This is a genomic window from Paenibacillus cookii, assembly GCF_018333375.1.
Lineage (GTDB): Bacteria > Bacillota > Bacilli > Paenibacillales > Paenibacillaceae > Paenibacillus_AQ > Paenibacillus_AQ cookii.
Genome location: NZ_BORW01000002.1, coordinates 1 through 115,343, shown reverse-complemented (window position 1 = coordinate 115,343; position 115,343 = coordinate 1). Strand labels below are relative to the sequence as shown.

At 53.8% G+C, this 115,343-nt stretch carries 105 protein-coding genes; 84 read left to right on the top strand and 21 right to left on the bottom strand.

Annotated elements, in window-relative coordinates; translation table 11 throughout:
* The first annotated feature begins 104 nt into the window (after positions 1-104).
* The gene (locus KI367_RS03395; protein WP_212947602.1) at positions 105-3,110 is read left to right on the top strand and encodes a family 78 glycoside hydrolase catalytic domain; all 3,006 of its coding nucleotides are present in this window, start codon (positions 105-107) and stop codon (positions 3,108-3,110) included.
* Between the two features lie 122 nt (positions 3,111-3,232).
* Here the strand turns inward: KI367_RS03395 and KI367_RS03390 are convergent, their stop codons facing one another.
* Positions 3,233-4,675, bottom strand: a complete 1,443-nt coding sequence (locus KI367_RS03390; RefSeq protein ID WP_212947601.1) for an esterase-like activity of phytase family protein — start codon at positions 4,673-4,675, stop codon at positions 3,233-3,235.
* Positions 4,676-4,872: 197 nt separating this feature from the next.
* Here KI367_RS03390 and KI367_RS03385 point away from each other — a divergent pair, with 197 nt between their 5' ends.
* Both KI367_RS03385 and KI367_RS03380 read left to right on the top strand, forming a co-directional pair.
* On the top strand, positions 4,873-5,466 hold the full coding sequence (locus tag KI367_RS03385; protein ID WP_212947600.1) for a nitroreductase family protein: 594 nt from the start codon (positions 4,873-4,875) through the stop codon (positions 5,464-5,466).
* Between the two features lie 356 nt (positions 5,467-5,822).
* A complete protein-coding gene (locus KI367_RS03380) occupies positions 5,823-7,499 on the top strand; it encodes a multicopper oxidase family protein (RefSeq protein WP_212947599.1) in 1,677 nt (558 codons plus the stop codon).
* A gap of 224 nt (positions 7,500-7,723) precedes the next feature.
* Here KI367_RS03380 and KI367_RS03375 read toward each other — a convergent pair whose 3' ends face one another.
* Positions 7,724-8,095, bottom strand: a complete 372-nt coding sequence (locus KI367_RS03375) for an ArsR/SmtB family transcription factor (protein ID WP_036709280.1) — start codon at positions 8,093-8,095, stop codon at positions 7,724-7,726.
* A gap of 205 nt (positions 8,096-8,300) precedes the next feature.
* On the opposite strand from KI367_RS03375, the gene KI367_RS03370 reads away from it, so the two are divergent.
* The 7 genes from KI367_RS03370 to KI367_RS03340 all read left to right on the top strand — a co-directional run bounded on the left by KI367_RS03370 (position 8,301) and on the right by KI367_RS03340 (position 16,445).
* Positions 8,301-8,816, top strand: coding sequence for a PCYCGC motif-containing (lipo)protein (locus KI367_RS03370; protein ID WP_212947598.1), 516 nt, complete (start codon positions 8,301-8,303; stop codon positions 8,814-8,816).
* A 331-nt stretch (positions 8,817-9,147) separates the two neighbouring features.
* Entirely contained in the window at positions 9,148-10,059 is a 912-nt protein-coding gene (locus KI367_RS03365) for an ABC transporter permease (RefSeq protein ID WP_212947592.1), read from the top strand.
* A 15-nt stretch (positions 10,060-10,074) separates the two neighbouring features.
* Positions 10,075-10,971 carry a carbohydrate ABC transporter permease gene (locus KI367_RS03360; RefSeq protein WP_036709285.1) on the top strand — a complete coding sequence of 299 codons (897 nt, stop codon included), beginning with the start codon at positions 10,075-10,077 and terminating at the stop codon, positions 10,969-10,971.
* 55 nt (positions 10,972-11,026) lie between these two features.
* Complete coding sequence (locus KI367_RS03355; protein ID WP_212947590.1) at positions 11,027-12,664, top strand: extracellular solute-binding protein; 1,638 nt, start codon at positions 11,027-11,029, stop codon at positions 12,662-12,664.
* Positions 12,665-12,675: 11 nt separating this feature from the next.
* Positions 12,676-14,868: a hypothetical protein gene (locus KI367_RS03350; RefSeq protein ID WP_212947589.1), complete on the top strand. Its 2,193-nt coding sequence runs from the start codon at positions 12,676-12,678 to the stop codon at positions 14,866-14,868.
* Positions 14,869-14,996: 128 nt separating this feature from the next.
* Positions 14,997-15,548, top strand: a complete 552-nt coding sequence (locus KI367_RS03345) for a PadR family transcriptional regulator (RefSeq protein ID WP_212947586.1) — start codon at positions 14,997-14,999, stop codon at positions 15,546-15,548.
* A gap of 24 nt (positions 15,549-15,572) precedes the next feature.
* On the top strand, positions 15,573-16,445 hold the full coding sequence (locus KI367_RS03340; RefSeq protein ID WP_212947584.1) for an alpha/beta fold hydrolase: 873 nt from the start codon (positions 15,573-15,575) through the stop codon (positions 16,443-16,445).
* A 116-nt stretch (positions 16,446-16,561) separates the two neighbouring features.
* On the opposite strand, the gene KI367_RS03335 is transcribed toward KI367_RS03340, so the two are convergent.
* A complete protein-coding gene (locus KI367_RS03335) occupies positions 16,562-16,774 on the bottom strand; it encodes a DUF6366 family protein (protein ID WP_212947582.1) in 213 nt (70 codons plus the stop codon).
* Positions 16,775-17,064: 290 nt separating this feature from the next.
* On the opposite strand from KI367_RS03335, the gene KI367_RS03330 reads away from it, so the two are divergent.
* The 7 genes from KI367_RS03330 to KI367_RS03300 all read left to right on the top strand — a co-directional run bounded on the left by KI367_RS03330 (position 17,065) and on the right by KI367_RS03300 (position 24,006).
* On the top strand, positions 17,065-18,054 hold the full coding sequence (locus tag KI367_RS03330) for a LacI family DNA-binding transcriptional regulator (protein WP_036709294.1): 990 nt from the start codon (positions 17,065-17,067) through the stop codon (positions 18,052-18,054).
* Positions 18,047-18,925 carry a ribokinase gene (gene rbsK, locus KI367_RS03325; protein ID WP_036709297.1) on the top strand — a complete coding sequence of 293 codons (879 nt, stop codon included), beginning with the start codon at positions 18,047-18,049 and terminating at the stop codon, positions 18,923-18,925. The genes KI367_RS03330 and rbsK overlap by 8 nt, the downstream gene beginning before the upstream one ends.
* Before the next feature lies 1 nt (position 18,926).
* Complete coding sequence (rbsD, locus tag KI367_RS03320) at positions 18,927-19,325, top strand: D-ribose pyranase (protein ID WP_036709301.1); 399 nt, start codon at positions 18,927-18,929, stop codon at positions 19,323-19,325.
* Positions 19,326-19,545: 220 nt separating this feature from the next.
* Positions 19,546-21,027 carry a sugar ABC transporter ATP-binding protein gene (locus KI367_RS03315; RefSeq protein WP_212947580.1) on the top strand — a complete coding sequence of 494 codons (1,482 nt, stop codon included), beginning with the start codon at positions 19,546-19,548 and terminating at the stop codon, positions 21,025-21,027.
* A 1-nt stretch (position 21,028) separates the two neighbouring features.
* Entirely contained in the window at positions 21,029-21,997 is a 969-nt protein-coding gene (gene rbsC, locus KI367_RS03310) for a ribose ABC transporter permease RbsC (RefSeq protein ID WP_036709305.1), read from the top strand.
* A 13-nt stretch (positions 21,998-22,010) separates the two neighbouring features.
* Entirely contained in the window at positions 22,011-22,928 is a 918-nt protein-coding gene (gene rbsB, locus KI367_RS03305; RefSeq protein ID WP_036709308.1) for a ribose ABC transporter substrate-binding protein RbsB, read from the top strand.
* A 187-nt stretch (positions 22,929-23,115) separates the two neighbouring features.
* On the top strand, positions 23,116-24,006 hold the full coding sequence (locus KI367_RS03300; RefSeq protein ID WP_212947579.1) for a nucleoside hydrolase: 891 nt from the start codon (positions 23,116-23,118) through the stop codon (positions 24,004-24,006).
* 99 nt (positions 24,007-24,105) lie between these two features.
* On the opposite strand, the gene KI367_RS03295 is transcribed toward KI367_RS03300, so the two are convergent.
* Positions 24,106-24,708: a class I SAM-dependent methyltransferase gene (locus KI367_RS03295; RefSeq protein WP_036709313.1), complete on the bottom strand. Its 603-nt coding sequence runs from the start codon at positions 24,706-24,708 to the stop codon at positions 24,106-24,108.
* A gap of 11 nt (positions 24,709-24,719) precedes the next feature.
* The gene (locus KI367_RS03290; RefSeq protein ID WP_212947577.1) at positions 24,720-25,352 is read right to left on the bottom strand and encodes a TetR/AcrR family transcriptional regulator; all 633 of its coding nucleotides are present in this window, start codon (positions 25,350-25,352) and stop codon (positions 24,720-24,722) included.
* A 158-nt stretch (positions 25,353-25,510) separates the two neighbouring features.
* Here KI367_RS03290 and KI367_RS03285 point away from each other — a divergent pair, with 158 nt between their 5' ends.
* The 13 genes from KI367_RS03285 (at position 25,511) to KI367_RS03225 (ending at position 41,506) form a co-directional block, all read left to right on the top strand.
* Positions 25,511-26,236, top strand: a complete 726-nt coding sequence (locus KI367_RS03285; RefSeq protein WP_212947575.1) for an ABC transporter ATP-binding protein — start codon at positions 25,511-25,513, stop codon at positions 26,234-26,236.
* On the top strand, positions 26,233-27,285 hold the full coding sequence (locus KI367_RS03280; RefSeq protein WP_212947574.1) for an ABC transporter permease: 1,053 nt from the start codon (positions 26,233-26,235) through the stop codon (positions 27,283-27,285). Before KI367_RS03285 ends, KI367_RS03280 begins: the two co-directional genes overlap by 4 nt.
* A gap of 279 nt (positions 27,286-27,564) precedes the next feature.
* On the top strand, positions 27,565-28,272 hold the full coding sequence (locus tag KI367_RS03275; RefSeq protein WP_212947572.1) for a GNAT family N-acetyltransferase: 708 nt from the start codon (positions 27,565-27,567) through the stop codon (positions 28,270-28,272).
* A 147-nt stretch (positions 28,273-28,419) separates the two neighbouring features.
* Positions 28,420-29,178 (top strand): SAM-dependent methyltransferase, encoded by a 759-nt coding sequence (locus KI367_RS03270; protein WP_246536565.1) that lies wholly within the window; start codon positions 28,420-28,422, stop codon positions 29,176-29,178.
* A gap of 196 nt (positions 29,179-29,374) precedes the next feature.
* On the top strand, positions 29,375-29,812 hold the full coding sequence (locus KI367_RS03265; protein WP_036709326.1) for an Hsp20/alpha crystallin family protein: 438 nt from the start codon (positions 29,375-29,377) through the stop codon (positions 29,810-29,812).
* A 486-nt stretch (positions 29,813-30,298) separates the two neighbouring features.
* Entirely contained in the window at positions 30,299-31,864 is a 1,566-nt protein-coding gene (locus tag KI367_RS03260; protein WP_212947568.1) for a TerB N-terminal domain-containing protein, read from the top strand.
* A gap of 19 nt (positions 31,865-31,883) precedes the next feature.
* Positions 31,884-33,209: an ATP-binding protein gene (locus KI367_RS03255; RefSeq protein ID WP_212947566.1), complete on the top strand. Its 1,326-nt coding sequence runs from the start codon at positions 31,884-31,886 to the stop codon at positions 33,207-33,209.
* Entirely contained in the window at positions 33,206-35,410 is a 2,205-nt protein-coding gene (locus KI367_RS03250) for a DEAD/DEAH box helicase (RefSeq protein WP_212947564.1), read from the top strand. Before KI367_RS03255 ends, KI367_RS03250 begins: the two co-directional genes overlap by 4 nt.
* A 534-nt stretch (positions 35,411-35,944) precedes the next feature.
* Positions 35,945-37,378 carry an MFS transporter gene (locus tag KI367_RS03245; protein ID WP_212947562.1) on the top strand — a complete coding sequence of 478 codons (1,434 nt, stop codon included), beginning with the start codon at positions 35,945-35,947 and terminating at the stop codon, positions 37,376-37,378.
* A gap of 273 nt (positions 37,379-37,651) precedes the next feature.
* On the top strand, positions 37,652-38,251 hold the full coding sequence (locus KI367_RS03240; protein ID WP_156124554.1) for a hypothetical protein: 600 nt from the start codon (positions 37,652-37,654) through the stop codon (positions 38,249-38,251).
* Between the two features lie 136 nt (positions 38,252-38,387).
* Positions 38,388-38,588 carry a hypothetical protein gene (locus KI367_RS03235; RefSeq protein ID WP_212947560.1) on the top strand — a complete coding sequence of 67 codons (201 nt, stop codon included), beginning with the start codon at positions 38,388-38,390 and terminating at the stop codon, positions 38,586-38,588.
* Between the two features lie 340 nt (positions 38,589-38,928).
* Positions 38,929-39,852 carry a helix-turn-helix transcriptional regulator gene (locus tag KI367_RS03230; protein ID WP_212947558.1) on the top strand — a complete coding sequence of 308 codons (924 nt, stop codon included), beginning with the start codon at positions 38,929-38,931 and terminating at the stop codon, positions 39,850-39,852.
* A 145-nt stretch (positions 39,853-39,997) separates the two neighbouring features.
* The gene (locus KI367_RS03225; RefSeq protein ID WP_212947552.1) at positions 39,998-41,506 is read left to right on the top strand and encodes an MFS transporter; all 1,509 of its coding nucleotides are present in this window, start codon (positions 39,998-40,000) and stop codon (positions 41,504-41,506) included.
* A 95-nt stretch (positions 41,507-41,601) separates the two neighbouring features.
* Here the strand turns inward: KI367_RS03225 and KI367_RS03220 are convergent, their stop codons facing one another.
* Both KI367_RS03220 and KI367_RS03215 read right to left on the bottom strand, forming a co-directional pair.
* Positions 41,602-42,537 (bottom strand): alpha/beta fold hydrolase, encoded by a 936-nt coding sequence (locus KI367_RS03220; RefSeq protein WP_212947550.1) that lies wholly within the window; start codon positions 42,535-42,537, stop codon positions 41,602-41,604.
* Between the two features lie 252 nt (positions 42,538-42,789).
* Complete coding sequence (locus KI367_RS03215) at positions 42,790-43,836, bottom strand: permease (protein WP_036709337.1); 1,047 nt, start codon at positions 43,834-43,836, stop codon at positions 42,790-42,792.
* Positions 43,837-44,137: 301 nt separating this feature from the next.
* Between KI367_RS03215 and KI367_RS03210 the strand changes: the two genes are divergently transcribed.
* The 6 genes from KI367_RS03210 to pcp all read left to right on the top strand — a co-directional run bounded on the left by KI367_RS03210 (position 44,138) and on the right by pcp (position 49,287).
* On the top strand, positions 44,138-44,956 hold the full coding sequence (locus tag KI367_RS03210; RefSeq protein WP_246536564.1) for a L,D-transpeptidase family protein: 819 nt from the start codon (positions 44,138-44,140) through the stop codon (positions 44,954-44,956).
* A 238-nt stretch (positions 44,957-45,194) separates the two neighbouring features.
* Positions 45,195-46,031 (top strand): YitT family protein, encoded by an 837-nt coding sequence (locus KI367_RS03205; protein ID WP_212947546.1) that lies wholly within the window; start codon positions 45,195-45,197, stop codon positions 46,029-46,031.
* Between the two features lie 139 nt (positions 46,032-46,170).
* On the top strand, positions 46,171-46,884 hold the full coding sequence (pxpB, locus tag KI367_RS03200; protein WP_212947545.1) for a 5-oxoprolinase subunit PxpB: 714 nt from the start codon (positions 46,171-46,173) through the stop codon (positions 46,882-46,884).
* Complete coding sequence (locus KI367_RS03195; RefSeq protein WP_212947544.1) at positions 46,881-47,894, top strand: 5-oxoprolinase subunit C family protein; 1,014 nt, start codon at positions 46,881-46,883, stop codon at positions 47,892-47,894. The genes pxpB and KI367_RS03195 overlap by 4 nt, the downstream gene beginning before the upstream one ends.
* Complete coding sequence (locus KI367_RS03190; protein WP_036709341.1) at positions 47,888-48,643, top strand: LamB/YcsF family protein; 756 nt, start codon at positions 47,888-47,890, stop codon at positions 48,641-48,643. The genes KI367_RS03195 and KI367_RS03190 overlap by 7 nt, the downstream gene beginning before the upstream one ends.
* A gap of 26 nt (positions 48,644-48,669) precedes the next feature.
* Complete coding sequence (gene pcp / locus KI367_RS03185) at positions 48,670-49,287, top strand: pyroglutamyl-peptidase I (protein ID WP_212947543.1); 618 nt, start codon at positions 48,670-48,672, stop codon at positions 49,285-49,287.
* An 86-nt stretch (positions 49,288-49,373) separates the two neighbouring features.
* On the opposite strand, the gene KI367_RS03180 is transcribed toward pcp, so the two are convergent.
* Entirely contained in the window at positions 49,374-50,261 is an 888-nt protein-coding gene (locus tag KI367_RS03180) for an AraC family transcriptional regulator (protein ID WP_052146942.1), read from the bottom strand.
* Between the two features lie 121 nt (positions 50,262-50,382).
* Between KI367_RS03180 and KI367_RS03175 the strand changes: the two genes are divergently transcribed.
* From KI367_RS03175 to KI367_RS03145, 7 genes are all read left to right on the top strand, one after another.
* Positions 50,383-51,129, top strand: coding sequence for a sugar phosphate isomerase/epimerase family protein (locus KI367_RS03175; RefSeq protein WP_212947542.1), 747 nt, complete (start codon positions 50,383-50,385; stop codon positions 51,127-51,129).
* A 30-nt stretch (positions 51,130-51,159) separates the two neighbouring features.
* Positions 51,160-52,254, top strand: a complete 1,095-nt coding sequence (locus KI367_RS03170) for a Gfo/Idh/MocA family protein (RefSeq protein ID WP_212947541.1) — start codon at positions 51,160-51,162, stop codon at positions 52,252-52,254.
* A 180-nt stretch (positions 52,255-52,434) separates the two neighbouring features.
* Entirely contained in the window at positions 52,435-53,436 is a 1,002-nt protein-coding gene (locus KI367_RS03165) for a Gfo/Idh/MocA family protein (protein WP_212947540.1), read from the top strand.
* Between the two features lie 45 nt (positions 53,437-53,481).
* Complete coding sequence (locus KI367_RS03160) at positions 53,482-54,432, top strand: AraC family transcriptional regulator (protein ID WP_036709348.1); 951 nt, start codon at positions 53,482-53,484, stop codon at positions 54,430-54,432.
* 13 nt (positions 54,433-54,445) lie between these two features.
* Entirely contained in the window at positions 54,446-55,534 is a 1,089-nt protein-coding gene (locus tag KI367_RS03155) for a Gfo/Idh/MocA family protein (protein ID WP_036709430.1), read from the top strand.
* Positions 55,535-55,695: 161 nt separating this feature from the next.
* Positions 55,696-56,943, top strand: a complete 1,248-nt coding sequence (locus tag KI367_RS03150) for an MDR family MFS transporter (protein ID WP_212947534.1) — start codon at positions 55,696-55,698, stop codon at positions 56,941-56,943.
* Between the two features lie 129 nt (positions 56,944-57,072).
* Positions 57,073-57,612 carry a superoxide dismutase family protein gene (locus KI367_RS03145; RefSeq protein WP_212947532.1) on the top strand — a complete coding sequence of 180 codons (540 nt, stop codon included), beginning with the start codon at positions 57,073-57,075 and terminating at the stop codon, positions 57,610-57,612.
* Positions 57,613-57,672: 60 nt separating this feature from the next.
* On the opposite strand, the gene KI367_RS03140 is transcribed toward KI367_RS03145, so the two are convergent.
* The gene (locus KI367_RS03140) at positions 57,673-58,473 is read right to left on the bottom strand and encodes a cytochrome c oxidase assembly protein (RefSeq protein ID WP_246536563.1); all 801 of its coding nucleotides are present in this window, start codon (positions 58,471-58,473) and stop codon (positions 57,673-57,675) included.
* Positions 58,470-58,976 carry a DUF2243 domain-containing protein gene (locus tag KI367_RS03135; protein WP_212947530.1) on the bottom strand — a complete coding sequence of 169 codons (507 nt, stop codon included), beginning with the start codon at positions 58,974-58,976 and terminating at the stop codon, positions 58,470-58,472. The genes KI367_RS03140 and KI367_RS03135 overlap by 4 nt, the downstream gene beginning before the upstream one ends.
* 221 nt (positions 58,977-59,197) lie before the next feature.
* Here KI367_RS03135 and KI367_RS03130 point away from each other — a divergent pair, with 221 nt between their 5' ends.
* The 14 genes from KI367_RS03130 (at position 59,198) to KI367_RS03065 (ending at position 73,601) form a co-directional block, all read left to right on the top strand.
* On the top strand, positions 59,198-61,015 hold the full coding sequence (locus KI367_RS03130) for an assimilatory sulfite reductase (NADPH) flavoprotein subunit (protein WP_212947528.1): 1,818 nt from the start codon (positions 59,198-59,200) through the stop codon (positions 61,013-61,015).
* Between the two features lie 60 nt (positions 61,016-61,075).
* The gene (gene cysI, locus KI367_RS03125; RefSeq protein WP_212947526.1) at positions 61,076-62,815 is read left to right on the top strand and encodes an assimilatory sulfite reductase (NADPH) hemoprotein subunit; all 1,740 of its coding nucleotides are present in this window, start codon (positions 61,076-61,078) and stop codon (positions 62,813-62,815) included.
* Positions 62,816-63,002: 187 nt separating this feature from the next.
* A complete protein-coding gene (locus tag KI367_RS03120; RefSeq protein WP_036709350.1) occupies positions 63,003-63,356 on the top strand; it encodes a hypothetical protein in 354 nt (117 codons plus the stop codon).
* A 197-nt stretch (positions 63,357-63,553) separates the two neighbouring features.
* Positions 63,554-64,048 carry a cation:proton antiporter regulatory subunit gene (locus KI367_RS03115; protein WP_212947929.1) on the top strand — a complete coding sequence of 165 codons (495 nt, stop codon included), beginning with the start codon at positions 63,554-63,556 and terminating at the stop codon, positions 64,046-64,048.
* Positions 64,049-64,052: 4 nt separating this feature from the next.
* Positions 64,053-65,273, top strand: coding sequence for a cation:proton antiporter (locus tag KI367_RS03110; protein ID WP_212947524.1), 1,221 nt, complete (start codon positions 64,053-64,055; stop codon positions 65,271-65,273).
* Between the two features lie 54 nt (positions 65,274-65,327).
* Positions 65,328-66,182, top strand: a complete 855-nt coding sequence (locus tag KI367_RS03105; RefSeq protein WP_246536561.1) for a YitT family protein — start codon at positions 65,328-65,330, stop codon at positions 66,180-66,182.
* Positions 66,183-66,307: 125 nt separating this feature from the next.
* Positions 66,308-66,637 carry a metal-sensitive transcriptional regulator gene (locus KI367_RS03100; protein ID WP_156124559.1) on the top strand — a complete coding sequence of 110 codons (330 nt, stop codon included), beginning with the start codon at positions 66,308-66,310 and terminating at the stop codon, positions 66,635-66,637.
* Positions 66,638-66,829: 192 nt separating this feature from the next.
* Complete coding sequence (locus KI367_RS03095; protein ID WP_373316194.1) at positions 66,830-69,262, top strand: heavy metal translocating P-type ATPase; 2,433 nt, start codon at positions 66,830-66,832, stop codon at positions 69,260-69,262.
* A 70-nt stretch (positions 69,263-69,332) separates the two neighbouring features.
* On the top strand, positions 69,333-69,902 hold the full coding sequence (locus KI367_RS03090; protein WP_212947520.1) for a DUF8832 domain-containing protein: 570 nt from the start codon (positions 69,333-69,335) through the stop codon (positions 69,900-69,902).
* Entirely contained in the window at positions 69,896-70,159 is a 264-nt protein-coding gene (locus KI367_RS03085) for a DUF8832 domain-containing protein (protein WP_212947518.1), read from the top strand. The genes KI367_RS03090 and KI367_RS03085 overlap by 7 nt, the downstream gene beginning before the upstream one ends.
* Positions 70,160-70,192: 33 nt before the next feature.
* Positions 70,193-70,852, top strand: coding sequence for an NAD(P)/FAD-dependent oxidoreductase (locus KI367_RS03080; protein ID WP_246536559.1), 660 nt, complete (start codon positions 70,193-70,195; stop codon positions 70,850-70,852).
* Between the two features lie 15 nt (positions 70,853-70,867).
* Entirely contained in the window at positions 70,868-71,107 is a 240-nt protein-coding gene (locus KI367_RS03075) for a glutaredoxin family protein (RefSeq protein ID WP_036709358.1), read from the top strand.
* Between the two features lie 499 nt (positions 71,108-71,606).
* Positions 71,607-72,467 carry a 23S ribosomal RNA methyltransferase Erm gene (gene erm / locus KI367_RS03070; protein ID WP_212947516.1) on the top strand — a complete coding sequence of 287 codons (861 nt, stop codon included), beginning with the start codon at positions 71,607-71,609 and terminating at the stop codon, positions 72,465-72,467.
* A 90-nt stretch (positions 72,468-72,557) separates the two neighbouring features.
* Positions 72,558-73,601, top strand: coding sequence for an acyl-CoA dehydrogenase family protein (locus KI367_RS03065; protein WP_212947514.1), 1,044 nt, complete (start codon positions 72,558-72,560; stop codon positions 73,599-73,601).
* 64 nt (positions 73,602-73,665) lie between these two features.
* Here KI367_RS03065 and KI367_RS03060 read toward each other — a convergent pair whose 3' ends face one another.
* From KI367_RS03060 to KI367_RS03050, 3 genes are read right to left on the bottom strand one after another with little or no spacing between them, the layout of a single operon-like run.
* Entirely contained in the window at positions 73,666-74,541 is an 876-nt protein-coding gene (locus KI367_RS03060; RefSeq protein WP_212947511.1) for a TIGR03943 family putative permease subunit, read from the bottom strand.
* A 20-nt stretch (positions 74,542-74,561) separates the two neighbouring features.
* Entirely contained in the window at positions 74,562-75,554 is a 993-nt protein-coding gene (locus tag KI367_RS03055) for a permease (protein WP_246536557.1), read from the bottom strand.
* A 25-nt stretch (positions 75,555-75,579) separates the two neighbouring features.
* Positions 75,580-76,596 (bottom strand): CobW family GTP-binding protein, encoded by a 1,017-nt coding sequence (locus KI367_RS03050; protein WP_212947510.1) that lies wholly within the window; start codon positions 76,594-76,596, stop codon positions 75,580-75,582.
* 227 nt (positions 76,597-76,823) lie between these two features.
* Here KI367_RS03050 and KI367_RS03045 point away from each other — a divergent pair, with 227 nt between their 5' ends.
* Both KI367_RS03045 and KI367_RS03040 read left to right on the top strand, forming a co-directional pair.
* Positions 76,824-77,666, top strand: coding sequence for a metallophosphoesterase family protein (locus KI367_RS03045; RefSeq protein WP_036709369.1), 843 nt, complete (start codon positions 76,824-76,826; stop codon positions 77,664-77,666).
* A 121-nt stretch (positions 77,667-77,787) separates the two neighbouring features.
* Complete coding sequence (locus KI367_RS03040) at positions 77,788-78,678, top strand: DMT family transporter (RefSeq protein WP_036709372.1); 891 nt, start codon at positions 77,788-77,790, stop codon at positions 78,676-78,678.
* 123 nt (positions 78,679-78,801) lie between these two features.
* On the opposite strand, the gene KI367_RS03035 is transcribed toward KI367_RS03040, so the two are convergent.
* Genes KI367_RS03035 through KI367_RS03025 form a run of 3 tightly spaced genes read right to left on the bottom strand, consistent with a single transcriptional unit; the run spans position 78,802 to position 82,500 of the window.
* The gene (locus tag KI367_RS03035; protein ID WP_212947508.1) at positions 78,802-79,914 is read right to left on the bottom strand and encodes a Ger(x)C family spore germination protein; all 1,113 of its coding nucleotides are present in this window, start codon (positions 79,912-79,914) and stop codon (positions 78,802-78,804) included.
* The gene (locus KI367_RS03030) at positions 79,904-81,001 is read right to left on the bottom strand and encodes a GerAB/ArcD/ProY family transporter (protein ID WP_212947506.1); all 1,098 of its coding nucleotides are present in this window, start codon (positions 80,999-81,001) and stop codon (positions 79,904-79,906) included. Before KI367_RS03030 ends, KI367_RS03035 begins: the two co-directional genes overlap by 11 nt.
* Positions 81,002-81,012: 11 nt before the next feature.
* Entirely contained in the window at positions 81,013-82,500 is a 1,488-nt protein-coding gene (locus KI367_RS03025) for a spore germination protein (RefSeq protein ID WP_212947504.1), read from the bottom strand.
* A 276-nt stretch (positions 82,501-82,776) separates the two neighbouring features.
* On the opposite strand from KI367_RS03025, the gene KI367_RS03020 reads away from it, so the two are divergent.
* The 12 genes from KI367_RS03020 to KI367_RS02965 all read left to right on the top strand — a co-directional run bounded on the left by KI367_RS03020 (position 82,777) and on the right by KI367_RS02965 (position 94,512).
* On the top strand, positions 82,777-83,376 hold the full coding sequence (locus KI367_RS03020; protein WP_212947925.1) for a bifunctional transcriptional activator/DNA repair enzyme AdaA: 600 nt from the start codon (positions 82,777-82,779) through the stop codon (positions 83,374-83,376).
* A complete protein-coding gene (locus KI367_RS03015; RefSeq protein ID WP_036715639.1) occupies positions 83,366-83,920 on the top strand; it encodes a methylated-DNA--[protein]-cysteine S-methyltransferase in 555 nt (184 codons plus the stop codon). Before KI367_RS03020 ends, KI367_RS03015 begins: the two co-directional genes overlap by 11 nt.
* The gene (locus tag KI367_RS03010; protein ID WP_212947502.1) at positions 83,913-84,626 is read left to right on the top strand and encodes a 2OG-Fe(II) oxygenase; all 714 of its coding nucleotides are present in this window, start codon (positions 83,913-83,915) and stop codon (positions 84,624-84,626) included. The genes KI367_RS03015 and KI367_RS03010 overlap by 8 nt, the downstream gene beginning before the upstream one ends.
* 44 nt (positions 84,627-84,670) lie before the next feature.
* On the top strand, positions 84,671-85,489 hold the full coding sequence (locus KI367_RS03005) for an SPL family radical SAM protein (RefSeq protein WP_212947500.1): 819 nt from the start codon (positions 84,671-84,673) through the stop codon (positions 85,487-85,489).
* A 38-nt stretch (positions 85,490-85,527) separates the two neighbouring features.
* Positions 85,528-86,145 (top strand): DNA-3-methyladenine glycosylase family protein, encoded by a 618-nt coding sequence (locus KI367_RS03000; protein WP_212947492.1) that lies wholly within the window; start codon positions 85,528-85,530, stop codon positions 86,143-86,145.
* A gap of 12 nt (positions 86,146-86,157) precedes the next feature.
* On the top strand, positions 86,158-86,853 hold the full coding sequence (locus tag KI367_RS02995) for a DNA alkylation repair protein (protein ID WP_246536554.1): 696 nt from the start codon (positions 86,158-86,160) through the stop codon (positions 86,851-86,853).
* A 306-nt stretch (positions 86,854-87,159) separates the two neighbouring features.
* Complete coding sequence (locus tag KI367_RS02990; RefSeq protein ID WP_212947490.1) at positions 87,160-88,968, top strand: LTA synthase family protein; 1,809 nt, start codon at positions 87,160-87,162, stop codon at positions 88,966-88,968.
* Between the two features lie 200 nt (positions 88,969-89,168).
* A complete protein-coding gene (locus tag KI367_RS02985; RefSeq protein ID WP_036715633.1) occupies positions 89,169-90,176 on the top strand; it encodes a LacI family DNA-binding transcriptional regulator in 1,008 nt (335 codons plus the stop codon).
* 112 nt (positions 90,177-90,288) lie between these two features.
* Positions 90,289-90,612, top strand: a complete 324-nt coding sequence (locus KI367_RS02980) for a 2Fe-2S iron-sulfur cluster-binding protein (RefSeq protein ID WP_036715632.1) — start codon at positions 90,289-90,291, stop codon at positions 90,610-90,612.
* Between the two features lie 197 nt (positions 90,613-90,809).
* Positions 90,810-91,445 carry a TetR/AcrR family transcriptional regulator gene (locus KI367_RS02975; RefSeq protein WP_212947488.1) on the top strand — a complete coding sequence of 212 codons (636 nt, stop codon included), beginning with the start codon at positions 90,810-90,812 and terminating at the stop codon, positions 91,443-91,445.
* Positions 91,446-91,526: 81 nt separating this feature from the next.
* Positions 91,527-92,957: a DHA2 family efflux MFS transporter permease subunit gene (locus KI367_RS02970; RefSeq protein WP_212947924.1), complete on the top strand. Its 1,431-nt coding sequence runs from the start codon at positions 91,527-91,529 to the stop codon at positions 92,955-92,957.
* A gap of 310 nt (positions 92,958-93,267) precedes the next feature.
* On the top strand, positions 93,268-94,512 hold the full coding sequence (locus KI367_RS02965) for a stalk domain-containing protein (protein WP_212947486.1): 1,245 nt from the start codon (positions 93,268-93,270) through the stop codon (positions 94,510-94,512).
* A gap of 236 nt (positions 94,513-94,748) precedes the next feature.
* Here the strand turns inward: KI367_RS02965 and cls are convergent, their stop codons facing one another.
* Both cls and KI367_RS02955 read right to left on the bottom strand, forming a co-directional pair.
* Positions 94,749-96,197, bottom strand: coding sequence for a cardiolipin synthase (gene cls, locus KI367_RS02960; protein ID WP_212947485.1), 1,449 nt, complete (start codon positions 96,195-96,197; stop codon positions 94,749-94,751).
* 36 nt (positions 96,198-96,233) lie between these two features.
* Entirely contained in the window at positions 96,234-97,139 is a 906-nt protein-coding gene (locus tag KI367_RS02955; protein WP_212947484.1) for a LysR family transcriptional regulator, read from the bottom strand.
* A 222-nt stretch (positions 97,140-97,361) separates the two neighbouring features.
* Here KI367_RS02955 and KI367_RS02950 point away from each other — a divergent pair, with 222 nt between their 5' ends.
* The 11 genes from KI367_RS02950 (at position 97,362) to KI367_RS02900 (ending at position 107,857) form a co-directional block, all read left to right on the top strand.
* Positions 97,362-98,120 (top strand): SDR family NAD(P)-dependent oxidoreductase, encoded by a 759-nt coding sequence (locus KI367_RS02950; protein WP_212947483.1) that lies wholly within the window; start codon positions 97,362-97,364, stop codon positions 98,118-98,120.
* A 54-nt stretch (positions 98,121-98,174) separates the two neighbouring features.
* The gene (locus KI367_RS02945) at positions 98,175-98,918 is read left to right on the top strand and encodes an SDR family NAD(P)-dependent oxidoreductase (protein WP_036715530.1); all 744 of its coding nucleotides are present in this window, start codon (positions 98,175-98,177) and stop codon (positions 98,916-98,918) included.
* Between the two features lie 300 nt (positions 98,919-99,218).
* Entirely contained in the window at positions 99,219-100,031 is an 813-nt protein-coding gene (locus tag KI367_RS02940; RefSeq protein ID WP_212947482.1) for an arylamine N-acetyltransferase family protein, read from the top strand.
* Between the two features lie 15 nt (positions 100,032-100,046).
* Positions 100,047-100,874 carry a sugar phosphate isomerase/epimerase family protein gene (locus KI367_RS02935; RefSeq protein WP_212947481.1) on the top strand — a complete coding sequence of 276 codons (828 nt, stop codon included), beginning with the start codon at positions 100,047-100,049 and terminating at the stop codon, positions 100,872-100,874.
* Positions 100,875-101,139: 265 nt separating this feature from the next.
* Complete coding sequence (locus tag KI367_RS02930; RefSeq protein ID WP_212947480.1) at positions 101,140-102,228, top strand: stalk domain-containing protein; 1,089 nt, start codon at positions 101,140-101,142, stop codon at positions 102,226-102,228.
* Positions 102,229-102,400: 172 nt separating this feature from the next.
* The gene (locus tag KI367_RS02925) at positions 102,401-104,353 is read left to right on the top strand and encodes an acyltransferase family protein (protein ID WP_212947478.1); all 1,953 of its coding nucleotides are present in this window, start codon (positions 102,401-102,403) and stop codon (positions 104,351-104,353) included.
* Between the two features lie 116 nt (positions 104,354-104,469).
* A complete protein-coding gene (gene sigV, locus KI367_RS02920) occupies positions 104,470-104,982 on the top strand; it encodes an RNA polymerase sigma factor SigV (RefSeq protein ID WP_212947476.1) in 513 nt (170 codons plus the stop codon).
* Positions 104,979-105,866: an anti-sigma-V factor RsiV gene (gene rsiV / locus KI367_RS02915; protein WP_212947475.1), complete on the top strand. Its 888-nt coding sequence runs from the start codon at positions 104,979-104,981 to the stop codon at positions 105,864-105,866. The genes sigV and rsiV overlap by 4 nt, the downstream gene beginning before the upstream one ends.
* 149 nt (positions 105,867-106,015) lie before the next feature.
* Positions 106,016-106,498, top strand: a complete 483-nt coding sequence (locus KI367_RS02910) for an RrF2 family transcriptional regulator (protein ID WP_036713701.1) — start codon at positions 106,016-106,018, stop codon at positions 106,496-106,498.
* Positions 106,499-106,576: 78 nt separating this feature from the next.
* Positions 106,577-106,813 (top strand): DUF896 domain-containing protein, encoded by a 237-nt coding sequence (locus tag KI367_RS02905; protein WP_197070036.1) that lies wholly within the window; start codon positions 106,577-106,579, stop codon positions 106,811-106,813.
* 18 nt (positions 106,814-106,831) lie between these two features.
* Positions 106,832-107,857, top strand: coding sequence for an LLM class flavin-dependent oxidoreductase (locus tag KI367_RS02900; protein WP_212947474.1), 1,026 nt, complete (start codon positions 106,832-106,834; stop codon positions 107,855-107,857).
* Between the two features lie 51 nt (positions 107,858-107,908).
* Here the strand turns inward: KI367_RS02900 and KI367_RS02895 are convergent, their stop codons facing one another.
* Positions 107,909-109,006 (bottom strand): hypothetical protein, encoded by a 1,098-nt coding sequence (locus KI367_RS02895; protein WP_212947473.1) that lies wholly within the window; start codon positions 109,004-109,006, stop codon positions 107,909-107,911.
* A gap of 12 nt (positions 109,007-109,018) precedes the next feature.
* Entirely contained in the window at positions 109,019-110,092 is a 1,074-nt protein-coding gene (locus KI367_RS02890; protein WP_036713704.1) for an SPFH domain-containing protein, read from the bottom strand.
* Positions 110,093-110,326: 234 nt separating this feature from the next.
* On the opposite strand from KI367_RS02890, the gene KI367_RS02885 reads away from it, so the two are divergent.
* The gene (locus KI367_RS02885; protein WP_212947472.1) at positions 110,327-112,918 is read left to right on the top strand and encodes a glycoside hydrolase family 84 protein; all 2,592 of its coding nucleotides are present in this window, start codon (positions 110,327-110,329) and stop codon (positions 112,916-112,918) included.
* Positions 112,919-113,027: 109 nt separating this feature from the next.
* On the opposite strand, the gene KI367_RS02880 is transcribed toward KI367_RS02885, so the two are convergent.
* Positions 113,028-113,378 carry a VOC family protein gene (locus KI367_RS02880; RefSeq protein ID WP_212947471.1) on the bottom strand — a complete coding sequence of 117 codons (351 nt, stop codon included), beginning with the start codon at positions 113,376-113,378 and terminating at the stop codon, positions 113,028-113,030.
* 414 nt (positions 113,379-113,792) lie between these two features.
* Between KI367_RS02880 and KI367_RS02875 the strand changes: the two genes are divergently transcribed.
* On the top strand, positions 113,793-115,184 hold the full coding sequence (locus tag KI367_RS02875) for an MATE family efflux transporter (RefSeq protein WP_212947470.1): 1,392 nt from the start codon (positions 113,793-113,795) through the stop codon (positions 115,182-115,184).
* The last annotated feature ends 159 nt before the right edge of the window (positions 115,185-115,343 follow it).

Here is a 115,343-nt window from a genome sequence, read left to right as displayed (position 1 = left end):
TATTGATCCGAATCCCCCTATTTTCAGGAAGGGCTTTCATGAATAATAAAGGTGTTCGAATCGCATGAACCTGAAAAAGGAAGATGGGAAAGGGGAACATCGCAATGAACCAAACCGCAAATACGGAATGGAAGGCCCAGTGGATCTGGGGAAGCGGGGAACCGAGTCCGAGGAATAAATGGCGCTGCTTCCGGCGCGCCTTCAAGGCGCGGCATTCCGTGCAATCCGCCAGCATCCGCATTAGCGCCGATTCCCGATACGTACTGTACATCGACGGCAAGCCGCTTGGACGGGGGCCCGTGCGTTCCTGGCCTTTCGCCTGGTCCTACGACGAATATGAGATCGGTCATCTGCTGGAGCCGGGAAAAGAAACGGTCATCGCCGTGCTGGTCATGCATTACGGCATATCCACGTTCCAATACCTCCGCGGGCGCGGCGGACTTTTGGTCCAACTGGACATTCGGAATGCGGAGTCCGGCTTGGATTCCGGCCTGGATTCCGGCGATCCGCATCCGCAGGAATGGAGCATCGTCACCGATTCCTCTTGGAAAACGGCAATCCACCGGGGGCATGACCCGAATTCCTCGCGCATTTCCTGCCAAATGGCTTTTACGGAAATCATCGATGCCGCAAAATGGGATGATCGGTGGATCACGGCCGCGTATGACGACAGTGACTGGGAGCAGGCTTCGGTCATTGGCCCCGTGGGCGTGGAGCCGTGGACGAAGCTGATACCGAGGGACATTCCTTATTTAACGGAGGAGCCCGTTCATCCGTCTCGGGTGGAAAGCATGAGCGGCGTGCGTCCGCCCGCTTGGAGCGCGGTCATCGATTTATACGGCATGATGTCGCCGAACAGCGGGGAGCATGCCAACAATGCCGCTTTTTGCGGCTATTTGGCCACACGGGTCATCTTGAACGAAGCGGCTTCCTTTACGATCGGCCTTCCCGATTCGGGCCGCATCGATCCGGTCATTAGCGTCGACGGACAAGTGTACACGCCGGAGGATTTTACCGGCGAGGCTCCCGAGCGTTATTTGACGATAGCCTTGGAAGCGGGGGAACATCTCCTCCTGATGGACGTTACCGGCGTGAGCCACGGGCATGGCTTCCATCTCGGCTTCGACTGCGCTTCGCCATTTAGGCTTGAGGCCGTAAACGTGCCGAAGGCAGGGAAATCCACGGCAGATCAAAATGCGGGTGAAGCCATGAAGGCCGGGGGAGCAGCGGCCGGAGGATCAGTTGCGCAACCGGAGCTGTCCGAGTTCAGCTTGATCGGCCCGTTTGATGCGGTGGCTATGATCGATCACCGGCCAACGAGACCCTTGAACCGCGAGCATCCGGACTATCAAGCGGTTCGGACGGCCGCGTCCGCTTCCGACCTGCAGCCGTACGCAGCCTGGATTCGGCCGGTGGAACCTCCGTTCATAAACCGAAACGACGTTTTTGCTTCTTGCGTATGGAAAAGGGACGAAGCGGTCCAGAGGATGCCTGCTTCTTTGCAGTCCGCCGCGATTGCAGGCCCGGACGCCGCCGTTCTTCCCGTGCTTCCGGGTTGGGATACCGAAATAGTCATCGATTTCGGAAGGGAATTGTCGGGCTACATCTCGTTCGAGCTGGATGCCGCAAGCGGCACCGTGATCGATTTGTACGGCTTTGAGTTCATGAAGGACGGCTGGCGGCAGCACACCTACCAGCTGGATAATACGCTCCGTTACCGTTGCCGCGAAGGCAGGCAGGCTTACACGTCTTTGATCCGCCGTGGGCTGCGTTATCTGGCGCTGACCGTGCGGGGAGCCGGCCGGCCCGTCCGCCTGTTCGAGGTGAAAATGATCCAAAGCAACTATCCGGTGGCGAACATCGGCAGCTTCCGCAGCAGCGATACGCTGCTCAATGAAATATGGAGGATCAGCCGCGATACGACCCGCCTATGCATGGAGGACACGTTCGTGGATTGCCCGGCGTACGAGCAGGCTTATTGGGTCGGGGATGCCCGAAATGAAGCGCTGGTCGGCTACTATGCCTTCGGCGCCAAAGAAATCGTCGAGCGCTGCCTGAAGCTCGTGCCGGGTTCGGAGTTCCAAACGCCGCTGTACGCAGATCAAGTGCCGAGCGGCTGGAACAGCGTCATTCCGAACTGGACCTTTTTTTGGGTGACGGCGTGCCTCGAATATTACCGGTACGATGGCCGTGAGGAATTCCTGCACGGGATCTGGCCTCACGTCAAACTTGCGATGGAGCAATATTTGAAGCATATCGACGGGAACGGGCTGTTTTCGTTTGACGGCTGGAATCTTCTGGACTGGGCGCCGTTCGAGCAGCCGAACGAAGGGGTGGTCGCCCCGCAAAACATGTTTTTGTGCCGGACGTTGAACCATGCGGCCGAAATAGGGGCCGTTGCCGGAGATCAGGAGGGCTCCGCGCGTTTCCGGAAGGAAGCCGACAAGCTGAAAACCTCGATCAATATCCGCCTTTGGGATGAGGCGCGGCAGGCGTATGCCGACTGCATCCGCCGGGATGGCGGCTTCTCCGGGACGTTAAGCGCCCAGACGCATGTCGTGGCTTATTTATGCGATATCGCGGATGGGGAAAGGCTGGAAAAAATTTCGTCCCATATCCTGCAGCCGCCGCCGTCCTTCGTCAACATCGGCAGCCCGTTCATGTCTTTCTTTTATTACGAAGCCTTGGCCCGGATGGGACGGCTGGATGTCATGGTCGACGATATGCGCGCGAGTTACGGGATCATGATCGAAAACGGCGCGACGGCATGCTGGGAGATGTACCCGTGGAGCGGATTTTTCAAGGATCCGAGAATATTGACCCGGAGCCATTGCCATGCATGGTCCGCCGGACCGGCCTATTTCCTCGGAGCCTATATCCTTGGCGTTCAAGGCGCGAACCCCGGCTGGTCCACGGTAAGGGTGGCACCGCAGCCATGCGGGCTGGAACGCGCCTCGGGTTCCGTGCCGCTGCCGGATGGCGGGCGCATCGACGTTTCCTGGCGGATCGAAGGAACGGATCGGTTGATTCTTGCCGTTTCGGCGCCGCCGCATATTGAAATCCGGACGGCTGCGCCGGAAGGATACGACATGAAGGTCGAGTTTCATTGAATGGGGTGTCCTAGGCGGCAAGAGGCGCTCTTGTACCGATTACGCATAGCCGATCCGTCTGATGCATGTAAAAACCGCCTCCCGTTAGCGTCGGGAGGCGGTTATTTGCCGAGGATATCCGTTTATTTGATGTCGTACGGCAGCTCGAACGTCCAGAGGTCGGTTCCGTTTTCCGGCGACCCGGGGTCATTGACCCCGAAATCATTATCGTTGACGATGACCAGCTTATGTCCGTCCACGAGGGAGATGCCTTCGATTTTTTCGTTCGGGTACTTGAACTCCACGGCATCCAGCACCGTCCGTTTGACCGGCGTTTGGACGCCCATTTGCCGCAGCTCGGTCAAGCTGAGCTGTTCCAGCGTTTTGCCTGCTTGGGAGGCGTCATCGTATTTGCCCAGAACGTTCGTGGCGTTGCTTAGGTCGATGGCGAAGATTTTTTTCAGCTGGGCGGCGTCCCCGGCGTTTTTGTCGCGTTCGTCGATGAGGAGCGTATGCTCATTGACCGCAACCAGGTCGGAAATGACGATGTCAGATTGCTTCAAATCTTTGAATTGTCCCGCATCCTCCGTGATGTAGGCATATTCGGCGACCGGTTTCAATGTTGCGAGATCGATTTTCAAAATCCGGAGCGTACGCGAATTGTCCACGCTTTTGTCCGGATTGCGGAGCGGACTCTGCATGGCCATGAACATCCATTTCCCGTCCGGCGTAATCCCTACGGCTTCCGCGCCGCGGTTTTGGCGGCGGTTCAAATATACGGCAGGCAGGTTGTCCTTAAGCGGCAGCGCGGCCGTGTTTAATGCCGGGTCGATCCCTTTCGGGGCGATCCGCTGCAGCAGGGTGCCGTCGCGTTTGACCTGCACGAGGTAGGGGCCGTATTCGTCGGAAATCCAAAACGTGCCGTCCTGCGGATTATAAGCCAACCCCTCGACGTCGAGGCCGTACGGATCGTATTGAATGACGTTCTGGGCGGCCTTATCGTACGGTACTTCGTCGCGGGATTTCAAGTTTGGCAGGCCCGTAATTTTGTCCGTTCCGTTCACCGGATCTTTGCCGCTTATTTTCAGCGGAATGGTTTCAAGGATGTGGATCTTCCCTTGCTCCAACTGGATTTTGTAGATGGAAGGCGTGTAATTCGGAAGCGGGAAGGTGCGCCGCGTTTTGCCGTCAACGTCGATTTCGCCGTTTGGGCCGCGGTCGGCCGTGGTGTAAAAAACGTTGTCCGGGTCGCCCGGAATATGGGTCAGCGAGGAGCCGACGCCGAACTTGACGCCTTCCGCCAAATCTTTTTCATGAAGCGTGTATTTCCCCGTCAGTTTCGGTTTATCGGAAAACAAAGCCGTTTTGCTTGCGTCATCCCAATCCACGTATTTCCCAAGCAGATCGGCGACGTCGCGCAAAGGCAGGAAAAGGCGATCGTCCTGCAGAACGGCCGGCGTCGATGGCGTGAAGGCTTGTCCGTTGGCGGAATATTTGATTTCCGGTGCGGCCGCATGGGCGGAAGGAAGCAGCGCCGAACCGACCGCCAAGGCAGCGATGGCGGAAACGAACCATTTTTTTGTCATGAAAGTGACCCCTTTCGAATGATGGCTGAAATATATGTATCATGGTCATTGTATTGAAGTTTTGTTAACGAGGCGTTATCCGGAGATGATCGGAGGGTAAAATGTGACCTGCTCCCATTACGCAGGCATTGCAATTGATTTTTTGATACAATGTAGACATTGAGAAAGATTCTTAATTGGAGAGAGGGAACGCATAGATGAACATTTCTGAGGCCATTCGTACGCGCCGGAGCATCGGGAAAGTCACCGAAGAAGAGATTCCGGTTTCGAAAATCGAGCAAATTTTGGAGGCGGGCACCTGGGCCCCCAACCACAAAATGACCGAACCTTGGCGCTTTTTCGTGCTGAGGGGCGAAGGACGGAAGGTGCTTGGGGAAGCTTTGGCGGACGTGGCGCTCGCAACCGCCGCCGATCCGTCTTCGCCGGAAGCAGCGGCCGCGGCCGAAGCAGCCAGAGCCAAACCGTTTCGGGCGCCGGTGATCATTACCGTAGCCGTGACGCCTGCCGAGCATGAAAAAGTGATCGAGCTGGAAGAATACGGCGCGGTATTCGCCGCCATTCAAAACATGCTGCTTGAAGCCCACGGATTGGGCCTTGGCGCCATCTGGAGAACCGGAGCACCGACATACCACGCCAAGATGAACGAGCACTTCGGGCTTGGCGCGAAAGATAAAGTGCTGGGTTTCATTTATTTGGGAATACCTGCCGAAAAACAGGCGCCACAAGGAAAACGCAAGCCGTTCGGAGAACTCACGGTATGGGTCGACGAGGCCGGTCCGCTTCGAAAGTAACGTGGGAGCATCAAACCCTAAAGCCATAAAAAAAAATCCGCGCCAAAGCGCGGATTTTTGGCGTTTTACCCCAACGGAAGAGGGGCGAATCTTTCTGGAACTCCACGGACCGCACGTCTTTGCAATCGATCCGAAAGATGTCTCCGTCCGAATCGCGTTGCCGTTTGGCGTCGATGATCATGTTCTCCTTCCGCAATCTTCATCCGCTTCATCATAACAAGCCGACGAGCAAAATGGTTCGGATAAAGCAACGATGGCTGAAAATGTGTAGCAAATGTGAAGACGAAATCCCATCTTTCTACATATTTGCTGGATATACTAGGGAAGAGCATGAAGATGAAGGAGGAGTGTTCGGCATGAACACATTTGCAGCAATCAAAAAAACGTTATTTGCCGGGACGTTCGCCTTGCCGCTGATCCTTGCAGGCTGCTTTGAAGGCAAACAAGCGGACATGCACGGTGCTCACGCTTCCGATCAACCGGCAGCAGGGACGGCGTTGACCCAAGGTGCGGCCGAGACGGTGAAGCCAAGCCCGGCGGACGGACGGGAAGTCACGTTGACGGCGCAGGAAAGCACGCTGGATGCGGGACAGGGCCGAAAGCTGCCGGTATGGACGTTCAACAATTCGGTGCCGGGTCCCCAAATCCGGGTGAAGCAGGGGGAGATGGTCAAGATAACGGTCAAAAATACGCTGAAGGTTCCCGTTTCCCTGCATGTGCACGGATATCCCTTGCCTTTCGAGATGGACGGAATCCCCGGCGTCAGCCAAAATGCCATCGCTCCCGGCAAAAGCTTTACGTACGCCTTTAAAGCGACGGTACCGGGAACCTACTGGTATCATTCGCATCAGAATAGCGTCAAGCAGGTGGATATGGGGCTTTACGGTTCCTTTGTCGTCGAAAGCGAAGAGGATGTCATCGACCGGGATTACACGCTGGTGCTGGATGAATGGATGAGCGGCGGCTTGGATGCGGAAAGCGGCGGCCATGAGGCCGAGTCGCCGGGACATGATGAGCACGGAATGGACATGCAGGGCATGGATATGAACGACCACGGCATGCAGGGAATGGACATGGGTGCGGGGAACGAAGGCGGGGCATCGGCGGGACATGACATGAGCAGCGGCCATGATGGCGATGCATCCATGGGACACGACATGAGCATGTACGATTTATATACGATCAACGGCAAAACGTACCCGGCATCCGAGCCGCTGATCGTCAAGGAAGGCGACATCGTGCGGCTGCGGCTGGTTAACGCCGGTTATATGAGCCATTCCCTGCATCTGCAAGGACATCGTTACCGGATCGTCGCAACCGACGGCAACCGGATAGCGAATCCGGATTGGGTCGAAAACAAACTGCTGGCCATCGCTCCCGGGGAGCGGTACGATATCGAATTCGAAGCGAATCATCCCGGAACGTGGCTGCTCGACGAGCATAGCAATAACCCGGCCGCCAACAACATGAAAATCGCGATCCAATACGAAAACGCGCCATCTTCGCAGAAAGAACAGGAGCAGGACGATTCGGCCCAAATGCTGGAAACGGTCGACGTGACGAAATACGGGAAGCCGGAGAAAGGCAAATTTTCGCTAAACGATCAGTACAATCTCGAATATACGATGGACTTGGGCACGAGCCGCCGCAACGGGGAGATGGTGTATACCATCAACGGCAAAGTGTTTCCGGACACCGATCCGGTTAAAGTGAAAACGGGGGATAAGGTCAAGGTCCATTTCGTAAACTCTTCGGCCGGCGAAGACCATCCGATGCATCTGCACGGGCATACGTTCCAGGTGCTGAGCAAAAACGGAACGCCGCTCGGCGGAGCGGCGGAATATAAAGACACGCTGAACGTCAAACCCGGCGAAGATTACGTCGTGGCATTCGAAGCCAACAATCCCGGCGACTGGATGTTCCATTGCCATGACCTGCATCATGCGGCGGCAGGCATGGTGACGGAGCTGAAATACACGGATTTTAACAACACGTTCGAACCGGATCCGAATGCCGGAAATATGCCGGAATAAGACAAAGCAGCCGGGTTCCCGAAAGCGGCGTCGTTCATGCCCCCAAGCCAGGAATCAGGCTGCTTTTTCTTCCAAATCTACGGAAAAATATCGCGAAAAATTCAAGATTGCGCCATATCATTTTTACCGATTTCGCTTATAATAGGGCGGAACGGCGCATTTTTTTGGCAAAATCTGCAGCAAAAAAAGCCCTCGCCGATCCCGGGAGGGCCTTTCTTTGAAGTTTACCCGTGCTGGGTGTGCTGCAGCGTTTGCACGAAAATTTGTTCGATATGCGTATCGTCAAGCGAATAATAGACGGTTTTTCCCTCTTTGCGGCGTTTAACGATGCGCAAATTTCGCAAATAACGCAGCTGGTGGGATACGGCGGATTGTCCCATGCCGAGCAGCACCGTAAGGTCATGCACGCACAATTCCCGCTGCAGAAGCGCATCGATAAGCTTCACGCGGGTGGGATCGCTAAATGCCTTAAACCAGTCCGCGACCTGCGAGGCGGCCTGATCATCGATCAGTCCTTCCTTGATCCGGTTCAGTTCGGCTTCCGAGCCCATGCAGGTTGCATCGCATTCTTCGATCGGGTTGATGGACGGTTCCATTGGATAATCACCTTTCTATCGGCTTGCGTGTTAAGCTTATGATCCCAATTATAGCAAAAGAAATGCTTAAACGAAATGATTACAATCAAGCGTAATCGCTGCGCCGTCTTTAAAAGGCGGAGATTCCGGTTTCGCGAAAGGCGAAATATGAGCCCGGTTACGAGGTTCAAAGATCGGCTTTTGCGAGAACCAAAAACGAGGAGAGATGATGTTGGGCAAAAAAACACGTATTACCGTTCTTGGCGTCGTCATTTCAAGCATGCTGCTGGCCGGTTGCGGAGCCAAAGAAGCCGAGCCGCAGGATCGTCACGCAGGCGAGCATCAGATGGTGGCCGCAAACGGGGACCTGCAGGAGCAAACGGCGGGATTGGACAAGCTTCCGACGTTTTTGGACCCGCTTGATCCGATGCTGAAAACGGCATACAGCACGGCGGGCGAGGTCAAGGAAATATTGAAGTCGATTCCTTGTTATTGCGGCTGCGGCGACAGCGCCGGGCATCAAAGCAACTTAAACTGTTTTATCAAAGAAGTGAACCCGGACGACGGCAGCGTCGTATGGGACGATCACGGCACCCGTTGCGGGGTATGCGTGGAGACGGCCATGACCGTGTCGGAGCTGAGCAAGCAGGGGAAATCGGTAAAGGAAATCCGTTCGATCATCGACCAAACCTACTCAACGGGTCAATATGCCCCGCCGACGCCAACCCCCGAAGTGATGTAATGGAATCGATTTGTCATGCGACGCAGGCGAAAAGCCTGCGTTTTTTTTGTTAACAATATATTGAATATAACAAATATATATTATATTATAATTCCAAAGTCTGTAAATGGCAGCGCAGAAACGGCGGCAAAAACAGACGGTTATCGCGAGGTAACGGAAATATGCGGGACCGCGGCTGCGCCGGATTAGAAGCGAACCGCAAGCGGTGCCCGAGACAGCAGCGCGAAGGGGGGAAACGAGGGTCCATCGGGAATCAGGCATATGCACATAATGCAAACGCTTACATATCTTTTGGCTGGTTCTTTTACCATCAAGAAGAGAGGTGAGGTTCATGAAATCATCTTTGCTTTGGAAAAGGGTATGGCGCCACAAATTGTTTTATCTGTTTATGCTGCCCGGCATCGCTTGGTTTTTCATTTTTTCTTACGTGCCTTTGTACGGGCTTCAAGTCGCGTTCCGGGACTTTACGTTCGTCGGCGGCTTTACGGGCAGTCCCTGGGCGGGACTGAAATATTTCGAGCAGTTTTTCGATTACTACCAATCCGGGGCGATCATTCGGAACACCATCGTCATCAGCTTGCTGAAGCTGCTGGTCGGTTTTCCGATGCCGATCATTTTGGCCCTTCTCCTCAATGAAATCCGCAATTTGAAGTTCAAGAAAACGATCCAAACGCTATCTTACCTCCCTTATTTCGTGTCCTGGATCGTCGTCGTCACGTTGATGCAGCGCCTGCTGTCGATGTACGGGGGACCGGTCAACGATCTTTTAACCTCCATGGGCATGCAGCCCGTGCAATTCATGTATAACACCACCTGGTTTTATCAACTGATCCTAGGCTCCGACATTTGGAAAAACATCGGCTGGAACTCCATCATCTACATGGCCGCCATCGCGGGCATCGACCAGCAGCTATACGAAGCCGCCAAAATCGACGGCGCGGGCCGCTTCCGCCAAATTTGGCACGTCACGCTTCCGGGCATTCGCAACATCGCGGTGATCCTGTTCATTCTCGCGACGGGAAGCTTGATGAGCGCAGGGTTCGAGCAGCTGCTTCTCCTGAACGGACCGGCGACCGCGAATATCGGCAGCGTCCTGGACGTGCATGTCATTACGTCGGGGATTCAGCAGGGAAGATTGAGTTATGCGGCGGCCGTCGGATTGTTCCAGAGCGGCATCGCGCTGGTGCTGATCGTCACCGTCAACTGGATTGCCCGCAAAGTCAGCGACGTCTCGCTGTTTTAAGGAAGGGGGAGCCGTATGCAAACGCATCGTTTTTCCGTATTCAATTTGTTGAATTACATCCTCTTGACCCTGTTCGGTTTTTTGATGATTTATCCGTTTATTTACATCCTCATTTATTCGCTGAACGACGGCAAAGACTCGATGATGGGCGCGTTGTACTTTTTCCCGCGGAAATTCACCCTGGACAACTACGCCCAGGTTTTTGACAACAAGCAAATCTGGCAGGCCTACAAAATCACGATTTTGCGGACGGTGACCGGAACGGTGCTGCACGTGCTTTTATGCACGCTGATGGCCTATGCTTTATCGAAAAAAACGCTGCCGGGACGCACCTTCTTTACTTTCTACATCTTTTTGCCGACCATCTTCAGCGCCGGGTTCATTCCTTATTTCATTACGCTTCAAAAGCTTCACCTGATCAACACGTTCTGGGTGTACGTGATCCCGATGCTGTTCAATTTCATGCATATCGTCATAATCCGGACGTTCCTGCAGGGCATCCCCGAAGAGATCGAGGAGTCGGCGCGGATCGACGGGTTAAACGACTTCCAGATTTTCATGCGCATCATCATTCCTTTGTCCGGTCCCGTCATCGCGACGATATCGCTTTTCATCGGGGTCGCGCACTGGAACGACTGGTTTACGGGAACCTATTACGTTTCGGACAAAAACCTCATTCCGGTGCAAACGCTGCTGCAGCAGATGCTGACCGAAGCCGAGGCGCTGTCTTCCTCGATGCAAAGAGCGGCCCAGCAGGGCGGACAAACCGTCAACGTCAACATGGCCGGCGCGACGCCGGAATCGCTGCGCATGGCGCTGCTCGTCATTACCGTGTTCCCGATTTTATGCGTCTATCCGTTCCTGCAAAAGTACTTCGTCAAAGGCGTCATGATCGGTTCGGTAAAAGGCTGATGCAGGTTCCTTCATGGAACTTGATCATATCAAATCATTTTCAGGGAGGGTCTATATGGCGAAATTTCGTATGAAAACGGTAGGTTCACTGTTGTCGGCCATGATGCTTACAAGCTTGCTTTACGGATGCGGAGGAGGAGGCGGCGGGGATTCCGCGGACGGGGACGCCGTGACGCTGACGATCCTGAACAACTGGAACGGTTCGTCCGGACCGGACACCGATACGACGCCCGTCACGAAAGCCATCGAAGAAAAAACGGGGATCAAAATCAAGATCGACTATACGAAAGGCAGCGAGGTGGAGAAGGTCAACCAGATTTTCGCGACGCAGGATTTACCCGACATTTATACCGGACCCGCATGGGGAGGCGAATTGGACGGGATCATCAAAGCCGCCAAGGAAGGACAATTGGTGGATCTGACCGACAAAATCGACAAGTACCCGAACCTCGCCAAGGCGATCGCCAAGGAAAACGTTCCGCCGGCGCTTTACGAAAAAGCGATCGGAGGCATCGACGGCAAAAAATACATGCTGTATCAGAACCATCCGGCGACGGGGGATGACGTCAACGATTGGCTTTACGGCTTTTACGTGCGCAAGGACATCGCGGAAAAGGTCGGGGTCGATCCGCAATCGGTCAAAACGAAAGAGGACTTGTACCAGTTCCTGAAAAAAATCAAGGACGCGAACCTTACCGAAAACGGCATGCCGGTACTGCCGCTGGGCGGCTTCCATGACGGATGGGCCGTGGGCATCGGGAGCACCATGTTTTACGGCACCAGCTACGTCGACAAAGGCGACGGCTCGCTCGAAAACGTCTTTTTCACCAAAGCCTATGAAGATTACACGTTGTACTACCGCAAGCTGATCGCCGAAGGTCTGCTCGATCCGGAAGCGTTCACCCAAACGGACCCGATCGCGAACGAAAAAATCAAGCAGGGCCGCATCGCGGTATTGGCCGCGCATTATCCTGCCATTCTCGATGCGTCCAAGGATTACGTGAAGTCCCATCCGGGCTCGGATTACGTGCCGGTCGGTCCGCTCGAAAGAGCCGGGGCGGAGCCGAACCGTCCGGTGGATCTTTCGATCCAGGGCAACAACGTGACGGTCATCACGAAAAAGGCCAAAAACGTCGACGCCGCCCTCAAGCTGCTGGACTTCCTGGCTTCGGACGAAGGGTTCATGCTCGTAAGATACGGTGTCGAAGGGGTGCATTGGGAAAAGGTCGACGGCAAACCGGCAGCCAAAAAGGAATGGTTCGACAAGTTTTACGAAGATACGACCGGGAAAGTGAAGAAAAACGAAGGCATCGGCATCGGCCTCGAAAACATGACGGGAATGGACCGCATCAACTCGGTGGGCGGCGGTGACATCTGGGCGGATCAGGAACGCTTGAAAGCAATGGACAACGCGCGCAAAATTTTGCGGCCGAACGGCATCAGCGTCATCTCCGCGTTTAATCCCGGCGACGTCATCACGAAAGCGCCGGGTTGGGAAGCGCTCAAACCTTCCATGGACCAAGTGGGCGACGTGTGGAAGCAGGCGATTTTCGCCAAATCGGACGATGCGGCGCTGAAGGTCATTAACGATCTTCGCGATCAGATCAAAAAAACCGGATATGACGACGCGATGAGGTTCGTAAACGAGGAGCTGAAAGGGAAGGAAGTCGTCAAGCTCGCCATGCCGAACTAAGGAGGAAAACGGTGGTGAAACGATCAGCCAAGGCTGCTCCGGAATGGACGGGATTCCAGGAAGCCAGGCCCTACGGGCCGAAATACGACCTGCGCACCGATTTCGTGATGGTGTACGGGATTTCGGACGATTTGCCCGAACGCATCGCCGGCTGGAAGCAAGCCGGATATACCGTACATTTGATGACGGGCGTGGCTTGGGGCGATTACCAGGATTATTTGTACGGCCGGTTCGACGGACGGAATCATTGGGACGAAGCCCAGACGGACCGCGCCGGGAAGCATCTGCTTCATAACGTGGACGTTCCCTACATGGTGCCGACCGTTTCTTTTGCGGATTATCTGTCCACGCATATCAAAAAGGCGATCGATGCCGGCGTGGAGGCGATCCATATGGAGGAGCCGGAATTTTGGGCGGCGGCCGGCTATTCCGAAGCGTTCAAGCGGGAGTGGCTGAACGTCTACGGGGAAGAATGGATTCCGCCCCATGCCTCCCATGACGCGCAGTACCGGGCTTCCAAGCTGAAAGCGGCGATGTATTACCGGGCGATGGACCGGATTTGCAGCGCCATGAAGGAATACGCGCTTGCGACCTATGGCCGGACCGTGCGCTTTTACATCCCGACGCATAGCCTGATCAACTATGCCCAGTGGAGGATCGTCAGCCCCGAAGCGCTGTTTGTGTCGATGCCGGCCTGCGACGGTTTTATCGCCCAAATCTGGACGGGAACGAGCCGGACGCCGAACGTCTACCGGGGCGTGCGCCGCGAGCGGACGTTTGAAACGGCTTATATGGAATACGGCATGATGCAGGAGCTGACCCGGGGGACGGGACGCGAAATGTGGTTCCTTCATGATCCGATCGAAGACAACCCGCGGCATACGTGGGCCGATTACGAGCAAAATTATTTGGCGACCGTCACGGCTTCGCTGCTGCATCCGGGCGTAAGCCAATACGAGGTTTGCCCCTGGCCGCGCCGCGTGTTCGAAGGAACTTATCCGAAGGAAGACGGCACCGGTAAGGAGCCGATCCCGGGCCGGTATGCGACGAAGCTGCTAAGCGTCATGCACATGCTTGGCGAAATGCATCGATACCCGGCGGACGCGGCCGAACGTCCGGGTACAGGCATTGGGTTATGCCTTGCCAATTCGGCGATGTTTCAGCGGGGCAGCGTGGATGCGAGCCCGGATGGGCAGGAAGTTTCGAATTCGCGTTATGACGGTACCGAAACGGATGACCCGTTAAGCATGGAGGAGCGGAAGCTGCTGGATTGGTCGCCTTTTTACGGGCTTGCGCTCCCGCTGCTTAAATTCGGGGTGCCGGTGAGACCGCTGCAATACGATAATTTGCTTCATTTTCCCGGGTATCTTGATGAGTACAAGGTATTGTTTTTAAGCTATGAATTCATGAAGCCTGAGCATCCCGGCATCCATCAGGTACTGGCGCAGTGGATCCGGGGGGGCGGCGTGCTGATTTATGTCGGGGACGGGAGCGACCCTTACCATCGGGTCCGGGAATGGTGGAACCGGGAAACGCGGCGCGGCGCATATGAACGTCCGGAGGAGCATCTTTTCGAAACGCTTGGGCTTGGGCGCCGCCCGAAAGAAGGACTGCATCCGGCCGGCGCCGGGGCGGTCGTGGTTCGTCGGAAACATCCGGCTGCGTTCGCGGAAACGGCCGAAGGCGCGGACAGCGTCCTGGACAGCCTGAGGGAAGCGCTGGCTTTCCGCGGAGAAGAGGCGGAGTTCAAGGAAAACCGCCTGCTCGACATCCAGCGGGGGCCTTACCGCATCGCCCATCTTCTTGACGAAACCGGCTGTGCGGACCCCGTGGTGCTGGAAGGATCGTTTATTCGGCTGTTCGATGACCGATTGTCGTTGGCAACACGCGTGGAACTGATGCCAAACGGCAATGTGCTGCTTTATGATTTGGATTACGATGCCGGCAATCAGGGGCAGGCGCGGATCTTGGCCGCGTCGTCCAGAACCCGGAAGGAAATCCAATCGGAGCGGGGGCTGCATTGGATGGCGGAATCCCCGGAAGGGATTCGCGTCAGCACCCGGGCCTGGGTGCCGCATCCGCCGCGGCGGGCGTCCGTGGACGGAGAGGACGTCACGTTCGATTATGACGCCGAAACACAGACGGTATTTCTGGAGTTTGAAGGTTCGCCGCAAGGCAAAAACGTTCAAATCGAATGGGCATAGATCTGTGTCCCCTAAAGTCATCGCTTTGATTTTGGGGGACATTTTTTTGCGTTTTTATCTATTCAAATTTGACTAGTGATCAGTTTTGCATTATGATGTATGTGAAATCAATGAAAGGAGCGTTTGGAATGTCAACGGTACGACTGCTTGTGTTAGGCTCCATGTTGCGAAGAGGCGTCAGCCATGGCTACGGAGTGTACAACGACTTGACCTCCTGGCGGGCCGAGACGTGGACGAACGTCAAACCCGGATCGATCTACCATGCCTTGGAAAAACTTGAGGCACAAGGGCTGACGCGTGCGGAGGCTTCCGAAATCCACGTCAAGCTCGGGCCCTCGCGCACGGAATACAGCGTCACCGAGCAGGGGAAAGCCGAGTTCGAATCCCTGCTTCGATCGGCGCTGCAAAGCTTCGAAATCCAGACGTTTGCCGTCGGGATCGCTTTTATGGACATGCTGCCGAGGGGGGAGGTCATTCGTCTGCTTTCGGACCGGGCGTCCGCTTTGAAGGAATCGGCTTCCTTTCTGCGCACGCTGCCTACGGAGGAAATGCCGTCCGAACCTTCCAAACATCCGGAGCTGACGGGGCTTTGGGAAAATTATGTAAGCAGCGAGTTGTCCAACACGTTGAATTTGATTACCAAGCTAGAAGCGGGAAAATACAGGTTTCTGGGGGAATAGGCCAATCATGGGGAGGGTTGACAGATGAACGTTGAATTACACGATGGAAGCCGGATCGATGTCGTTATGGAAGGCGAGGGACCGGCTATTTTGCTGCCCGTCAATCCGGTTCCGGTCGAAGGGCCGCAAGCGGACGAAATGCGAAAATGGGGAGCCGATCCGGCGCTCGGACGCACGCTTATAGCGGAACTTAGCCGGAAATATCGCGTCATCGCTTTCGACTACGAGGGGCATGTGCTTCAAGCGCCAAAGCCGGACACGCTAACCCCGGAAAACATCGCCGCCGATTTTCTGCGGATTGCCGATGCGGCGGGAGCGGAGCGTTTTGCTTATTACGGTTATTCCTGGCTGGCGCTCAGCGGTCTGCAGCTTGCGATCCGCACCGGCCGGCTCACGGCACTGGTCATGGGAGGATATCCCCCGATCGATGGCCCTTACTTGGAAATGCTGAAAGTCACGAACGCGACGCATCAAATGTCTTTGTCCACTGCTTCCGCCAACCAACCGAGCGAAACGGCGCAAACGGCCGAATGGGGAGAAACCTCAGAGGAATACGACTGGTCCAGCGTCGAAGTGTCCATGAGCGAAAAACAGACGAGGCAGTTTGTCACGCTTTACGAACATTTGCGGGGGTTCGACGACCGGAAGGCCCAATCCTTGCTGACCTGTCCGCGGCTTTGTTTTGCGGGAAGCAAGGATCGCATCGAATACGGGGAGAAGTGGGGAGACGTCACGGTCGATATCGTATCTCCGCTGGTTCATCGCAAAGGCGAATTGATGCAAGCGGGATGGGACGTGCGGATTTTGGATGGGCTCGATCATACGGGCGCGATGCAAGCGCGGCATGTGCTTCCGGTGTTGCTGCCATGGCTCGACTCCCATTTATCGGGGGAATAACATCTCACGGATGCCCGGGATGAACGCCGAAGACCCTCTGAGCGGTAACTTGCCAGGGGTCTTTTTTTAGGCTGTTCAATGGTTGATTCATAGTCATCGCCCGCCCGATCGATTCGTCAAAACCATATATTATAGATGACATACCCTATGACCAGAACCAATAGGATAACACCGGTGCCTTTCCATCCTAATCCGCCGGTCAAATCGGTTAAACTTCCATGTTCGGCGCGGTTGATTCCGTCTCCAAACGCCCCGAAAGGGTTGTTTTTTCGTTCTTCCTGCCGCAGACGTTCCCTTGTTTCTTCAGGTCTTTCATTCCGGGAATCCATTTCGGACCTCCTCCTAGAAGAAGATTTCAGGCGGCCCCATCCGGAAAAAACGAGGGAGGGCAGCGGATATAACTGATCATGGTTAATTTTATCAGAGGTTAACAAATTATGTAAGGAGTAATCTGCCGCCGTGTGATAAAGGTTCGTTCCCTATAATCGTATAACGCCAATATAATCTGTGCTTTTCAACCGCGTTTCCGTATTTTGTATGCGAATTCATGCTTGCCAAAAAAATCGGGGTGTGCTATTTTATATGTGTAACCGGTTCCACATTGAGGTGATAAATAGAGATGGCAACGATAAGAGATGTGGCTAAGCATGCCGGGGTTTCGGTAGCGACGGTATCGCGCGTGATCAATGAAACAGGTTATGTCCATGAAGATACCCGCAGGAAGGTTGAAACCGCGATCCGGGAACTGCATTACACGCCGAATGAGGTCGCCAGATCCTTGTATAAACGAAAGTCCAGGCTGATCGGCCTGCTGCTGCCCGACATCACCAACCCCTTTTTTCCCGAGCTTGCGCGCGGGGTGGAGGATGAGATGCAGGCGAACGATTTTCGGATTATCTTTGGGAACAGCGATGAAAATAGGAAAAAAGAAAAAGATTACATTCAGACGTTCGTCCAAAACAACGTGGTCGGCGTCATCGCTTCCACGAACCATCCGGATAACGATACATACCGGAAGCTTGACATTCCGGTGGTGTTCCTCGACCGGACGGCGGACAATCGCCCATCCGTCTATTCGGACGGCAGGGAGGGCGGAAGGATTGCCGCCCAGGAAATGCTTTCCCGCGGCAGCCGCAAAATCACGGTGATCAAGGGGCCGAAGCATATTCGTCCGGCGCAGGACCGCTACCAGGGAGCGATCGATGTGCTGTCGAACGAAGGGATTGCTTTCAACGTCATCCAGACCTCTTCGTATTCCTTTACGGAAGCGGGGACCTGGGCGAAGGAGCTGTTCGAGAAACATCCCGACACCGACGGCGTCATTGCGAGCAACGATATCGTGGCGACGGCGGTTTTGCATGAGGCGCTCAGGCTGGGCAAAAAGGTTCCGGATGACGTGCAGATCATCGGCTTTGACGATATACCGCTGAGCACGCTGCTGACGCCTTCGCTGACGACGATCCGGCAGCCGGCGTACGATATGGGAAGAGCGGCGGCAAGCCTCTTGATTCAATTGATCGAAAATGAAAACGTAGACAATAAAACGATACAAATGCCCGTGACGTTCACGGAGCGGGATACGACGAGAAAGGTGGAGCAGCATGGCTAAAATCATTGTGGTAGGAAGCTCATCGATCGACCTTGTCGTCACATCGTCGAAGCGCCCGGGAGCCGGCGAAACGGTTCTCGGCGAAAGCTTCAAAACGGTTCCCGGCGGCAAAGGCGCCAACCAGGCGGTAGCCGCGGCGCGGCTCGGAGCCGATGTGACGATGATCGGACGCGTAGGAGACGATCATTACGCAGACATCATTTTAAATAACTTTAAAGCGAACCATGTTTCTATCGATCATGTGGAACCGGTTACACATATGGAAAGCGGAACCGCCCACATCGTGCTGGCCGAAGGGGACAACAGCATCGTCGTCGTGAAAGCGGCGAATAACGAAGTGACGCCCGCTTATATCGACCAATCGTTGTCTGCTTTCGACGGAGCCGATATGGTCATGATCCAGCAGGAAATTCCGGAGGAAACGGTGATGCATGTCAGCCGGCTGTGCAAAAAACGGGACATCCCGCTGCTGCTGAATCCCGCGCCTGCCCGTCCGGTGCCGGAGGAGGTCATTGAAAACGCGGCCTACCTTACGCCGAACGAACATGAAGTAACGATTTTGTTCTCCGATTTAAGCGTTTCCGAAGCGCTGCGGAAATATCCGAACAAGCTGTTCATTACGGAAGGCAGCCGCGGCGTCCGTTACTTCGACGGCGAAAAGGAAGTGCTCGTGCCTTCTTATAAAGTGGAGACGGTGGATACGACGGGCGCCGGAGATACGTTTAACGCCGCGTTTGCCGTCGCTCTGGCCGAAGGGAAACCGATTTACGACAGCGTGCGTTTCGCCAACCGGGCCGCTTCCCTGTCGGTCACGAAATTCGGGGCCCAAGGCGGCATGCCTTATCGCGAAGAAGTGGAGGCGCAATTGTAACATGAAAAAGCAAGGCATCTTGAACAGTCACATTTCAAAAATTTTGGCCGATCTGGGCCATACCGACACGATCGTGATCGCCGACGTGGGGCTTCCCGTTCCCGACGGCGTCCCCAAAATCGATCTGGCGCTGACGCTCGGCTCGCCAAGTTTCGAGGAAACCGTCAATGCGGTCGCATCCGACATGGAGATCGAAAAAATCGTCATCGCGGAGGAAATCGGGACCGATAATCCCGAAGCGCTCCATTATATAGAGAACAAATTCGCCGGCTGCGCCATCGAGCACTGCCCGCACGAAGAGTTTAAGGAGCGGACCCGGAAAGCGAAAGCCGTCATCCGGACCGGCGAGGCAAAGCCGTTTGCGAACGTCATTTTGCAGGCAGGCGTTTATTTCGGCTAAAACAGCCCGGAGCTTGGCTTCCGGTCGCGGGGCGTTGCGAAGCTGTTCAGGAAGCCTTGCCCCGCAAAAACTAAGCGAAAGCTTACGAAGCGAGTTTTTGCTCGAAGACTATCAGGACGTATTACTCGCAAAAACTAAGCCTATGCTTACGAAGCATAATTTTGCTGTGAAGAACAATCCAAGGAGCCTTGCTCCGCAAAATTTTTTAGGAGGAGCCCTTATGCAGATCCAAATGAAAGGTATCCATAAAGCCTTCGGCAGCAACCAAGTGCTGTCCGGCGTCGACTTCGACCTGCGCGAAGGCGAGGTTCACGCCCTGATGGGGGAAAACGGCGCCGGCAAATCCACCCTGATGAACATCCTTACCGGGCTGCATGCCAGAGACGAGGGAACGATCCTCATCGACGGCAAGGAGACGTATTTCACGAATCCGAAAGAAGCGGAACGGCAGGGGATCGCTTTTATCCATCAGGAGCTGAACGTTTGGCCGGATATGACGGTGCTTGACAACCTGTTTATCGGCAGGGAAATGTCATCCCCGGTCGGATTTCTAAAATATAAAGAGATGAAGGCGCTTGCCAAGAAGCAGTTTCAAAGACTTGCCGTCGACATTCCGCTCAACGTTGAAGCGGGCGAATGTTCGGTCGGCCAACAGCAAATGATCGAAATCGCCAAGGCGCTGCTTTCCGACGCCAAGGTCATTATCATGGACGAGCCGACGTCCGCGTTGACGGAACGGGAGATCCAGAAGCTGTTCGAAGTGATCGCATCCCTGAAAAAAGATGGTGTTTCCATCGTTTATATTTCGCACCGGATGGAGGAAATATTCACCATCTGCGACCGGATTACGGTCATGCGCGACGGGAAAACGGTGGATACGAAAAATATTCCGGACACGAATTTCGATGAAGTCGTGAAAAAAATGGTCGGCAGAGAGCTGACCGAACGGTTCCCGGCAAGAAATCCGAACCCGGGCGAGGTCGTGCTCGAAGTGGAGCATGCCACGCGTAAAGGATTGTTCCAGGACGTCAGCTTCCAGGTCCGCGAAGGCGAAATCGTCGGCTTCTCGGGACTTATGGGTTCGGGACGAACCGAAATCATGAGGGCATTGTTCGGGCTGGACCGCCTCGACAGCGGCGAAATCCGGATGTTCGGCAAAAAAGCGGTGATCCGCAAACCGGTGGACGCCGTGAAGCTGGGGATCGGTTTTATTACGGAAGACCGCAAGGACGAAGGGCTGGTGCTTGATTTCTCCGTACGCGAAAATATGGTGCTGCCGAGCTTGAGCGGTTTTACGACCAAAGGGCTCATATCCTCGCAAAAAGAGAGCGCCTTCGTGGATGCGCTGATCAAGCGGCTGCAGATCAAAACGCACTCGCGGGAAACGGCGGCAGGAAACCTGTCCGGCGGGAACCAGCAAAAGGTCGTCATCGCCAAATGGGTGGGCATCGGACCGCGGCTCCTTATTTTGGATGAACCGACCCGGGGCGTCGATGTCGGCGCCAAGCGCGAAATTTACCAGTTGATGAATGAACTCACCGGACATGGCGTCGCTATCATCATGGTATCCTCCGAACTGCCGGAAGTGCTCGGCATGAGCGACCGGATCGTGGTGGTTCACGAGGGACATATCACGGGAGAACTGAGCAAAGACGAGGCAACGCAGGAAAAAATAATGACGCTGGCTACAGGGGGACAGTAACATGACAACACTTAATGAAGCAAAAACGGCCAAAGGCTTCCAGTTTTCGCAAATCACGCAAAAGCTCGGGCCGCTGCTGGGCCTGATCATTCTCATCATTATCGTATCGGTTCTGAATCCAAGCTTTTTGGAACCGCTTAACATTCTTAACCTGCTGCGGCAGGTATCGATTAACGCCTTGATTGCATTCGGCATGACGTTCGTCATTTTGACAGGCGGAATCGATTTGTCCGTCGGCTCCATTCTGGCGCTGTCCAGCGCCTTCGTCGCCAATATGCTCGTGGCCGGCTTTGATCCGGTTTTGGCCATCATTATCGGCTGTTTGCTTGGCGGCGTCATGGGCATGATCAACGGCATCATGATCACGAAAGGGAAGATGGCGCCGTTTATCGCCACGCTGGCGACGATGACCATTTTCAGAGGACTTACGCTTGTTTACACGGACGGCAACCCGATCACCGGCCTGGGCGACAGCATGACATTCCAGCTGTTCGGCCGCGGTTACCAATTCGGCATTCCGGTTCCGGCCATTACGATGATCATTACTTTCGCGATTCTGTGGATCGTGCTTCATAAAACGGCTTTCGGCCGCAAAACGTATGCCATCGGCGGCAATGAAAAAGCGGCCATCGTATCCGGCATTAAGGTATCCCGCGTTAAAATCATGATTTACTCTTTGGCAGGCCTGCTTTCGGCTTTGGCGGGCGCGATTTTGACTTCCCGCCTGAATTCGGCGCAGCCGACGGCCGGTACCTCTTACGAACTGGACGCCATCGCGGCGGTCGTTCTGGGCGGGACAAGCCTTTCCGGCGGACGCGGACGCATTGTGGGCACGCTCATCGGCGCGCTCATTATCGGAACATTGAACAACGGTCTGAACCTGCTCGGCGTATCGTCCTTCTATCAGATGGTGGTCAAAGGGATCGTCATCGTGATCGCCGTGCTCATCGACCGGAAGAAATCGGCATAAGGGAGAGAATCATATGAAAAAGCTAACGTTAATCCTGGCGGCGTTTCTGCTGATATTGACCACGGGCTGTTCCCTGGAACCGCCGGGCTGGGCTAAACCCAAAACCGGCGGAGATTTGAAGCATATCAAAATCGGCTTGTCCGTCTCCACGCTCAACAACCCGTTTTTCGTATCCTTGAAGGACGGCGTCGTGGCCGAAGCGAAAAAACACGGCATGGAAACGATCGTCGTCGACGCGCAAAACGACTCGGCGAAACAAAGCAACGACGTGGATGACCTGATGCAAAAAGGCGTCAACGTCCTGCTGATCAACCCGACGGATTCCGCCGCGATCTCGACGGTGGTGCAGTCGGCCAACAGTTTGGGCATTCCGGTCATCACGCTGGACCGTTCCGCGGACAAAGGGGACGTGAAAGCGCTGGTCGCATCGGATAACGTGAAGGGCGGACGGATGGCCGCCGAATTTATCGAAAAAACGGTCGGCAAAGGCGCGAAGGTCGTCGAACTCGAAGGCGTCGCCGGGGCATCCGCGACCCGCGAACGCGGCAAAGGCTTCCATGAAGTCGCGGACAAGGACCTGAACGTGGTCGCCAAACAAACGGCGGACTTTGACCGCACCAAAGGTTTGAACGTCATGGAAAACCTGCTGCAGGCTCATCCTGAAGTGCAGGCGGTATTTGCCCACAACGATGAAATGGCGCTTGGCGCAATCGAAGCGATCCAAAGCTCCGGCAAAAACATCCCGGTCGTCGGCTTCGACGGCAACGAAGATGCGCTGAAATCGATCAAGGACGGCAAACTGACCGCCACGGTGGCGCAGCAGCCGGATCTGATCGGACAGATGGCCGTTCAAGCCGCATACGACGTGCTTCAAGGCAAAACGGTGGAAAAATCCATTCCGGCGCCGCTGAAACTGGTGACGAAGGAATAAACGCCGCATAAAGGTTTGAAGGGGGAGATCGCCCGTAGGGTTGTTTTCCTCCTTTTTCACCATCATGTTTGTAAGCGCATTCCCGGTTGACCTTTGCCTACATATGAGCTAACCTTGAACACGTCCGTGTGGACAGGTTCCAGATCGATTGCAATTGAGAAATCATCGAATTCTAGGGGGAAACAAAATGGCAAAAATTCCTGTGATCCTAAGCACCGATCCGGGCATCGACGATGCGGCGGCGCTCGGAGTGGCCTTTTATCGAAACGAATTGGATATCCGATTGATCACCACGCTGCACGGAAACGTGGATATCGGCAAAACGACGGCAAACACGCTGAAGATCCTTGATTTCTTCGGACAACAAATACCGGTGGCCCGCGGCATGGAAACGCCGCTCGTAATCGCCCCGGTCAGCACCGACGTGCACGGGGAGTCCGGCATGGACGGGTACGATTTTCCCGAAAGCACGCAGCAGGTCGTGCCTGATCATGCCGTCGAAGCGATGCGCTCCTTGCTTGAAGCTTCGGACGAAAAAATGACGCTGGTGTCGATCGGGCCTTTGACCAACGTGGCCGTGCTGCTGCTGATGTATCCTCAGGTAAAAAACAAAATCGAGCGCATCGTGTTCATGGGCGGATCGCTATGCGGCGGGAACGTGACCAGCGCGGCCGAATTCAACATTTGGGCCGATCCGCACGCTGCCAAAATCGTGTTCGAATCGGGACTGGACCTGGTCATGATCGGTTTGGACGTCACCCAAAAAGCGTTGATCGGAGGCAGCGAGCTGGCAAAACACAGCAACAAATCGGCCGAAATGTTCGCCGCCACCTTCGGTCATTACCGGGACGGCGATATGGAACATGGGGTCATGATGCATGACATGTGCGCCATAACCTACATCACGAACCCGGAAATATTCAAGGTCGAGCCGAAATGCGTAAAAGTCGTGACCGAAGGGCCGGCCGTCGGCATGACGATGGAAGTCCATGGCGAGCCGAACCTTCAGGCAGCGACGGGGATTGACCAGGAAGCGTTCCGGAATTGGTTCCTGAAGACGTTGGAGCGCATGATCTGATTACTCATGGAACATCATTTATTCTGGTCCATTTCAAGCAGGACCTCGGGCCGTCCAGCAGATCCATTGGATCATGGACGGCTTTGCTGTTTTGGATGCTTACGCCCTTGCCCAGATCAAATGGATCATGCCGCCCCAATAACGCTCCATGCGTTCGACCCGGAGCCCCGAATCCAGCACCAACCGTTCGATATCCCGGTTCCAGTGGCACCCGGACATTCGGCGGGCTACGGGGTTCACCAGCCGCTGCGCCGATTTTAAGAAGGGGTTGTTTCCAAGCCCGTGTTCCATCAAATAAATCCTGCCGTCAGGTTTGCTCCATTTCCTCATCTTCCGCAGAACCTTGGCAGGATCATCGTAACCGCATAACGACAGGGTCGAGACGATGCAGTCAAAAGAATCCGGAGGAAAGTCGAGGGTTTCTATATCGCTTTCCGCCAAATCGACTTCAATGTGCAGCTCTTCCGCAATCCGGCGCGCCCTTTGCAGCATCATCGGACTGAAATCGACGGCCGTCAGCCGCATATGATCCATATCGTAAAACGGAAAATTGGCTCCGGCCCCGACGGCGATTTCCAGCACGTTCCCCGAAACGCCCTGCAGCAGCTTTTTCCGCCATTCGCCCAACATCCGCTTCCGCGTGTTTTGTTCGTACATCGCCGATTGCTTGTCAAACTTGCGGATTAATTTTTGCTTTTCCAAAGCAATGCCTCCTATGTGCCGTCCGTGGCCTTTTTCATTGCCTGAAAGACCCCTGCGGCATATAACGGGCCTTTCATCGAAAGCTTCGTCATGATGAGCGCCAATTCACGCGGCGATTCCTTTTTCCCTTGCGCGAGCCATTCCTGGATGATGCCCAAATGAGCGGAACTGATGTACGCCACGAGATATTCCGTCGGCACGAGGGCGTTTTCCTTTTTGATGAGCGGGACGATGTTTTTTTCGAACAGATATTTCGACATCATGGACCTGACTAGCGAATGGAAGGCCGGATCCCCTTTAGGCCCCAGGATCGTCTTTAAAAAATCGGCCTGGCCGTTCATGTATTCGATCAATTCGACGATTTGGGGGACGGGTTCATCCTTTGCAAGCAGCTCATCCAGATTAAACGGGCGGATCGTTCGAATGATCGCGACCATGCCTTCAATCAGTTCCTGTTCGCTTTGTTCCAGCAGGTCGTATTTGTCCCGGTAGTGGAGATAAAACGTCCCGCGGTTGATGTTCGCCCGGGCCGTGATGTCTTTTACGGTTAACGCTTCGAATCCTTTCTCCTCGATGAGTGCCGTCAGGGCGTCGCGAATGACCGCTTTCGTGCGGACGACCCGCCGGTCCGTCGATTCGTTCAAATCGATTCCCTCCTTTATAATGAACACTTTTAGCGAACCTGCCGTTTAAGGGTCACATTCCGCATTTCTGTTTATTGAGGGTTCGGTATGCCCTGATTATAATAAAGGCGTGCAAGATAATCAACGCGATGTTCATTATCTGAGGGAGGTTCTTCCCCATGAAAACCACAGTAAGTGTACGCCAGGTCAGCAAAAGCTTCGGAAAAAAGACCGTCCTGTCCGAAGTGAACTTGACCATGGAGCAAGGGCAAATTTATGGTCTGATCGGGCCTTCGGGGGCCGGAAAAACGACGCTGATCAAGATGATGGTCGGCATGGATGTGCCGGACGAAGGGGCGGTGAATATCCTCGGGACGAAGATGCCCAACCTTACCATGCTTCAGCATATCGGCTATATGGCTCAATCGGATGCGCTGTACGGCGAACTGACGGGCGAAGAGAACCTGAAGTTTTTTGCCTCGATGTTCAAGATGGGCAAAGCGGAGCAAAAGCAGCGGATAAGCTATGCGGCCGATCTCGTGAACCTGTCCCAAGAGCTCGGCAAAAATGTATCGGCCTATTCCGGCGGGATGAAACGCAGGTTGTCGCTGGCGATAGCCCTGGTTCATGACCCTTCGGTCCTGATCCTGGATGAACCGACCGTAGGGATCGATCCGGAATTGAGACAATCGATTTGGCAGGAGCTGACTCGGCTGAGATCCTCCGAACGGAAGACGATCGTCGTGACGACGCATGTCATGGACGAAGCGGAAAAATGCGATCGGCTGGCGATGGTGCAAAATGGCCGCATTTTGACGGAAGGCACGCCGGAGCAGCTTAAACGGCAGTACAACGCCGCCGGCTTGGAAGACGTGTTTTTGCAGGCAGGGGGTGTCCGTCCATGAGAATCCGCGCGCTTGTCCGCAGAATCTGCGAGCAGCTGCTCCGGGATAAACGGACGCTTGCGCTGTTGTTTTTGGCCCCGTTGCTCGTATTGTCTTTGGTGAATTATTTGTTCCAGCATACCGGGGACGGTTCCGACGTAAAAATCGGCGCGGTCAACGTGGATGCGCAAATCGTCGAATCGATGAAAAATCAGGGCATGGACGTGGTTTCTTATGCTCAGGCCGATAAGGATACGTTGGAAAAAGATAAGCTGGACGCCGTGATAGTGATGAAGGATCGGGCGATCCACTTGATTCTGAAAAATACCGATCCATCCGTTTCCAAAGCGATCCGGATGAAAATCAGTCAGACGGCTGCCTCGCTTGCCGAAGCCGCTTTGCAGAAAGGAAAGGCTGCGGCGGCGCATGTAGCCATGACGACGGATTATGTTTATGGCGGCGCGGATACGAACTATTTTGATACGCTCAGTCCCATCCTGATCGGATTTTTTGTCTTCTTTTTTGTGTTTCTCATTGCGGGTATCGGACTGCTTCGGGAACGCACGTCGGGAACTTTGGAGCGCCTGATGGCCACCCCGGTGCGCCCGGGTGAGGTTATCGCCGGTTATTTGGCTGGATATGGCATGTTTGCGTTTCTGCAAACGGTCATCGTTGTTTTGTTCGGTACGCTGGTGCTTGGCATCCCACTGGCAGGTTCCATCTGGTACGTGCTGCTGGTCAATCTGCTTCTGGCATTCGTGGCGCTTTCGCTTGGCATCTTGCTCTCGGCTTTTGCGGCTTCGGAGTTCCAGATGGTGCAGTTCATTCCGATCGTCATCATCCCGCAGGTTTTCTTTGCAGGCATCTTTCCGCTGGACGGAATGGCCTCGTGGGTTCAAGCCGTTGCCAGGATCATGCCGCTTTATTACGCGGCCGATGCCCTGAAAAGCGTGATGTATAAAGGTCTTGGGTTTGGCGAAATCGCGGTGGATGTGGGAGTGCTGCTTCTGTTTGCGGCGTTGTTCATCGGTTTAAACTTGAGGCGGCTAGCGTTCCTATATAGAAAATGACGGCGGGCTGTCCGGCGATTCGAACGCCTGCGGGGGGATTCTGGTCGGAACGGTGGTTCGCGCGCAACGATTTCATCCGTTGACATCAAGGAAAGTTCAAATATATACTTTTGAGGAAATTCCTGGACGATGCGTTCCAGCGATTTTGAATGGAAAGCTTCTACATTTTGATAGGGGTGGTCTGATGGAGAACACAAGGATTGGGGCAAAATTTATCGCAGGGGATCGCGCCTACTAGCCCAAAAACCAGCGTTTTCCCCTCAATAAAGGGGTACCGAGTTGAATCATCCATTTCTGCAGTCAGACCATGAACTTATGGAAGTCCAGGCCAACGTCCTTTTTAACCACAATGAGGATGGCCGCATGACCACGATAAACGAACCAAGCGCGAAGAGCGCGCCCCGTTTTTTCATGGGGATCACCAAGCAAGGCCATGTTGTAAGGTACCATGAAACACTGGTTGAAGACGTTAAAAACGAACTGGAACGGTTTGTCGAAAAAGCGCCTTGGTTGGATGCTCCAAATCGGGTTAATATAGCTGATATTATACGTATTTTAAGTAAGGACGGACCCGTGGAACATGTCTACCTGGGACCGGCTTACGTATTCCCTGACATGAGAGGGCGTTCCTCGCAAGCCATAAAAATCACGCAGATGAATATCGAACTTTTAGAACCGTATTTTTCTGATTTCGTCAATGATGTGATCCTTGGACAGCCCGCTTACGCGGTTGTACAAAATCAATCTGTCGTATCTTTGTGCAGCAGTGCCAGAAGCTCAGCGATTGCTGCGGAAGCGAGTCTGCACACCGCACCGGACTTCCGCGGCAGAGGCTACGGAATGGAGGTGACGGCAGCTTGGGCTGCCGAGATCCAAAATCAGGGGCGGATGGCTTTATACAGCACGGCATGGAATAATTTTGCTTCACAGGCGGTAGCCAAAAAGTTGAAGCTGAGACAGTACGGTATGGATTTGAATTTTAGCTAGGATGTTTATAACGATAATATCCCGGTTCCTTCAATGCGGAGGAGTGCCCGGCGTTATCAAGAAAACGAGTTGCATTCATACGATTTATTATTATCATTTAATCATGGGAACAAATCACTGATTCCAAATTCAATTATAAAAAGGAGAATGCCCTCGTTGGATCGAAACCGATTTTCAAATATTGCCCACAGAAACCACGCATTCAGTAACCCGGTCAACGAAACGAAGATGATGAACGTCATACGAATGGTACCGCTGAATCCGCAAGATAAGGTGCTGGACATTGGGGCAGGGAAGTGTGAACTGCTAATCCGTCTGGTGGAAAATTACAAAATTTCAGGGGTTGCTATTGAATTATACGATGGAGCTATTGACGAAGCAAAAAAGAAAGCGAGCAGCAGAATACCTGATGGCAGCATAGAGTTCATTGTAGATGACGCCAGTGCAGCCGTCGGAAATTGTGAACAAGAAGAATTTAAATTAGCCGTTTGCATCGGTTCTACGCATGCCTTGGGCGGACTGGAATCCACTCTGCAACACATGAAACGTCTTGTGAAAAAAGACGGGTACATCTTCATCGGTGAGGGATACTGGAAACAGCGTCCAAGTGAGGAGTATCTGCAAGCGCTGGGTGGAGTATCGGAAACGGATTTAAAAAGCCATGCAGACAATGTAAAGGTTGCCGAGGAATTGGGATTCGTTCCGCTTTGGTCGTATGTGGCGGACGAAAATGATTGGGATGAATACGAATGGCTCTATTCCTCATCGATCGAAAATTATTGCCATGAACACCCGGATGATCCTGACCGGGATGCCATGCTGGAACGGATCCGGTCATGGAGGAGAACCTACTTGCAATGGGGACGGGATACCCTGGGCTTTGGATTATACTTATTCCGAAAATAGGGTTCCATCTAGACATACTCAAACAAAACAGCTGAAGTTTTTTCACTTCGTATGATGGGAGTGGCTTCTTGCGTTTTGGCGAAATACCACAAGCTGTGAGGTTCTCCTTCAATGAAATCGCGGCGCCTCTTTCGAGCATAATTTCCCATTGCCCGGAAAAAATAAGCTTGAAAATGAAGAAGGAGGATGCAGCAACATGCCTTTAGTTCCTTACGAGCCCTTCCGCCATCTCGATCAAATGAGACGGGAGATGGACCATTTTTTGAATGCGGATTTCCCGGCCTTCCGGAACATGCGCCAAAACCTGGGCAATTTGAGCGTCGACGTGTACGAAACCGGCAGCGAGGTCGTAGCGGTGTGCGACATTCCGGGTCTTGAAAAGAAAGAAGACGTGGACATCGACATCGAACGGAATATGCTGTCGATCAGCGGTACGATCAACCGGACGAACGAAATCAAGGAAGAGCATATGCACCGCCAGGAACGTTACGTAGGCCGTTTTCACCGCATGGTGACGCTGCCGGCGAACGTTTCCTCCGACGACGTCAAAGCTTCCTACAAAAACGGAGTGCTGGAAATCCACATGAAAAAACAAGGGGATGCCCGCAAAAAGATCGACGTCGAGTTTCACTGATGCTGTCAAAATGACGGCGGGCGCATGGCGCCCATGCTGTTAGAAAGGTACAATCCGATTCAGGATTGTCAGGCTGTCGAGAAACCCCCTGTTTTTTTTGCAGGGGGTTTAAAATTGCCTCGTCGGTCACTGAAGTAGGGGTCTCAGAGCGCTTTAAATCGATTTTTATTTTAAAAGATATGATTCCCCATATAAAAAATAGAGTGTCGAAAAGTCCGTTGGACTTTCTCGACACTCTGAAGAACCCAAAAGAACCCACTCCATGGAGTGGGTTCTTCTTCGTTAGTATCTGAAGTTTAAAGTTACGAAGACTTCAATTGGGATTTATAAGGAAATAGATACAACCAGGTTGCAGGAGATCATCTTTTCCCAGAGACAGCTCTGCAGAAACCACACAGAATGCCAAAAAAATTACACCCCAAGCCATTTTCATATATAATGAAAAAAAGAGAACAAATATTCTGTGAAATGGTGATGCATGGTTTCATGAATTCAAATCAAAAGCCTTTGGATTTTGCGGAAATCGATTTGAGCGCGCCTGCGCATGGGGAAAACGGCCCTTTGCGCGAGTTGGGCATTCCGGAGCGGAAGGAGCGGCCGGCGGAAGAGAAGCTCCCTTTTGTGGCGGCTCTATCGAAGGAAAAACGTTTTGTGCAGCAGGCTCAAGCGATGGCGGAGCGGACGGAGGAGCAGGCGCCTTTTGTCCCGTTCATGAGCTACTGGCCGACGTACGAGCAGATGAACGAATTGCAGCGGCGCTGGTATTTTTACTGGAGGAGCGAAGTCCGCAGCGGACGTTTTCCTTTCACCGACCTCTCCTATATTTTCGTCTGCCTGTACGAGCTGATTCATGGCGTCGGATGGGAGCGGCCGCGGCAGGGATATGAGCAGATGATGAACCTTTGGGATGCCTATGGAAACCGATATCCGAAGCTGAATCAGTATCTGGCCGAGTGGGTATGCGACTTCGTGCTGGTGCATCGGCTGGACGTCCCGCTGATCGACATTCTCGCAAGGTCCGGTCAGGCTTGGGCGGGAGAACTGTTTGACCTGGAACTGGAAAGGATGATGGGCGAAAATCCCGCTTTACTGACGTTGGACCAGATTTTGACACTGTCGGATTACGATGCGCGGCGAAGCAAATTTTATGCGGAAGAGGGCTGCGGATTGTTGGAGGAATACACGCCTCAGGTCATCGCGCTGGTCCACTCCTATCTGCAAAAAACGACGGGAAAAGGCCTCGTGGACACCTTTTATAAGGGGACGGGCAAAAAGATCGAGCGGTATTTGTTCCGCAGCAGCGTGTATGATGCCGAAACGTACGGAAGGACATTTCCGATGCGGATCCTTGAGATCCGAAAATGCCCGCCGTTACGCTATTACGTCACGCAGCTGGTTCGGTGCGCCGAAAACAAGCTGCGGGAGCTGACAGGTTTTAAAGGACGCTTGCGGGGAGTCACGTTAAAAAGCGAAACAGAGACGTTGATCCGGCGGTTTTTGGACAAGGAATTTGCCGCCAAAAAGCTTTCCGTCCCGGCCGTATCCATTGATCCGCAGAAACTGGCCATGCTGCAAAAAGACAGCGAAGAAGTGCGGAGCATGCTGACGATCGAGGAATGGGACGAACCGGCGTATGAACGGAGTGAGGAAGGGAATATTCCCGTGCCGCCAACGGATCTTGCTGAACATGATCATGCCGAACATAGCGGGCCGGAGGAAGGTTTGGAACGGAAAAGCTGCAGCGAACGAGCCCCCGAGAGACCTGCAATGGAACAACAACGATTTGCGTGGGATACGTCCTTATTGGACGAGGAATGGACCTCATTTGCGGAGCAACTGGGACCCGCCCATTCGGAGGTCTTATATGCATTAAAATCCCGAATGCCACACAGCGAGCTGGAGCGGATCGCCGAAAAACACGGATCGATGCCGGCGCTGCTGATCGACGAAATAAACCAAGCCGCGATGGAAACGATCGGCGATCTGATGATCGACGGCGACGACGTTGCGGAAGAATATAGCGGATATCTGGAAGCGTTGAAGAAAGCGTAATTGTTTAAGGGGTGGAAACATGACGGATTTGAAAATACCAAAAAGGCTGACGACCGCGCTCGTCAATTCCTTGACGGCGGGCGTCGTGCCGCGGGTCGGGCTGGAGCATATCGCGGTGGGAAGGAAGCCGGAAGTAGAGGCGCTGCTGCGGGATATGGACAACATTGCCGAAGGCGGCGCCGCCATGAAGCTGATTACCGGGCGTTACGGGAGCGGGAAAAGCTTTTTGCTGCAAACGATCCGCAACTACGCGCTGGACCGGGAATTCGTGACGGCGGACGCGGATTTGTCTCCGGAACGCAGACTCGTCGGCACGAAAGGGCAAGGGCTTGCAACGTACCGTGAGCTGATGACCCACTTGTCCACGAAGACCCGGCCGGACGGCGGGGCACTCGAAGCGATACTCCAAAAATGGATTTTGGCGATTCAGCAGGAGGCGATGCAGGCCGGCGGTTTGCGCGCGGACGATCCGGCGCTTGCCCATGAGGTGGAGCAGCGGATTTTTGCGGTGACGTCACAAATGCACAATTTGGTGCACGGTTTCGATTTTGCCAAAGTGCTTGCGGCTTATTGGAACGGATACAAGCTTGGGGAGGACGAGAAAAAGCAGGCGGCGCTGCGCTGGCTTCGCGGAGAGTACCCGAACAAGACCGAGGCTCGAAAAGAACTCGACGTGGCGGTCATCATCGATGACGACAGCTGGTACGATTATATCAAACTGTGGTCGGAATTCGTGGCGAAAATCGGCTACAAAGGGCTGCTGCTGTTCATTGACGAAGGCGTCAATCTCTATAAAATATCGAACAGCGTGTCCCGGACAAGCAATTATGAGAAGCTGCTGACGATGTTTAATGACACGATGCAGGGCAAAGCCGAGCATTTGGGCATCTTCCTGGGAGGGACGCCGCAATTCGTCGAGGACGAACGCCGCGGATTATTCAGTTATGAGGCGCTGCGTTCGCGCCTGGTGGAAGGAAGGTTTGCCGGAAACGGATACCGGAACTACACCGGGCCGATTTTGAAGCTGGAAATGCTGTCGCATGAAGAAATTTTGATTTTGCTGCAAAAGCTGCTGCGAATTCACGGGCTGCATTTCGGTTATGCTCCGGTTTTGACCGACGCGGATTTGATTCAATTCATGGAAACGGCCGTGGGGCGGCTGGGGGCGGACGAGCTGCTGACCCCGCGCGAAGTGGTTCGCGACTTCATGGATTTGCTGCATACGCTGCATCAAAATCCGGATGCTTCATTCAGCCGGCTGCTGGGCGAGCGGATGGCCGCGCCTGCGGCGGCGTGCCGGGAACAAGACGATTTGGACGATTTTCTGGCGGAGTTCGAATTATGAGCGGCGGCGCGAGCCATGTCTTTTACCGTTTGGCTCCGTTCATTCAGGAGTTCATCTACCGGAAACGATGGGAGACGCTGCGTCCTGCGCAGGTCGAAGCTCTTAACATCTGCATGAATTCCGACCATCATATGCTGATCGCCGCCGGGACGGCGTCCGGCAAAACGGAGGCGGCTTTTTTTCCGGCTTTGACCGAGCTGCACGAACGCCCGTCCGCTTCCGTCGGGATTTTGTACATAGGTCCCCTCAAAGCGCTGATCAACGACCAGTTTGAACGGATCAAGGAGCTGCTTAGGGACGGCAACATTCCGGTATGGCATTGGCACGGCGACGTGTCGCAGACGGAGAAAACCAAGCTGATGCGGAATCCTTCCGGAGTGCTGCAAATTACGCCCGAATCGCTTGAAGGATTGCTGATGAACCGACCGAATGCGATCCCGGCGCTGTTCCATGACCTCAGGTATATCATCATTGACGAGGTTCATGCTTTTATGGGAGCGGACCGCGGGATCCAGGTGCTCAGCCAAATCGCCCGGATCGAAAAAATGACCGGCTGCTCGCCAAGGCGCGTAGGCTTGTCCGCGACGTTAAGCGACTACGAGGCGGCGAAAGCATGGCTTGGCGCAGGCGGCAGCCGGCCCGTGGAGGCCGTTTCGGTGCCTGGGGGACGCAAGGTTAGGCTGCGCGTGGAGCATTTTTCGTTTCCGGACGCCAGGGACGAGGAGCAGGCGGAGCACTTGCAAAACGCGCGCAAAGCCTACTATAACTTCGTATACGACAGCACCCATTTGAAAAAAGCGCTCATTTTTACCAACAGCCGATCGGATGCCGAACTCACGACGCTGGAGCTGCGAAGGGTGGCAGCCCAGCGCCATCAGCCGGACGTCTTCCACGTGCATCACGGCAGCATCTCCGCCATGCTGCGCGAGGAAGCGGAAGCCGCGCTGAAAAACGGGCCCGGTCCGGCCGTGGCGGCAGCCACGCTGACGTTGGAGCTGGGCATCGACCTTGGCGAGCTCGAGCGCGTGGTGCAGCTTGGCGCCCCTTACAGCGCTTCGAGCTTCGTGCAGCGCCTGGGGCGTTCCGGCCGCCGGAACGACGCGCCGTCGGAGATGCTGTTTGTATGCCCGGAAGAGGAAGACGAAGACGCTCCGCTGCCGGCGCGAATGCCTTGGACGCTGCTGCGCGCCATCGCCGTGATCGAGCTGTACGTCCGCGACCGGTGGGTGGAGCCGCTGGACATCCGGAAAATGCCGATCGGGCTTTTATACCACCAGACGTTGAGCATCCTGAAAAGCATGGGGGAAGCAACGCCGGCCGAACTGGCGGCATACGTGCTTTCGCTGCCATCGTTCAAGCAAATTCCGGCCGCTGCGTATAAAACGTTTTTGAATTATTTGCTGCAAACCGACCATGTGCAGTGGACGGAACAGCAAAGTTTGATTATCGGCCTGACGGGAGAAAAAATCGTCAACAATTTCCGTTTTTACGCCGTATTCAAGGATGACGAGGAGCATGCGGTCTACAACGGCACGGAAGAAATCGGCTCGATTACGACGGTGCCGCCGCCGGGATATTGTTTTTCATTGGCGGGAAAATTGTGGAAAGTAACCGAAGTCGATACGAAGCATAAAGCCGTCTATGTCAAAGCGGCGCTGGGCAAGGTCGATACGTTGTGGCTTGGCGGCGGAGGGGATATTCATACGCTGGTCGTGCGGAAAATGCGCGAAGTGCTGGCGGACACCGCCATTTATTCGTACCTGTCGCCGCAGGCCGTGAACCGGTTGGAGCGGGCGCGCAGGCTGGCGAAAGAAAGCGGGCTGCTGAAGTCGCCCGTCATCCCGGCCGGCGGCGACTCGCTGTTCGTATTGCCGTGGATCGGGAGCAAGCAGTTCCGGACGCTCGAACGGCTGCTTAAACATAATCTTGCCGAGCGCCTGTCGCTGCGTTCGATCGTGCCGATGGAGCCATATTATTTTGTCGTTGCCGGCCAAGCGGACAGCCGGACGTTATTGGAGCAAATCCTTCAGGAATGCGCGTCCTGCACGGATCCGTTAATGCTGCTCGGGCCTGATGAAGCGCCCTATTTGGGGAAGTACGACGAATTCGTTTCGCCGGAGCTGGTGCGCATGGCTTTTGCGGTCGACGGTCTTGACGTCGAAGGACTCAAGCAAGGCTTGAGTGAAGTGTTGGAGCGATAAAGAAGCGTCAGTCATGCATCCATGGGAAAGTCGAACAAGCCGGGTTTTGGATCCGAGCGGGCCAAAGGTTGTGTACCTAACCGCTTTCGGATACAATGACTTTAATTAAGTTGAAAGGAGGCCAAAAGCGATGAGATCTGTATTCGTACCGGCTTGGATCGGTTTATCCGTAAAAAAATCGGGAAATTTGCATTCGACGGGATACGTCTGCCCATTTTTAAGCTGCGCTGCAATTAAATCTGCGAATACGGTGTCTGTACGTTTTTATGCCTCTCTCGTGTTAACTGATGCGTGAATTCAAGCTGCGGCTGGTTCATGTGCAGTGATGGGCTGATAACATTAAACGTAAGATGGGCACCGGAATTCCGGTGTCTTTTTTTTGCGACTTTTTGGCGTGAAAATGAAGGTTTGCAAGTTTTTGTTTGAAACAACGGGTTCATGGTGAACCAAGGGGAAGGGGTGAGAAACATTGACGAAGGAAGCAGTGGATGCGGCCTCCTAAAAAACATAAATCATTTTTTAGGAGGCAATCCAATGGTTAGAAACAACTCAAATGAAGCACTTATCCCACGACTCAGCCAAGGAAAAATAACACTCCTCGTCATGACATTGGCATTATCCGTTCTTGTGGCGGCGATTACGGTGGATATGGTAAATCCCGCGCTCCCGCTTATCGGCGAACAACTGGGAGCTTCAAAAGCCCGCATTAGCTGGGTGGTCAGCGGCGTCGCGCTTATTTTGGCGATCGGGGTTCCTTTGTACGGAAGAATGTCGGATTTTTTCGATTTGAAAAAGCTATTTATCATTGCGGTCGGCATTCTGTCGTCCGGGAGCCTGATTTGCGCTCTCGCCCCGAATCTAATCGTTCTTGTTGCGGGGAGAATGATCCAGGGAGCCGGGATGGCGGCAATTCCCGTCCTTTCGGTCGTCGCTGTTTCGAAGGTGCTGCCGCCGGGCAAACGAGGCGGAGCCTTCGGCATCATTGCAGGCAGCATCGGGATCGGAACCGCAAGCGGACCGATTTTTGGAGGCGCCGTCGGAGATCTGTGGGGATGGCAGGCATTGTTCTGGGTCACGCTGCTGCTTTCGGTGCTTGTTATCGTTGGCACGATGTATGCACTGCCGTCCCTTCTGCCTGCCGCCCAACAAGGAAAGCGGCGGCCGTTTGATGTTCTTGGCGGCGCGCTGCTGGGGCTGACCGCCGGGCTTCTGCTTTTTGGCGTGACTCAAGGGGAAGCAGCCGGGTTTGCTTCAGTGTCGTCGCCCGGAAGTTTTGCAGGTTCGGTTGCGGCTTTGATCTGCTTCGTCTGGCGTATCCATGCCGCGGATGATCCGTTCGTCCCGCCCGTTCTGTTTGCGAACCGAGTTTATGTATGCGCACTGATCGTTTCAATGTGCTCGATGTTTGCCTATTTCGCCGTGCTTGTATTCGTTCCGCTGCTGGTCGTGGAGGCGAACGGGCTTTCCCCCGGCCAGGCAGGGCTGGTGTTGCTGCCGGGTGGAGCGGCCGTCGCGGCCTTTTCTCCGGTCATTGGCCGCCTGTCGGATCGGGTAGGGACGAAACGGTTGATCGTTGCCGGTGCAAGCATGATGGGCGTATCCACATTCTTTTTGTCGACCTATGCTGCAGGAAACTCTCCTGTCCTTGTTTCGGTAGGCGTATTAGGGGCGGGAATTGCTTTTGCGCTGTTGAACTCCCCGGCGAATAGCGCAGCCGTCAGCGCTGTGGCGAAAGATCAGGTCGGCGTGGGAGTCGGGATCTTCCAAGGCTCGCTCTACCTTGGCGCCGGAACGGGAGCGGGGTTGATCGGGGCCGTTTTATCGGCGCGGCGGGACGCGGCGCATCCCTTTAATCCTTGGTACGGGGAGGGGGCCGGAGCTTATTCCGACGCGTTTTTCATCACGACTGCGGTCGCGGCCGTCGCCTGGATCGCGGCATGGGGGTTGCGAAACGATGGCATGAAATGATTGGATTGGTTCGTATAATCGATTGCGCATCTACCGATGATGATCAACGTTTCGGTATGTGCATTCACGAAAACAGGGACATCCGTTCTCCCGGGTGTCCCTGTTTTTACTCATATGCCACGATCAAGTTGCGTACGGGTTGCGGGTACAGTAAAGCGGAAAAAGTGTTTACATATGTACCATAAAAATAATCATAAACTTGGTCAAACTTTAATGCTTTCATTATCGTCTGTAATTTTAGAAAACATGAGGCAATAAGGATGGTGACGGTTTTTGAATAAATGGCTTGTTCTATTTCTTTTCACCATTATTTTATTGGTTGGTTGCACGAGTATGGATGATGAACATTTTCAATCCCAACCCACGCAAGCCACAAGTCAACCAACAAAAACGCCGACTCAAAGCCCTGATCGAGCCCCTTCATCCACGGATTCAGATTCTATCGTGTATACAAATAAACAATACGGGTTTCAGTTTTCTTTACCCGAAAGCTGGAAAGGTTATTCTATTGTAAATAGTCATTGGGAAGGCAACGCAATGGACAAAAACGTAAGTAAACAGACTTCAGAAACCGGTCCAATCCTTTCTATTCGAGATCCTCGGTGGACCGAGCAAAAGCCAAGGCAGGATATACCCATTATGGTATTTACGATCAATCAGTGGGAATCTCTTCTACGAGAAGAATTTTTTATTGGTGCAGCAGCGATCCAACCGAGCGAATTGGGTCAAAACGATAAATACGTTTTTGCAATTCCTTCACGTTACAATTTCGCCTACCCGCCTGGATACGAGGAAGTGGATAAGATTTTACAAAGCGGACCGCTTAAACCTTTTAATTCACTGTTAGCCCATCCGCAATTGAAAAACGAATGAGCAAAAGGGCACGATCATTCAATAAAATGGGGCGCGACAGGAGAATCTCTCCGATTGTTGTTGCGCCATGTTATCCTATGATTAGGTGAAAAATACAATACTTTGAATTTCTGTGAATCCGAGGTGAGAAGCAGTTATGAAAAATAGAAACGTAACAGGTATGGTCGTGGCCGTCATTTATAGCATTGTTCTTTATGGTTTTTTAATTGAAGCACCCCCTGGTGAAATTCCGAACCATCCGCGATGGGCGTATTTAATGATTCCCCTTGGAGCAATTGCAATTATGGCTCTCTTCGATTTTGTGATCAAGTACGATTTCTTCAAAGACAAGAAATAGAAAGTGAACGGACCGATGAATACTCGATTGAGAATCCGGCTAGAGCAGGCAAACATGTTAAAAAAACAACATATGAAAAATTCACAAAAGAAAAACCGACACATACCTAGTTCATATCCACCGTACTCTTCATTTCTGCGGATTTAGTTTGAATAAAGCAACTGCTAAAAAACTTACCGCCCTTTTGCAAGCAGCATTTTATTGCCCGGAGCGCCTGTCTTTAAAGGGAAGTTTTGAATCGGACATCTCCGTTTTTTCTTCATCGTTCTATACAAAAGCGGCTCGGGACGCTAGACTGATCATGAGGATCGTATATCCATATCAAAAAAGGTGGTCTTTCATGAAGCTTGAGCGTCTCATTTCCATGATCTACATGCTGCTTAATCACGAAATCTTGTCGGCTTCGGCCCTTGCGGAAAAATACAACGTGTCCCAACGGACGATCTACCGCGACATCGAAACCATCTGCGCGGCGGGCATTCCGGTGGTTTCCTATCAAGGCGTGAACGGCGGTTACGGGATCATGGAAGAATATAAAATGGACAAAAGCCTGCTCGGCTCCTACGACGTGAACTCGCTCGTGACTCTTTTGCGCAGCATGTCCACGGTATTTGAGGATGAGAAAGCCGAGGAGACGATCCATAAGCTCCAAACCGTCCACCAGGAAGCCAAAAAACCAAGCATGTCGCTCGATATCGGCAGCTGGCGCCCATATAACGAGACGCTTCGGATGATTCATGACGCGATTCGGAGGCGGCTTGTGGTAAAGTTCGAATATGTGAGCACCAAAGGGGAGCGGATCCAGCGGGCCGTCGAACCGGTTAATCTTTTGTACAAATACGACTCCTGGTACTTGTACGGTTATTGCCGGCTCCGCAGCGACTATCGGGAATTCAAGCTGCCTCGCATCGTGTCCATGGCTGTTACGGGAGAACATTTCCAGCATCACCGCCATGAACCGAAGATCGAATCCGGAAGGGGAAAAAGCGGGCCGGCCGATGCGGACGTATTCGATGTCGTGCTCCGAATCGCGCCGCCCGCCATGGCGAGGGCGCTCGATTTTTTCGTCGGCGCGGAAAAGCGCTTTGGAGAAGACGGATGCCTGGACATCATTTTGACGAACCAGCATCGCAGCAGCCTGCGTTGGCTTATTCCGATCATGCTGAGCTTCGGGGTTGGGGCGGAAGTCGTCAGTCCGCCGGAAATCCGAAAAGCGGTGAAGGAGCAGTTGCAAAACATGCTCGAAAAATATCGGGAAGTATGACACGCCGTTGTCATACTTCTTTTTGTATGCTCTATTCAGGCCAAGAACGAAACCGTAATAGAAAAGAAGGAGTGGTACTGAATATGAAGCAACAAGGAAAAAACAGGCTGCCGGTCGTCATCGCTGCTTACTGCTCGGCATTCTCATGGCATCGATGGACAATTCGATCGTGGCGACGGCGATGGGCAGCATCGTGGGCGAAATCGGAGGGATGGACAAGTTCGTTTGGGTCACGTCGGCCTACATGGTGGCGGAAATGGCCGGCATGCCGATTTTCGGGAAGCTGTCCGACATGTATGGGCGAAAGAGGTTTTTTGTGTTCGGGATCATTTTGTTTATGATCGGATCGGCCCTGTGCGGCACGGCCCAGTCCATTACCCAATTGGCGCTGTACCGGGCCGTTCAAGGCATTGGCGGCGGGGCGCTTGTGCCTATCGCTTTTACCATCATGTATGATGCCGTCCCGCTGGAGAAAAGAGGGAAGCTCGGCGGATTGTTCGGGGCCGTGTTCGGCATCTCCAGCATCTTCGGCCCATTGGTCGGGGCTTATATTACCGAATATATCGCGTGGCAGTGGAATTTCTACATCAATTTGCCGCTAGGTTTGGCGGCGCTGCTGATGATCGCGTTATGTTACAAGGAATCCCATGAGCATTCCAAGCAGCCGATCGATTGGGCCGGCGCGTTCACCTTCCTGGGAGCCGTCGTTTGCCTCATGTTTGCGCTGGAGCTCGGCGGCAAGCAGCTGGCATGGAATTCGCCCGAGATGTTAAGCCTGCTTGGAGGGTTCGTGCTTCTGTCGGCGGCGTTCCTGTTCGTGGAAACGAAGGCGAAGGAACCGATCATCACGTTCGGCTTGTTCAAAAATCGGATCTATACGTCCGGCATCCTGACCGGATTTTTTAGCGGCGCGGCGTTTATTGCCGCCTCTGTCTACATCCCGATATTCATTCAGGGGGTGCTCGGCGGTTCGGCCACCAGCTCCGGCATGGTGCTGCTCCCGATGATGGTATCGTCGGTCATTACGGCTACATTGGGCGGCAGCTTGATGAACCGGATTTCCTACCGTTCGATCATGGTCTCCTCGCTGCTGGTGTTAACGGCAGGCACGGCGCTGCTGACGACGCTCGGCCCGGATTCGTCCCGGCTTCAAGTCACGTTTTACATGATCCTGGTCGGTCTGGGCATCGGCGCTTCATTTTCGGTGCTGAGCAACGCGTGCATCCACGGTTTGTCGTACCGCCAGCGGGGATCGGCCAGCTCCACGTTTAATTTTCTCCGTTCCTTGGGCATGACGCTGGGCATCACGACGTTCGGGATGATCCAGACCCATGCGTTTTCGGCGAAGATGGGGCAGATGTTCGGCGGAGGCGCACAGGTTCCCGATGCGCTTTCCGTCAACGATCCGCACGTGCTGCTGTCGGAGCAGACGCGTGCCGGCATTCCCGCTGCGCTTTTGGATTCGGTATCGGAGGCGTTGTCCTCGTCGATCGCTGCCACCTTTGGTTGGGCGCTGCTCCCGGTGCTCCTGGCATGCGCAGCCTCGCTGCTGATGGGCAAAGCCAAGCTTGATGCAAGCGCCGCGCCGGAGGTTCAAGCCGAACCGGATCGTAAGGAAGAGAAAAAAGACTACGGCTATTCGACCGTGTCCTAAACCGGTGCTCCTCTGCCGCCGGATAAATTTTAAGGTGTCCCAAAAAGAAAGAGCCCATGGCGATGGCCATAGGCTTCTTCTTTTTGGAGCAGGGTCTATTTGTTCCCGATCACGCGATGGATAAAATCGATGATTCCATCTTCGACGTCGTCCCGGATGTCGCGATAGTTGTGGATTTCATGGCGATAACCCGAATATACCTTGGTTTCCACGCGATGACCCGTTTCCGCGAGCCAGTTCGAAACGGCGTAGACCCCTTCCCCGTATTGGCCGACAGGATCCTGATCCCCGGCGATATTGTAAACGGGAATGGATGCCGGCACTTTTTCCGCCCACTGCGTACCTTTGATCGTTTCCATCATCATCACAAAATAATACAACGAACGGATATTGGGCGGCGTCGTAAAGTTGTTGAACGGATCATGGGCATGGTCGGCAACGACGTCCGGATCGCCGCAGATCCAGTCATTCGGGGTGGAGGCATTTTCGCAGCGCTCCGTCATCCAGCCCAGAAGCTTTTGCAAGTAAGATGGATCGATTTCTTCTCCATTGCCCCGGTCCATCTGTTCCTTCAACGCCTTCGCAAGTTCGCCCGCATTCGGAAACACGCCCGAAGTCCCGCAAAGAATCAAACCGTCGATCCCTTCTCCGTAAGCGGCGGCATAACATCTGGCGATCATGGAACCCATGCTGTGGCCAAACATGAAATAGGGCAGGCCGGGATATTTCTCCTGTACCCGTTGACGGAGCGAGTGTTCATCTTCCGCCATCGTCATGTAGCCGTGTGCGCCCCAATCGCTCCAGTTGCCTGAATCGTATGCCGTCTTGCCGTGTCCCACATGATCGTCCGCCGCAACCACGAAGCCTTCTTCATTCAGCTTCAAAATCATGTGGAGATACCGGCGCGAATGCTCGCCGAAACCATGCACCAGCTGAACGATTCCGCGCGGTTTGCGGATGGGGGTGTAGATCCAGGCTCGAATGTCGTCCTTTTGATTAAATGATTTGAAACTCAGTTCATGAATGGCCATGATCGATCACCTCGTATTTGGATTGGTTGAAGAATTTATGCCGATGGAAGAAACAAAAAAAGACGCACAAAATACCTTTTGAAAAACAAAAGCATTTCGTGGTCTCCGCGTCTCTTCACATCGTATTAACTTTGAATTCAATATAAATCCTAATGAAAACGTTGTCAAGAAGTGGATCGGGATCAAAAACAAAAGGACCCTCCATCGAAGGTCCTTTTATGTTTTAGGCTCGGATATGATGCCGTTTGCGGATTACAGGATCCAAGCGCCGATCAAACCGCTGACGATGCCGGCAACCACGACCGACACGGAGACGAAGGCCAGCACTTTTTTCGGAAAAGCCTTCCATGCGATCAGCACCGACGGCAGACTGATGGCCGGCAGGGTCACGAGAAGCGCCGCCGCAGGTCCGGTACCCATGCCCAATGCCAGAAAGGATTGGATGATCGGAATTTCCGCCGCCGTCGGAATGACGAACAGCGTGCCGACGACCGCAAACACGATAACGGCCGCGATGCCGCCGCCGACCCAGACCGGAAACATCGTGGACTGAAAGGCGCCGAGCAGCAGCACGGCGATCAGATAAGCCGGAACGACGCTGACGAGCATCATGCCGAGGCTTTTGAGCCAGCGGACAAGGAACGGAGCCTGATCCCCCTTGTCTTCGGGCAGGGCCGCCATCGATTCGGGCATCTTGGCTTCACCCGCGAACCGGTTGGCAAAATAGCTGACGCCGAACGTAAGCAGGATTCCGAACACGATGCGCATGAGCATGAATTTCCAGGACAGGACGAATGCCATAAAAATCAGCGTCGCCGGGTTAAGCAGCGGATTCCCGAGCCAAAAGGCCAGCGCGGCTCCGACCGATACGTTGCGTTTGCGAAGGCCGGTGGCGATCGGTGCGGCGCAGCAGGTGCACATCATGCCGGGCAGGGACGATACGCCCGCGATCAGCGTGCTTTTGAATCCCGCTTTCCCAAGCTTTTCGTAGAGCCAACCGGTAGGCAGCAGCACCTGTACGAGGGAACCGAGCAAAATGCCGAGCACCGCCGCTTTCCATACGGATTTGAAATAAGCTTGCGCGTATTGCAAGGCGGAGCCCCAGGATGGCCCGTTCCCTTCCATATTTAAGATCGAAGAGCCGATGGAATGCTTGTCGGCAGCCGAAAACGCCTTGTGATAATAAGGCCACCATTTGACGTAAAGCAATCCGATGACGGCTATGAGTACGAACAGGCCCACCATCCAAACCGTTTTTTTGTTTGAAGGGCGTCCCGGAATCGAACGAATCGGTGACATCTTATTTCCTCCATTCTTGAAGTGGACAATTATATATTGTATTCCTCCCGCTGCATCGTGACAAGGAAAATCTATCATTTTCATGAAAGATTCAATTTGAATTTTCATAGACAAGCTTTTTCGAGCGCGCTGCAACAATTCCGGATTAAAATCCATCTAAGAGTGATAGGACACCCTCCCCCTCCCATATAATGGCATTAATCACCGGATGAAAGGAGGCTTGCGGATTCTGCGTACTTATCACCGCTCATTCGCAGCAATCATTCTTATCATGTTACTGGGTTGGATCATCCCCCCGCCAGTGCAAGCGGACGCACAAAGCGCGGGCAACGATCTGATCATCGTCAACAAAAAAACGAATAAACTGGCATTTTTCCAAAACGGTTCCCTCGTCAGGGAATTTCGCGTAGCCACCGGCAAAACGGCATCGCTTACGCCGGAAGGGCGTTTTGAAATCGTGAGCAAAATCAAAAACCGTCCGTATTACAAAGAAAAAATTCCGGGAGGAGATCCAAGAAATCCGCTCGGCGACCGCTGGATCGGGCTGGACGTCAACGGAACGCGAGGAACGACATACGCGATCCATGGAAACAACAACAAAAATTCCATCGGAAAGTATGTCAGCGCGGGATGCATCCGCATGTATAACGACGATATTCACTGGCTGTTTCCCAAAGTACAACTCCACACCATGGCCATTATCACATCGTCTAAGCTTTCGTTTGAGGAGATCGCTCGAAACTCAGGTTACCGCTTAGGCGAGCAGAAATTTGAGGGGAGGCTGTTGATCGACAACAAGGAAGCGGATTTGCGTAATGATATGATCCTGTACGATTCCCGGATTTATATTCCGCTCAGGGCTTGCATCGAATTGATAGGCGGGGAGGTGCTCTGGAACAACCAAACGAAAACGGCGACCCTTCGAATCGGCAGCCGCACGATCGTGCATCAGGCGCTGACGGGTCAAGCGACGGTCAACGGGAAAACCGTCAAGATAACGGCCTCAAGGTACAGGGATAACTCCCTGATGCTTCCGTTGAGAAATTTTTCGGAATTGTCGGGTTATTCCGTCCAATGGGACGGTACGACCAATACGGTTTCCATCCGATCGCCGAAATGAGGATCGGGTATGTCCCAATTCATCCGCGTTTTTCGCGGATTTTTTTATTTTATGCCTAGCCATGCCCAAGATCCGATCCGTTTATGAAACTTTTTTTCAACCTGCAGCAAGCTGCGGGATTTTTTTTGCTGAGGCCGGCCTTTTTCTGTTGACGTATCTCAGGCGTCCCTTATAAAATAGGGAAGTTGCGTTTTGAACATTTGAAAATTTCGGATATTAATCAAGGGAAGGCAGTTCCATGAATAGAAAACTCGCGGACATTTTTTTGCTTATCATCGGTTCATTCATTTTTGCGCTCGACATCAATCTGTTCGTCATTCCTCACGACCTGTCCGAAGGCGGCGTCACGGGGATCACGATCATTCTTTACTATTTGTTCAAATGGTCTCCGGGCCTGGTGAATTTGATATTAAACGCGATCCTGCTGATCGTCGGCTATAAATTTTTGGACAAGCAAACGACGGTATACACCATCATCGCCATCGTGTGCAACTCCTTGTTCCTGCATTTGACGGAAGGATGGACGCTTCAATCGGACGACGTGCTTCTTAACGCCATTTTCGGCGGCGTATTTGCGGGCGTGGGCATCGGACTCATCGTGCGCGCGGGCGGCACGACGGCAGGCAGCGTCATTTTGGCGCGGATCGCCCATAAATATTGGGATTGGAACATCAGCTACGCGCTGCTCTTTTTTGACCTGATCGTGGCGTTTTCGTCCTATTTCATCATCGGGGCGCAGAGCCTCATGCTTACCATCGTAATGTTGTTCGTCGGAACGAAAGTGATGGAATTCATCATCGAAGGTTTGAACCCGCGGAAAGCGATCACGATTATTTCCAAGGAATACGACCATATCGCGCAGGAGATCAATACCGTGATGGAGCGCGGCGTGACGGTGTTTCCCGGATACGGCTACTATACGAAACAGCCGAAGGAAGTGCTGTACGTCGTCATTAACAAACAGGAGGTCCCGACGTTGAAAAAAATCGTCAAGTCCGTCGACAAGGATGCCTTCATTACCATTCACGACGTCAGGGACGTGTTCGGCGAAGGTTTTATCGACTTGGCGAAATAAAAAATAAATCAGGCACGTACAAGGGAAAGGGCTGCGGCAGGCAGTCCTTTTTTTGTTTTTATTCGGCAATGATTGCGCATTTCCGCGGGTTGCCTCTAAAATAGATTCATGAACGTTGACGTAAAGGAGGCGGGAAGGCATGGGCAATATGGTGATCGAGCCGCTGGGCGAAACTGCGCTGCTGATCCAATTCGGCGAAAAGATCGACGAAGGCGTGAACCGCCAGGTTCAAGCGGCGGTGTCCCTGCTGGAGGCAAGTCCGTTTCCCGGATTCGTGGAATGCATTCCTTCGTTTGCGGCGGTTGCGGTTTATTATGACCCGTTCAGGTTAGACCGCTCCCCGGGAGAGGGAACGGCTTTCGAGCATGTCAGATCCCTCGTTCAGAACCGGTTGAAACAGATCGGCGTTCATGCGGAGCGGAAGCGGGACGTGATCGACATTCCGGTCTGTTACGGCGGCGAACACGGGCCGGATTTGGCCTATGTGGCGGAATTGAACGGGCTCGATGAAGCCGAGGTCGTCAGCATCCATTCGGGCCGGGACTATTTGGTGTATGCGCTCGGTTTTGCCCCGGGTTTCCCGTACTTGGGCGGCATGCCGGCAAGCATATCCGCACCGCGGAAAGGAACGCCCCGGTTGTCCATTCCTGCCGGATCGGTAGGGATCGCCGGAACCCAGACCGGCATCTATCCGTTGGACACGCCCGGCGGCTGGCAAATCATCGGCAGAACGCCGCTCGCCTTGTTTCGGCCCGGGCAGGACCCGCCGGTTTTGTTGAACAGCGGACAGTATATCCGTTTTCGGCCGATCGGCGTTTCCGAATACGACAGACTGGCAGGTGAACGGGGATGAGCATCGAGGTATTGAAACCGGGGTTACTCGTTACCGTGCAGGATTTAGGGCGGACAGGTTACGGCAAATACGGCCTCGGCCGGTCCGGGGCGATGGACGGGTTTGCCCACCGGGTCGCCAACTGGCTTGTCGGCAATGCCGAGAGTGAGGCGGCGCTCGAAGTCACCTGGTCCGGTTTTTCGGTGCGTTTCCGTCAAAGCATGCTTGTTTCGATCACGGGCGCCGATTTATCGCCGGAATCCGGCGGTACGCCCGTTCCGATGTGGCGGCCGGTATGGTTTCGTCAGGGAAGCGAGCTGGCGTTCAAACGCCCCGTATCCGGGTGCCGCGCTTATGTTGCGGTTGCCGGCGGCGTGGATTCGCCTCAAGTTCTCGGCAGCCGCAGCACGCATTTGCGAGCCGGCATCGGCGGCCTGAACGGAAGGGCGTTGCAGGCGGGAGATGTCCTGCATAACAAAGATTCGGGCCGATTCGGCAGCCCCGCCGCGAGTTCCCGCGATTTCGCGGAGCATGTTTTTTTTCGGGCGGCGCGTTGGTCGGCGGCTCCCCGGCCAGGTTATATCCGCGGGAATCAAGCCGTTCGGGTCACGAGGGGGCGGCAATACGATGATTTTCGGGCAGCGGATCTTCGGCGTTTCTTCGAAGATTCCTACCGCGTCAAGCCGGAGTCCGACCGGATGGGCTACCGGTTGTCGGGACCCCGGCTCGAGCTGCGGACTCCCCGGGAGTATCTGTCCGAAGGCGTTGCCGACGGCACGGTACAGGTGCCGGCCGACGGGCAGCCGATCATCCTCATGGCCGACAGGCAAACGCTTGGCGGCTATCCGAAAATCGCGCAGGTCGTTTCCGCCGATTTGCCTAAAGTCGCGCAGTTGTCCCCGGGCGACGCGATCCGCTTCCGCGAGGTTTCCCTTGACGAGGCGGAACAGTTGTACCTGGCACGGGAACGCGGCCTGCGGCGGCTCAAAACCATGATCGACGTCAGATTGGAGGGAATGTTCGGATGTTAAGCGTGGACCTGAATTGCGATATGGGAGAAAGCTTCGGGCGTTATGCTTTAGGCACCGATGCCGAAATGATGGAGTATATTACGTCCGCCAACATCGCTTGCGGTTTTCACGCCGGCGATCCGTCGGTGATGCGGCGTACCGTCCGGATGGCCGTCCAAAGCGGCGTTTCCATCGGCGCTCACCCGGGGCTGCCCGACTTGGCGGGATTCGGCAGACGGCCCATGGAGGTGTCGGCCGAGGAAGTTTACGACATGGTGACATACCAGGTTGGCGCGCTCCAAGCTTTTGTTAAGCAGGAAGGCGGCACGCTGAAACATGTTAAGGCGCATGGGGCTTTATATAATATGGCCGCAGCCGATCGGCGGCTGGCCGACGCGGTCGCCCGGGCGGTGCACGAAACGGATTCATCCTTGATCCTGTACGGGCTGGCCGGCAGCGCGTTGATTGCCGCGGGCAGGGCGATGGGGCTGCGCACGGCATCGGAGGTCTTTGCGGACCGGACTTACCGGGACGACGGGACGTTAACGCCGAGAAACATGCCGGGTTCATTGATTGCCGATCCGGACCGGGCGGTAGATCAAGTGCTGCAAATGGTTAGAGAAGGCGCCGTTTCGGCTGCGAGCGGCCGGATCATTCCGATCGAGGCGGACACGGTCTGCATCCACGGCGACGGCGATCATGCCTTGTCTTTTGCCTGCAGTCTGCGGGCCGCGCTGGAACGGGAAGGGATAAGAGTCTCGGCCTTATAACAACTTACATACAGGGGGAAACATCCATGAAAATACTCGTGACGGCGTTCGAGCCGTTCGGTGGCGATTCGGTCAACCCGACGGAAAAACTGCTGGAGGACATTGGGAAGGAACGGTTCGACGGGGCGGAAATCCATACCCGGCTGCTGCCGGTCGTATTTGACGAATGCGCCGACAAGTTATTGGAAACCGTGGAAGCGATCCGGCCGGACGCGGTCATTTGCTGCGGTTTGGCTTCCGGGCGAACGTCCATTACGCCGGAGCAAATCGCGATCAATCTGAAGGAGGTGCCCAAGGAATCTTCCGTCGGGGACAATAAAGGGAACCGTCCATACGACGAACGCGTGAACCCGGAAGGCCCGGACGGCTTGTTCAGCCTGCTGCCGGTCCGCGAGATGGTGGAGAAGATGAAGGAGCAGGGAATTCCGGCCTCGATTTCGTATTCGGCGGGCACTTTCATTTGCAACAATACGATGTATGCGCTTCTCGATTATATCCGGACGAACCGGCTATCCATGATCGGCGGTTTTGTCCATTTCCCCGCATCGGAAGAAATGGCCGCAAGCAAGCCGAGTTTGCCATCCCTCTCGCATGATACGATGCTGAAGGGTTTGAAGACGATGATTCAGACGCTATTGAATTAATTCATTTTATTCTTCGGCCGACGCGGGACTTGCTGCTCGCAGGTTCATGCTACATTCGAATACCCAAAAAGCCTGATTCCTTGGAATCAGGCTTTTCCTTTTTTGCGGAATTGATGGGGGGAGATGTTTTTGTACTGGCGGAATTGCTGGATGAAATAGCTTGAGCTGGAAAAGCCGACCTCGAGCGCAATATCCGTCATGCTCATATCGGTCGTGAGCAGCAGCTTTTCGGCTTCGGTGATCCGGATGTAGCTGAGGTAATTGGTGAAAGTTTTGCCCATGATCGCTTTGAAGCGCCGCGAAAAGTAACTGTAGCTCATATTGCATAGTTTGGCCGCCGTTTGGGCGTTGATGTCGTTCATATAGTTGTAGTCGATGTATTCGAAAACCTGCTGCAGCATCCGGTAGTCGCTGTCATTCAGCGAGCGCGAAACCTCCCACCCCCAATGCTGGGGATGCGTGCGGCGCAGAAACCATAGAAAAACGCGGCAGATCAGCGTACGGACGGCCAGCTCGAAGCCGAACCCTTTGGAGGTGAATTCCTCATAGATTTCCCGGATCAGGCCGGGAATGGGCGTGTCGTGGATTTCGGCCGCCGTAAACACCCGCTGTCCTCCGGCATCCGCCAGCGTAAAAGGGAGGATGTATTTCGATTCCAGGAAGGTGCGCGAGGTCGAGTACAAAATTTCGGGATCGAATTTCACGACGATGTATGAAACGGGCTCCTCCGTCGAATAAATCGAATGGGTTTCGTGCGAGTGGATCAGAACCAGATCGCCGGTTTCGAGCCGATGGCTTTTCCCGCCCAGGAACACCTTGGCTTTGCCGGAAAGGAAGTACAGTATTTCGATATAAATATGCCAGTGGGGATCCACGACGATGCTTCCGTTTTGGCTGGAATGGATCATGCTTTCGTAAGGATATTGGACAGACCCGTCTTGGGAACGGTTGGACTCGAAATACGGTTCGGTCATCGCTGCAGCACCTCGTTTTTACCATGACAAAAATTTTATATTTTTGAATAGGTTCATTGTATAACGAATCTGCCGATTTTGGTATCCTTACCTTGACTTGAGACACAGAGGAGGCAAGACGGTGGAAAATATAGCACTTCAACTGTATTCCATTAAAGAACTGACAAGCGCCGATTTTTTGGGAACGCTTGCCAAAGTGGCGGAAATCGGTTATGACGGCGTCGAGTTCGCGGGTTATTTCGGCACCTCTGCTTCGGAACTGAAAAAAGCGCTGGATGCTCACGGTCTCCGGGCCGCCGGAAGCCACATCGGCATTTCCGACCTGCAGGACGGTCTTGACCGGACGATCGAATACTCGCTTACGATCGAAAGCCCTTACATTATTTGCCCGGGCCTTCCCGAAGAGATGCGCAGCAGCGCCGACAGCTACAAACGCACGGCGGAAGCCTTCAACCGGATCGGGGAGCGCTGCAAGGAGCAGGGACTTCGGTTCGGCTACCATAACCACGCGGTCGAATTCGAGAAGTTCGACGGACTCACCGGCATCGAACTGCTTGCCCGGCACACGGATCCCGACCATTTGTTTTTCGAGCTGGATACGTACTGGGCGGAGGCGGCGGGATTCCGTTCCGTCGACTGGATCGAATCGCTGAAAGAACGCTGCTCGGTGCTGCATATCAAGGACATGAAAAGCGGGCAGGACAAGCGGAACACGGAAATCGGGTCCGGCATCATGGATTTCAAGGCGATCGTCGAAACGGGCAAACGTTACGGCGTGCAATGGTATACGGTGGAACAAGAGGAGTTCGAGATGCCTCAGCTGGAAAGCATCAAGGCGAGCCTCGCCTACCTTCGACAAATATTATAAATTATGAATCAGAAGGAGATGACTCGGGTTATGGCGGTTAAGGAACAAAAAACGCTCCGCGTCGGCGTGATCGGCTGCGGCGGCATCGCAAACGGCAAACATATACCGAATTTGAACGCGAACAAAAACGTGGAACTGGTGGCGTTCTGCGACATCATCGAAGAGCGGGCGGTCGAATCCGCCAAAAAAATCGGCAGGGAAGACATCGCGATTTATACGGATTACAAGGAACTGTTAAAGGACGAAAGCATCGACCTGGTCCATGTCTGCACGCCGAACAAGTCCCACTCGTTCATTACCATCGCTGCGCTGGAAGCCGGCAAACACGTGATGTGCGAAAAGCCGATGGCAAAAACTTCGGAGGAAGCCAGAGCGATGCTGGAAACGGCCAGACGCACGGGCAAAAAGCTGACGATCGGATATGACAACCGTTACCGACCGGATTCGCTGCTTCTCAAAAAAATATGCGAACGCGGAGATTTGGGCGACGTCTATTTCGCGAAGGCCCATGCCATCCGCAGACGCGCCGTACCGACCTGGGGCGTGTTCCTGAACGAAGAGGAGCAAGGCGGCGGCCCGCTCATCGACATCGGCACGCATGCGCTCGATTTGACGCTTTGGCTGATGGATAACTACAAGGTCAAAAGCGTCGTCGGAAACGTATACCATAAGCTCGGCAGCAAAAAGGACGCCGCCAACGCGTTTGGTCCGTGGGATCCCGAGCAGTTTACCGTCGAAGATTCGGCATTCGGATTCATCACGATGGAAAACGGGGCCACCGTCATCCTCGAATCGAGCTGGGCGCTGAATACGCTGGACGTCGGCGAAGCGAAGGCGACGCTGTGCGGGACCGAAGCCGGCGCGGACATGCGCGACGGACTGCGGATCAACGGCGAAGAGATGGGTCATTTGTACACCAAGCTGCCGGAGCTGAACACAGGCGGCGTCGCTTATTTCGACGGCAAGTCGGAGAGCCAGGCCGCAAGGGAATGCCGGCTTTGGATCGACAGCATCCTGAACGATACCGAACCGATGGTGAAACCGGAGCAGGCATTGGTCGTCACCGAGGTGCTGGAAGCGATCTACGAATCGGCGCGCACGGGCAAAACGGTCTATTTTAAATAGGTTCATAGGAAAAGCTCACCCTTTTATCAAAGAGAGAGTGGGCTTTTTGTCATCGGGACGGTCTGGCCGTTGTGTCGCAATATTGAAGCTTATTGTCGCAATGTTACACTGTATTATCGGTATTTCCTGTGATAGATTAATGGCATGATGTCCTTAAATTAAACATTGGGGTGGCTGAACATGATCAGAATAGGTAAAATTAGCTATTGGCACGTGCATGCTTGGGATTATACGAAACAAGCCCAGGAGCATCCGGACACGGAAATCGTCGCGGTTTGGGACGAAAACCCGCAGCGGGGCAAGGAAGCCGCAGACAAGCAAGGCGTGGACTTCCATGAATCCCTCGACGAAATGCTCGGCCGCGACGACATCGACGGCGTGATCGTGGACGCTCCGACGCGGATGCACCGCGACGTGATGCTGAAGGCGGCAGCCGCCGGCAAGCATATTTTCACGGAAAAAGTGCTTGCGCCGACGCTGCACGAAGCAAACGAGATTTTGGAGGCGGTCAAACGCCATAACGTGAAGCTGACGGTTTCGCTGCCGCGTCTGAATGACGGATACACGCTGGCGATCCGCGAAATTCTCGATCAGGAGCTACTCGGAAAAGTGACGTTGGTACGCGTCCGTTTGTCCCACAACGGGTCTACCGCGGGTTGGCTGCCGGACCATTTTTACAAGCTGGAAGATACCTTCGGCGGAGCGCTCATCGATCTGGGCTGCCACCCGATGTATTTGACGCGTTTGTTCCTGCAGCAGGAGCCTGTCGAGGTCAAAGCGGAATACGGTTACGTTACGGGCAAAGAAGTCGAGGATAACGCGGTAGCGACGCTGTCGACGCCGTCCGGGGCGATCGGGATCGTGGAAGCGGGCTTCGTGAACAGCTTCTCTCCGTTCTGCATCGAAGTTCACGGCACGGACGGCACGCTGCTTTACGGCACGCCTGAGGAAAAGCTTCTCATCCGTACGGCCCGGAAAAGCGAATACAGCGACGGTTGGGTAGAGCTTCCGGTGCCGGGGCCGCGTGAAAGCGCGTTCCAGCAATGGGTCGGCCATATCCAGAACGACACGACGGCCGACGAGAACGTGGCGTATGCCCTTGAATTGACGAAACTGATGGAGGCGGCGAACCAATCGGCGCGCGAGCACCGCGGCATTCGTATATCCGATCTTCAAGCTTAAATTCAGGTGCCGAAATAAAATATATGGAATCAAGGACTGTGCTTCATGATGAACAACTTTCCGTATGAAATGATGACGGAGCGCGCAGACGCTCTGGAACGGCTGGATCTGAAAGTGTATTGGGGGAACTATGAGATTCGCGTCCTGCGATTTCACCTCATTACGTTTCCCCCGGGGAAAATGGTGTCTTTTCACAAGCACGCCGAATACGAGTTTCATTTTATTCCGCGCGGCAAAGGGATGGTCATCCTGGAACAGGAGCCGTTCACGCTGCGCGAGGGCATGTTTTATTTGACGGGACCGGGCGTAATGCATTACCAGGAGGCGGATGCCGAGGAAGCGATGGATGAGCTTTGCCTCCATGTCGATATCGTCAACCTGGCGGAGAAAGAAAAGGGCCAGGGCAGGCGCACCCGCCATGCCGCCGATCCGTGGGAAATCGCCGAAGCCCAGGATTGCATGGAGAAGCTGAAAACATTGCCGCTCAAACCGGTCATGGACGCTCATCGGGCCATGCCTTATTTCCTGGAGGCTTATCAGGCGGCCCATATGAAATATGCCGGGCTGTATACGACGATCAAACACAGCGTCATCCAAATTTTGCTGCGCGCGGTCAGGGCTTACGAATCGGAGCCGATGGAGGCGCTGCTGCCCGCGAGGGACATGAAGGCTTACCGGTACCAGCTGGCCATGGAATACATCGAAGCCAATTCGGCGGGGGAGATCGTCTTGGACGACGTCGCCGACAAGCTGCATATCAGCAGCAGACAGCTGCAGCGGATCCTCAGGGATCTTGGCGACGGCCGCTCGTTCAGCGAGATTTTGGAGGACTTTCGTCTGAAATCGATCTGCAAACGGCTGACGGAAACGAAGGATCCGATCGACGTCATTGCCGGCCTGGAAGGGTTTTCGAGCGGCAGCTACCTGCATACGGTATTCAAAAAAAGATTCGGGATGACGCCGACGGAATATCGGATGACACACGCGAAAATATAGGGGGATGGCTTTCGTGGGAAAGATTTATCGGATTGGGATTATCGGAAGCGGCGGCATTGCCGGCGAGCATGTCCGCGCTTATAAACGCATCGAAGACGTGGAAATCGTCGGCGTGGCCGACATTTTGCCGGGACGGGCGGAAGAGTTCATCAAGCGCTGGGATTTGCAGCAGGCCAAAGGCTTTGACGATCACCGCAAGATGCTGGAAATGGAACTCGACGGCGTAAGCATTTGCACGCCGAACGTCGCCCATTACCAGACGACGATCGATTCGCTGCGCGCCGGCAAACATGTCATGCTGGAAAAGCCGATGTCGGTCACGCTCGAACAGGCCGTCGAAATGGTGCAGGTCGCAAAGCAAACCGGAAATATGCTGAACATCGGTTTTCAGCCGCGTTACGACCCGAATATGGGGCTGATCAAGGATTTGGTGCAGAAGGGCCAGCTCGGCAAAGTTTATTATGTAGAAACCGGCGGGGGACGCCGCCGCGGCATGCCGGGCGGGACGTTCATCCGGCAGGAGATCGCGGGAGCCGGGGCCATGGCCGATATCGGCTGTTATTCGCTCGATCTGGCTTTAAATACGCTCGGGTATCCCAAACCGCTGACGGTGTCGGCTTACACGTCGAACCATTTCGGCACGAACCCGAAATATCATCCGGAGGCGGACCGCTTCGACGTGGAAGACTTCGGCGTTGCGATCGTCCGGTTTGAAAACGATCTCGTGCTGAACTTTAAAACCTCCTGGGCGATGCACATGGATACGCTCGGCGCCACCATGTTCCTCGGAACGGATGCGGGGATGAAGGTGCTCCCGGGCAGCAGTGGCCCGTGGGGAGGCGTATGGGACGGCAACGTCGGCGCGGTATCCATATTCCATGATATCCAAGGCCATCATACCGAAAGCATCATTCCGCTGATCGACCATAAACTAAGCGTGTTCGAGGAAAAAATCAAAGATTTCGTACGCGCGCTCCGCGAAGGGGGGCCGGCACCGATCCCGGGCGAGCAGATTTTGCGCAACCAGGCGATCCTGGACGGCATTTTACGGTCTTCGCAAACGAAAAGGGAAGTCGAAATCCATATTCCGGACATCGGTTAATTCCGGCGTCCGAAACCGCAGTCCGCAGCCTGACCCATCAGGTTTCGCGGACTGTTTTTTTACCCAATGTTCTTGTCATCCTGAGAATTTATGGTATATTTAAACTCCTTCCTTATTTCCCAACATCTCACTCCAAATCGTATTTCAGGAGGACATTTCCAATGCTTTGGCTCAAATGGGACCTCAACCTGAAGATCAGGCTGATTGGGGATTCCCTGTTTAACATGCTCTTTTGGATGTATTTTCCGTTCATGGCGCTTTACTTCAGCGAAGCTTTCGGCAAATCCGTCGCCAGCATGCTGATGATGGTGCCGCCGCTCGTCGGGATGTTCGCGGGTCTGTTCGGAGGGTTTTTGGCCGATCGGCTGGGCCGGCGCCCCGCGATGCTTTTGGGTTCGATCCTCCAATCCGTGATGTTTGCGATTTTTGCATTATCCCCTTCCCGCTGGCTCGATTATGTAGCGTATATCGGGGTCGGGTTCGGGGGCTCGATTTTTACGCCGGCCAGCTCGGCGATGGTTGCGGACGTCACGCCGGAAAAGGACCGGCGAATGGTGTTTGCGACGTTCGTGACCGGGAGGAACATCGGCGCGGTGTTCGGCCCGGCGATCGGTTCCGTCTTTTTCATCCATCATCGCACCGAACTGCTGTGGACCTGCACGCTGGTCACGTTCCTGTACTTTTTGACGATCTATTGGAAGATACGCGAAACGCTGCCGAAATCGGCCGAACCCGCGAACGAAAAAGGAAATATGGGCTCGCTGATCATAAAGCAGTTCCGCAATTACGGCCTTATTTTCAAGGATCTGCCCTTTGCGGTGTATATCATTGCGGGAGTGATGGTCACCATCGCTTTTATGCAGCTGGACATGTATCTTGCGGTGTACGTCAAAGAATACGTGCCAGCGCAGCCGCTGTTCTCGTTCGGGAGCTGGTCGCATTCCCTGGACAGCACCGGAATTTTCGGCTTGATGATCGGGCTTAACGGTTTGTTGTTCGTGCTGTTGGCGGTGCCGGTCACCAAGGTGTTCGAGCATTGGAGCGATCGAAACGTGTTCATTTTATCCTCGGTGCTGTTTGGTCTCGGGATGTTTCTTATGGGTTTTACCACGAACGTATGGCTGCTGCTTGTTTTTGTCGTCATCATGACGGTGGGGGAAGTGTCCCGTTCGCCCGTTACGGAAAGCTTCATCAGCAAATATGCGCCTGCCGACGCAAGAGGCCAGTACATGGGAGCATCCAACCTTCAATATTCCTTGGGCCGTTTTATCGCTCCGGCGACGATTTTTCTTTCGACTTGGCTCCCGCCGCTTGGGGTCTTCGGTTTTATCTTTTTCTGCACGCTGGCAAGCGTCGCGTTGTATGTCGTGCTGTTTCGCATTCTTCCCAAACCCAAACCTGCCGAGTAAAAATGCCGGTGGATGATCGTGGAAACGTCCGCGCCATTTTTTGAGCGGATCGGTGTTATCTTTTTCCTGCAAAAAGGACAACCTGTGAACAGGTACCGAAACACATCTACAGGAGGAAGAATAGGCACAATGAAAAAACAAGCGATCTGCCTGAGCGTACTGAGCACACTCGTATTCGGGGCTGCGCCGATGAGCCCGTCCGCATGGGCCCACTCGGAAGAAATGCAAGTGAAAACGAAAATCATCGATTCCAAAGGGACTGAAGTGGGCACGGCGGTGATCACGCAAAAAGCCGATGCGGTGCAAATTCACGTCGAAGCGAAAAACTTGCCCCCGGGGGAGCACGGAATTCACTTCCATGAAAACGGAAAATGCGATCCGCCGGACTTCACGACTGCGGGAGCGCATTTTAATCCGCAAGGCAAGCAGCATGGCTTCAAAAACCCGCAAGGGTTCCATGCGGGCGACCTGCTGAACATCCGCGTCAATGATGACGGAAGCGTCGTGGCCGATCTGGAGAGCAAAACGGTAACGCTGAAAAAGGGCGCATCGAACTCGCTGCTCAAACCGGGAGGCACTACCTTGATGATTCACGAAAAAGCGGACGACTACGTGACGGACCCGTCGGGGAATTCCGGCGCGCGCATTGCCTGCTCGGTCATCCGCTAGTTTAAAGAGTAAAATAGAACAAAAAGGCAGCCGACCCATTCGGCTGTCTTTTTGTTTGCCTCAACCTTTGACCTGCGGAAGACGGGGCCGGGGCCGCACGGCAACGTACCATGTCCGGCAAAAGAAAAAGATGAGCAACGCCTCGACGGCATCCCCGCCGTAATACATCAGCATGGCGCCGGCTTCGGCTTCGGATGCGGGAACGCCTGCAGGGGGATGGGCATAAACGTATTTGGACAGGATGCTGTGCCCGGCCAGCGCCAGTATAAGGATCAACGCCCTGAAAACATGGCTGCTTGGATGCGGGTTCGGTTCGTTGCCGAGGATGGCGGAGGAAAATACATACCCGGCGATAAAGAGATGTCCATGAACGGACAAATAGCAAAACGGGTTGGCGTGCATTTTGCCGAATACATCCGTCGCGTAAAGCAGCCAAAGCCCGCCTATATTCAAAATTCCGGCAACGGCGGGGTGGGTGACGAATCGCAGCGGAGGCATTTTCAGCAAGGATGCAAGATTCCGCGCATGGGTGACGTCAAGGGCACGCAGCAAAAGCGTGACGGGCCGCGCCAGCGCCATCAGCAGCGGAGCCAGCATGCCGAAGAGGAGATGGCTGACCATATGGGCAACGAAGCCGGCATGGGCTTGCGCCGGAGAAGATGCGAGGATTCCGACGATGGCGGCGGATGCGCCGGACAACCAGAGTATCAGCCGATGCGGCGGCCAACTCCTTCCCCGTCGATGGGAACGGATAAAGGCCAGGATATAAAGGATGGCGAGGCCCGCCATCCCTGCCGCGAGGATGCAGGCAGCCCAAACGCCGGCGGCTCCGTGATTCAGCGGGGAACCGTTCATGTTCATCGCCGTTTTCCGCCGTTTCTTGCGGCTCGGGCTCGTTTGCCGCTTCGGATCAAGAGGATGCCGGCCGCGATCATGGCCGCCGCGATTACGTTCCAAGCCACGTCATAGGGAAGCACGTCCACGTTGTAGCGGATCTGGTGAATCTCCATCAGCTTATGCTGGATGATGCCGTCGTACAATTGGAAAGCGCCTCCGCCCGCGAGCATGCCGCCCCACCAGGACATGGCGTTCAGCCCGTTTTTGCGGCGAAGGTCGGAGAGCATAAAAAAGGCGGCCAGCGTCGCGAACCAGCTGAACGCGTGGAACAGCCCGTCCGATACGAGCCCGACTCCCGTCGTCGATTTATCGTAAAAATGATGCCAATGCAGCAGCTGATGAAAGACGGTTTCGTCGATAAAAGCGACGAAACCGAGACCGAACAAAGCGCCCGAGCCGATGCTGCGGAAGCGGAAAGCAGCCGAAGCGCCATTCGATCCGTTCGGCTTGGCATGGTTGAGATCCATCGCTAAAAACCCCTTTTGTTTTCGCGTTCGTCGTATCATTATTTCCACGAAAAGCATCAGTCAGACGCTCCGCGCCATGATCCTGAAATTTTGGCAAAAAGCTGAAAATTCTTCGTTGACCTCATGCCCGGCCTGTGATAGATTCAAGGAAGTATGAATTAAGTGGATAGATTTACTCGGAATTAATTCAAGCATTCATAACGACGCGAGGTGGGATAGGGTTGGAGCTTCAAGTATCAAACAGTCCATTTAATGAAGAGCAAACAAAGCTATTGAACCAGCTGCTGCCGACGCTTACAGGGGCGCAAGCCAGCTGGCTGAGCGGTTATTTGACGGCGCTGCAGGGCACGGGGGGCATCGCGCTGGCGGCGCAGCCGCAGACCGGGGCGCCCAGCGCGGCGATCCCCGCCAAGGAAGCGACCATCCTTTTTGGTTCGCAGACGGGCAATTGCAGCGGGCTTGCCAAAAAATTGTCCAAAAAGCTGTCCGAGCAGGGAGTGAACGTCACGCTGTCATCCATGAGCGATTTTAAACCCGCTAATTTGAAAAAGGTCCGGAACCTGCTCATCGTGGTCAGCACGCACGGCGAAGGAGAGCCGCCGGACAACGCCATTTCCTTTCATGAATTTTTGCTCGGCAAACGCGCGCCGAAGCTGGAAGGCGTCTCGTTTTCCGTCCTGGCGCTCGGAGACACCTCTTACGAATTCTTTTGCCAAACGGGAAAAGATTTCGATCAGCGCCTGGAGGAGCTTGGCGGTACCAGGATCGTTCCGCGCGTCGATTGCGACGTCGATTTCGATGAAGCGGCCGCCGGGTGGATCGATGACGTCGTTCGCAAATTGAGCGAGGGAAGCGCCCAGGCTTCCGCCGCCGCGTCTCTCGCGGGCACGGCTCTCACCGAGACCGAATCGGAATATTCGAGAACGAATCCGTTCCATGCCGAAATTCTCGAAAACATCAACCTGAACGGACGCGGCTCCGACCGCGAAACCCGGCACCTGGAAATATCGCTGGAAGGTTCCGGGCTCCAATATGAACCGGGCGACAGTCTCGGCATCTATCCGGAAAACCATCCCCAGCTTGTCGATGATCTGATCGAGGCGATGGGCTGGAACCCGGAAGAATCCATTACGGTCAACAAGCAGGGGGATTTGCTTGCGCTGCGGAAAGCGCTTTTGCAGCATTACGAAATTACGGTGCTGACGAAACCTTTGATCAAACAGTTCGCCGAACTGACCTCCAATCCGGGACTTCAGGAACTGGTCGAACCGGGGCATGAGCAAGAACTCAAACAATATATCGAGGAAAGGGATTTGCTTGATTTGGTGCAGGATTACCAGCTGAAGGGCATCCCGGCCGCCAGCTTTGCAAGCGTGCTGCGCAAGCTGCCGGCACGCCTGTACTCCATCTCCAGCAGCCCGAAGGCAACGCCGGACGAAGTGCATATCACGGTACGCGCGGTTCAATACGAAGCGCATGGCCGCGACCGGTACGGGGTATGCTCCACGCAGCTTGCGGAAAGACTTCAGCCCGGTGATACGCTGCCGGTTTACATTCAACATAATCCGAACTTCAAGCTTCCGGCGGATCCGGGCGCACCGGTCATCATGATCGGGCCGGGCACGGGCGTGGCTCCGTTCCGGGCCTTTCTGAGCGAACGCGAAGAGACCGGCGCGGAGGGGAAAACCTGGCTCTTCTATGGAGATCAGCATTTCGCCACGGATTTCCTGTACCAAATCGAGTGGCAGCGCTGGCTGAAGGACGGGGTGCTTACCCGCATGGACGTGGCTTTCTCGCGGGACACCGATCAAAAAGTCTACGTGCAGCACCGCATGCTCGAAAAAAGCCGGGAGCTTTACGAATGGCTTCAAGAAGGCGCGTACGTGTACGTCTGCGGCGACGAAAAGAAAATGGCCCATGACGTTCATGCCACTCTCGCGGCGATCCTCGAGAAAGAGGGGGGCCTGAGCCAGGAGGAGGCAGCGGACTATTTGCATCGGATGCAGCAGGAGAAGCGTTATCAGAGGGATGTGTACTGAGAGGGAGCGTGATTTGGCTCCTGCTAGCCGCGACAAGACGTGAGAGGAGATGCGAGATAGATGTCTGAAAATAATCTGTTGTCGAAAAACAGCGCCCCGCACAGCGACGTGGAAGAAATTAAGCGCCGCAGCAACTATTTGCGGGGCAGCCTGACCGAAACGTTAAAGGATCCGATTACCGGATCGATTCCCGAGGATGACAACCGCCTGATGAAGCACCACGGCAGTTATATGCAGGACGACCGGGATTTGCGCAACGAACGCCAGAAACAAAAGCTCGAACCCGCTTACCAGTTCATGCTGCGGGTACGGGCCTCGGGCGGCGTGGTCACGCCGGAGCAATGGCTCGTGCTGGACCGCATCGCCCAGCAATATACCAGCGGTTCGATTCGCCTGACGACGCGCCAGTCGATCCAGTTTCACGGCATCCTTAAATGGAACTTGAAAAACACGATCCGCGAAGTGAACGAAACGCTGCTGACGACGCTTGCCGCCTGCGGCGACGTCAACCGCAACGTCATGTGCAATCCGAATCCGCACCAATCGGAAATCCATGCCGAAGTTTACGACTGGGCTTGCCGCATCAGCCGCCACCTGGATCCGAAAACGACGGCGTACCACGAAATTTGGCTGGACGGTGAGAAGGTCGCTTCAAGCCAGAACGAGGAAGAGCAGGAACCGATATACGGACGCGTGTATTTGCCGCGGAAATTCAAAATCGGCATCGCCGTGCCGCCTTCCAATGACGTGGACGTCTTTTCGCAGGATCTGGGCTTTATCGCGATCGTGGAAAACGGCCGCTTGACGGGCTTTAACGTCGCCGTCGGCGGCGGGATGGGGATGACGCACGGCGATCCGAAAACGTACCCGCAAGTTTCCAAGGTCATCGGCTTCTGCACGCCGGAGCAGGTGATCGACGTGGCCGAAAAAACGGTGACGATCCAGCGCGATTATGGCGATCGGTCCGTCCGGAAGCATGCCCGGTTCAAATATACGATCGATGACCGCGGCATCGGCTGGTTTATCGATGAGCTGACTTCGCGCCTCGGCTGGAAGCTGGAAGAGGCCAGACCGTTCCGCTTCGACAGCAACGGGGACCGGTACGGCTGGGTGAAGGGCAGCGGCGGCAGCTGGCATTTTACGTTGTTTATCCAAAACGGGCGCGTGAAGGACGAAGAAGACTACCCGCTGATGACGGGCCTGCGCGAAATCGCCAAAGTTCATAACGGGGATTTCCGGATTACGCCGAACCAAAACCTGATCATTGCCAACGTCAAAACGCAAAGCAAGAAAAAAATCGAAGCCTTGATCGAGCAGTACCGTTTGATGGACGGCGTTCGTTTTTCGGCGCTGCGCCGCAACTCGATGGCTTGCGTGGCCCTTCCGACATGCGGCTTGGCCATGGCCGAGTCCGAACGGTATTTTCCTACGCTGCTTGGCAAAATCGAGGAGATCCTTGCGGAAACGGGACTTGGCGAAGAAGAGATCGTTATCCGCATGACCGGCTGTCCGAACGGCTGCGCCCGCCCGGCTTTGGCCGAAATCGCGTTTATCGGCAAAGCTCCCGGCAAATACAACATGTATCTGGGCGGCGGCTTCGCCGGAGACCGTTTGAACAAGCTGTACAAAGAAAACATCGGGGAAAAGGAAATCCTCGATTCGCTCCGTCCGATCCTGGCCCAATACGCCGAAAATCGGGAGCCCGGGGAGCATTTTGGAGATTTTGTCATTCGCGCCGGCTACGTGCAGGAGGTCCGCGACGGGCAGGAATTCCATGAGCAAAACAGCGTCACGATCTAATGGATCGCGTAACATCATAACCAATTCAACCAATGGCTCCGCGTTTGGGTCATTGGTTTTTTCTGTCGCCGCGGATGGACAAACCCTCGAAAGTTTCTGGCGACTTTTTGCTCCCGTGGTTTGAAACGGCACTGTCTTTTATGGTAAAATCGATATATATGAAATTTTCACAAGAGGGAGGGATAGGATGCCGGCACTGACCAAAAGACTTCGCATGCTGCTTATCGTTCTGCTTGGCTGCATTCAGATGCTCGCCTTTCCCGTTTCCTTCGAAGAAGAAGTATCCCCTGCTTACAACAGCGAGACCGAGACGGTCCACGGCCGAATCGATCCGCAAACGAAACCTGTCCTGCGCAAAAATCCCTCTTTGATGCAACGGTTGATCATGCTGGCCTCGGCGCTGCCGGTCGTTTTTGTGATCCCGCTGCTTATGCTGCTGCGTTTTCCTAGACCCCGTCTGCCTTTTCATCCGATCATTTCCATTCGCAAAAGATACCTTCTGCTATTACCCGTCAAATTTACCTCGAGTTACGTGGGTTAACACGCCTTCCATTGAACGGTTTATTTCCTATACCCTCAAGTAGCAAGCATGATCCTGTTTTTCATGCGTTTCTTTGATTACGCCACGAATTTTTTCCGGCTGAAAAAAAGAACCGCATCCTAGACATTTTGCTCGGTTACGGATTATGTGAACATTTTCTCAAACTAAATATCGAACGTTCAGGAGGCTATGATATGATGGAAATTCGTGAATCTATTTTGCCTGGAATCGGGATGAAATATCAGATGGATACGGCCAGCGGCGACCGGATCGTCATTGTGATCCATGACGACGGAAGGCGGGAGCTGTACCATTTTTCGCGGGAGGATGACGATCAAAGCAAGCTCGTGGCGACGCTGGAGGATCAGGAAGCCAGGCAGCTGGCCGCGTTGGTCGGAGGCATGGTGTATAAACCGAAGCAGCTGGAAAGCGTGGAAATGGCATTTGACGATCTGACGATCGAATGGTACCGGATCGAATCCCATTTCGGCTGCATCGGCAAAACCATCGGCGAGCTCCATATCCGGCAAAACTCCGGCGCGTCGGTGATCGCGCTGATCGATAAGAATAAAGGGAAGCTGGTCAATCCCGGTCCGGGCGCGGTGCTCAGCGCCGACGCCACGGTCGTGGCGGTAGGGGAAAGGGAGCAGCAGAAGCGGTTCAAACAAATCCTGATGAACGGAAGCGGGTGATCGGATGGACCATTTGATCTTTGAAATCGGCTTGGCGCTCGGACTTATCGCGCTTGGAGGACTGATCTCGGCAAAGCTCCGTTTTTCGGTCATTCCGTTTTATATATTGATCGGCATGGCGGTAGGCCCCCATGCGACGGAACTGTGGCATTTCGATTTCCGCTTTATCGACAGCGCGCCGTTTATCGATTTTATGGGAAGAATCGGCGTGTTGTTCCTGCTCTTTTATCTGGGGCTTGAATTTTCGGTCGGACGGTTGGTCAAGTCGGGACGGTCGATCGTGGTCGGCGGTTCGATTTATATCGGCATCAACTTTACGCTCGGGCTGCTGCTTGGATTTCTGGGCGGTTTCCCTGTGGCGGAAGCGCTTGTCATTGCCGGCATTACGACGATTTCGTCGAGCGCCATCGTGGCGAAAGTGCTGGTCGACCTGAAAAGGACGGCCAACCCGGAAACGGAAATGATTCTGGGCATTACGATGTTCGAAGATATTTTCCTAGCGGTGTACATTTCCATTCTTTCCGGTTTTGTGTTAAGCGACTTCAGCTCGATCGGCGGCGTCCTGTTGTCCGCCCTCGTGTCGCTTGGCTTCATGCTGACGATCATCGTTTTGGGAAGAAAAGCGGTCCCGCTGCTGAACAAGTGGCTGCGCATCCGCTCGAATGAATTGTTTGGTCTCGTCATTTTCGGGGCGTTGTTTCTGATCGCCGGTTTTTCCGAAACCATTCACGTCGCGGAAGCGATCGGGGCGCTGCTCGTCGGTCTGGTCCTTGCCGAGACGGAACACGCCAAGCGGATCGAGCATTTGATCATGCCGTTCCGCGACTTTTTCGGAGCCGTCTTTTTCTTCAGCTTCGGCTTATCCATCGATCCGATGTCGCTGGGCGGGAATGCGGTATGGCTTGCGCTGGCTGCCGTCGTCATTACGTTCGCCGGAAATTTCAGCGCAGGCATGCTTGCGGGCCGTACGGCGAATTTGTCGCCGAAAGCCTCCGCGAATATCGGACTTACGATTTTATCGAGAGGGGAGTTTTCCATCATTTTGGCCAATTTGGGGAAAGATGGGGGGCTTATGGATATTTTGCAGCCGTTTTCTGCGATCTACGTCCTGATTTTGGCCATCCTCGGCCCGATTCTCACCAAGCAATCGCCGCATGTCTATGCGTTTATGAACCGTTGGTTCAAATTCAAAGACAGGCGGGTGCCGAAGGAAGAAGCGCTCTAAGCGTTGCGGATGCCACCGCATCGTGATGTTCCCAGTCTTGAAGGAGGGAAGATGATGCGTTCGAAGAATTCCGTTCGTTTCCGGTTCGGCAGGAATGCGGTGATGCAGTCCGTCGTCGGCGGCATAGTCGCATCGGTCGGCCTGGAATTGTTTTTGCATCCCCATGACATGATTGCAGGCGGGATGACGGGGATTTCGGCACTCGTTTCGTTCCATACCGAAGGACATTTCGGGATATTGCTGCTGCTGTTCAACCTTCCGCTTTTGCTGCTGTATGCGTTCATGGGAAAAACGTCCGCGCTTCGCGGCGTGTTGCCCGGATTGCTTGCGTTTGCGGGTTCTGCGCTTCTTCTTGCGCCCTTCCCCGCGGTTAGCGGCGAACCGGTCGTTGCTGCGCTTGCGGGCGGGTTTTGTCTCGGCATCGGCGCCGGGCTTGCGGTCAAATCGGGAGGGCTGCTGGATTCGCTTGGACTGGAGAAAGGCGACCGGATCCGGCCAAGGATATTCGTATCGTCTGCTCCGTTCGGCCCGAAGCGCTTGTTCGTATTGTGCCATGGAGCCGTTCTTGTCTTGGCAGGAGCGATGATGGGATGGGAACGAACCTTGTATTCGGCCCTTGCCTGCATCGCGGCTTACGAAACATCGGCATTGATGTTGTGGGGCTTCCGGAAAACGGCCTGGGTCATGGCTTCAAAGCCGGATGAAATCTTGCAGGAGGTGCGCCGCAGAATCAATATGGATGGCGAAGTTCTATCCGAAGAACGATATGGGGATGAGGACCGGAGGTTCGTTTTGAAATACAGCGTCCATGTTTTGGATATTCCCCGTTTTAAAGCGGCCATCCGACATTCGGATGCGAAAGCCGAAATTTTATGGATCAACCGGGCCGTCCGGGAGGCCAGGCGGTAAAACCAAGGATTAGGCAAGAGACGGCCAATATTTCGTCATGAAACGGTTTGTATCCGGCGGCATGCCGAGTATAATAGTATTATTAGGGTAAAGGAGGCGAATGCATGAATACGGTACCGGAAATGATGGATCCAAACACGAACGCAAAAGCCGAAGCGTGCTCCGGAGACCATTCGGAGCGGAAAAGCCATCATTCGGATAAGGTGAAAAACAGCTTGATCAGCCGCCTGAACCGCATTGAAGGCCAGGTCCGCGGCATCAAAGGGTTGATTGAAAAAGATACGTATTGCGACGACGTTTTGAACCAAATTGCCTCCGTACAATCCGCTTTGAACGGCGTTGGGAAATTGCTGCTTGAACATCACATGAAAAGCTGCGTGGTTCAGCGGATTCAGGAAGGCGACCAAGATGTGCTCACGGAACTGATGACGACGATGAATAAATTAATCAAGTAAAAAAGCGCAAGCCGCCGCAAGGCGGCTTTTTACATGTTTCAAAAATAGGCTAGGGGGGTATTGTAAAAATGTGTTGACTCAATATAGGGTGGTGGGGTATACTAAGGTCAAGAAAGGGAAACGACAACGAATGTAAATCAACGATTTTCAAATGGTTACACTAAACGTGATGCACGTAAGGGAGTGATGGTTTTGGAAGCAGCTCTTAAAAAGCAAAAACAGAAAACCGTACAAATAACCGGCATGACCTGCGCAGCCTGCGCCAACCGGATTGAAAAAGGCTTAAACAAAATGGAGGGCGTAGACTCCGCCAACGTCAATTTTGCGTTGGAACGGGCAACCGTAACCTACGATTCGGATAAGGTGAACGATGAGTACATCGAAGCGACGATCAAAAAGCTGGGCTACGGAACCGTCAAGGAAGTCACCCGGTTCAAGCTCGAAGGCATGACCTGCGCCGCTTGCGCCAACCGGATCGAGAAAGGGCTGAACAAGATGCCCGGCGTCACGAACGCTTCCGTCAATTTTGCGCTGGAGACCGCTACGGTAGAATATTCGCCGGCCGAGGTTTCGGTCGCGGATATGCAGTCGAAAGTGAAGCAGCTCGGCTACAAAGCGGTCGCGCAAAGCGATGAAGAAGAACACGCAGATACCCGGGACCAGGTGGTCCGGAAGCAAAAACGAAAATTGATCGTTTCGGCCATTCTGTCGATCCCGCTGTTGTGGGCGATGGTTGCGCACTTTTCGTTTACATCTTGGATCTACCTGCCGGACCTGTTCATGAATCCGTGGTTTCAGTTGGTTTTGGCGACGCCGGTACAGTTTTACATCGGATGGCCGTTTTACGTCGGGGCGTATAAAGCGCTGCGCAACGGCAGTGCCAACATGGACGTCCTCGTTGCTTTGGGAACATCGGCCGCCTACTTCTACAGCTTGTACCTGACGATCGACTGGTACGCAAAAGGCGGCAACCTGCACCACGGTCCGAACATGTACTACGAAACAAGCGCCATTTTGATCACGCTCGTCATCATGGGTAAGCTGTTCGAGGTGCTTGCCAAAGGCCGGACGTCCGAAGCGATCAAATCGCTGATGGGGCTTCAGGCCAAAACCGCCCGGGTCATCCGCGATGGCCAGGAGCTGACGATCCCGGTGGAAGAAGTGATCGCAGGCGATATCGTAATGGTTCGTCCGGGCGAAAAAATCCCCGTCGACGGCAACGTCATCGAAGGCGAATCGTCCGTGGACGAATCGATGCTGACGGGCGAAAGCTTGCCTGTCGAGAAAAAATCCGGGGACGCCGTCATCGGCGCGACCCTGAACAAAAACGGCGTCCTGCGCGTTCAAGCCACCAAGGTCGGGAAAGAAACGGCTTTGGCCCAGATCATTAAGGTCGTGGAAGAAGCCCAAGGATCGAAAGCGCCGATCCAGCGGGTGGCGGACGTCATATCCGGCATTTTCGTTCCGATCGTCGTCGGCATCGCCATTGCGGCGTTCCTTGTCTGGTATTTCTTCGTGACGCCCGGCAATTTTGCCGAAGCGCTGGAAAAAGCGATCGCGATCCTGGTCATCGCATGTCCTTGCGCCCTCGGTCTCGCAACGCCGACATCGATTATGGCCGGTTCGGGACGTGCCGCAGAGCTCGGTATTCTCTTCAAAGGCGGCGAACATTTGGAGCAAACGCATAAAATCGACGCCATTATCCTGGATAAAACCGGTACGGTAACCAAAGGCAAACCGGAATTGACCGACGTTGCGGCCGAAGGCGACGAACAGGAATTTCTCCGGCTCGTCGGCGCCGCCGAGAAAAACTCGGAGCATCCATTGGCAGAAGCGATCGTCGCAGGAATTCAGGAACGCGGCATTCAGCTGCCGGATACGCAATCGTTTGCGGCCATTCCGGGGTACGGCATCGAAGCGGAGGTCGAAGGCAAAAAACTGCTGGTCGGCACGCGCAGATTGATGGAAAAACACGGCGTGGAAGCTTCCCATGCTTACGCGTTGATGTCCCGCCTGGAGGAATCCGGCAAAACCGCGATGCTGGCCGCAATCGACAACCGCTACGCAGGTTTGGTCGCGGTTGCGGATACCATTAAGGAAACATCCAAAGAAGCGGTACAGCGCTTGAAAGACATGGGGATCGAAGTCATCATGATCACCGGCGACAACGAACGGACAGCCAAAGCCATCGCGGCGGAAGTCGGCATCGATCACGTCCGTGCCGAAGTCCTTCCGGAAGGAAAAGCCGAAGAGGTCAAAAAGCTGCAAGCCCAAGGCAAAAAAGTGGCGATGGTCGGCGACGGCATCAACGACGCTCCGGCGCTTGCGACGGCGGATATCGGCATGGCGATCGGCACAGGCACCGACGTTGCCATGGAAGCCGCGGACGTCACGCTGATGCGAGGAGATTTGTCCAGCATTCCGGACGCGATTTATATGAGCCGCAAAACGATGGGCAACATCAAGCAAAATCTGTTCTGGGCACTCGGGTACAACACGCTGGGCATTCCGGTGGCTGCTCTCGGCCTGCTTGCTCCTTGGATTGCGGGCGCGGCGATGGCGCTTAGTTCCGTGTCGGTCGTGCTGAATGCGCTCCGGTTGCAGCGGGTGAAAATCCGCCACTGATGTGAGCCAGTCTCGATTCGCAGCGAGTTCCCATGATGCAAACCATCCGAATACAAAGGAGCGATTGAAGATGAGCGAACAACATGCCATGAATCATGAAAACAGCCGGCATCAGCAGCATGACCCTCACGGCAACGGGGCGCATAAAAGTCATGGAGCCCATGGACATCAGCACGGCGGTCACGGCCATCACCAAAACATGGCGGGGCATTATAAGGCGCGCTTGGAGTTTCCGAACGGCGCGCCAAACGCCAACGAGGAGACGGAGATCCAAATCGTAACGACGGATCGGGACGGGAATCCGGTAAGCCGCTTCAAAATAAGCCATGAAAAACGGATCCATTTGATCATCGTCAACCGGGACCTGTCGTTTTTTGCCCATATCCATCCCGAGTATGAAGGCCAAGGGATATTCAAAGTCAGAACGACTTTCCCGGATGGCGGCAAATATAAATGGATCGTCGATTTTGTTACGGAGGACGACGCTGCCGTTAATTTGGGCGACTGGGTAGAGGTCAACGGCGCGCCTGCCGGTCACCGCAAGCTAGTGCCGGACAGTGAAAGGGTACGGGAAGTGAACGGCAGGGAGTTTTTGAGCTTTCGCTCAGCAGCGATCTTGCGCAAAGCGACACCTTGTTAACCTACACGGTCCGCGACGCGCATACAAAGAAGGGCATCGACGATCTGGAACCATACCTCGGCGCAGCCGGGCACGTAGTCATCTTATCGGCCGATGCGGAACAGTACCTTCACGTCCATCCCGTGGATGAAGGAGCGACGGGCCCGGCGGCCGAATTCAAAACGATGTTCCCGCATCCGGGGATCTATAAAATCTGGGGGCAATTTCAACACAAAGGCGAAGTTTTGACGGTCCCTTTTGTCGTGGAAGCAAAATAAAAACGAAGCGGATAGCAAGGGAGAGCAGCAAATATGATGGAGACGAAAGAAACGCCGGGGAAAACGAAAATCGCCGTATCCACGCCGATTCAAGTCGGCGGAAACGTCATTACGCCGGAGCAGCTTACGGTGATTGCATCGGCTGCAGGCCCCGAAGCGCATATTGAAATCACGCCTTTCCGGCAGATTTACGTTGAAATAGCGGCGGAGGAAAAAGAAAAGGTGACGGAGCAGCTGCAGCAGGCCGGACTGCAAGTGTATCCCGCGGGAGCCGTCGTCAAAGGTTTGATCGCCTGCCAATTTTGCAAAGGGGCCGAAGACGCCGGGCTGGCGACGGCCCAAGCCATTCACCAAGCGATCGCCGGAATGGCGGCGCCGGTTCCGATCAAGGTTGCTTATGCCGGCTGCGCCCTTGGCACGAGCGAACCGCTGCTAAAAGACATCGGGGTCGTTAAAATGAAGGACACGTTCAGCATTTATGTGGGCGGAGAGCCGAAAGGAATCAAAACCGCCATCGCCGAGCCGTTAGCGGAAGGACTGAAAGAAGAACAGGTCATCCCGGCGATCATGAAGGTTATCGACTTCTATAAGTCCGATGCCAAGGGAAAAGAAAAATTCGCCAAGTTCGTCCGCCGCATGACGCTCGAAAAAATCCGGGAAGCCGCGGGAGTTGCGGTATCACCAAACGCCTGATAGGAGGGAATGGAAATGGCAAAATCGGTCCAAATTTATACGATTTCCACGTGCAGCGACTGCCACCAAGCGAAGCGGTATTTCAAGGATCACCAGATCGATTTTATCGAATATAACTGCGAAGACAATCTTGAATATGCCGAGGAAGTCCGGAGACTCACCGGGATGCAGACGGTCCCGACGATCGTGATCGACGATCAGGTGTTCGTCGGGTTCGCCGACCATTTTAAAGAAATCACGGCATTGCTGGCTTAAGTCCGGTAGGTTGTTCCGTTGGAAACGCGGCCGCTTTCCCCCCGGATCGGGAGGAGAACGGCCGTATTTTATTTTTTAAGCCGTTTTTTACGAACCCGCAGGATTGATTTTAAAGGATAGGAAATGGTACAATGGCGGAGCATTTTAACAAATCAGGAGGATTATTAAAAAATGACGCAATACATGAGACTTCGCATCCCGACTTTGAACCGTTAATTCCATACGTTCAAAGGCTCTGTTTCGTGAAACGGAGCAAACGGGATCAGTCTGTCCTTTTTTAATGATCTTCATTCCATATTCGTGAATATGTGATGCAAAGAAAGGCGGGTCGCTCTGCCTTTCTTTTTTTATGCATGCATTCCTTCTTTTTGGACCGTAAAGCAGGTCTTATTTGCTGACGGCTTTGCTGGACCCATCGTCCAAAAAGGACAGCGTGTTTTCCCTTTGCTCCGAATCGCAGGCGGAAGCCCAAGATTTCTAGATGAAGGGAAGATGCCTAATGATCTCGAAAAACGATAATCGCCGGGGAAAAAGAAGCTGGGGAGACACGCCTCAGTTTTCCGGGCAGCATTTGCTGCATCACAAAAAAACGATCCAGGAGATCGTAGCTGCAGCCAAGGTCGGCAGACAGGATACCGTATTGGATTTAGGCGCAGGAAAAGGAGCTCTGACGGCGGTGCTGAACCAAAAGGCCGGAAAGGTTTTGGCCGTGGAAATCGATCGCAGGTTCGTCGACATTTTGAAGCAAAAAATCCTACCTTATCCCAACACGCAAGTCATTCATGAGGACATTTTGAACATGCGGCTGCCCAAAGAACCCTTTATCGTCGTTTCGAATATTCCGTACTCCATTACGACGCCGATCTTGAAGAAACTCCTCAGCAAACCTTCGAGCGGATTCCAAAGAGGCGTGATCGTGATGGAAAAAGGCGCGGCCAAAAGATTTACGGCAAAAACGGCCAAAGATCCGTATATCGTCGCTTGGAGAATGTGGTTTGACATCCGGTACGTGAAAGATATTCCAAGACAAAGTTTCGCTCCGCCTCCCAAGGTGGATTCCGCTTTGGTGGCGATCAGCAGGAAAGCAAAGCCGATCGTGCCGATGAAGGACTATCCGGTCTTTTGGGGAATGGCGGAACATGTGCTGAAAAACCCGGGATTATCCGTCGATTTGGCATTGCGGGGCCTATTTACGGCCCCGCAAATCAAACATGTCAAACGGAGTCTGGGGGCAAGAGGCGACCTGCCGGTGGCGTCTTTATCCGAGCATCATTGGGGGATCGTTTTTGAATCGATGGTACGCCATGTTCCGAAGTTTCGATGGCCGAAGGCCAAAAAAGAGAAGTTCGGCTGTTTTTGAGGACGGGGCTCCCCGTCTTTTTTTAACAGCTTCAAATTGGAGTTCATGGTAAAATAGAATAGATATCATTCATACGAAAGTGGTGGAAGCATGGGATTTACACAGCAGGAGATTAGCCGCATCCGCGAGCAATCGTACCGGATGGAGCAGGAAGGCGGCATGACGCCGGAAGCGCTTCAGTACATATATGATAAAAAGCTGTTTCATTTGTTCGTCGCGGATGATTTGGAGGGGAAAATGACACCGCTTCCGGAAGCGATCCGAATTTTTCAGGAATGCGCCCGCATTGACGGCAGCTTCGGCTGGCTTGTCACGATCGGAGCGGGCGGCGGTTATTTCGTGCCGTTCATGACGGACGAAATCGGCCGGAACGTGTACGCCAAACCCGATGCCGTCATTGCAGGCAGCGGCGCGACGACGGGGACGGCACGAAAGGTGGAGGGCGGTTACATCGTGAACGGGAGATGGAAATATTGCAGCGGTTCCCTGTACGCCACGACCTTTACGGCGAATGCGGTGCTTGAGCGGGAGCAGGCGGCGGATTCCGGCGAAGCGCCGGAGATCGTTACCCTGATCATGCGCCCCGACCAGGTTCGAATCGAAAAGGATTGGAATACGTTCGGCCTGAAAGCGACCGGCAGCCACAGCATGATCGCGGAGGATGCTTTCGTTCCGGACGAAATGACGTTTTCGTTCACCGAGGTCCGATCCCATGAGGACGAGCTTTTGTACAAATATCCGTTTTTGCCGTTTGCGCAAACGTCGTTTGCCGGGGTTGCGATGGGGCTCGCGGATCATTTTCTGGAAGCGGCGGAATCCTACCTGCAAGCGCGGGGCAATGACAGCGTCCTAAGCGAACTGGAGGAGCAGAAAGAGGAATTCGCCCATCAAAAGGACGCTTTTTACAGAGTGCTGGACAAATCTTGGGAAGAGCTGGGGCAAAAAGGCAAACTGACGCCCGAAATGGAACAGCGAATCTCCATCGAATGCATCACGGCGGCCAAAGCTTCGGTTGGCTGCGGCCTGCGGCTGTTCCCGCTGCTGGGACTGGCAGCATGCATGGAGGACACGGAAATCAACCGCGCATGGCGGGATTTGCAGACGGCTTGCCAGCATGCGCTCCTAAGAGCTTAAAAAAACGGCGAAAGCCGTTTTTTTATTTTATCCATCCTGAGAGAAAGGCAATGAAAAAGCGGGGTCACTTCTCCTTATTCGCAAACTTTTCCAGCTCGTGCCAAGTTTCGACGGAATCGGCGCTGGTGTAGATATAAGGCGCGTCCGGCTGGGCGATCGGCGTGATGGAAGAAGCCTCGATCCGGATGAGTTCTTTTCCATCCTGCGGAACCACGCGGATTTTCCCCTGCACCTTCACCCAAGCATCTGCCGGGAGGTGCTGCTGCCGAACCGGATCGACCAGAATGCCCAAAGGAGTCGCATCCGCCGTGCAGCATTGGACGAGGAAACGGCTCACCGCGAACGGACCGGTGTCCTCGCCCGCTTGATCCCGGTATACGAAGCCGGATACGGCGATTTCCTTGCCTTCAAACTGTTTTTTGAACATGTCGATGGCGCCGAACGCCTCGGAGAAAATGGCGGGATAAACGGGAATGACCGGCTGTTCGTACAAAATCTTCGCAAGCTCCGTAAATTCTTGGGCATAAGGATGCTTCGATTCGAAGCGAACGGATTTTTCAGGCTCGACGGCGCTGTAGGAAAAGGACATGCCCTTTTTTACGGCGGCGGCGCTCCCCAAAGCCCGGTCGGGAAGGACGAATCCGAGGAGGAGCGGGAATAGGAACAACCCGTATAAAGCGCCGCTTGCAAGAGGCGATGCCGGCAGCCGGTGGCCGCAATTGCAAAGCATGGCGCTTTTGCCCAGCACGGCCTGGATGATCAGGCTAAGCGCCATCAAGCCCAGGGGGATCGGGCACAGCTTGATCCAGCGCGCAAGCGCGGGGGCAACGTAATAAGAAAGCGCGTTTTCGTTCGTCAAATGCCAAATATAATAGGCGAACGCCAGCAGAACCGCTGCCCGAAACAGGTAATGCAGGCGGATGCTTTTGGAATCGTTCATGTGACCACCTCCTCTGAAGCTTATAACCAGGGCGATAACAAAACGGAGCCGATAAACACGCAGGCGAAGATGAGGAAAAACAGGTACAGCGCAAATTTGGTTTTGAAAAGCGCCATCAGCATCATCGCGTTTTTAAAGTCAAGCATCGGCCCGAACACCATAAACGCAACCAGGGAGCCCGCCGGGAACGTATGCAAAAAGGTGGAAGCGACGAAAGCGTCCGAAGTCGAGCAGAGGGAAAGCGCAAAAGCCAGTCCCATCATGAACAGATAAGAACCCAGCGGCTGCCCGCCGACCGCAGCAAGGCTGTCCCTGACCATAAACGTCTGCAACGCCGCGGTGAGCAAACAGCCGATCAGAAGATATTTTCCCATTTCAAAAAACTCTTCCGACGTATGCACGAATACCGAGGTCAACCTGCCTCCCCGAACGGCATGGGAGTGCGCCATATCGCCCATTTCGCGTTGTGCCGACCAGCGCATGGGCGATTTTTTTACCGTACAATAGACGATCAGCCCGATCAGAAACGCTGCCGCGAAGGCCAGTCCCATCCGGGCGTAGGCCAATTCGGGGTGATTGCGGAAAGCCATGAAGGTCGCTCCATAAACGACCGGGTTTAGAATCGGCCCCGACAAAATGAACACGATCGCGACATAGACGGGCATGCCTTTTTGGATCAGCCGGCGTACGAGCGGAATCATGCCGCATTCGCAAACCGGGAACACGATCCCGAGCACGCACGCGAACAAGATGCCGGGAATCGCCCTTTTTGGAATCCAGCGGGAAATGACCTCATCGGGAACAAATACCTGAAGCAGGGAGGACAACAGCGCGCCGGCCAATATAAACGGCAAGGCCTCCAATAAAATGCCGATGAAACCCGTTTTGAACGTATGGACATATTCGTTGTTCAGCAGTCCTTGATATTCCGGCAGCCACATGACGACAAGGATGATCAGCAGGGCGGCAGGAAGAAGCAAGGGAATGATTTTCATGGGAGAAAGCGCGGTCACGGATCAAAGCTCCTTCCTGTCGGTTTTAACGGAATAATGCGGCCCATGTTTCTTTCAACTGCGTTTCGTTTAAATCCATGCCGATGCATACCAGATAGGGAGAACCGGGATAACGCGAATCCTCCCACGACGTGCGGCCTCCCGCATACTGAACGAGCCGGACCGGCCCGCCTTGATCCAAGGCGACGTGCCCTTTGGCTCTCATGAGGCTGTCCCCCCAGCTTTGAAAAAAGGATTCCAAACGCTCCCGGGACAACTTGCGCTCGGGGGATTGCCGAGGAAAAGTCAACGTGACCGTGCCGACGCGCGAAAACGATCCGGAAGTTTCCGAAGCGCCATGGCGGTGTCCGTCCGGAATCGCCGAGTGAACCTGCACAGGCTTGGTGATGGCACCGGCGACCGTTGGGGCATGCGAATTCGATGCCTTGGGCGAAATCCCTTGCAAAAGATCCGGCAGGGGAATCCGGCTGTACGTCGTAAACGTCAATTTGGCGGTCATGTTATGCTTTCGGACCATGTTTTCGATTTTGGCGAGCATGTCCCGGGATACCAGGTCGCTTTTGTTCACCGCGATCAGGTCCGCCGTTTCGAGCTGTTTGCGCAGCGTTTGAACGAGCCGTTTATCCGCCGAAAACCGGCTGGCGTATTCAAGGGCGTTTTCTGCGTCCAGCAGCGTAATCGTATGGTGCAGTTTCAAGCAATTCCTAAATTCCGGGCCGTGCAACACCGTTTTGATTTCGTATGGATCGGCGACCCCGGTAAGTTCGATATAGATCACGTCCGGCCGCTGATCCTGCAGGAGAGCGAGGCTGTACGGAAGCTCGCTTTTGCGGCTGCAGCATACGCATCCGTCCAAAAGCTTCTCCACTTGTATGTCGGCATGCTCTTCCAGGATGGTGCCGTCGACGTCGCGTTTCCCCAGTTCGTTCATCAGGATGCCCGGCCGAAGGCCCCTTCGTTTGCTTTCTTGGATGAGGGACAGCAGCAGGGTCGTTTTGCCGCTTCCGAGAAAACCGCTGAGCAGGATGACGGGCGTTTGCATAAGCGTCCACCTCTTTCGATTCTATGAATATGACGGATCCATGGATCGGATGCAAAAAAATAGGTTCGTTTATTTATACGTAACGATTACGATTTAATGACTTGTTTCGCGGAGGCTTCCGTTGTCTTTTACAAACGATGGCCGTGAACTTAATGGATCCATAACACTTGGTCTGTAATATAGTGGGAAGAAATACTTGAACCTGATCAGCGGAGGGAGCGATCCATATGAGATTGGCATTGCTTGGGGATTTACATTATCACGAGATCGACCGGTCGATTCCGGGGCTTGCGGATGCCCGGGACGCGTTTTATCGGCATGTGCTGGATGAGTTTTTGAATTTGGATGCGGATTTGTACGTTTCGCTTGGAGACCTGACCAACTTTGGACTAACGTCGGAGCTGGAGGAGGTGTACGCGATGCTTCGCCGGCCCGATAAACCATTCGTCCACGTGCTCGGCAATCACGACCTCTACGGGCAAACGAGGGAGGACGTGCTGAAGATTACCGGACAACAGCGTTATCACGTGCTCGATACCGAGGGAGCCATGCTTGTTTTTTTGGATACGGCCAAAGAATTGGATTTCAACGACTGGGGAGGCTGGCTTGATTTCGAGCAGCTGGCATGGCTGGAAGACAAGGTGGAATCGTCCGGGGAAAAGCCGCTGCTTGTGTTCGGCCATCACCCGGTATACCGGACCACCGCCGGTTCGGAGCGGGAAAAGGGCTCGATTCATCCGGGCATCGACATGTGGAACATCCTGAACCGCAAAAAAGGCATCGGCATTTATTTCAACGGCCATACGCACATGGATTCGATCGTGCAGCGCGACGACTGGTCATTCGTACAAATGTCGGCCTGCCTGGATGAGCCGGGTTTTCGGATCGTGGAGATCGGGAACGAGGCGATCCGGATTTCGGCCGTGGATGTCGCCGGGCCGGAGGTTCTGGAAGCTGCGGCGGTGCTTCACCGGCATATGAAGCATTTTACTCCCAATCCGCATGCGCGGGGAACGGAAGCAGACCGGGCCCTGACGGTTCCGGCCTTAAACAGCATGAAGCAGTTGTAGCAAGAGCAGAGCATCAGAACCTTTTCATGAAAGAAACGCTTTCAGAAAAAAGCCATGACGAAGCTGACATATAGGAGTATAATTCACTCCATGCCGATGTTTTTACAAGGAGTGAAGATCCATGCGACAGCATAACAAAACGATTTTTCTTTTGGCTTTTCTCATTTTGGTATGGGGCATCAACTGGCCTTTGTCCAAATTTGCGCTTCAATATACGCCGCCGGTGCTGTTTGCGGGGCTCCGCGCGCTGATCGGCGGGCTGCTGCTCGTGCTCGTAGCGCTGCCCAAGTACAAGCAGCTGCAATTTCGCCGGAACTGGCATGTGTATGTATTGTCTGCCCTGCTCAGCATCGTGCTTTATTACGGCGTGCAGACGATCGGGCTCCAGTACACGCCGTCGGGGCTGTTTTCGGCCATCGTGTTTTTGCAGCCGGTATTGCTCGGCCTGTTTTCCTGGTGGTGGCTTGGAGAACGGATGACGCGCCAAAAAATGCTCGGGCTGATCATCGGCTTCGTCGGCGTCGCCACGATGAGCGTCGGCGGCATGACCGGAAACATTGCCCCGATCGGCATCGTGCTTGCGCTCGTAACGGCGCTCACCTGGGCGCTGGGCACGGTCTTCGTCAAAAAAATCGGACACCGCGTCGATTCCCTCTGGCTTACGGCGATGCAGGTCACGATCGGCGGCATCATCCTTCTGGCCGGAGGTTCGGAGATGGAAAGCTGGAAGGACATCAAGTGGAATGTGCCGTTCATGGCGGATACGGCTTTTATTGCCGTCTTCGTCATCGCCCTCGGATGGTTCGTCTATTTCAAGCTGATTCATGAGGGAGAAGCCAGCAAGGTGGGGTCATATACTTTTCTCATTCCTCTGGTCTCCATTGTTACGAGCGTATTGTTCCTGAACGAACATGTGTCGCTGAACTTGGTGTTCGGTCTGCTTCTCATCCTGGCCAGCATCCTTCTCGTGAACGTCCGGTTCAGGAAAGCCGAAAAAACGACGGCCGCATAAACGTTTCAACAACTTGAGCCGCGCTTCATATTGGAACGTTTCCGAATTGTTCGAAGCACGTAAAAAAGCAGAGCCGAGGCTCTGCTTTTTTGGTAATCCAAGGGCATGTATCGAAAAAGTATTCTAATGCTGCAGCTTTCCGTAATCCTTAATCCGGACATGGACATGGACCGAAATATCCGCGTCCGCGTACACTTTCCTCCAATCCAGTCGATGCCATACGCCAACGGGAAGCGAATTGCGCACATATTGGCCGATCCCCAGCGGATCGGTTTGTTTTTCCTGCAGCGTGCGGACCAAGGAACGGCATTTCGTTTGGATGGATTTCCGAATCTCTTCTTCCAGCTTGCGCTGCTCCGCTGGTTTTTTCATATCCAGTTCCCCGATATACTCGAGCAGCGAACCTTCAACCTTAATGTCCATGTCTACTTTCAATCTTTTTCCCTGCAACAGCTTCGATGAAGAGGTGACATGAATTTTGCGGCGGCTTCTTAGAAATTGCAGGGAAGCCTGCTCGCCATCATCGTGATCTTCTTTCAAGTTCAGATATAAATCGCCGGCATGAATGTTATGGTGAAGTAGCCCAAAAAACATCCGGTCGCTCGGCTCCACCTTCCCGACGTATTTGTCGTCTTTAAAAAGGGCGACGCCGTCGATGATCAAGCTTTCCTTTTGTTCCCTAATGATGGTGGTTACCGGATCGATTCCTTCGTCATAATAATCCCTTGAAAAAGTATATAGGTTGGAATCGGGGATGTCGCCTGCTTTGGCTTCCGTCCGGATGAGCGTATCGATGTATTCGCCAGCCGTCGGTCCCTGCGGGTAGTCATTGCGAAGCAAGATGTGGTAAGGATCCTCTTCCGCGATGATGACGTGCATTCTGGAGCCGATCATGGGATCCCGGCGCAAGGAATCGAGATGCTTCCAAATCCCTTCCCTGGCCAGTTTTTCCCCGAATAACACCTGCCTAAGCTGTCCGGTGACCAATCTCCGGTTGTTTTGCCGGTCAAAATGCGATTTTGCGTCTTTGTCGGACTTGGCGACGACGGAATATACGATGGCATCCTGGTGGTTCGATTTCGTAATGCTGATCGTGACCCTCATGGAATCTTTTGGTTCACCGGACTCCTTGTCATAGGCAATCGTTCGGATGAACCCGGATTTCTCCAAAATATGCTCGTCCGTGCAACCCGTCAGCACCACGAGAAGGACAAGGCAAACGAGCTTAACTTTCATTGTTCGGCACCTTTCCTTTCAGTTTGAGATATAGCAGCACGCAGATCAGCACCACCGGTACGATGAAAGCAATGTAAGTTTCAGTGTACAGCACTTTTCGTAAGAGCTGTTCCGATTGCCCCAGGTATTTAGGGATGTATCCGGTAAAAAACACCATGGTCACGATCACGAACTCGAGCCGGTTAGGCTTTACTTTCGGGCATGTCTGCTTGATCGCGGTCAGGGCGGCAAAACAGTACATGACCGTCACGATCAAATTGGCGAACACGAACATCGAGAACACGAGGTTTTCGATCCGGTTAATGAACGGCATTTCGATGAAATCCAGCAAATCGATGATGGGGTATAGAAGCGACTCGATTTGATGAAAGCTGAAATAGCCGAACGCAGTCAGTATGACGATTAACTGGGCAATGGTAATCACCCAGTGCCCGATGAACACGCCTTGAAACAATTTGCTCTTTTTTGTGACATGGGGAAATAGAAACATGCAGAGCTCGTAACCCATAAAAGTGGTGTACACTTCCATCCAGTTGCGAAACGAATGGCCTTGGGATGCAAGCTGGAACAGATGCGGCGAAAACCGGACGATCTCCCAATCCTGGAACTGATACACCGTGAGCCCTACCGTCCATATGGTCATGAAGAAAAATACAGTCGCCGTTTTGCTGATATTGTAAATATTCTTGATCAAGAGGGCGAAGACCATGAGACAGAAAAGCAGGAATATAAACATCGGATTGGTCGTCTGGAACGACAGCATTTGGAATATAAGGAAGAAATTTTTTCCGGTGAAGGAAGCCGTAAATATCCAAAAAACGGCCAGCGCCCAATAGACCGGATACATGACCGCTTTGGGCAGCGCGCACTCCATGATTTGAAATACGGAGGCGCCGCGGCCCATGCGGTAGACCAGCCAATACAGAAAGATATTAAACGTGGCGAGAACGGACAACGCCAAATAGCCGATCCATCCGTTCGTGCCGATATTTTCGACGATCAAGCGGGGGAGGCTGAACATCGTGATGTTCATCTCGGTCATGAAAATGAGCAGGGTGATATGGAAAACGTTTAATTTTTCTTTCACTTTGTTCACCCTTATTTCCGCATTTTATTGGTGGATTTGTTTTGGGAATCCGAAATGGAAGGGCGCTTTCTAAGGCCCCAAAAAGGTCCGCGAACGAACGTGTCCAGCAAAGCGGAAAAGTTCATCGGAGACAGCGGCGTCAAATAGGACGTTCCCATGTTGGTGACTCCCGACAAGTGGATCACCACAAGGCCGATACACATCATGAGCCCCAAATTTCCCAAGACGCCGGCCATGATGATCAGGCCGAACCGGATCAGGCGGATGGATGCGCTCATGATATAGCTTGGGATAGTGAACGATGCGATGGCGGACGTGGCGACCGAGATAATGAGAATGTTGCTCGTGAACCCGGCCTGCACCGCGGCTTGACCGATCACGATACCGCCTACGATGCCGATCGTTTGGCCGACTTTCGTCGGGAGCCTTGCGCCGGCTTCGCGAAGCAGCTCGATGGTCGTCTCCATGAGCAGCGCTTCGATAAGCGGCGGGAAAGGAACCTTTGCGCGCGATTCCGTCAAGTTTAGAAGCATCGTGTGCGGAATCATTTCATAGTGATAGGTGGTCACGGAAACGTAGAACGCGGTAAAGCTGATCGTAATGAGAAAGCCGATGAACCGCAAAATCCTCAGGGCAGACCCCAGCAGCCAGCGTTGGTAATAATCGTCCGGCGAAGAGAAAAAATCAAAAAAGTTGGTCGGACACACAAACGCGGACGGGCTTCCGTCCACAAAACCTACGATGCGGCCGCCGATCAGTTTGGACGCGATGGCGTCCGGGCGCTCCGTCGTCATGAACTGCGGGAATACGGAGTTCGGATTTTCGTCGATCAGCTGAATCAGCATGTTCGAATCCATGACGGCATCGAATTCGATCGATCGAATCCGCTTTTTCAAGTCTTCCACCATGTCTTGATCCGCGATCCGGTCGATGTAAGCCAGTACCACGTCGGTTTTGGCGATTTCCCCGACCTCAAATTTGACGGTTTTTAAATGCGTGCTTTTGATTTTTTTTCGCAATACGCCCAGATTCTGGGACAGATTTTCCACGAAGCCGTCGTGGGGGCCGGAAATGACCGTCTCCGTCTCGGATTGGGAGATCGATCGGCCAACGGGCTCGGAAATATCGACGAGATAGGTCAGGTCCCGAAAAAATATGGCGGCTTGACCGTCCAGGATCCCTTTGACGCATTCCTTGGCGTCGCCCGTCAGCTTGTATTGGGAACGTTTAAAGATTTGTTCCGCTTCCTCCTCGGTGGCTTCGGAAAGGGGATCGACGATATCCCGCTTTAGCGGCTCCGGTCCCACCAGGAACGGGAGATAAACGATATGGACAGAGCAATTGGGATACGTGCGCTGCTGAAAATCGATGCAGTCCTTAAACTGATCCAGTATATGGTTCAAAGCAGGTTTTTCGTTTTTTTCGGGTTTGGCGGTCACCTGATCCGAGCTTTTCCCTTGCGTGAAGAAAAATTTCCTTAAATTCTGAAAAACGCCCATAATCAACACCTCGTGGATATTTTCCCCATGGAAGGGGCGAATATGCATTCGAATCTTCCCTTATGTTTTGCATTAGGTTGATATTGTAAGGAACGTATGTTCCTGTTAAAATGTATAAAAGACCTAGAAGCACGAAAAATATGGAATCCCATGGGGAAGACCCAAATGAAGCAGGGGAGCGGCGGAATATCACGATCTTGCTTTTCTATTCCGATATTCCTTCGTCCGGACGAAAAAGAGGGTATACTTTGGATGAAGGGGTGAACGAATATGAACATGGCGAAAGAAGAGGCGTTAACGGAGGAAAGATGGCAGGCGATCATCGGGAATGACGCGTCCTATGACTTCAAGTTTTTTTACGCGGTCAAATCAACGGGGATTTTTTGCAGGCCTTCCTGCAAGTCAAAGGTCCCCAACCGGGCCAACGTTCGGATCTTCCGCACCGCGGCGGAAGCCATTCGGGAGGAATTCCGGCCGTGCAAACGTTGCAAGCCGACGGGCGAACGTTTGCCGGACCGCGAGTGGGTCGAAGCGATCGCCCGGTACATGGAGCGGCATTACGACAGCGCGATGACTTTGAATATGCTGGCGGAGATGTTTCATGGCAGCCCGTACCACTTGCACCGGACGTTCAAAAAAATCATGAAAGCAACGCCGGTCGCCTATTTGCAAGGCATCCGATTGGATAAGGCGCGCGAGCAGCTTGCCCGAACCAACATGTCCGTAGCCGAGGTCGGAAGCAGCGTTGGGCTTCCGAATCCGTCCTATTTCATCTCGCTATTCAAACGAACATTCGGCATGACCCCCTACGAATATCGAAAACGGATGATGGAAACGGAGATATGGACCCAAGGAGGCGCATTCGATGAAAAGTGAAGTGTTAGGACCTGTTTATTGGTCAGTGTTGGAACACGGAGGCTGGACGCTGCATCTCGCAGCGACGTCCCGCGGCCTTTGCTACGTAGGTTCGGCTAACAAGCCGTTTGAGGAAATGGAAGAATGGGTGGGAAAACACATGCGCCCGGCGAAGCTGATCCGGGACGATAAGGCGCTGTCGCCTTATATCGGCGAATTGGCGGATTACATCGAAGGCAAGCTGGTGCGCTTCACGATTCCCTGCGACCTGGTCGGCACCCCGTTCCAGCGTTCGGTTTGGGAGGCGCTGCGCTCCATTCCCTACGGGGAGACGCGCTCCTATTCGGACATCGCGGAATCGATCGGCAAGCCGGCCGCGGTTCGGGCCGTGGGTTCGGCGATCGGCGCCAATCCGGTGCTCATGTCGGTCCCATGCCATCGCGTCATCGGCAAAAACGGAGCCTTAACCGGCTTTCGCGGCGGGCTCGAGATGAAATCGCGGCTGTTGTCCATCGAGAAAGCGGCCGCCGATACCCGGGCCCGTGAGGTTGCCCATCATGCATAACGAGGTTTCGGAACGGGTTGCGGCTTTGGACTGGGACGCGCTCCACCGGGATTTGGATCAGCAGGGATTCGCCGTTTTCCGGCCGATCCTGACTCCGGAGGAGTGCGAGGCATTCATTGCGTCCTACCCCGCCGAAGAGCTGTACAGAAAAACGATCGATATGAAAAGATACCGTTTTGGGCTCGGGGAATACAAGTATTTTCAGTCGCCTCTTCCCAGCCGGCTGCAGCAGCTTCGGGAGGCGTTTTATCCGCCGCTGGCGGCTGCCGCCAACCGCTGGCTGGAGCAGCTGGGCAAGGAGCCGGGGTATCCCGGCACGCTTTCCGCTTTTCTGGAGAAGTGCCATGAAGCAGGACAACGCCGTCCCACGCCCCTCATTCTGAAATATGAAGCCGGAGGGTATAATTGCCTGCATCAGGATTTGTACGGCGAGGTATATTTTCCGTTTCAGGTGCTCCTTACGTTGAACCGGAAGGATGTCGATTATGAAGGCGGCGAGTTTCTCTTGGTCGAACAGCGCCCGCGCGCGCAAAGCCGCGGGCATGCGATCAAGCTGGAACGGGGAGCCGGCGTCATTTTCCCGACGAGCTTCCGTCCCGTTCAAGGAGCAAGGGGACATTACCGGGCTTTTCTGCGGCATGGGGTCGGCACCGTAACGGCCGGCAAAAGGTACAGCTTGGGCGTCATTTTCCATGATGCGACATAAAACGGAAACTTTAGATATGAGAATTGAACCCGGGGGGAGAAGCCATGACCTATTCGCTGGAATATAAAACGCCAAAATCGATGCTGAATAAAGGGACGGGCTTCCTTTCCGGTTACAGCCATTCGCTAAACCCGTATTCGGGCTGCTCGTTTGGCTGTTCATATTGTTACGTCCGGCGAATGCCCGTAGCCACCTTCCGTGAAAAGGCTTGGGGAACGTGGGTGGATGTCAAACATGGCGCTGCTGACGTGTTCCGGAAAGAGCTCGCCAGGGCTCGAAAGAAGGGGCCGGTCACGATTTTCATGTCCTCGAGCACCGACCCCTACCAACCGGCGGAGGCGACGGAACGGATTACGCGCTCCTTGCTGGAAGCGATGGCGGAGCTGCCGCCGGACTTTTTGCTGGTACAGACCCGGAGTCCCCTCGTGAAACGCGATATCGATTTGCTTCTTCGATTGGGGGATCGCGTCAGGGTCAGCATGACCGTGGAAACGGACAGGGAAGGCATCAGACGCCATTTTACGCCTGGAACCCCGCCGATCGAAGCGAGGCTTAGGACGCTGAAGCTTCTGAAGGAAGCCGGTGTGCCGGCCCAGGCAACGATTGCGCCCGTACTTCCGAGCACGGATGCTTTTCCGTCCAAATTACGCACCCTTGTCGACCGGGTATGCATCGACGATTATTTTATGGGTGACGGAAGCGGCGGAAAGCGGACAAGAAGCCTGGGCATCGAGCGGCTTTACGGGGAAATCGGGCTTAAGGAATGGTATGATCCCGGCGCATACCGGACCGTCTATGAACGGTTCATCGGAACTTTTCCGAAGGATCAAGTGTTTCTCAGCCAAAAGGGTTTTGAACCCTAATTTTAAACGAAAGCCGCGACGGGAGGGGGAACAAGCCTATGTTGAGTCAAAACGCCGCGTTTTTTCAATACGGCAAGACGGAAACGGAAGCATTAAAGAACGCGGATCCCATACTTGGCGCGGCCATGGACAAGCTGGGGAGAGTGGAGCGACCCGCGAATCCGGACCTGTTTCAAGCTTTGAGCCAGGCGGTGGTAGGCCAGCTTATTTCGGTCAAAGCAGCTCAGTCCATCTGGGAAAGGATGCTTCGCCGGTTCGGGCGAATCGATCCGGCCGTTATAGCGGCGGAGTCTCCGGAGGAGTTAAGGGCCTGCGGTTTGACGGAGAAAAAAGCGGCATCCATCCATCGCATCGCCAGCAGCATTAGAACCGGCGAGTTTAACTTGAATGAGCTTGTTCAACTCCCTGACGCCGAAGTTGTCCGCCGCTTGACGGCGCTTCCGGGCATCGGCGTGTGGACGGCTGAAATGGTGCTGCTCCATGCGATGCAGCGGCCTGACGTGGTCAGCTGGGGGGATGTGGCGATCCGGCGCGGAATGATGAAGCTCTACGGTCTTGACGGGTTGTCCAAACAGCAGTTCGACGAATACCGGCGGCGTTATTCGCCGTATGGTTCCGTCGCCTCGATCTATTTATGGGAAATATCATACAGGTAAGGATGGAAGTTCATGATGGTAACGGAAACGGCGGTCGTTCGAGCGAAGCTGCTGGAGCTGGCCGAACCTGAATACCAAAAATTTGCGTCATCCCTCATTCCGGGCGTATCCAATTTGCTGGGCGTCCGGATTCCGGAGCTGCGCAAATTGGCGAAGGGGATTGCAAACGGGGACTGGCGGTCTTATTTGCAGCATGCACCAGGCGAATATTTCGAAGAGGTAATGCTGGAGGGCATTTTGATAGGCCATGTAAAAGCGGACCCCGCTGAAAAGCTGAATTATGTCGCCGCGTTTGTCCCTAAAATCGACAATTGGTCGGTATGCGATACGTTTTGCTCCGGCTTGAAATTCACCAAAACGAACAAGGAGCTGGTATGGGATTTTCTTCAGCCATATTTACGGTCCGAAGAAGCATACGACATCCGTTTTGGCGTGGTCATGCTGCTCAATTATTACATCGACGAAACCTATATCGATCGCGTGCTGCACATCCTGGATCGGATCCGCCATGAAGCTTATTACGTCCGAATGGCCGTGGCTTGGGCATTATCGATGTGTTACGTAAAACTGCCGGCTACGACAATGGCTTACCTGCAGAACAGCACGGTCGATGATTTTACATACAACAAAGCGCTGCAAAAAATAATCGAGTCGACCCGCGTTGATTCGGAGACCAGGCAGCGAATCCGAGCGATGAAACGGAAGTAGCCTCCAATTCATTGGCCCCTGCCTGCAAGATTAGGAGTTTTCTTCCAAGGCGCCACCCGGCGTCTGCTGCGATACACCATCGACACGCTCGGCGGCAAGCCGCCCGTTCAAGCGGGATCAGGCCGCCGGGCAGGGTGTGCATAGCCGTCAAATTCGCTGACATGCATCAAAAAACGAAGTAAGAAGCACCTTTTGTAAAAGGCTGACCTTCAGTCATCTGAAGCGCAAGTCTTTTTCTTTTTTTAATCTGCTTTTAAGAAATATGTAGTATAATATCCGCCTGAGTCAAGTAAGGAGAGGATACGAGTGCAACAATTGTTTAAACCCTCGAAGCGGTTGGGAGCGACGTTGCTTACCCTGTTCTTTGGCGGTTTTGTCCTGAATTTCATCATGCAGGCGGCATCCCTGAACCTGAGTTTGGGAAGGGTTCTGTCCTGGATTTCGCAATATTATTGGCTTTATATTTCCGGGAGCCTGTTTTTCTTTTTTGTGCTGCTCACTTTTGCGGCGATCATTCCGAATGTGTATTCCGGCGCGTTGTTCGCTTTTTTGGTATGCTGCATTTTGGCGGTGGCCAATTATAAAAAGCTGAGCACGACCGGCGAACCGTTATTTCCATGGGATTTGATGCAGGTTAAAAACGCCAAGGAAATGACCAAAATCACGCATGGCATGATCTCTCCCGCAGCCGTGATCATGGCGGTCGTCATCGTCGCCGCGCTGGCGTATTTGGCGTTTAAGCTGCCCAAGCTCAAGGTTCAGCTGCCTTTGCGCCTCGTCATGGTAGCGGTGTCCGTTTTGATGATTGCCGGGTTCATTCAAATGGTCGGCGGGCAAAGCGCGTTTGCAACCTCCATGCACTATCAAAATATTCCCTGGAACCAGAAGGTGAATTACGCGCAGAACGGGTTTGTGTATGCTTTTACGGGCAACCTGAACCAGAAACTGATGGAAAAACCCGAAGGGTACAGCAGAGAGGCGATCGAAAAAATCGCCGCCAAATACCGCAACCTGCCGGATCGCGGAACGGCGAAGCCGGCCGCGGAGCAGCCGAACATTTTGTATATCATGGACGAGGCTTTTTTCGACCCTACCCGGCTGCCTACCTATACCTTTAGCGAAGATCCGCTGAAGTTCATCCATCAGCATGAGCATGCAACGCCTTCCGGGTATTTGCTTTCTCCCGAATTCGGGGGGAATACGGCCAACGTCGAATTCGAAGCGTTAACCGGTTTGTCGATGTATTTTCTGAAGGACGGATCCATTCCTTATCAGCAGCGGATCGTCAAAATGTCTTCGCTTCCGTCGATCGTCAGCATTTTAAAAGAAAAAGGGTACGAAACCAAAGCCCTTCACCCGTTTGACGATACGTTTTATAACCGAAATCGGGTGTATCCGATTCTTGGCTTCGACCGTTTTACGAGCGAAAAGGATTTGCAGAACGCGGAACGGTTTACGCCGAACGGTTATATCACGGATAAGTATGCCATGCAGGAAGCGGTTCGCCAGCTTCAATCGTCGGATAAGCCCGCCTTTCTGCATCTCGTGACGATGCAAAACCATTTTCCGTTCACGAAAGGCTTGAATGGTGAGAACACGATTACGGTCGGCGGCGTCAAGCCGGAATATAAAGACGAGATGGAAACGTACGTGCACGACACGAAATTGACCGACGAAGCCGTTGCCTATTTAAGCGGCGAATTAAAGAACATCAAACGTCCAACGATCGTCGTATTTTGGGGCGACCATCTGCCGGCCTTGTCTTCGGGAATCTACGCCCAGGCAGGCTGGGACCAAAATCCGCGGCTGAAACATGAGACGAAGCTTCTGTACATGGCCAATTTCGATATCGGAAAAAGCTCCGTCGGCACAATCAGCCCATCGTTTATCGGACCGACGTTATTCAAGCTGAGCGGACAGGAGTTGCCTCCGTATTACAAACTGCTTGAAAAGGTGCAATCCGAAATACCCGGGCTCAATAAAAACGTGCTGATCGGCGCTTCGGGAATCATATCGCAGCTAACCCCTGATCAGCGGTCGCTCTTAAACGATTACCGCTTGGTCGAATACGATTTGCTCGAAGGAGAACAATACGCCAAGGCTCTCCTGTTTTAAGTTCCAATCGACAGACAACCCCGCCGCATCGGCGGGGGTTGTTGTCATGAGCGGGCGATTCGTCGGGGAACCCCCGGCTTCATTGTAAAAACCGCTTAAGTCCGGTATCATTAACCCTGGATGTAGGCGCTTTTTTTGCATCATTTTTATGAATCGCATAATCTATACATAACGAAGTCATTTGGGAAGGAGGAGGTCGAATGGCGACCATAAAAGACGTGGCGAAGCTGGCGGGGGTTGCGCTTTCGACGGCTTCTTATGCATTAAACGGGGACCCGAAAGTAAGCAAAGAAACGAAGGAGAAAGTCCTTGAGGCAGCCCGGCAGCTGAACTACCGCAAAAACGGTTTTGCCATGGATTTGAAACGGAGCCGCACCAACACGATCATGCTGATCCTGACCGATCTTTCCGGGCCTTATTATTCGGAGCTCATCCGGAGCATTCAAGACGTGGCGATTGCAAACGGTTACGATCTGATCGCCTGCAGCTCCATCGGCGCCCAGGACTCCACGGCCGTCCGTTTTCTCCGCGAAAAAAGGGCCGACGGGGCGATCGTATTGGCCCAGAACATTCCGAACGAAATTTTGCTGGAGTCGGCGTCGGAACGTTTTCCGATCGTCGTGATGGACCGGGAGCTTACGGGCGACGGATTGGCGAACGTGTTGGTGGACGGCGAACAAGGCGGTTATACCGCCACGCGCCATTTGCTGGATTCGGGACATCGAACCATTGCTTATGTCAGCGGCCCGCAAAACTCGTATGACAACGGCCAACGTTATAAGGGATATATCCGAGCTTTAAACGAGAGAGATTTAAGCGAGAAGACGAAGTGGCGCCTGACCGGCGGTTTTGTGCGGGATGGAGGATATCGCGCCACCAAAACGATGATGATGCAGGGCGAATTGCCATCGGCGATTTTTTACGGGAACGACGAAATGGCCATCGGCGGCCTGGCGGCGTTGAAGGAAGGCGGGTATTCGATTCCCGGCGACATTTCGATCATCGGCTTCGACGATATCGAGCAGGCCGGTTACATGAATCCGCCGCTAACGACGATTCGCCAGCCCAAACACGAGGCCGGTTCCTTGGCGGCGCATTTGCTGTTCCAAATGCTTAACGGGGAAGAGGTCAACGCGACGTATAAGCTGGGCATTGAACTGGTTCAACGCGGGTCCGTCCGGAATGTAGACACCCGGATCGATAGCTGATTTATTGGACATCACTTGAAAAATACCTTCCGTCAAGCAATAATAGAGACTCGTGTATCATTCCCATCGGGATGATGCTTAATATCTAGCGAAAGAAAGGAAGCGATTCCACATGCCAACGATTCAAGTCGAAGGAAAAGGAACCATTGAAGCGGCGGACGGACAAAAGCTGGTACTTGCTCTGGAGGATCACGGCGTCGACATTCTGCACCGCTGCGGAGGCAATGCGAGATGCACGACCTGCCGCGTAGAGATCCTTGAAGGAGACGCCGGCGCCATGGGCGAAGCGGAGGCAGCGATCCTCGCAACCAAAGGAATCCACGAGCCGAACGTGCGGCTTTCCTGCCAAATCCGCGTACATAGCGATCTGACCGTCAAGCCGGTCATGACCGTTTCCGGTTCCGGCATGGATGCCGGCAAGCGCCCACTCGATTAAAAGAGCATGGCAAATGAATTCATGAAGCGGCTGTTTGTCCACCGAATGGGCAGGCAGCCGTTTTTTATTGGCAGCACGCGGCCGGCAAACCTCCGGAAAATTTTCTGCAAAAGAAAATCGTTGACAATCAAGGCCTTCTGTCCGTTATAATATGTAGACCGTTCGTTATAATTTTGGAGAAAGGAGGCCTCGCTTCCATGGCAGGCAAAGCAAACTCGCGTGAAATCATCGTGAAAACGGCTACCAGACTGTTCTCTGTGCAGGGATATCATGGAACGGGATTGAACCAAATCATCAAGGAAAGCCAATGCCCCAAAGGCTCGCTCTATTATTATTTTCCGGAAGGGAAAGAGGAGCTTGCGCGGGAATGCATCGAGCAGATTAAGCGAATGGTTTCCGGCAAATGGCAGGAGGCTTTCGAACGATTCGAACATCCGGCCCAAGCGATCCCATACCATATCGAAATGATGGCCGAGGATGCCGAAAAATCGAATTTTGAGGGTTTTACCCCTCTCAGCTTCTGGAATGCAGTGGAAACGTGTTCCGTCAGCGTATCGCTTCGGGAAGCTTGTCAGAACGCAATCGATGAGTGGCACGGGATGTTATCCCAGCGGCTGCAATCGGCGGGACTTGATGCGGAACGTGCCGCCGAGACGGCCACGGTCATCTTGTCCATGATGGAAGGTTCGCTGATCATTGCCATGACAAAGCAGGATTCCGGACCGATCCATGCGGCATCCAAGTATATGGGGATACTGGTAGAACGCCTGCTGGACGTCAGCCGGTCGGATCAATCGTCTCCAAAAAGCGAAAGACATAAAAAAGAAGATTGAGATAGAAAGAGCGACAGTTATCTAGATAACAAATAGAGATAGAAATCAGACATATGGAGGTTAGGTATTGTGGAAGCAGCCATGCAAAATACACAAACGGCAGCAAGCTCGGACAAACGATTCAAAGTCATCCCGATCATGGTCGCGCTGCTCATCAGCGGATTTATCGGGATGTTCAGCGAGACGGCGTTAAACGTCGCTTTAAACGATTTGATGCAGGTGCTGCACATTTCGCCGCCGACGGCGCAATGGCTCACTACGGGATATTTGCTGACGCTAGGCATTTTAGTGCCGGTATCCGGCCTTTTGCTGCAATGGTTTACGACGAGACAATTATTTATTACCGCGCTGATCTTTTCGATCGCCGGTTGTTTGATTGCGGCGCTGGCGCCGAGTTTTGAAGTACTGCTGGTCGCTCGCGTCGTTCAGGCCGCGGGGACGGGCATTATGCTACCGCTGATGTTCAACACGATTCTGGTTATTTTCCCGGCAGAAAAACGGGGCGCCGCCATGGGCATCATCGGCCTCGTGATCATGTTCGCCCCTGCGGTCGGCCCGACGATCGCGGGTCTGTTGATCGAAAACCTCAGCTGGCACTGGATTTTCTGGCTGTCTTTGCCTTTTCTCGTGTTGGCGCTGGTTTGCGGCATCCTGTTCATGCAAAACGTATCGACCATCACCAAACCGAAAATCGATCTGTTGTCGATCATTTTATCGACGATCGGCTTCGGCGGCATCGTGTTCGGCTTCAGCAGCGCCGGCGAAGGCGGAGGCTGGACGAGTCCGAAGGTGATCGCGTCCCTGATCATCGGTATCGCGGCACTGCTCTTGTTCGGTTGGCATCAATTGCGAATGAAGCAGCCGATGATCAACCTGCGGGCATTCAAATACCCGATGTTTTCGGTCGGCGTCGTCATGGTCTTTATCAGCATGATGATCATTTTGTCGTCGATGCTGGTGCTGCCGCTGTTCCTGCAGGGCGGTTTTGGAAAATCGGCGTTTTACGCCGGACTCATTATGCTTCCCGGGGGAATCGTGAACGGCTTGATGTCTCCCCTCATGGGGCGTTTGTTCGATAAATATGGTCCGAAGTGGCTTGTATTCCCTGGTTTTATTGTAGCAGCCGCGGCTCTGTGGTTTTTCTCGGGCGTAACGGCCGCTTCCGCCGCTTTCCTCATCATCGTGCTGCATTCCTGCTTGATGATCGGCATTTCAATGATCATGATGCCCGCGCAGACAAACGGCTTGAACCAGCTGCCGCGCGAATATTATCCGGACGGAACCGCGATCATGAACACTCTTCAGCAGGTGGCGGGGGCCATCGGCACGGCGGTTGCCGTCAGCATCATGTCGGCCGGGCAGGAGAGCTATTTTAAAACCCATCCGGGCGGGAATCCGATCGAAGCGTTGACGGCCGGCGTATCGCATGCCTTTATGTTCGGCATGATCATCGCTCTGGCGGGCTTCGTGATCGGCCTGTTTATTAAACGGGTTCCGGTAAAACACGATTAAATAAGCGCAAAAACCCCAAAGCCACGGCTGCGGGGTTTTTCATCGTTTTTGGCGACGATCCTTCAGATCATTCGTCCGTCGAATCTAGCAATAGGTTTTATCCTATCCTTCTAAACTATTCTATGCTGTGCCCGCTGTCTATGATTCCCCGGTTCCCGATGACCTGCCGTTGGGGAAGGCTGTGCAGGCACAGAGAACAACCCTGCTTTGCCTGTTTTGGGTGGAAATGGTATTCGGGATCATGGTATAGTGAATCTAGCATTCTATTAAATCAAACAAAACTATATTTCAGATCATGGGAGAACCGAATATGAAGGTCATTGGGAAAATTCTTTTAAGCTCCGTTTTGATTGCAGGCTCTTTCTCCGCGATTCCCGCGGATGCGGCCAAGGCTGCAGGCAAGGTCAGCATCATGCTCGACGGATATCCGCTGTCTTTTCCGGTGGAGCCGACCGTGTTGAAGGGAACGACCATGGTGCCGTTCCGGGCCATCTCCGAAGCGCTTGGCATTCAAGTGACTTGGAACCAGAAGGAACAAAAAATCACGGCTACGAAAAAAGAGGACGGGATCTCCAAACAGGTCGTGTTGACCATCGGCAGCAAACAAGCTTTGGTCGACGGGAAAACGGTAGCCCTTGCCAACGCCCCGCAAACGATCCGCAGCAGCACGATGATCCCGCTCAGCTTTTTTAGCCAGCAGTTCGGGGCCGGGGTGGCCTGGGATCAGAAAACGCAAACCGTTTCGATCACGTCGCCCAAGGAAGATATGTATACGTTAGGCTTTTACGCGTTATCTTCTTTCGATGAACGGGCATACATCCCGTCTTTCGATTCGGTTGCTTTCGGCTGGAGCCGGATCGATCCTTCCGGACAATTCACGATGGAGGGCAAGGAGTATAAATGGCCGCAGGCTGCGGGCGAAGTCACGCCGGAATCGATCATTCAAGATGCCGCGCAGCAAGGAACGTCGCCGTATTTGATGGTGTACTCCGTGGATTCCAGCGGCGAATTGACGAAAAACCTGGAAGATCAGGCGCTGCAGGAGAAAACCACCTCGGAGATCGTGGAAGCGGCCGCGGGAAAAGGGTTTAAAGGCATTGCGCTCGATCTGGAAGGGCTTGGTTTGACCGGCGACAAAAACAAGGTCAAAGCGGAATACAACGCATTCGTGAAAAAGCTTTCCGCCAAAGCCCGCGCGGCAGGCCTGAAATTGACGCTGATCCTTCATCCGCTGAACAGTTCCTATGCAGGGTATGATTACAAAACGTTATCGGGTCTGGCGGACGATTTGGTGATTATGGCTTATGCGTTCGAACAGGAAAAAGGCCCCGAACCATTGAAGCGGGTCGACGAGGCCATCCGCCTGGCGTTGAAGGAAACTAGCAAAGACAGGCTGATTCTCGGGATCTCGCTCGGCAGCGAAAACGCAGGTACCGTCAACACCAAGATCGGCCTGGCCAAACGGTATGACCTGAAAGGCGTCGCTTTCTGGCGCTTGGGGCTGATCGGCCAGCCTGCCTGGGCGAAGATCAACGAGTCGATAGAGATGAAATAAATCATCATAAAAAAAGAGCGTCCCGCATGGGACCGCTCAGAGTGTCGAGAAAGTCCAACGGACTTTTCGACACTCTATTTTTTATATGGGGAATCATATCTTTTAAAATAAAAATCGATTTAAAGCGCTCTGAGACCCCTACTTCAGTGACCGACGAGGCAATTTTAAACCCCCTGCAAAAAAACAGGGGGTTTCTCGACAGCCTGAGCGTCCCGCATGGGACCGCTCTTTTTTTCTTACAGAATCGGCGACAGCAGCCGCGATATGCCTTCCTTGATCCGAATCCATCTCGGGCGCTGGTGGTATTCCTGGAGCGTCAACTGCCGGGATACGCGCAAATCCTCTTCGAACATCTCCGTCAATTGTTTCGAAATCCGGTCGTCATACAAAAAGGCATTGACTTCAAAGTTCAGCTTAAAGCTGCGAAAATCGATATTGGCCGTACCCACCGAAGCAATTTCTTCGTCGATGACGATCGTTTTGGAATGAATGAAACCGTTATTGTACAGATAAACGGTAGCGCCTACCTTCAATAGCTCCCCGATGTATGAATACGTGGCCCAATACACGAAAATATGGTCCGGCTTGTCCGGTATCATGATTTTGACTTCAACGCCCGACAGAACGGCGATCCGCAGCGAATCCAGCACGCTTGCATCCGGAATGAAATAAGGAGTCTGGATGTGAATCGTTTTTTTCGCGGAGGAAATCATTTTTATGTATCCGTTTTTGATATGTTCAAGCTCCGAATCCGGTCCGCTCGTGACGATCTGCATGCCGATCCGGCCGCAGGGAGCCACCTCCGGGAACAGGTTCGGCGAGTATGTAATCGCGTGATGGTGCGAGGCCTGGTTCCAGTCCAAAATAAACCGAATCTGCAGCGCGTAAACCGCCGATCCGATGATCCGCAAGTGGGTGTCCCTCCAATAGCCGAACTTCGAATTCAGCCCCAAATATTCGTCCCCCACGTTGAACCCGCCCACATAGCCGATTTCGCCGTCAATAATGACGAGCTTGCGGTGGTTGCGGTAATTCAAACGGAAGTTGATCAAGCGCAGCCGCGAAGGAAAAAATGCTTCGGCAAGCCCGCCGGCGGCCCGGAATTCGCGGAAAAACCTTTTTGTCAGCTTTCTCGAGCCCAGCTGGTCATAGAGCACTCTGACCTTCACGCCTTCCCGTGCCTTTTGCGTGAGGAGGTTGATCAATTTTTTGCCGAGGACGTCGTTTTGGATGATGTAATACTGGACATGGATATAATCTTTTGCCCCGTGAATGTCTTTGAACAGCTTATCGAATTTCTCCTGTCCGTCGGTAATGATGTCCACCGCGTTTTCTTCGGTAAACATCGAGTGGTTGTTTTTCAAATACATGTAGATGAGATCCCTGTATTTGCTGGCCGATTCGTTGTAGAACCGGAAGTTGCCCCTCTGAATGCGTTCCAGCTGCTCCAAAATAATCTCTTTGACGCCGATTTTTTTCAGGTCGTCCCAATGGAACAAGCGGACATGCCTGAAGTTTTGGGCGAAGAGCAGGTACAGCAAAAAGCCGGCAATCGGGATGAACGACAGCACCAGCAGCCAAGCCCAAGTCGCTCCAGGGTCGCGGCGCTCCTTAAACACGACGACCAAAGCGAAAATAAAATTCAGAAACAAGATCAATCCTAGAATGAGGGAAGAAAAGTTCATTGCGTCGTTGTCCTCCTGCTTAACGCCACTTCCGGCTTACAGCATGTTTTGCAAACCGGAAATATCATGTTTGATGCGGTCTAGAAAATGCCGTGAAATCGCGGAAATATGATGTTCCTTCCGCTGAATGACTCCCAGGAATACCGGACTTTGCTGGGGGAAATCAAAATCCAGGATAACGGTGTCGGAGATCGGTTCGGAAATGAACGAATAGTTGAGCCCGACCGTAACCGCCGAATGGGTGAGGCAGGCGCGGCTGATCAATGCGCGGTTGTTCGTGGTGTATACGATATCGGCCGGCCCGTATTTTTTCTGAAAATCATCCATAAACCATTTCACATAATCATCATTATACAGCACAACGTTCTGCCGTTTAAGCTCTTCCGGCGTAATTGTTTTCTGAAAAGCGAGCGGCGAATGGATGCTGGTGGCGGCAACCATTTTGACTTTGAGCAGCGGGTCGTAATCAAGCCCCAAATGTTCGATCAGCCGGTTTTTGTAAAGAATGATGAAACCCAGGTCGGTTTTGTCGTTCAAAACGTCGTCGATAATATCCTGCGAACCTTGTTCGACGATCTCGATTTTGACCTGCGGATATTTCCGCTTGAAATCCAGTACCACTTGCTCGAGCAGCAGCATGGGGCCGGGAATCGTTGCGATTCGCAGTCGTCCTTGGACCAGCTCGGAATACCCTTGGGCGGCTTCCTTCAATTCTTCGTATTTCTGCAGCAGCTCGGCCGCTTTTTTAATGATGACGGCTCCTTCGGCGGTGGGGACGGCTCCCGTGCGCTGCCGTTTCAGAACGGCAACTCCCCATTCCTCTTCAAGGCTCGAAATCGACTGGCTGACTGCCGAAATGGTGACGTGAAGATTTTGGGCGGCTTTCGAGATGGAGCCGGTTTTCGCGACCTCGACCAAATACTCCAGTTTTTCAATATGCATGATTCAACCCGATCCTTGTAAGTTTATATCCGGATATGATTTAAGCTAGCCTTAAGTCAAATTAAATATGTTTAAATTTTATTGAACCCTTATCGATGATAACATAGAAGTAAAGCCTGAGGTACATCCTTTTGGGGAATTGCTGCAGCATGTTCAGGCCGTTCATTGGTTTCGTGTGGAGACAAGCTTGGATAAATGCCAAGACGGAAAGGGAGTTATCATATGAGATTGGAAGGAAAAGTCGCACTGATCACCGGGGCGGGAGCAGGCATCGGGAAAACGACGGCGCTGCGGTTTGCGCAGGAAGGCGCCAAAGTGATCGTCACGGACATCAATTTGGATAACGTAACACAAACGGCGTCGGAAATTGAGCAGGCCGGGGGCAGCGCCGCGGCTTTCAAACACGACGTCAGCAGCGAAGACGACTGGAAACGGATCGTTGAAGCGTCGGTTAAGCAGTTCGGTTCTATCGATATTTTGTTCAATAACGCAGGCATTTATTTCATTAAACCGCTGGCCGAAATCGGGCTGGATGAGTGGAATCGGATGCTTTCGATCAACGTGACGGGCGTCTTCCTCGGCATGAAACACGTGATGCCGGTCATGGCCAAGCAAGAACAAGGCGGTTCGGTCATCAATGCTTCCTCCATCGCCGGCTTGACAGGGGCATCGGGGCACGTCGCTTACGGCGCAAGCAAAGGGGCGGTACGGATCATGACCAAAGACGCCGCGGTCGAATACGCTTCGGCCAACGTGAGGGTCAACTCGATCCATCCTGCCTACATCAATACGGCGATGGGCGATTATGCGACGCAGGCGAGCCGAATGTCCGCCGCGGAGCTGGGCAAACGGATGGCTCCAATGGGCCGATTCGGCTTGGTTGAGGAAGTATCGAACATGGTTCTGTTCCTTGCTTCCGACGAATCTTCCTATTGCACGGGGGCGGAATTCGTGATCGATGGCGGAGCTACCGCGATGTAAGAAAAAACCTTCGAGCATGTGTTTCAAAATGAATCTAAGATGGGAGCGAGATCAATGAAATTCGAAAATAAAGTGGCCGTGGTTACCGGGGGAGCAAGCGGCATCGGGGAAGCCTCCGTCAGAATGTTTGCCGCCGAAGGCGCAAAAGTCGTGATTGCCGATTTTTCGGAACGCGGACAAGCGGTGGCGGATGAACTGAATGCAGCCGGATCTGATGCGTTGTTCGTGAAAACGGACGTGACGAATGAGCAGGATGTCATTCGCATGGTGGAGCAAACGGTTGAGAAATACGGGAAGCTGGATGTGCTGTTCGCAAACGCGGGCATCGCGCAGGACGGTCCTGCCGACCTGCTGTCCTCCGACAGCTGGCAGCGCACGATCGACATTAACTTGACCGGCGTATTCCTTTGCGACAAATATGCGATCAAACAGATGCTTGCGCAGGGCCATGGCGGCGCGATCGTGAACTGCGGCTCCATCCACAGCCACGTCGGCAAAGCGGGCGTCACCGCATATGCGTCCGCCAAAGGCGGCGTTAAGCTGCTCACCCAGACGCTGGGCGCGGATTATGCAGCCAAAGGCATTCGAATCAATGCGGTGTGCCCCGGCTACATCGATACGCCGCTGATCAAAGGCAGAACCGAAGCGATCACCCAGCATCTGGTCGGGCTGCACCCGATGGGACGCCTCGGCAAACCGGAAGAAGTGGCCAAAGCCGTCCTGTTCCTGGCAAGCGATGACGCATCGTTTATTACAGGCACAAGCCTGTTGGTGGACGGCGGGTATACGGCGGTGTAATCCGGGTCCCTGTCCAAAGGGCGGCCTTGCTGAAGCCGCGATATTAGGAAAGGCGCAGCAACAACAAGGCCAAAACGTGCAAAAGAGCTCAAACCTCCCTGAAGCCGGGGGTTTGGGCTCTTGCTGTTTATCCTGCATTGTCGTAAGCAAGACAAGCGAATTACCAAGTTTATGACATAAAACCGGCCGTGAGCATCTTTGCCCGGCTGGTTTTGTCTTTCCGGCAGGAGATGGTCATATACTTATGGAAAAGTATTGTAAGTCGTATATTTTTATGAAAGTGGAGGTTCGGTTAGCGGCATGAATCATAACGTAACCGGCATTTCGACGCGGGCAACGGATTATTTGAACAGGATCGGGTACGACGGAGCGGTCGAACCGACCGCGGCCGTGCTTGCCCGTCTTCAGGAATGCCATATTTACCACGTTCCCTATGAAAACCTCGACATCGTCAACGGCGTGCCATTGTCGCTGAAGCTTGAAGATCTGCATGATAAAATCGTCTCCCGCCGCCGGGGAGGGTATTGTTTTGAGCTCAACGCGCTGTTTGCTTGGTTGCTGGAGGAGATCGGATTTAAAGTGACGCATTATTTCGCGCGGTTTTGGCGAGACGAACCGAATCCGCCGCCGATGCGGCGGCATCATGTGCTAAGGGTCGAAGCGGAAGGCCGCCCGTTTTTATGCGACGTCGGCGTCGGGGGCATCGTACCCGTAACCCCGTTATTGCTGGCAGAAGGGATCGAGCAGCCGGCAGGCAACGAACGGTACCGCCTGGATCGGGATCCGTTTTTCGGCTGGATGCTTTGCGAATGGAAACACGGGGAATGGTGCCGGTTGTATTCGTTTACGGAGGAACCGCAGCTGCTGCAGGATTACGCGATGGCTTCCTATTGGTGCGAACATGCGCCCGAATCCATCTTTACGCAATCCGCGATGGTCTTTATCCGCACCCCCGAAGGCAGGAACACGGTAGCGGGGGAGGAGTTCAGGATTTTCGGTTCCGGCGGCGTGGAATCATGGGTACCGCAATCGGCAGAGGAATACCATCAAGCGTTGTTGAAGCATTTTGGAATCGTGCTGAATCGGAAAGAAGAGGATGGAAACCATCCATAAAGGAGGCGTATGAGCATGCCGTTTTTATCGTTGACGACTTGGAGCTTGCACCGGAATTTGGGCCCGCTCCGCTGGACGTACTGGGATGAGGAGGCTAAAACGCAAGGCACCGCGATGGATGAGCAGCCGCAAACGATCTCGCTGCTGGATTTGCCTGCTTTGCTCCGCGAGAACGGTTTTCAGGCGATGGAGCTTTGCCATTTCCATCTTCCGGAGACAAGCACCGCTTACCTGGATAAGCTTCGCGAATCTATCGTTCGGTCGGGAATCCGTTTGTACACTTTGCTGGCCGATTACGGAGATCTCACGAATCCGGACGAATGGCGCAGGGAAGCCGATATGGAATGGATGAAAAAGTGGATCGACGTCGCCTCTGCCCTTGGCGCCGAACGGATTCGCATTATCGCGGGCGATGGGGATCCGGCCGACGCGGAGGCCGTCCGGCTGGCGGCGGCGCAGCTGAAGCGCCTGATCCGATACGCCTCGGATAAGCAGGTCCGAATCGTTACCGAGAATTTTCATGATTTGGCTTCCACGGCTGCAAATTGCATATCCTTGCTTGACATTTGTGGCGAAGGGCTTGGGTTGACAACGGATTTCGGCAACTTCGCCGGAGAAGGCAAGCTTGCGGAGTTAGGGGCCACGATCCCGCGAAGCGAATCCATCCATGCGAAAGCGATCACGGACGGTCAGGGCAGACCGAATGAGGAGGAATTTAAGAAATGCATGGATCTGGTCAGAAGCAGCGGTTATGAGGGCCCGATTACATTGGTGTACGATGGGCCGGGCGATATGTGGGAAGGCATAAACCGGGTAAAAGCATTGGTCCAGCCTTACTTATAGGGAACTTGTCCGGGATTTTGCCCGAGCTTCGTGCTTTGGAAATATTCAATGTCTAAGCGTATTTGCGAAAAGGAGCGGAACTTGATGTTCCGCTCCTCAGGCTGTCGAGAAACCCCCTGCAAAAAAACAGGGGGTTTCTCGACAGCCTGAAAACGTCGCGAGACGTTTTTTTATTTTTTCCAAACTTTTTGCCTCTTCTCCTGCGTCCTAGCCCATGAGTGCGAGCAAAAGACACTTTGAATAGAGAGATGGAGGACAAAAGGATATGAAAAAGAAAACGATCAAACAAATGGCGTTAACCGCGGCAGGCTGTGCGGCTATTCTAGGCATCAGCGCGGCGGGTGTGCCGGTCCATGCCATGGCTTCCGTGCAAGCCCCTGCCCCGGCAGCGGTTAACATGAAAACGGGAGTCCCGGCAGCGAAAGGCGTAAAGGTACAGGAGAAAACATTGAAGTCGGCAAACGGGAATCTGAAGGCTCACATCCAAGTGCCCCAACTCTCCGGGATGCTGGATCGGCGCTATCAGGATGAAATGAACGACATCATTTTGTCGCATGCCCAAAAAGATTTGGCGAACTGGGAGAAAAATGCCGCGGATGCGGCCGCGAAAGCGAAATCGGCTCATCTCGAATACCGTCCGTACGAGCTGTATATGACCTACAGCCTGAAGTCTGACGGCACCGGAACCCCGGCCGGCATCATTTCGTTGGTGGTGACTACCGAAGGGTTCGCGGGAGGGACAAGCATGCCGCGGATCGATACGTACAACGTGAAAAATGCTGCCGCAGCCGAGCGGGTGACGCTCTCCGACCTGCTGGGGGACGATTACAAGGCAAAACTCGATGCCGACATTCTTGCGCAAATGAAAAAAGATCCCGACAAATACTTCCTGGAGGATTACAAAGGAACGTTCGAGGAGCAAACCTTCTATATCGAAAACGGCGAGCTGGTCGTCGTGTTCCCGAAGTACAGCATTGGGCCGGGGTATATCGGCTCGCCGGAGTTTCGATTCGACCTGAAAGGGAAAACGGGCTTGAAAACAAAACCGGAAGCGGCCCGGAAACTGGACTTGAAAAAGACCGCAAAATATAAAAATGCCCACGGCATCGAGATGGTGGCTTTGCGCGACGCAGCTGGGCAATTGGGATACGAACTCCAGTGGAATCCGTCCGCCAAAACGGCCGAGCTGAGAAAAGGGGCACAATTTACGCGCGTAACCGTGGGCCAAAACGCATACTTTTTCGCCAAAACGGCTCCAAAAGCATTAAACGCCGCGCCCGTGCTTCAGCAAAACAAGCTGTATGTTCCTCTTCAATTCGTATCCGATATTCTGCAAGCGGAAATTCAGCGGTAACTTCTCAAACCCCTGTCTTTTCGTTACAAAAACAAAAGGCATTCCGACAGCAACTCTGCTCAGGATGCCTTTTTTATCATTTAATGGATTTTCCAGTTAATCCCACCAACTTTTCGCATATGTCCCGGCGTCCTGTCTATGAACAACAAATGAAAGGTTAGGATGAATGGCTATGATCGACAACATGAAGGTTAACAGCAACCGGCAACCACGGGGTTGGATGCCCCGAAGATCGGCCGAGGGCAAGCGGTATAAGCCCGGACTCGACGGATTACGGGCATTTTCCGTCATCGCCGTTATGGCCTATCATTGGAACGCCAAATGGGCGCAGGGCGGATTTATCGGCGTCGGCATCTTTTTCGTCATCTCGGGTTATCTCATTTCGGATCAGATCATCCAGCAATGGCAAAGCCGGGGCAGGCTGAATCTTATCGATTTCTGGATCCGCAGGGCCCGCAGACTGCTGCCCGCGATGCTTGCCATGCTGGGGTTCGTCGCTTTATGGCTGTTATGCATCGAGCCCGGGAGACTGCAAGGCTTAAAGGGAGCTTTTTTATCCTCCGTATTTTATGCGAATAATTGGTGGCTTATCTTTCATAAAGTATCGTACTTCGAAAGTTTCGGCCCGCCTTCGCCGATCAGGCATCTTTGGTCGCTGGCCATCGAAGAGCAGTTTTACTTGGTCTGGCCGCTGCTGCTTGTTGCAGGTATGCACATCTTTCCCCGGCGCGGCAAACTGGCGCTCATGATTGCGGCATTGGCCGGCGTTTCGGCACTGGCTATGTTCGGCATATACATACCGGGCGAGGACCCGAGCCGGGTTTATTACGGAACCGATACCCGGGCTTTTGCGCTCCTGATCGGGGCTGCCCTGGCCGTGGTCTGGCCAAGCCGGAAGCTGAGCGATAGAGTGTCGGCAGGAGCCCGCGTCATGCTGGACATCGCCGGTTTTCTGGGACTCATAGCGCTAGCGGCACTCATCTACCGGACAGGCGAATATGACGATTTCCTGTACCGGGGAGGGTTGCTTGGCATCGCGGTCCTTTCCGCGGCCGTCATCGCGGTTCTTGCGCATCCTGCAAGCCGGGTCGGCCAAGCGATGGGCTGCAAGCCTTTGCGCTGGATCGGGGTCCGATCTTACAGCCTCTATATTTGGCATTTTCCCGTCATTATTTTAACGACCCCCGAGGTCGATACGGGAGGGGCCAACGCCCTTCGCATCTTGTTCCAGCTGTTCTTGAGTTTTTTTCTGGCGGCATGTTCCTATCAATGTATCGAAGAACCACTGCGTAGAGGAGGATTCCATATGAAACGAAATCAACCGTCTTTTGCCCGGAAACGGCGTTTAGGTCCCGTCATGTTATGCGTTATCGTTCCGGCGGTTTTGATAGCGGCGGCTTGGGGCCGTTTTGCCCTGAATACACACGAGCCGGCCGCGCATCTGGTCGAAGCGGATGGGGCACCGGCCGAACAGGTTCAACCCCACGAGGGACCGGCGTCCGAAAATGAAAATGAACACCCGGTTGACGCTCAAATTGCGGACCGCCCTTCACAGGATGCAGCGTCGTCCCAAGCCAACGGAGAAAAATCTGCTGAACTCCAGCCGCTGGAAAAGGCGGAAAACCCGGCAGAGAACGTTTCGCAACCTTCCGGCCAAGGCATTACCGCAATCGGGGATTCGGTCATGCTGGACGCGGCGCCTTTTCTGGAAAAAAAGCTTCCCGGCATCGTCGTGGACGGCAAAGTAGGGCGGCAGATGCGCCAGGCCGCTGATGTTGTCGCCCGCTTAAAAGAACAAGGGCGGCTCGGGGACCGGATCATAATCGAGCTCGGCACCAACGGGCCTTTTAGCAAAAAGCAACTGCGTTCCCTGCTGCAGACGCTTGGAGAGGACAAGCAGATCCTGCTGGTGAATACCCGCGTCCCTCGGAAATGGCAGGATGCCGTCAATGCGGATATTGCAGAAGTTTCCAATGAATTCGGGAACGTGACGGTAGTAGACTGGTATTCGGCAAGCGAAGGCAAGGACGGTTATTTCTACCGCGACGGCGTGCATTTGAAACGAAGCGGTGCGTCGTTTTACGCTTCCATGCTTGCGGAGGCCGTTTTGGCGCAGAAAAAATAAAATTTTTTTCGCAACCGCCAAACTTTTTGCGCCCCTTCGTACGTCTTGCTTCCGTAAAGCGGGGACGGGGATCACGTCCTCCCCGCCAGCGACTAAACAGAGAAGGGTAATACGACATGTTGAACAGGAAAATGGAAAAGCTGCTGACGAGATGCATTAAAGAGCATAAAGAAAATGTGTACAGGCTCGCGTACAGTTACGTGAAAAATAAAGAAGATGCGCTCGATATCGTGCAGGATTCGATTTATAAAGCGATGACCCATATCGACGGACTGAAGGATCCGGAAGCGGTCAAAAGCTGGTTTTACCGCATCGTGGTCAATACCGCGCTCGATTTTCTCCGCAGGAACAAAAAGGTACGGACGATGGATCACGAAACGATCGAAATGCATGTTTCCGGTACCGAAGACGATTATACGAATTTCGATTTGACACGGACGATGGAAGAGCTTCCCGAGAAATATAGAAGCGTGATCGTGCTGCGGTATTTTGAAGACATGAAAATCGAAGAAGTGGCCGCCGTGCTTGGGGAAAACGTGAATACGGTCAAAACGAGGCTGTATCAGGCGCTTCGGGTCATGCGGATCAAGATGGATGACGAACCCTCAAAGGAGATCAAACAAAGATGAACAAACACATGAAACATTTGCGAAAAGAGTATGACGACATCCCGATTCCGGACGAGCTGGAAATGATCGTGGATCGGGCCATAAATACATCCTTGCGCAACCGCAAGCAAAAACGCGTGAAATATCGATGGATTGCCGGCGCTTGCGCCGCGGCGCTGCTGTTCCTGGTCACGATCAATGCCAGTCCCGCCGTCGCGAACGCTTTATCGGCCATCCCGGGCATGGACCGGGTCATCCAAGTGTTGACGCTTAAACAATACGTGGTTGAAGAAAAAAACTACGGCGCGAATATCAAAGTCCCCGCCGTGACGAATCTGGACAATAAGGCGCTGGAGAGCGGGCTGAACGAAAAATACATGAAGGAAAACAAAGCGCTCTTCGACAAGTTCCAAACCGAAATCGAGGCATTGAAGAAACAAGGCGGCGGCCACCTGAACGTGGATGCCGGCTACGAAATCAAAACCGACACGGACGAAATCCTGTCCATCGAGCGTTATGTCGTCGAAAGCGCGGGCTCGTCTTCCGAGCAATTAAAGCTGGACACCATCGACAAAAAGAACCAGATCCTCATCACGCTGCCGATGCTGTTCAAGGACGATCAGTATATTCGGCTGATCAGCGGCAATATTAAAGAACAGATGAAGTCGCAGATGAAGGACAATCCAGACAAATTTTATTGGGTGCACGGCGCTTCCGATGTCCTGCCGACGGATGAATTCAAAGCGATCAAAAAGGATCAGAACTTCTACATCAATAAAAACGGCAAACTCGTCATCGTCTTTGACAAATACGAGGTAGCTCCGGGATATATGGGTTCCGTGGAATTCGAGATTCCGACCGAGGCCATTGCAAACGACTTGGTCAGCCGTAATTACATCAAGTAGCGATACAGACCGGCATGGGGAGTTTCCCCGTGCCGGTTTTTGGGTCGTGCAGGGAGGACGGGGTTGATTTACACGGCGGATCGTATATAATGTATAAAGCGGATAAACAATATCCATGTTATACAAGATGAGGCAAGGTGACTTTATTCATGCACATGAAAACGGGCGTTGAGCAATCCGTCTATGCCATATTACTGCTGAATATGCTGCCGGACAAAGCGGTGCTTCCCGGAGAGGCGATCAGCCAACAGCTTGGCGTTTCGGCGACCTATTTCCAAAAATTGCTGCGCAAACTCGTCAGCGCCGATCTGATCGCTTCCGTGCCCGGAATCAAAGGCGGGTTCAAGCTGAAGAAACGGATCGAAGAGATTCGCATTTACGACGTCTATCTTGCGATCGAGGGACAGCAGACGCTTTATTCCTCGAGCGGGATTTTGTGCGACATGCTTGAACTGAGGGAAGAGGACCGCTGCTGCTTGTTGTCCGATCTGATGGAAGAGGCCGAAAATGCCTGGAAATCGGTTCTGAAGAAAAAAACCGTAGCGGATTTGGCCGAAGAGATGAAGGCGGAACGTTTTGCGGGCAAACTAGAATCGCTAAAGGCATGGGTGCAGGATACCATGGTCATTTAAGAAAGTGATACGCGAATAAAATAACAATGCAAAAGGACATCCGAGGATCCCGGCTGCAAAAAGAAAGAAGGAATGCAAATGATACCGACGTTGGCGCGCATTAACGAGTTGGCCAAAAAAGAACGCGAGGTCGGCTTAACGAACGCGGAGCGCGTGGAACAGCAGGTGCTTCGCGAAGACTATTTGCGCGAAATCCGCGGGCAGGTGCTCAAATCCTTTGAAGGGATCACGATCGTGGATCCGGAAGGCAACGACGTGACCCCCGAAAAGGTAAGGCAGCACCAAGTCAACGAAATGCGCAAGCTTCTCCAATAATGAATCGAGGTGAAGAACATGGATTCACGTGTTCAAAGCAAAAAACTAAACGACATCACGTACTCCGTTTTGGACCTGGCCCCGGTAACCGTGGGCAGCACGCCGTCGGAGGCGTTCAAAAACACGATGAGCCTCGCCCAGCATGCGGAAGCCTGGGGATATCACCGTTATTGGCTGGCCGAACATCATAACATGCCGGGGATCGGCAGCTCTGCAACTTCGGTCGTCATCGGCTATGTGGCGGGCGGAACCGAAAAGATCCGCGTCGGATCGGGAGGCATTATGCTGCCCAACCATGCGCCGCTTGTCATCGCCGAACAGTTCGGCACGCTGGAAGCGATGTATCCCGGCCGGATCGACCTCGGGCTCGGCAGGGCTCCGGGAACCGACCAGGTGACCGCCATGGCGCTGCGCCGCGATGTGCGCGCGGACGGCTCGGAATTCCCCGAGCAATTGGAGCAGCTGCGGGCATATTTTGACCCGAATTCCAGATACAAACGCGTAAGGGCATTTCCGGGGGAAGGGCAGAAGGTGCCGATTTGGCTGCTCGGCTCGAGCGGATTCAGTTCCGCGCTCGCCGCAAGGCTGGGATTGCCGTTTTCGTTCGCGAGCCATTTTTCGCCCGAATATACGATCCCTGCGCTGACGCAATACCGCGAGCAGTTTCAGCCATCGGAAGATTTGGAGCGGCCGCATGCGATGGTCGGCGTCAACGTGTTCGCGGCGGATACGACGGAGGAAGCGGAGTTTATCGCCACTTCGTTCCAGCAGCAATTTTTAAGCATGATCCGGAATACGCCGGGACAGCTGCCGCCTCCGGTCAAATCGATGGACGGATTATGGACCGAACAGGAAAAATATATCGTCATGAGCAGGCTCACGACCGCGATCATCGGCAATCCCGATCAGGTCAAACGCCAGCTGCAGGCGTTCCTCGACGAAACCCAGGCGGACGAAATGATCATCAACTCGGCCATTTACGATCACAAGGCCCGTCTGCGTTCGTACGAAATCGTGGCGGAAATCACGGGCATGAAACAATAAACCGAAAAGACCGGCGCGGGATGTTTCCGCTGACCGGTCTTTTTTGCGCATTTAAGATAAATTGAGATACCAAATGATGCCCGCGGCGATGGCTGCGCAAAAGAGGATAAAAAACGTAATTTTCCATCCGCTGCGCGGCACTTTGCCGCTGACGCTGCCTGTCTCGCCGTTTACCATGTAATGGTAAGTTTTGTTCTTGAACGTATACGTCGCATTCCACAAAGGCAGCAAAATATGTTTGTACGTCCTGTCGTAATACCCCGTGTCGATCTCCAAATTCCGGATCTCGTCCCCGCCGATTTTGCTTTTGATCCGGCTTTCGAGCGCTTGATCGATCCGGTATCTCGCCTCCGACCACCCGTCGCGCAATGAAACGTTATATCGTTCGGCCACGAAGCCGCTCAAAAATTCGGGTTTGTACGGCAACAGATCCTCAAGGCTGAAATCGTCGAACCGTTCGATGATTCTGCCGTCATGGCGGCTGGAAGCAGGGATAAGCACGTCGTTGAAAAATTGGCTGTACGAACCGCTGGTCGAATGCCACACGGTATAACGAACCTGCTCCTCATACGTTTCCGTTTTGCCGTCCACGGTTCGCGTCCGCGTTTCGGTCCGGTAATGGTGGGTCCCGACTTCAGCCTCGTAATCGGAATGCGTTTGGGCGTCAAAGGTCCAGAAGGGCACGTAAATCCCGGTCACGTTGGAATGGGTATGCTGCCTTTTGAACGCGTTCGGCACAAACCACTTTTTCTTTTTCCATTTCAGGAATAACTCGTTGGCTTTTTCCTTCGTGATATGGAAGGGGATGATGGATTCAGGCCGGATGCTGTCGTCGCTGCCCTGGGGCAGCACCTTGGGAGAACCGCAAAACGCGCACGTGAGCGCCGTCTGCTGAACCGGAATCAGCGTCTCGGCGCCGCAGCTTTCGCATTTGATGACCTGCTGCTCCGTCCCCCAATCCCTTAAGGCTTCATCGTTTTCGTCCGAAAAATCCAGCTCGTATTCGACGGGCTCCTCATATTCCTCGGGAAGATCGATCGGCGCCAGCTGCCCGCAATACGTGCATTTCATCTGCTGGCTTTCGGCATCGAACACCATCTGCGCGCCGCATCCGGAACATGGGAAACGAATCGGTGCTTCTACCGTCATCTTCGACCTCCTTTACGCCTTCGTGCCGCAATTCGGGCAAAACTTCATGCCGGGTTCAAGCGCGCCGCCGCATTCCGTGCAAAATTTCTTTTCGGGTCTCGGCGTGCCGCATTCCGGACAAAACTTCTCGCTCGGTTTCAGCCCGTGCCCGCAGGAACCGCAAGGCTCCGTCGTTTCCGCGGCGGAAGGGGCCGGCGCAGCCGACGGAGACGGAGCGGAAGGTCCGGGGGTCATGTGCATCGCCTGGCCGAAGATTTGGCCCATCGCCATGCCGGCACCAAGGCCCGCGCCGGTTCCGGCAAGCCCGCCGTCCGGATTGTTTGCCGCTTCCCGAAGCGACTCGGCTGCCTGGAACTTCATGTATTGGTCCAAATTTCCGGCGATATTCATGGAAGACTTGCGGTCGATCATCTTTTCGACCTCTTCCGGGAGGGAGATGTTTTCGATGAAAAATCCCGAGAGCGACAGCCCCATGCCGTTGAATATCGGCTCAAGCTTGGTTTGGGCGGCGGCGCTCAGCTCGTCGTAATGAAGCGCGATATCCATGATCGGGATTTTGGCTTCGCCGATCAGATCGGTAAGGCCGGAAACGATGACCGATTTCAGGTACCCTCCGATCTGGTCGGCCGTAAAAGACGATTGGGTACCGAAAATTTCCTTTAAAAACAACGCCGGATCCTGCACGCGGAATGCATAGCTTCCGAAACCGCGCATGCGGATGGCGCCGAATTCCGGATCGCGCATCATGATCGGGTTGGTGGTGCCCCATTTTTGGTCGGTGAAATTCCGGGTATTCACAAAATAGACGTCGGCCTTAAACGGCGAGTTAAATGCGTATTTCCAGGATTTTAATGCCGTCAGAACCGGCATGTTCTCCGTGCTGAGTATGTATCTTCCAGGACCGAACACGTCGGCGATTTGCCCCTCGTTCAGGAAGATGGCGGCTTGGGACTCGCGAACCGTGAGCTGGGCGCCCATTTTGATCGCTTTGTCGTATACCGGAAACTGATGAACGATTTCATTGGTGTTGTCGGTCCATTCAATGACTTCTATAAACTGGCCGCGAATAAAAGAAAACAATCCCATTCTTTAGGTCCTCCATTTCGGCTTCTTCAATCTTCTTCCATTCATTATACGTGAAAATAGCTGAGCCGTCCCAAGAAAATGGGATTTTGTCCCGAATTATGGTGAATGGTGCCAATGCAAGGGGCTTTAGGCGGAACATGAAGATGAAAATCTACCGTTTAACCGGTAGCGTTTGCAAGAAAGAGATTGCTATAATAGATATGATGAATATATAAGAAGCTGGGGGAGCACATCATGACGAAAAATGCTAGCAACGTTTCGAAACCATTGTACGAGCTGTATCCCGTTCCTCAATCGGTCGTTTCCTCGGGAGGGGAAGCGGTTTTGACGAAAGAAGTGCATATCGCCGTATTATCCGGCCTGAAGGAAGCGACGCTGCCCAAATTGCAAAAAGCGTTAAGCGACCAAGGTTTTACATATTCCGTATCCGACGGGCTGAAAGACGGGCAAACGCAAATCGTTTTGGCCGAAAAAAGCCAGGCCGGCCGGCTTTCAGGCACGGAGTACGCTTCCGATGTTCTCCCTGAACGCAAAGAAGCTTATGCCCTGTGCATTGGCGAAAAGGAGGGCTGCGGACAAATTGCGGTCGTCGGCAGCGACGCCGACGGCATTCATTACGGCGTCGTGACGCTGCTGCAAATGCTGGAGCAGTCGGACAACCGCCGCCTGAAAACCTGCCGGATCGTCGATTATCCGGAGATTTTGTACCGGGGATATATTGAAGGTTTTTACGGCTATCCATGGAGCCATGAGGACCGGATGGACCTGATGGAATTCGGCGGTCGTCAGAAGCTGAACTCTTATATTTACGCGCCGAAGGACGACCCGTATCATCGCAAGCATTGGCGCGAACTATATCCGGAAGAGAAGGCGAAGGAAATCGCCGAACTTGCCGCGGCGGGACATGCCAACAATTTGAATTTCGTGTGGACCATCCATCCCGGGGATTCGATCGACCTTTCGTCGGAGGAGGATTTCTGGTCCGCGATCGCGAAGCTGGAGCAGCTGTACGCTTTGGGCGTGCGTCAATTCGGCGTCCTGTTCGACGATCTGGTCGGGGCTGCGGACGGCAAGCAGCAGGCGGAATTCATCAACCGGATCGACGGCGAATTCGTGAAACCGAAAGGCGACGTGCGGCCTTTGCTGACCGTCGGAACCCGGTATTGCGAAGCGTGGGGTCCTTCCATGACGGAGTATTTCAAACCGCTCGTCGAAACGCTGCATGACGACGTCGAAATTATGTGGACGGGTGCGGCCACGATGTCCAACATTTCGAAGGAACAGTATGACGCGCCGAAACGCCGGATCGGATCCGACCGCAACCTGTCCGTATGGTGGAATTATCCGGTCAACGACTATTGCGATTCGAAAATTTTGATGGGCAAAATCGAAAACCTGAGCCCCGACCTGGATAACGTCAACGGTTTTTTTGCCAATCCGATGAACCAGGCGCAGGCTTCCAAGCAGGCGCTGTTCTGCATTGCCGATCACAACTGGAATACGGACGCCTTTGATCCGGAACGCAGCTTTTCCGCATCATTTAAAGCGATAGCTCCCGAGGTGGCGGAGGATTTGGAAATTTTCGCGTCCAACAGCTGCCACCTGAAAGACGACGGCGGCGCGAGCGGGGATTTTTATTTTGACGAGTCCTGGGACGCAAAAAAAGACATCGCCGATTTGCGCGAAGGATTCAAAAGCGGGCGGGACATTTCCGGGCCTGCGTCGGCGCTGCTTGCCCGGTTCGAGCGCATGGAACAAGCGGCGGACCGGATCCGGGAGAAGTGCCTCAACCGGAATCTGGTGGAAGAGTTGGATCCGTTCCTGCGCGCGTTCAAGCTGATGGCGCAAGCGGGGCAACATGCCATGCACGCGGCGAACGCCATGCGGCGCGGGGATTTGATCGGCATGGAGCAGCATAACGAGGCGGCTTCCAAACGGTTGGCTGCCATGGACGAATGCAAAGTGAACCGATTGAAGGAGGAAAAACCGTTCGACTTCGTCGTGGATGTGGGAACCCTTGCCATCAAGCCGTTTATTTCAGAGATGATCGTGCAATCGGCGGTCCAAGCGGGAACGGAGCAGCCTGTTCCGGAGCTTGGGTACGACCGGAAAAACATCGCTTTATCGTCATTGGGCGTTACGGCCAGCGCATCCAGCAGCGCGAACGAAAACGAAAATGCGTCGAAAACGATCGACGGCACCATCTCAAGCGGCAAATGGTGTTCGACCGAGGTCCGGCCGCATTTGACGATCGACCTGAAAGAGCCGAAGACGATCAAGCAGTATCGCATCATCAATTGCGGACATCCGGAAGCCAGGGAGTCGAAATACTGGAACACGAAACATGCCCAGATTTTGGTCAGCCTAGACGGCGAAAGTTTCACGCTCATCGACGAAATGACGGATAACCGGGCCGACGAAATCAATCGCATTTTGCCTCAGGACGTCCAGGCGCGGTATGTACGGCTTCAGATCATCGAACCTACTCAGATGAGCATCGAAGGAAGCGGACATACCCGGATTTACGGCTTCGAGTTGTTTGACGAGCGTTATCCGGAAATGTCCGAGAAGGTGCCGACGTCCGACATTCGTCTGGAAGCGTCGGGGAACGTGGTAATCGAGCGCGTGAAAAAAGGCGACGTCATTGCGCTGTTCGCATCGTTGCAGGCCGAAGCGCCGATTGCGGTATCGAAGCCGGCCGAAGCGGATGGGGAACGGATCGTATTCGAAGGCATTCCGCTTCCACAGTACGGCAACCGCATTTATGTCGAACGGACCAGCGGACTTCTGCTGCCTAGCGTCAGAACGTCGAAGGGGCTTGCATGATATAGGAAAACGGGGCGGGAGGAGACTCCGAAGGCAAAAAACGAAAAAGCACTCTCTCCGCATCCGGCAAGGATGCCGGGAGAGTGCTTTTTCATCTGCGGATGCAGGGTCATTGGTGCTCCAAAATATTGACCAGCCGGCCGAACGGATCGCGGACATAAAATCTTCGGACCCCCCAAGGTTCATCCGCCGGTCCGTATTCGATCCGAAACCCGCCCTCCTGCATGCGCCGGCAGGCTTCATCGACGTCATCGACTTCAATCGAAAGATCCGGTACGGGGGTGCCGGACCCGCCTTCGGAAGCAAAGCTGACTTGGGTCCTCATGGTTTCCGCGGTTCCGTATGTGGCAATCCAGCCATGATCCATCAATAGTTCCATTCCGAGAAGATCTTGATAAAAACGATTGGCTTCCGCAACATCCGTTGCCTCAATATTCGTGACGATCCTTTTTACTTTCATGCTGAGCGCCTCCTATCGATTTTTCTTCCGATCTTACGATCAATGACAACCTCGGCCTCCCATTCTGCGTACCATTTTCCGGATCGAACGACCAAGTTGCCGGACGCTGGTTGTTCATCGTCAACTATAAGATGCTCCTGCAAATGCCGCCCGAAATCCGTTCGAGCATGTATTTCATTATATCACCCGATGAAGCAGGTTTGCCATTTTCCTGCCGGGTTGAACAACGATTAGGCGGACTCCGAAATCTTTGTGTAAAATCGGTTGCTGCGTTTTCCCGGCCCGTAAGGACTGTAAATTTTGCCGAATTTTTTTGTGATTTTCGCTTGGATTTTCAAGCCACCGATGCTGCCTGATTATGGTATGCTTTTAGACAGTCAAGCAAGTCAAATCCAGCGGAAAAGAAGGAATGTTATGGCGTTATGGGTTCGGGAATCTTCGTTCTACAAAAACTTTTTTAGGCTAACGTTGCTGATCGCGCTCCAGAACATCATTACGCTCGGCGTGAACCTGTCCGATAATTTGCTGCTGGGCGGCTACAGCGAGTCGGCGTTGTCCGGGGTCGCGCTGGCGAATCAGATCCAGTTCGTATTGCAAATGCTGGTGATGGGCGCGTCAGAGGGGTTGGTCATTTTGTCGGCCAGAAGCTGGGGCGCGAAAAACCTGGAAGCCGTCAAAAAGGCGGCCAGCATCGGCATGCGGATCGCGCTTTTTGTCAGCGTTGTCATGTGGATCCTCGTGTTTGCGTTTCCGCACGGCTGCATGTCGCTTTTTACGAATGAAACGCGCGTCATTGAAGAAGGGGCGGCTTACTTAAGAATCATTTGTTTTTCTTATGTGTTTTTTGCCGTGACCAATGTGCTGCTCGCATCGCTTCGCAGCGTCGAAATCGTGAGGATCGGATTTATCGTATCTTTGTCCACGCTGATCATCAACGTATGTTTGAATTACGTGCTGATCTACGGGCATTTCGGGTTTCCGCGCATGGGGGTTAGCGGTTCGGCAACGGCCACGCTGGCGGCCAGAATCATTGAAACCGTCATCGTCGTCATTTTCATTAAACGTTTCGACCGCAGGCTGAGGCTTCGATTGAAGGATTTTTTTCAGATCGACAAGCCGTTGTTCGGCCAGTATTTGCGCATCGGTTCACCGATCTTGATGGCGAATTTGCTGTGGGCTTGCGCGATGGGGGCCCAGTCCGCCATTTTGGGGCACATGGGGGAAGCGGCGATTGCGGCCAACAGCGTGGCCACTACCGTATTCCAGCTCGTGACGGTCATTACGTACGCCTCGGCCAGCGCAACGGCGGTCGTGATCGGCAAGACGATCGGGGAAGGACATGTCTCCAAAATCAAAACGTACAGCAAAACGCTCCAGCTTTTATACCTATTCATCGGACTTGCAACGGGGCTCGTGCTTTTCGTTACGAAAGATTACGTGATGGATTTGTACGCGATTTCCAGCGACGCCAAGGTGCTTGCGGTCCACTTCATGACGGTATTGTCGATTACGGTCGTCGGCACCGCGTACCAAATGCCTGCACTCACCGGCATCGTCCGGAGCGGGGGAGATACGAAATTCGTGCTGTACAACGATTTTATATTCATGTGGCTGATCGTGCTGCCCGCTTCCGCGCTTTGCGCCTTCGTCTTCGAGCTGTCGCCGCTGATCACGTTCATTTGCCTCAAATGCGACCAAATTCTCAAATGCTTCGTTGCCTTGGTGAAGGTGAACCGTTTCCGGTGGATCAGAACGTTCGCCACGGATCCCAAAAACCGCGATGCGACCGAAAATGCTGCCATATAAAGGGGTCACCTTCCCGCTCATCAGGTCAGATCAATCATAACCACCCGTCCAACGGGTGGTTTGCACTTGGGGTATAACCCCCTGTTGCCAAACTGCGCCTAAAGACGCTAGCCTGACAATAAATTGTTCAGGCTCAGTGTAATTTGTCTCTTTCACTTA

What these genes read in the sequence shown, in the direction of transcription:
- KI367_RS03395 (WP_212947602.1), top strand. Translation starts at nt 105, where the DNA reads ATGAACCAAACCGCAAATACGGAATGGAAGGCCCAGTGGATCTGGGGA.
- KI367_RS03390 (WP_212947601.1), bottom strand. Translation starts at nt 4,675, where the DNA reads ATGACAAAAAAATGGTTCGTTTCCGCCATCGCTGCCTTGGCGGTCGGT.
- KI367_RS03385 (WP_212947600.1), top strand. Translation starts at nt 4,873, where the DNA reads ATGAACATTTCTGAGGCCATTCGTACGCGCCGGAGCATCGGGAAAGTC.
- KI367_RS03380 (WP_212947599.1), top strand. Translation starts at nt 5,823, where the DNA reads ATGAACACATTTGCAGCAATCAAAAAAACGTTATTTGCCGGGACGTTC.
- KI367_RS03375 (WP_036709280.1), bottom strand. Translation starts at nt 8,095, where the DNA reads ATGGAACCGTCCATCAACCCGATCGAAGAATGCGATGCAACCTGCATG.
- KI367_RS03370 (WP_212947598.1), top strand. Translation starts at nt 8,301, where the DNA reads ATGATGTTGGGCAAAAAAACACGTATTACCGTTCTTGGCGTCGTCATT.
- KI367_RS03365 (WP_212947592.1), top strand. Translation starts at nt 9,148, where the DNA reads ATGAAATCATCTTTGCTTTGGAAAAGGGTATGGCGCCACAAATTGTTT.
- KI367_RS03360 (WP_036709285.1), top strand. Translation starts at nt 10,075, where the DNA reads ATGCAAACGCATCGTTTTTCCGTATTCAATTTGTTGAATTACATCCTC.
- KI367_RS03355 (WP_212947590.1), top strand. Translation starts at nt 11,027, where the DNA reads ATGGCGAAATTTCGTATGAAAACGGTAGGTTCACTGTTGTCGGCCATG.
- KI367_RS03345 (WP_212947586.1), top strand. Translation starts at nt 14,997, where the DNA reads ATGTCAACGGTACGACTGCTTGTGTTAGGCTCCATGTTGCGAAGAGGC.
- KI367_RS03340 (WP_212947584.1), top strand. Translation starts at nt 15,573, where the DNA reads ATGAACGTTGAATTACACGATGGAAGCCGGATCGATGTCGTTATGGAA.
- KI367_RS03335 (WP_212947582.1), bottom strand. Translation starts at nt 16,774, where the DNA reads ATGGATTCCCGGAATGAAAGACCTGAAGAAACAAGGGAACGTCTGCGG.
- KI367_RS03330 (WP_036709294.1), top strand. Translation starts at nt 17,065, where the DNA reads ATGGCAACGATAAGAGATGTGGCTAAGCATGCCGGGGTTTCGGTAGCG.
- rbsK (WP_036709297.1), top strand. Translation starts at nt 18,047, where the DNA reads ATGGCTAAAATCATTGTGGTAGGAAGCTCATCGATCGACCTTGTCGTC.
- rbsD (WP_036709301.1), top strand. Translation starts at nt 18,927, where the DNA reads ATGAAAAAGCAAGGCATCTTGAACAGTCACATTTCAAAAATTTTGGCC.
- KI367_RS03315 (WP_212947580.1), top strand. Translation starts at nt 19,546, where the DNA reads ATGCAGATCCAAATGAAAGGTATCCATAAAGCCTTCGGCAGCAACCAA.
- rbsC (WP_036709305.1), top strand. Translation starts at nt 21,029, where the DNA reads ATGACAACACTTAATGAAGCAAAAACGGCCAAAGGCTTCCAGTTTTCG.
- rbsB (WP_036709308.1), top strand. Translation starts at nt 22,011, where the DNA reads ATGAAAAAGCTAACGTTAATCCTGGCGGCGTTTCTGCTGATATTGACC.
- KI367_RS03300 (WP_212947579.1), top strand. Translation starts at nt 23,116, where the DNA reads ATGGCAAAAATTCCTGTGATCCTAAGCACCGATCCGGGCATCGACGAT.
- KI367_RS03285 (WP_212947575.1), top strand. Translation starts at nt 25,511, where the DNA reads ATGAAAACCACAGTAAGTGTACGCCAGGTCAGCAAAAGCTTCGGAAAA.
- KI367_RS03280 (WP_212947574.1), top strand. Translation starts at nt 26,233, where the DNA reads ATGAGAATCCGCGCGCTTGTCCGCAGAATCTGCGAGCAGCTGCTCCGG.
- KI367_RS03270 (WP_246536565.1), top strand. Translation starts at nt 28,420, where the DNA reads ATGCCCTCGTTGGATCGAAACCGATTTTCAAATATTGCCCACAGAAAC.
- KI367_RS03265 (WP_036709326.1), top strand. Translation starts at nt 29,375, where the DNA reads ATGCCTTTAGTTCCTTACGAGCCCTTCCGCCATCTCGATCAAATGAGA.
- KI367_RS03260 (WP_212947568.1), top strand. Translation starts at nt 30,299, where the DNA reads ATGAATTCAAATCAAAAGCCTTTGGATTTTGCGGAAATCGATTTGAGC.
- KI367_RS03255 (WP_212947566.1), top strand. Translation starts at nt 31,884, where the DNA reads ATGACGGATTTGAAAATACCAAAAAGGCTGACGACCGCGCTCGTCAAT.
- KI367_RS03250 (WP_212947564.1), top strand. Translation starts at nt 33,206, where the DNA reads ATGAGCGGCGGCGCGAGCCATGTCTTTTACCGTTTGGCTCCGTTCATT.
- KI367_RS03245 (WP_212947562.1), top strand. Translation starts at nt 35,945, where the DNA reads ATGGTTAGAAACAACTCAAATGAAGCACTTATCCCACGACTCAGCCAA.
- KI367_RS03235 (WP_212947560.1), top strand. Translation starts at nt 38,388, where the DNA reads ATGAAAAATAGAAACGTAACAGGTATGGTCGTGGCCGTCATTTATAGC.
- KI367_RS03230 (WP_212947558.1), top strand. Translation starts at nt 38,929, where the DNA reads ATGAAGCTTGAGCGTCTCATTTCCATGATCTACATGCTGCTTAATCAC.
- KI367_RS03225 (WP_212947552.1), top strand. Translation starts at nt 39,998, where the DNA reads ATGGCATCGATGGACAATTCGATCGTGGCGACGGCGATGGGCAGCATC.
- KI367_RS03220 (WP_212947550.1), bottom strand. Translation starts at nt 42,537, where the DNA reads ATGGCCATTCATGAACTGAGTTTCAAATCATTTAATCAAAAGGACGAC.
- KI367_RS03215 (WP_036709337.1), bottom strand. Translation starts at nt 43,836, where the DNA reads ATGTCACCGATTCGTTCGATTCCGGGACGCCCTTCAAACAAAAAAACG.
- KI367_RS03205 (WP_212947546.1), top strand. Translation starts at nt 45,195, where the DNA reads ATGAATAGAAAACTCGCGGACATTTTTTTGCTTATCATCGGTTCATTC.
- pxpB (WP_212947545.1), top strand. Translation starts at nt 46,171, where the DNA reads ATGGGCAATATGGTGATCGAGCCGCTGGGCGAAACTGCGCTGCTGATC.
- KI367_RS03195 (WP_212947544.1), top strand. Translation starts at nt 46,881, where the DNA reads ATGAGCATCGAGGTATTGAAACCGGGGTTACTCGTTACCGTGCAGGAT.
- KI367_RS03190 (WP_036709341.1), top strand. Translation starts at nt 47,888, where the DNA reads ATGTTAAGCGTGGACCTGAATTGCGATATGGGAGAAAGCTTCGGGCGT.
- pcp (WP_212947543.1), top strand. Translation starts at nt 48,670, where the DNA reads ATGAAAATACTCGTGACGGCGTTCGAGCCGTTCGGTGGCGATTCGGTC.
- KI367_RS03180 (WP_052146942.1), bottom strand. Translation starts at nt 50,261, where the DNA reads ATGACCGAACCGTATTTCGAGTCCAACCGTTCCCAAGACGGGTCTGTC.
- KI367_RS03170 (WP_212947541.1), top strand. Translation starts at nt 51,160, where the DNA reads ATGGCGGTTAAGGAACAAAAAACGCTCCGCGTCGGCGTGATCGGCTGC.
- KI367_RS03165 (WP_212947540.1), top strand. Translation starts at nt 52,435, where the DNA reads ATGATCAGAATAGGTAAAATTAGCTATTGGCACGTGCATGCTTGGGAT.
- KI367_RS03160 (WP_036709348.1), top strand. Translation starts at nt 53,482, where the DNA reads ATGATGAACAACTTTCCGTATGAAATGATGACGGAGCGCGCAGACGCT.
- KI367_RS03150 (WP_212947534.1), top strand. Translation starts at nt 55,696, where the DNA reads ATGCTTTGGCTCAAATGGGACCTCAACCTGAAGATCAGGCTGATTGGG.
- KI367_RS03145 (WP_212947532.1), top strand. Translation starts at nt 57,073, where the DNA reads ATGAAAAAACAAGCGATCTGCCTGAGCGTACTGAGCACACTCGTATTC.
- KI367_RS03140 (WP_246536563.1), bottom strand. Translation starts at nt 58,473, where the DNA reads ATGAACATGAACGGTTCCCCGCTGAATCACGGAGCCGCCGGCGTTTGG.
- KI367_RS03135 (WP_212947530.1), bottom strand. Translation starts at nt 58,976, where the DNA reads ATGGATCTCAACCATGCCAAGCCGAACGGATCGAATGGCGCTTCGGCT.
- cysI (WP_212947526.1), top strand. Translation starts at nt 61,076, where the DNA reads ATGTCTGAAAATAATCTGTTGTCGAAAAACAGCGCCCCGCACAGCGAC.
- KI367_RS03120 (WP_036709350.1), top strand. Translation starts at nt 63,003, where the DNA reads ATGCCGGCACTGACCAAAAGACTTCGCATGCTGCTTATCGTTCTGCTT.
- KI367_RS03115 (WP_212947929.1), top strand. Translation starts at nt 63,554, where the DNA reads ATGGAAATTCGTGAATCTATTTTGCCTGGAATCGGGATGAAATATCAG.
- KI367_RS03110 (WP_212947524.1), top strand. Translation starts at nt 64,053, where the DNA reads ATGGACCATTTGATCTTTGAAATCGGCTTGGCGCTCGGACTTATCGCG.
- KI367_RS03105 (WP_246536561.1), top strand. Translation starts at nt 65,328, where the DNA reads ATGCGTTCGAAGAATTCCGTTCGTTTCCGGTTCGGCAGGAATGCGGTG.
- KI367_RS03100 (WP_156124559.1), top strand. Translation starts at nt 66,308, where the DNA reads ATGGATCCAAACACGAACGCAAAAGCCGAAGCGTGCTCCGGAGACCAT.
- KI367_RS03090 (WP_212947520.1), top strand. Translation starts at nt 69,333, where the DNA reads ATGAGCGAACAACATGCCATGAATCATGAAAACAGCCGGCATCAGCAG.
- KI367_RS03080 (WP_246536559.1), top strand. Translation starts at nt 70,193, where the DNA reads ATGATGGAGACGAAAGAAACGCCGGGGAAAACGAAAATCGCCGTATCC.
- KI367_RS03075 (WP_036709358.1), top strand. Translation starts at nt 70,868, where the DNA reads ATGGCAAAATCGGTCCAAATTTATACGATTTCCACGTGCAGCGACTGC.
- erm (WP_212947516.1), top strand. Translation starts at nt 71,607, where the DNA reads ATGATCTCGAAAAACGATAATCGCCGGGGAAAAAGAAGCTGGGGAGAC.
- KI367_RS03065 (WP_212947514.1), top strand. Translation starts at nt 72,558, where the DNA reads ATGGGATTTACACAGCAGGAGATTAGCCGCATCCGCGAGCAATCGTAC.
- KI367_RS03060 (WP_212947511.1), bottom strand. Translation starts at nt 74,541, where the DNA reads ATGAACGATTCCAAAAGCATCCGCCTGCATTACCTGTTTCGGGCAGCG.
- KI367_RS03050 (WP_212947510.1), bottom strand. Translation starts at nt 76,596, where the DNA reads ATGCAAACGCCCGTCATCCTGCTCAGCGGTTTTCTCGGAAGCGGCAAA.
- KI367_RS03045 (WP_036709369.1), top strand. Translation starts at nt 76,824, where the DNA reads ATGAGATTGGCATTGCTTGGGGATTTACATTATCACGAGATCGACCGG.
- KI367_RS03040 (WP_036709372.1), top strand. Translation starts at nt 77,788, where the DNA reads ATGCGACAGCATAACAAAACGATTTTTCTTTTGGCTTTTCTCATTTTG.
- KI367_RS03035 (WP_212947508.1), bottom strand. Translation starts at nt 79,914, where the DNA reads ATGAAAGTTAAGCTCGTTTGCCTTGTCCTTCTCGTGGTGCTGACGGGT.
- KI367_RS03025 (WP_212947504.1), bottom strand. Translation starts at nt 82,500, where the DNA reads ATGGGCGTTTTTCAGAATTTAAGGAAATTTTTCTTCACGCAAGGGAAA.
- KI367_RS03020 (WP_212947925.1), top strand. Translation starts at nt 82,777, where the DNA reads ATGGCGAAAGAAGAGGCGTTAACGGAGGAAAGATGGCAGGCGATCATC.
- KI367_RS03015 (WP_036715639.1), top strand. Translation starts at nt 83,366, where the DNA reads ATGAAAAGTGAAGTGTTAGGACCTGTTTATTGGTCAGTGTTGGAACAC.
- KI367_RS03010 (WP_212947502.1), top strand. Translation starts at nt 83,913, where the DNA reads ATGCATAACGAGGTTTCGGAACGGGTTGCGGCTTTGGACTGGGACGCG.
- KI367_RS03005 (WP_212947500.1), top strand. Translation starts at nt 84,671, where the DNA reads ATGACCTATTCGCTGGAATATAAAACGCCAAAATCGATGCTGAATAAA.
- KI367_RS03000 (WP_212947492.1), top strand. Translation starts at nt 85,528, where the DNA reads ATGTTGAGTCAAAACGCCGCGTTTTTTCAATACGGCAAGACGGAAACG.
- KI367_RS02995 (WP_246536554.1), top strand. Translation starts at nt 86,158, where the DNA reads ATGATGGTAACGGAAACGGCGGTCGTTCGAGCGAAGCTGCTGGAGCTG.
- KI367_RS02985 (WP_036715633.1), top strand. Translation starts at nt 89,169, where the DNA reads ATGGCGACCATAAAAGACGTGGCGAAGCTGGCGGGGGTTGCGCTTTCG.
- KI367_RS02980 (WP_036715632.1), top strand. Translation starts at nt 90,289, where the DNA reads ATGCCAACGATTCAAGTCGAAGGAAAAGGAACCATTGAAGCGGCGGAC.
- KI367_RS02975 (WP_212947488.1), top strand. Translation starts at nt 90,810, where the DNA reads ATGGCAGGCAAAGCAAACTCGCGTGAAATCATCGTGAAAACGGCTACC.
- KI367_RS02970 (WP_212947924.1), top strand. Translation starts at nt 91,527, where the DNA reads ATGCAAAATACACAAACGGCAGCAAGCTCGGACAAACGATTCAAAGTC.
- KI367_RS02965 (WP_212947486.1), top strand. Translation starts at nt 93,268, where the DNA reads ATGAAGGTCATTGGGAAAATTCTTTTAAGCTCCGTTTTGATTGCAGGC.
- cls (WP_212947485.1), bottom strand. Translation starts at nt 96,197, where the DNA reads ATGAACTTTTCTTCCCTCATTCTAGGATTGATCTTGTTTCTGAATTTT.
- KI367_RS02955 (WP_212947484.1), bottom strand. Translation starts at nt 97,139, where the DNA reads ATGCATATTGAAAAACTGGAGTATTTGGTCGAGGTCGCGAAAACCGGC.
- KI367_RS02950 (WP_212947483.1), top strand. Translation starts at nt 97,362, where the DNA reads ATGAGATTGGAAGGAAAAGTCGCACTGATCACCGGGGCGGGAGCAGGC.
- KI367_RS02945 (WP_036715530.1), top strand. Translation starts at nt 98,175, where the DNA reads ATGAAATTCGAAAATAAAGTGGCCGTGGTTACCGGGGGAGCAAGCGGC.
- KI367_RS02940 (WP_212947482.1), top strand. Translation starts at nt 99,219, where the DNA reads ATGAATCATAACGTAACCGGCATTTCGACGCGGGCAACGGATTATTTG.
- KI367_RS02935 (WP_212947481.1), top strand. Translation starts at nt 100,047, where the DNA reads ATGCCGTTTTTATCGTTGACGACTTGGAGCTTGCACCGGAATTTGGGC.
- KI367_RS02930 (WP_212947480.1), top strand. Translation starts at nt 101,140, where the DNA reads ATGAAAAAGAAAACGATCAAACAAATGGCGTTAACCGCGGCAGGCTGT.
- KI367_RS02925 (WP_212947478.1), top strand. Translation starts at nt 102,401, where the DNA reads ATGATCGACAACATGAAGGTTAACAGCAACCGGCAACCACGGGGTTGG.
- sigV (WP_212947476.1), top strand. Translation starts at nt 104,470, where the DNA reads ATGTTGAACAGGAAAATGGAAAAGCTGCTGACGAGATGCATTAAAGAG.
- rsiV (WP_212947475.1), top strand. Translation starts at nt 104,979, where the DNA reads ATGAACAAACACATGAAACATTTGCGAAAAGAGTATGACGACATCCCG.
- KI367_RS02910 (WP_036713701.1), top strand. Translation starts at nt 106,016, where the DNA reads ATGCACATGAAAACGGGCGTTGAGCAATCCGTCTATGCCATATTACTG.
- KI367_RS02905 (WP_197070036.1), top strand. Translation starts at nt 106,577, where the DNA reads ATGATACCGACGTTGGCGCGCATTAACGAGTTGGCCAAAAAAGAACGC.
- KI367_RS02900 (WP_212947474.1), top strand. Translation starts at nt 106,832, where the DNA reads ATGGATTCACGTGTTCAAAGCAAAAAACTAAACGACATCACGTACTCC.
- KI367_RS02895 (WP_212947473.1), bottom strand. Translation starts at nt 109,006, where the DNA reads ATGACGGTAGAAGCACCGATTCGTTTCCCATGTTCCGGATGCGGCGCG.
- KI367_RS02890 (WP_036713704.1), bottom strand. Translation starts at nt 110,092, where the DNA reads ATGGGATTGTTTTCTTTTATTCGCGGCCAGTTTATAGAAGTCATTGAA.
- KI367_RS02885 (WP_212947472.1), top strand. Translation starts at nt 110,327, where the DNA reads ATGACGAAAAATGCTAGCAACGTTTCGAAACCATTGTACGAGCTGTAT.
- KI367_RS02880 (WP_212947471.1), bottom strand. Translation starts at nt 113,378, where the DNA reads ATGAAAGTAAAAAGGATCGTCACGAATATTGAGGCAACGGATGTTGCG.
- KI367_RS02875 (WP_212947470.1), top strand. Translation starts at nt 113,793, where the DNA reads ATGGCGTTATGGGTTCGGGAATCTTCGTTCTACAAAAACTTTTTTAGG.